We start from the raw sequence: 115,343 nt of genomic DNA on the forward strand, positions 1-115,343 counted from the left end.
TAGAATTTGTGCAAGTCATAGTGAAAATCTCCTTATTGGTTTGGTGTTGGAACCCCAATAATACACGATATTTCACTATGATGTTTTTTTATTTTCTTAGGTGGCTAACTTGATTATAAAATTTGCGTTCAATATCTGTTTTTAATTGATTTAAAAACATTGTAGCTGCTTTTGAAAAGGTAGGATATTTTTTCCAAATCAGGTATAGATTGGCTGTCAAGGGAGGATGCAGTGGTCGAAAACGTAAGTGACTATCGTCGTAAGAGGCGATCAGTTTATCCAGACACAGAGCATAGCCAACCTTGGCTTCGACCATTTTAGCCGCATTATAAAGTAAATTATAGGTACAGCGAATCTTGAGGTTATTGACGTTTTCACCAAACCAGCCAGATAGACCGTTATAGATGATCGACTGTTGTGAAAGAATCAAAGGCAGTTCTATAAGATTTTCCGGGACAATGACCGACTGATCTGCGAGAGGACTGTCTTTGTGCATCAGCACGCCCCAAGTATCTGTGATTGGTAACGAAATATAATCGTAGTTTTTCTTGTCCACTGGATCGATCACGATACCAAAATCTAATAGTCCAGCATCCAATTTTTCCAGTATGGCTTCTGAGTTGCCACTGTGCAGATGAAACTGAATTTCCGGATGTTTCTCTGAAATTTTTTTAACCGTTTTTGCAATGAAAGCCATTGCTTCGGATTCACCACTGCCAATGTAGATTTTCCCGCTGATCATTTCTGCAGAAGAGTTGAAATTAGCCATCATTTTATCTGCAAGATCCACGATTTCTTTGGCTTTGGTCAAAAAGAAGAGTCCTTCATCTGTTAAGGAAATTTTTCTATTGCCCCGTAGGAAAAGTGGCGTATCTAGTTCTTTTTCTAGATCACTCAATTGTCTAGAAAGTGTCGGTTGTGAAATATGCAGTTGTTTTGCCGCCTCTGAAATATTTTGATAGTTGGCTAAGGCGATAAAATATCGAAGCAGTCGTAATTCCATGTTTTTCCTCCTATGCTTTTTTGATATATGAGAATATTTGATATAGGTATTTGATATTTTTATTTTAGCACTCTAAGATAAGTTTGAATAGACTGTGACAAGTGATTGATCAGAAAATCGAGAATAATCATTAAAATCAAGGAGACGAAAATGAATATAGAAGAATTGAATGCTTATATGAACGCAGGGAATAAGATGGAAGGAGGTTCAATCTATCACCGTCAAATGTCTAGTTTAAGTGAGCAAGCGCGAAAAATTACCTCTAAAATCAACAACCAATACCATACAGAAAAAGAACTACAGCAGCTTTTCTCGCTACTAACAGGAAAAAGGGTTGATTCTTCATTTAGATTGTTTCCACCTTTTTATACCGATTATGGCAAAAATATCCATATTGGCAAAAGTGTTTTTGTTAATGGTGGTTGTCATTTTCAGGATCAAGGGGGAGTGGTAATCGGAGACAACAGCTTGATTGGACACAATGTGGTCTTTGCTACATTGAATCATGGATTTGAAGCGAATGACCGAGACTCACTGTATCCGGCAGCCATCAGAATCGATAAAAATGTTTGGATCGGTTCAAATGCGACGATTCTGCCAGGAGTAACTATCGGCGAAAATGCCATCGTTGCTGCAGGTGCCGTAGTAACGAAGGACGTTGCAGCTAATACGGTCGTCGCAGGCGTACCAGCTAAATATATCCGCTCGATCGATACATGAGTAGCAACAGTTAGGGTCCTCAAAGGAGAGTTAACCATGAATATTTCAAAAGCGGCAAAGCATGCGGGGGTCACAGCGGTCACGCTGCGTTATTATGAGCGAAAAGGTCTGATTCCACCGGTTCCTCGAAAAAATGGAGGCGTTCGTGATTATCAACAGGAAGACTTGAACTGGATCGATTTTATCGTCTGTATGAGAAGTTCGGGGCTATCTATAGAGACATTGGCAAACTATACTAGATTGTACCAGCTTGGAGATGACACACTGACAGAACGAAAAGAGCTACTGATCAAAGAACGAGAAAAATTAGCTGTGACCTACAAGGAGCTGGGAGAGACTCTTGCTAAACTTGATCATAAAATCCAAGATTATAAGGACGGAAAGTTTAACGTACGCAAAGGATGTTTTGATTAGATTGGGTTTATGGCTACTGTCAATGACAAATGAGCAAATCCCTACAGAAAAAAACAACAGACAAGCTATCCAGCAAAAGGACACTTGTCTGTTGTTCTAATTAGGGTTGATTCCTAAAGCAATTCTGCCAAAACGGCTAATACGGGTCATTTTCCAAGCGGGTGTCCAAACGATTTTGACTTCGACCTCGGAGATTTCATCGATCTCTTTTAAGGCCGTCTCGATCTCTCCAGGAACAGACTCTAAGCACTCACAGCCAATTCCGGTAAAGGTGATGACGATCTCACAGTGACCATTTTCTGCCAAAGAAATCTCATAAATAAAACCTAGATTGTAAATATCTAAACCAATCTCGGGATCATTGATCATTTGTAACTTTTCGATGATTTTATCACTGATCGCTAATGCGCGGTCGTCTATCTTGATATCTTCTCTCATAACTCGTTGTATCCTTTCGATCTTAAAAATGGTGTACGATCTATTTTTCCACGAAAAAGCTCTTTTTGCAAGGAAATTATTTAATCATTTTTTCATTTTGAATCTAGGAGAATTTAATTTTTGTGTTAAAATGTATAATAGTATTATAATACTATGTATAACATCAATACGCGTTTGAAAGGAGCGTTTAAAATGTTTAATGATCAGCCAAAAAAAGACATCAGAATTAGAAGTAATGTATATGACAGCATGGTCAAATCACCAAACCGGGCTATGTTGAGAGCAACCGGTATGGGTGATGAGGAATTTAAGAAACCAATCGTGGGGGTCATCAGTACTTGGGCAGAGAACACTCCTTGTAACATTCATTTACACGATTTAGGAAAACTAGCCAGAAAAGGCGTGATTACTGCAGGAGGTTGGCCCGTTCAATTTGGAACGATCACTGTTGCAGACGGGATCGCCATGGGAACTCCTGGAATGCGCTATTCGTTACCATCTCGTGATATTATCGCAGACTCTGTTGAAACAGCAGTAAGTGGACACAATTGTGATGCCTTCGTTGCGATTGGTGGCTGTGATAAAAATATGCCAGGTTGTATGATTGCGATCGCTAACACAGAGATTCCTTCAATTTTTGTCTATGGAGGAACAATTGCTCCAGGAAAATTGGACGGCAAAGATATTGATTTGGTTTCGGTGTTTGAAGCAATCGGAAAATGGAATCATCATGATATGACAGAGGAAGAGGTTCGTCGCATCGAATGTAATGCGTGTCCTGGACCTGGAGGCTGTGGTGGAATGTATACGGCGAATACTATGGCTTCTGCAATCGAAGCAATGGGAATGAGTTTGCCAGGTTCTTCCTCACATCCGGCAACAACTGAAGAAAAATTGCTTGACGTAGAAGCAGCTGGTGAAGCGGTATTGAACCTCTTGGAGAAAAGAATTTATCCAAAAGATATCATGACTCGTAAAGCTTTTGAAAATGCGATTACTGTCGTTATGGCTCTAGGTGGCTCAACCAATGCGATCTTGCATTTAATGGCGATGGCTCATGCAGCAAATGTAGAATTGACCTTAGATGATTTCAATGATTTCCAAGCGAAGGTTCCTCATTTGGCTGACTTAAAACCGAGTGGACAATATGTCTTCCAAGATTTGTACGAAGTTGGTGGCGTGCCAGCGGTAATGAAATATTTATATGAAAATGGTTTTATCCATGGAGACTGCCTGACTGTTACTGGTAAAACGATTGCTGAAAACCTTGAAGAGGTTCCTTCATTGAAAGAAGGGCAAAAAGTCATCATGCCATTGGAAAATCCAAAACGTAAAGATGGTCCGTTGATCGTTCTTCACGGAAATCTAGCTCCGGATGGCGCAGTGGCCAAAGTTTCTGGTGTGAAAGTTCGACGTCACGAAGGTCCTGCAAAGGTCTTCAACACAGAAGAAGAAGCGATCAATGCTGTTTTGGCAGATGAAGTCGTTGACGGAGATGTTGTCGTGGTTCGTTATGTTGGACCAAAAGGTGGTCCAGGTATGCCTGAGATGCTGTCCCTATCTAGTATGATCGTAGGGAAAGGACAAGGGGAAACGGTTGCCTTGTTGACAGACGGGAGATTCTCAGGTGGGACTTATGGATTGGTCGTGGGTCATATTGCTCCTGAGGCTCAAGATGGCGGTCCAATTTCATTGCTAGAGACCGGTGATACTGTCGTAGTTGATCAAGATACAAAAGAATTGACGATGCTGGTTTCTGACGAGGAGCTTGCAAGACGTCGTGAAAAAGTGGTGATTCCACCGCTTCATTCACGTGGTGCACTTGGTAAATACGCACATATCGTCTCTAGCTCATCCAAAGGTGCAATCACTGACTTCTGGAAAAAAGGCGAATAAATGAAAAGGGGCTGTGACATAAGTCCCATTAAAAAGCACCAGGAATGACGAGTAATCGTTCATTCCTGGTGCTTTTTAATGTAAAATAAAAGGAAGTACAGCTCTGACCTTGTACTTCCAAATTCTTATCCTCGAAAGGACAAAAACAATGTACACAAATTATAACATAAATCAGCTAACTTTAAATCTCTCTACTGAATTTACACCAAAAGAAAATCATGTGGCGTGTTTTATCAATGAATTGGTCGAATCTTTACAGATCAATGAACCGTATCTTTTCGGTCGTCCGCGAGACTATGATTTGAGTGCCCTATTAAAGTTGGTTCTTTTTGCGTACACTCGGGAGACCTTCACCAGTCGAAAAATTCAACGCTTGGCAGAAGAAAACCTCTATGCCCGCTGGTTGACGCAAGAATTGGAACCCTCTTATCGCACCATTGCCCGCTTTTGTGTCTCACAAGATGTCGAAGAACTGACCAACAAAAGCTTGGATTCTTTGGTGCGCTATCTTCGGGAACGCAATCTGATTGATGAGGCGCTTTTTATTGATGGGACAAAAATCTTAGCCAATGCCAATAAATTCAGTTTTATGTGGAAGAACAATACGATTCGGTTTGACCAAATGAACCGTGAAAAAATCCTGATCCTGATGGCAGAACTTCAAGAAGCCTACGAAGTCAAACATATTCCTGAAGGTTCTAACCTAACGTTAGATTCATTAGAGGAACTTTTGACACGGATGGAGTTACACTTAGAAGACCTAGAGAAAGAAGTCGAAGAAACAGCCAAGATTTCTCCCAATCCTGCGAAGCAACAACGACGGAAACTGAAAGCCCAAAAGCGCAAGCTTTCTGAACGCCGGGATAAACTGTTAGAGCACCAAGCACAGCTGGCTATTTACGGCACCCGAAACAGCTATTCAAAAACGGATAACGACGCGACATTTATGCGTGTAAAAGAAGACCACATGAGGAATGGACAAATGAAACCAGCGTACAATCTTCAAATCGCTACGTGTAAACAATTTGTTTTGGGGTATGATGTTTTTCAAAACCCAACAGATACAAAAACATTGGTCCCTTTTCTAGAAAAAATGAAGCTAGACGAACAAGCTTCTCATTATATTGTCGCCGATGCCGGTTATGGTTCTGAGAGTAATTATCGCTATTTTGAAGATGAACTGCCACAACACACGGCTCTTATTCCGTATGGTACGATGTTGAAAGAACAAAGTAAAAAATGGCAATCCGACGAACGAAAAGTGATGAATTGGACGTATCATGAAGAGGAAGATTATTATGTTGATCCCAAAGGCGTTCGCTTCAATTTTCATGCTTATCCCCAACGGAAAGATAAAGACGGTTTCGTTCGAGATATCAAAGAATATCAAGCTGAAACAATAGATGCGCATTTACGAAAAATTCCAGAAGCGTTGACACCCAAAGGATATGTAAGAAGAATTCTCGTCAATCCAGCTTGGGAGTATCACAAAGCCAAACAAAGAGAGATGCTTTCTGACGAAGAAACAGGAAAAATCTATGCTCGTAGAAAAATAGATGTTGAAACAGTCTTCGGAAAAATGAAGGCCTGTTTGGGTTTCACTCGATATACGGTTCGAGGGCTGGAGAAGGTTCGGAAGCAATCAGGCATCTTGATAATGGCATTGAATATGATGAAATTAGCCACTTTGAGCAGAAAGAACGAAGACTATACATAGAAAACCAGAATACCCACGAAAATCAACAGCGATTTTCGTGGGTATTCTGGTTTATACCTGGGATTGAGACATACTTACGTCACAGCCCCTTTTTGGTTAAAAGTGTCGATACAAGCCAACAACTAAACCTAAGATCTTTACATTTGATAAAATGATCGGTTCCATATAGTCATTTTCAGGTTGTAGACGAATATGATTTTTTTCTTTATAAAATCTTTTGCAAGTCGCTTCATCTTCATCGGTCATAGCAATCACGATATCTCCGTTGCGCGCAATATCTTGCTTGCGAATGATCACTTGATCGCCGTCCAGAATCCCGGCATTGATCATACTTTCTCCACGTATCGTCAGCATGAATAATTGTCCGCTGTCACTGTTTAGATTAGGTGGGATAGGGAAGAAATCTGAAGCTTCTTCTACCGCTAAAATTGGTTCTCCGGCTGTGACAACACCCAAAAGCGGAATATTTTGCTGCTGTGCACCGATCGTTTCCAAACCAAGCGGTGTCAATTCAATCGCACGAGGCTTTGTAGGGTCGCGAAGAATCAACCCCTTTTTTTCTAAGCGAGACAAATGCCCATGGACAGTAGAAGTAGAAGAAAGTTGGACAGCTTCTCCAATTTCCCTTACAGTTGGTGGATACCCTTTGGCGGTGACACGAGTATGGATAAATTTAAGTACTTCCAGTTGGCGGTTTTCTGTACGTTTTGCCAATCCGAACACCTTCTTTCTTTATTTGGCTCACTCTTCGTGGAGCAAAAAGTGATGTGATAGAGAATAATTTAAATGAACAAGAGTTCTTGTTAACTTTGTTAGAATCAGTGTATCATATCTAATTATAAAATTCAAACAGATGTTCGCTTTTTGTTTTGATTGTAATTTCCAACTGTTTTGTATAAGATGTAAGGGAAAGGGGCAAATGACGATGTTATCAAAAGAAAAATTAGCTCGCATCAATGAGCTGGCAAAAAAGAAAAAATCAGAGGGACTGACAGATGCTGAACAAAAGGAACAGCATGCATTGAGACAAGAATATCTGACGGCCTTTCGTGGTGGAATGAAACATCACATCGAAGGTATGAAAGTAGTTGATCCAGAAGGCAACGATGTCACTCCTGAAAAATTAAAAGAGATTCAAAAAGCCAAAGGTCTACACAATAGAAAGTAAATTATGAATACCTTTGCAAAAACTATTGATAATTGCAAAGGTATCTTTTATAATGGAGAAGTAATAAAGGTAAAAAAAACCTAAATAGGAGGCGTTAGTATTGTTTGATAAAATTGATCAACTAGGTGTCGATACATTACGTACTTTAAGTATTGATGCAGTACAAAAAGCAAATTCTGGACATCCGGGATTACCCATGGGTGCCGCTCCAATGGCCTATGCCTTATGGACAAAGCATTTAAAGGTGAATCCTAAGACTTCTCAAAACTGGGTCGATCGTGATCGCTTTATCCTTTCAGCAGGACATGGTTCTTCATTGTTGTACAGCTTACTACATTGTGCAGGATATGATGTAACGATTGATGACTTGAAGAGTTTCCGTCAATGGGAAAGCCGCACGCCAGGGCATCCAGAAGTCAACCATACAGATGGTGTAGAAGCAACAACTGGTCCATTAGGCCAAGGGATCGCAACAGCTGTAGGGATGGCGATGTCGGAAGCGCACTTAGCTGCTACTTACAATCGTGATAAATTTAACGTAGTTGATCACTATACCTATGCTTTATGTGGTGACGGTGACTTGATGGAAGGTGTTTCTCAAGAAGCGGCTTCTATGGCTGGCCATATGAAACTAGGCAAATTGATCGTCTTGTATGATTCAAATGATATCTCTTTAGATGGTCCAACTTCTAAAGCGTTTACTGAAAATGTAGGTCAACGTTTTGAAGCATACGGTTGGCAACATATCTATGTAGAAGAAGGCCGTGATCTTGATGCGATCTCTAAAGCAATCGAAGAAGCGCAAGCAGAATCAGACAAACCAACATTGATCGAAATCAAAACAGTGATCGGTTTTGGCGCACCAAACGAAGGAACATCAGCTGTCCATGGCGCACCACTAGGTCTTGATGGTGTGGCTGCAGCGAAAAAAGTTTACGGATGGGACTATCCTGAATTTACTGTTCCAGAAGAAGCTGCACAACGCTTTAAAGAAGCAATCGTTGATAGAGGGGCGAAAGCTGAAGAAGAGTGGAACGCATTGTTTACAGAATACAAAGCAGCTTACCCAGAATTGGCTGCTCAATTTGACCAAGCCTTTTCAGGCGAGCTTCCAGATGGTTGGGATGCAGAATTACCAACTTACGAAGTAGGATCAAGCCAAGCAAGTCGTGTCTCAAGTAAAGATATGATCCAAGCATTGTCTAAAGCAGTACCAAGCCTATGGGGCGGTTCAGCCGATCTATCTGGTTCAAACAATACAATGGTAGCTGCTGAGAAAGACTTTGAACCAGGACAATATGAAGGACGCAATATCTGGTTTGGTGTCCGTGAATTTGCGATGGCAGCAGCAATGAACGGAATTCAACTACATGGTGGTACGCGTATTTACGGCGGAACATTCTTCGTATTCGTTGACTATCTACGTCCAGCAGTTCGCTTGTCAGCTATTCAAAATGCGCCAGTAATCTATGTACTGACACATGATTCAGTTGCTGTAGGTGAAGATGGACCAACTCACGAACCAATCGAACAATTGTCAAGTCTTCGCGGTATGCCGAACGTGCAAGTGATCCGTCCTGCCGATGGAAATGAAACTCGTGCTGCTTGGAAATTAGCAATGACGACCCAAGACAAACCAACTGTTTTAGTATTAAGCCGTCAAAACTTGCCAGTGATTGAAGGAACAAAAGAAATTTCAGATGAAGGCGTAGCTAAAGGTGGTTATGTGGTTTCTCCTCAGAAGGGTGAAAAACCAGAAGGTATCTTGATCGCTACAGGTTCAGAAGTGAATCTAGCTGTCGAAGCTCAAAAAGTATTGGCTGAAGAAGGAACTGACGTATCTGTTGTTTCTCTTCCAAGTTTCGATTTGTTTGAAGCACAATCTGACGAATATAAAGCATCTGTTTTAGTTCCTGGTGTGAAAAAACGTGTAGCTATCGAAGCAGGCGCATCATTTGGTTGGGAAAAATATGTGAAATGCCATGGCAAGACAATTACAATTGATCATTTTGGAGCATCTGCACCTGGCGATCTAGTATTGGCTAAATTTGGTTTCACAGTTGAAAATGTTGTTGAGACATTCAAATCTATCTAATTCAACAAGAAAGAGGGCTGCAGCTCTCTTTTTTTGTTTGATAATACGAAACTTTTAAAAGCTTTTAAAAAAACTTTTTCTAGGCTGTTACTGAGATTGTATATTTGTAATAAAATGTTAAGAAACTGTTAAACAAAAAAGTTGTTTTGAGATGTTTTTTATCATACAATTTATTAAGTAAAGAAACAAAAGAGGTCTTTTAAAAGTTTTTAGGAGGAATTTATGACTTATACAACACGCAGTGAGCGCCATCAGAAAATTCAAAAGGAAAAACTTTTTAGTAAGAAAAATGTATTGCCAGTACTAGGCACGGGTTTAGTTGTGGCACCGACAGTAATGGTACTGTCACCGCAACATGCAGAGGCAGAAGAGGTTCAGTCAGGTGAAACAAATGCGTATAATTTGATCAACCAAATCGGCTGGTCTGCACAACAAATTGCAGACAGTAATGATCTGTATGCTTCCGTGATGATTGCGCAAGCGTTGTTAGAAAGTGGAAATGGAACTTCTATGCTGTCTTCAGCGCCTTATCATAATTTATTCGGTGTCAAAGGCTATGGTCAAGAGTCAGCAGTTTGGCTGCCGACACAAGAATACGTTGAAGGACAGTGGGTAACAATCAACGAACCGTTTCGCACATATGGTTCTTATTGGGAATCACTACAAGATCATGCAGCCGTTTTGAAAAGCACCAGCTTTACGTCAGGGACTCCTCATTATATCGGAGCATGGAAGAGTCAAACAACCAGCTATTATGATGCGACAGCTTATCTAACTGGACGCTATGCAACGGATCCATCCTATAATCAAAAATTGAATTGGCTGATCGCTACCTATGATTTGACTCGCTTTGACACAGCTGGTCAGACGACCACGGCCACCTATACTGAAGAAACAACAGCCACTGAGGTTGTTTCAGAGACATCCTCGTCGTCCGCCACATCAGGGACCTATGTTGTCGTCGCTGGCGATACCTTGTGGGACATCGCGAATCGTTACGGAATTTCCGTTGATCAGTTGATGGGCAATAATGGATTGAGCGGTGATTTGATTGTCGTAGGACAAGAATTGGTCGTTTGAAACACGTGAGCAAGAAAAACAATCATAAACTATCCAATCGTCTCGTTTTAGATGACTTGGATAGTTTTTTTCTTATGGGTAGAGAAGAACCTAATCGCATGTAGTGATAGAAAAAAGATATCATGCCTGCTTTTTCCGGAGAATCGGCTTAAGACCGGGGAAAAACGTTTGCTATCCTGTCTGGGATTCGCTACAATTGGGGAAAATAAAGGAGGAGAAACGAGATGAGTAAGATTTATCAGTCTATTACAGAACTTGTTGGCAATACCCCTATTGTAAAATTAAATAATATTGTTCCTGAAGGTGCAGCAGAGATCTATTTGAAGCTTGAGTCTTTCAACCCAGGAAGCAGTGTCAAAGACCGTATTTCTTTAAGCATGATCGAACAGGCAGAAGCAGAGGGTCTTTTAAAAGAGGGCGATACGATCATTGAACCAACTTCTGGAAACACAGGTATTGGTTTGGCGATGATTGGAGCGGCCAAAGGATACCGCGTGGTGATCGTGATGCCTGAAACGATGAGTATTGAACGTCGCAAATTGATGCAGGCCTATGGAGCGGAATTGTTACTAACTCCTGGATCAGAAGGGATTAGTGGTTCCATCAATAAAGCAAAAGAACTGGCAGAAGAACACGGCTATTTCATTCCGTTACAATTTGACAATCCGGCAAATCCAGCGATTCATGAAAAAACAACAGGAAAAGAGATCGTGGCAGCCTTTGGAGAAGAAGGCTTGGATGCTTTTGTCTCTGGGATTGGTACAGGAGGAACGATCACTGGTGCTGGACGTGAGCTGAAACGCAACTATCCTGAAATAAAAATTTATGGAGTGGAGCCTGCAGAATCAGCTATTTTGAATGGCAACCAGCCTGGACCACATAAAATTCAAGGAATCGGAACGGGATTTGTTCCCAAAGTGCTAGATGTTGAGATTTTCGATGAAGTTCTAGCAGTACCCGGTGATGATGCGATGGCGACTGCACGTGAAGTCGCAGTGAAAGAAGGGATTTTAGTAGGTATTTCTTCAGGCGCAGCAATCAATGCAGCTCTTCGTGTTGCTCAAACATTAGGTGCAGGCAAGAAGGTACTAGCAGTGGCTCCGGATAATGGTGAGCGTTATCTGTCAACACCTCTTTATGATTTTGGTGAGTAAAAGAATTTAGACAGTACGAAAGAAACTATCTCAGAGATTCTTCTGGGGTAGTTTTTTTGGTATAAATTGCTAGAAAAAAAGAGGAAGTCATAGTATGATTAAAAAAGAGAAAAGAATGGAGGGAATCCTGTGACGACGTTTGATGATGCTTTAGGTCATTTAAAAGAAAAAAATATTCGCATCACACCACAGCGGATCGCCATTTTAGAGTTTCTAGCACAAGCTGAAAGCCATCCTACAGCTGAGGATATTTATCGGGCGATCGAAGTAAAATTTCCCGGAATGAGTGTCGCGACCGTCTATAATAATCTACGTCTTTTTACGGAAATTGGTTTTGTAAAAGAAATGAATTATGGCGATGCTTCCAGTCGTTTTGATTTTCATACAGACCCTCACTATCATGCGATCTGTCAAAATTGCGGAAAAATCGCGGATTTTCATTATCCAGGACTTGAAGATGTTGAAATGGCTGCCCAGCAATTAACAGGTTATACCATCAGTTCACATCGACTAGAAGTTTATGGTCTGTGTCCTGATTGTCAAAAAAGGGGGAAACAATAATATGCAAATTATTCAAACAGACAAAGCACCCAAAGCGATCGGTCCTTATGTTCAAGGTAGGATAGCAAATGGTTTCTTATTCGCTTCCGGCCAAGTACCTTTGGATCCAGAAAGTGGAGAAATCATTGGTTCAACGATCCAAGAACAGGCCAAACAAGTCATGAAAAATATTTCAGCAGTTTTGGATGAAGCTGGTATCACACCGGATCATATTTTAAAAACAACTTGTTTCATAAAAAATATGGACGATTTTGTTGAATTCAACGAAGTGTACAAGACCTTGTTCGGTGATAATTATCCTGCCCGATCAACTGTCGAAGTTTCTCGACTGCCAAAGGATGCGCTGATCGAAGTAGAGATCATTGCTACTGTACCAGAAGCCTAAAAAACGTGCTGTTTCTAATTTTAGAGACAGCTTTTTTATAGCTTGATTATTCATGAAAAAGAAGGAGAGACTTCATGATTTCGTTAGAAAGTTACTTAAAACACGGTCAAACAACTATTTCTAACCTGTTGATCGAAAATTATCATCGTCTGGGAATGTCCAATGATGAGTTTTTGTTGTGGCTGCAATTATACAGCTACCACGAACAAGGAAATTCTTTTCCTGATCTAGCACCGATTGCTGAAAACATGAATCTTTCTCAGCAAGGCATCTATCGTTTGATGAATCAATTGGTCCAAAAACGGTTTTTACAAATAGACTCTCAAAAAGATGCTCAGGGACGAATGAATGATCATTATGAATTCAGTATCATTTTTGAAAAAATAGGTTTGCTGCAGGATCAACAAAAGCAGCAATCCCAAGAGCAACAGACTGAACAGCAGATCCAAGCCTTGTATCAAATGTTTGAATCAGAATTTGGTCGAGCCTTGTCTCCGATCGAATATCAGCGTATTGGTCAGTGGCTAAATGAAGATCACTATCTTCCTGAGCTGATCCAGCTGGCTTTAAAGGAAGCTGTCTTGAATCAGGCCTACAGCTTGAATTATATTGACCGGATTTTGCTTTCCTGGGAACGAAAAAATATTACATCAAAAGCTCAGGTGGATGAAGAGCAAAAACGAAGAAAACGTCAGATGCTCCAAAAGGAAAATACCAGTAATGAACGACAACTACCTAAAATATCTTTGCATAATTGGTTAGAAGAGGAGTAAAGAAGACATGATCAGTAAAGAAAAGACGATGACGGCTTTGGAAAAAATGTATGAGATGTTTCCTGAAGCGGAAGGGGAGCTGGTTTCTGATAGCCCATTCCAGCTGTTGATCGCTGTTATCTTGAGCGCACAAGCTACCGATGTCTCTGTCAATAAAGCCACACCAGCGCTTTTTGAAGCTTTTCCGACGCCGGAAAAAATGGCAGAGGCTCCCTTGGAGGAGATCACTGATAAAATCCGGACGATTGGTCTCTATCGCAACAAAGCGAAAAATGTCAAAGCCTGTGCGGAACAGCTATTGGAAAGATTTAATGGCGAAGTACCGCAAACACGTGAAGACCTCGTCTCTTTGCCCGGAGTTGGACGCAAGACAGCGAATGTCGTGATGGGCGATGCTTTTGGTATTCCAGCAATTGCTGTCGACACACATGTCGAAAGAGTCTCTAAACGATTGCGAATCTGTAAGCTGAAAGCCAATGTTTCAGAGGTTGAAGAGACCTTGATGCGTAAAGTTCCAGAAGAGTTATGGATCAAAACACACCATACCATGATTTTCTTTGGACGTTATCACTGTACCGCTCGTGCCCCCAAATGTGATGTTTGTCCGTTGTTAGATATGTGTCAAGATGGAAAAGAAAGAATGAAAGAGAAGACTAAGTAAAAGAGTACCTAAATATAACTTAATCTATTTAGTAGAAACCCGCTAAACTAGCGAAGGTGATACCTTCTGCTCTTTCAGCGGGCCTTCTTTTATTCGTTAAAACCAGGCAAATCTATTAGAAGTTTCGTTTCGATGGTAAGGTCAGCTCAGTATATGTTATGGATGTCATCTTTTTTACTTCAATGCATACGGCGTTCATAAAAAGCCAATAGAACGCGTTTTGCTTAGCCGGTCAAATCGCATTTTATAGAGCCATCTAGTCGGAAATTACTGAGCCGCTTTTTTACAGTGATAAGAGATTGGCGTAGCGCACCCTTGATAATGAGCAGTGGGATGATAGTCAAGGACAGACGGCATATATTCTTTGATGCCTACACCGTCAATAATCATCCCACTGAAGGCTCGTTGTCAAGGGCAATTGGAAATTACACATGTTGAATGACTCAGCTTCCGACTTTGATGGCTCAAATATGACCGATTTAGGTGGCTCAATTTACTCCGACGCACTGGCTCTTTTTCAACGACGTATCCATACTTCAATAAAGTTAAAAGATTAAAGTTGGTATAATTACCTATCGTGAGAAGATTCAAACTAAAATAACTCCCGAAACGCTTGAGCGTTTCGGGAGTTTGTCTGCAAAGATATTCTTATTCTGGTGGAGAAGAACCTTCGTCCTCGGATTCAGAAGATTCTGTTGGTTGTTCTTCCGAGCTTGAAGGCGGTGTTGATGGTTCGTCACTGCTTTCTGGGGGTTCAACTGAACTTGAAGGCTCCTCCGTTTCTGATTCAGAAGAGCTGCTACTAGAAGACTCTTCTGTTGAACTTTCAGTAGTGGAGGTCTCTTCTGTGGTCGAACTTTCTGTACTAGAAGAGGAACGCGGCGGTGTTGGTGGATCTACATAGCCGTCCAAATAAAGTTCATTTCCGATGCGTGTCAAACCATCTGGCATGACCCAGTCTTCATTTGGTATTGAGGCAGAGATAAACTGCATCATCGTTCGATAGACTTCGGAAGCAATATGTGATGATTCACTGGTGATCGGTGTTTTTTGATCTCTGTAACCCGTCCATACTGCCATAGAATAAGTTGGTGTATAGCCAACAAAGTTTGAATCAGGTGACGGTGAACTTACGGAGCCTAACTGCGCTCGTTCGCTGTCATCATAGTTAGAAGTTCCTGTCTTGCCAGCTTGGTAAAGCCCTGGAATATTTGCATTGGTTCCTGTTCCGTATGAAATAACGTCTTTCAGAACATCTGTAACCATATAAGCGGTCGTTTCTTCCATTGCTCGTGAACCGTTTGTCTCAAAAGCTTGCGTTTCCTCAGAACCGTCTTGGAAGACGATCTTATTCACATACTGAGGTTCGTAGTAGGTACCACCATTTGAAAATGCCGCATAAGCAGCCGCCATTTTCAAACTTGAGATTCCATAGGTCGTGCCGTCTTGGACACTGGTATTACTTGAAATTGCATTTGATTGCTCGATCGATTCATAACGAATGTCCATTTTCTCTAAGAATTCTGCTACTTGATCGGCACCGACTTCCCAAAAAAGCTTGGCAGCTGGCACATTTCTTGAAAGGACTAAGGCACGTCTTAATGTCATACGACCCATGTAGCTGTTGTCCCAGTTAGTGATCGGAATATTGGTTCCTTCATAATTGTAAGGTTCGTCTGCGATCATTTTTCCGGTGGAGTAGTGCAGGTATTCGAATGCCGGAGCGTAATCTACGATCGGTTTGACAGTCGAGCCAAAATCCCGTTTGGTATTGACTGCCAGGTTTTCACCCAGCATCGTTCCTTCAGGGATATTTCTGCCGCCGATCTGCGCAACGACTTTCCCTGTGTGGGTGTCGATCACAGTAGAAGCGACTTGCATGTCTCCGTCAGGGTATTGGATGTATTGTTCCGTATTAACGATATCATAGAGACGTCTTTGTGCGGTCAAATCAATGTTCGTATAGACATCGACACCGTCTTTCAGGACATCGACACCGGTTTTTTCTTCGACTTCTGCAATGACTTCTCTCAGATAATTATCATAAAACTTCCAGTCGTTGTCTTCGTTTTTAGGTTCAACTAAGCCATCATCTATGGGGGTAGCTACTGCTTCATCGTATTCCTGTTGGCTGATTTTTTCGTTGTCCAGCATCGTCATTAAAACGATATCTCGACGGTTTTTAGCAGAGTCCGGATTGGCATAAGGATCAAAAAGGGAAGGGCCGTTGGGCAAACCGGCAAGCAAGGCTGTCTGTGGTAAAGATAGCTCACTCAAGGGTTTGTCGTAAAACTCTTCAGATGCTGTCTGCATGCCATAGACACCATTAGACATATACACCTTGTTGATATAATAAGTCAAAATCTCTTGCTTGGACTTTTCTTGTTCCAATTGAACAGACAGCCAAGCTTCCTGTGCTTTTCTTCGCAGTGTTTGATCTTCTGCTTTCGTAGAGAAGAAAGAAAGTTTGATCAACTGCTGAGTCAAGGTACTTCCTCCTTGCATACCGCCTCGAACGACATTAGAAAGTGCAGAACCAACGATTCGGATCGGGTCAACACCGATGTGGTTATAAAAACGTCGGTCTTCGACAGAGACGATTGCATCTTCCAACTGCTGAGGAATCTCTGAGGCGGTAAGCAGTTCTCTTTTTTCAGACCCGATCTCCAAGAAGAGTTCGTCATTTGCTGCAAACAGTTGAGAGGAAATCGGTGATTCCAGTGCACTGTCTTCTAAGTCAGGTGCATCTTTAGCATAATACCAAAACAGTCCGACGCCAGACAAAAGTCCTAAGCAACCCAAGAAGAATAAGCCGATAAAAATTTTAAAAATTATCGAGCCGATACTTCCTTTTTTCTTCGAACCTGGATGTTTGGATTTGTTTTGCACTTGCTTTTTATGGTTTCCAGATCGAGAGTTTTGTTGATTGGCCATAATTATATGTTCTCCTTTGCTTCTAAATAGTGCGCCACTGCTTCCAAATAGGGAATACGTGGAGCGATTTTTGGTTTGATCTCAATCCCTAATTCTTCAATCAAGGAGAGAGGCAATGATTTTTTTGCTGTATGTTGAGTATCCCAGTAGTGAATCAAATGGCTGCTTTCTAAAAAAAAGCAGCGTTCTAATGTTGAGAACCATAAAAGAACAAAGCAGATCCCTTGTTGATCCAGACAATTTTTCATGTGCCGGATCTGATGCTCATGAAAATTTTTCAGCGGAAACGATGTCTTGTTTTTCGTTTCTTTTGCTTCAAAATCTAAATAAACACCTTTGTAAACGCCGTTGTAGTCAGTAGTAGAGGATTCTTTGAAATAGGCCTCTTTGATAACTGCTGCACTACGTTTTGGGTAATCAACCTGTACAATTTGGATCGGGGTCGGTTTCTTATGGATAACGGCGAATCCTCGATTCAAATAATAGTCATTGCTTTGATTGATCGCTTCTTCAAATCGCATGCCGCGATTCGCAAAAGTAGCTTTCTTTTCTTTTACTTGCTTTTTTTTTCTTGACGCGCCATCATAGGGTGAAGGCTGACCGTTAGGATATCGAAAAACCATGAAATTCACACTCCTAGCCAGTATTATACCAAAAAGAGAAAAGGAAAGAAAAGGGAAGCAGATGAAAACTATTCAAACGATGGTTATTTCAGGATATCGGAGCTTTGAATTGGGCGTATTTCAAGAGAAAGATCCTAAAATAGCAGTTATTAAGAAAGTCATAAAAATGACGTTGCAGCAGTATTTAGATGAGGGATTGGAGTGGGTTTTAATTGGAGGGAATCTCGGAGTAGAAATCTGGGCTGGTCAGGTGGTTCTTGAATTGCAAAAAGAATACCCAGAGTTGAAATTAGGCATTCTGTTTCCTTTTGAAGGTTTTGGTGAGCAATGGAACGAAAAGAACCAGCAGCTCTTGACGGAATTGAAGACACAGGCGAATTACGTCAATGCGACCAGTCACGCCTCTTATCAGAATCCTAGCCAATTAAAAAATCATACTCAATTTTTGTTGGAACATGCTGGAGGAGCAATCCTCGTTTATGACGATGAATACCCTGGCAAGACGCAGTTTTTCGTAAAAGATGCAAGAGAGTTTGCGGAGAAAAATCCGTTTTTGGTTCACCAAATTTCAATGGATGATTTACAAAATATTGTTTTTGCCGGTGATAGTGTTTGATTTATTAAGATTTTTTGGATAGAATAGGAACGAAGAGCTAGAAGTAGCAGAATCTAACTAATGAGGTGTAAACATGGCAAATTTAATGTATAGTCCAAAAGATATTTTACAGCAAGAATTCAAAACAAAAATGCGCGGTTATGATCCAGTTGAAGTAGACGAGTTTCTTGATGGGATTATCAAGGATTACGAAACATACAACAAGGAAATTTTGACGTTGCAAGAGGAAAACGATCGTCTACACGCAAAAATCGCACAGTTGAGCAAGAGTCAGGCAATCAGTTCTCGTGTTCAGACAGAAGCTCCTAAGAGTCAGACAGTGACAAATTTTGATATTTTGAAACGTTTGTCAAATCTTGAAAAAGAAGTTTTCGGTAAGAAATTAGACCAAGATACGACAACCGAAACACGGTCTTCACAGGTTGTTTCTAGTAACTACACACAAGCAGACGATGATTTAGAAAAAACTCGCCAATTTTAAACAATTGGACAGAACAAACAATTGTGGTCTTCAGATAATCGCGGTTTGATTCGATCAGGCTGAGGAAAGTCCATGCTCGCACAGGCTGCGATGCTTGTAGTGTTCGTGCCTAGCGAAACCATAAGCTAGGGTACTTTGAAAAAAGTAACGGCAGAAAAAACGGCTAAGGCTTTGCTATGCCCGAGTATTCTTGAAAGTGCCACAGTGACGAAGCAATACGGGAAACGGTATTGGTGGAACGCGGTAAACCCCTCGAGCGAGCAACCCAAACAATGGTAGGGGCGCTTTTTGTAACGGAAATGAACGGGACAAAGAGGCAATTTTTTATTGCAGATAGATGATTATCCAAATTATTTTGCTCCCTGTAAAATAATTGGACAAAACATGGCTTATAGAAGATCACAATCAATCAGGGAATCCTTCCGTTTTGGGAGGTTTTTTTTATCAAGAAGTATGAAAACGTCATGAAAATGCCAGCGAAGGCTGAAATTCAGCTTTCCTGTAGAGTTTTGTTGAGAAGAGTATATTAGAAAATGGAAGAAACAAGGAGTGGACTATGAAAGAAAATCAAGTATTTGAATTAGTGGCGACTGCCGCCAGCGGATTAGAAGCATTAGTCGGCAAAGAACTGCGAGATCTTGGGATCGATTGTCAGGTCGAGAATGGACGTGCCCGCTTCAAAGGAACAATGGAGACAATCGCAAAAGCTAATTTATGGCTGCGCACGGCAGACCGGATCAAGATCGTTGTGGGTGAGTTTGATGCTTATAGCTTTGACGAGTTGTTTGAAAAAGTAAAGGCTTTACCTTGGGAAGATTATTTGCCATTGGATGCGGAATTTCCGGTAGCGGGAAAATCAATCAAGTCCAAATTGTACAGCACACCGGATTGTCAGGCAATCACCAAAAAAGCGATTGTCAATCGGCTACGGGAATACTACCATCGCCCGGCAAGTATGCCTTTGGCTGAAACTGGTGCCATGTTCAAGCTGGAAGTAGCCTTGTTGAAGGATCATGTGATGGTGACCCTGGATACGACAGGTCCAAGTTTGTTCAAACGTGGCTATCGTTTGGAAAAAGGTGGTGCGCCACTAAAAGAAAATATGGCGGCGGCGCTCGTACAATTGACTAACTGGCGAACGGATCGTCCCTTTGTCGATCCTGTTTGCGGTTCAGGTACGATTTGTATTGAGGCTGCGTTGATCGGTCACAACATTGCTCCTGGTTTTAATCGTGAATTCGCCTGCGAAGAATGGGATTGGTTCTCGGCAGATGTATTTGAAAAAGTTCGAGCGGAAGCCGATGAAGCTGCCGACTATGACGTAGAACTTGATATCATGGGAACCGATATCAATGGCAGAATGATTGAAATCGCTAAAGCAAACGCAGAAGAGATCGGTCTGGGAGATTCGATCGTATTTAAGCAACAAGCTTTGAAGGATTTCAAAACAGAAAAAGAATACGGTGTGATCCTGGCGAACCCTCCATATGGTGAACGCTTAGGAGAAGAGGAATCCGTCCGCCGCTTGTATAAAGAAATGGGAGAGGTTTTCCGCCCGCTAAAAACTTGGAGTAAGTACATTTTGACCAGTGATCTAGCTTTTGAGGAGTTTTATGGACAAAAAGCCACGAAAAAACGCAAATTGTACAATGGTGCCTTGCGCACCGATTTGTTCCAATTTTGGGGAACAAGACCACCAAGAAAGCCTAGAGTAGAAAAATAAAGGAGATTTTTTAGTTGATGAAGGAACAAGATTTTTTAAACGAACTGAAGGAAATAGATTTATTACAACAAGCCTTAGCTATTCTTGATTGGGATGCCCAAACTGGCATGCCTGACAAAGCAAGCGACTATCGCAGTGAAACAGTCGGTTATCTTTATGGAAAATACTTTGAAAAAAAGGTCGGTCCTAAAATTTCTGAGGCCTTGACTTACTTTGGAGCACATCCAGAGGAACTGTCAGAAGTAGGAGCAGTGGCTCTTCAATTGACCAAGGAAGAGTATGAATTGAATCATGCGGTACCTAATGAGCTGATGACCGAATACTCCAAAGCTACTTCACTGGCTCAAAGTGCTTGGCAAAACGCCCGCGAAAAAAATGATTTTAGCGTCTATCGGGATGCTCTTGCAGAAAATATTCGTTTGACTAAAGAATTGATTCCTTATTGGAAAAAAGAAGAAGCGACGAACTATGATGTGTTGCTTGATCAGTACGAGCCTAAAATGACTACTGAGATTTTAGATGAGGTATTTGCACAGGTCCGTGACGGAATCATGGCTATTCGTCAGGAATTAGCTGAAAAAGGAACAGAACCGGAGACTGCTTTTCTCTCTAGAAAAATGACGGAAGGACAACAACGTAAATTTGTTGAAAAAGTGATTCAAGATTTAGGCTATGATCTAACTTGTGGTCGTTTGGATACAACGATCCATCCCTTTGCTACAGGAATCAATCATAAGGATGTCCGCTTGACAACACGCTGGAATGAGACAGATTTCTCAATGGCTGTTTTTGGGACGATCCACGAAGCGGGACATGGGATGTATGAACAAAATATCGATGAAAAATTTGAATACACACCGGCACATGAAGGGGCTTCGATGGGAATCCACGAGTCGCAATCTCTATTCAATGAGATCATCATTGGTAGCAATCGTCAATTCTGGAAAAAACAATATCCGTTCTTCCAGGAATGCGCAGAAGGAACCTTCGATGACCTAGAATTCGATGACTTTTATAAAGGGTTGAAACGTACGCAAGCAAGTTTGATCCGCATCGAGGCAGACACATTGACCTATGTCTTGCATATCATCATTCGCTATGAGATCGAAAAAATGATTTTCAATGGGACAGCTTCAGTTGATGAGCTGCCACAAATCTGGAATGACAAATACGAAGAATATTTAGGAATTCGTCCAGAAAATGATTTGGAAGGAATTTTACAGGATGTCCATTGGTCAGGAGCTAGCTTTGGTTACTTCCCTTCTTATGCTTTGGGCTACATGTATGCCGCACAGCTACTTCATGCGATGCAAAAGGAAATCGCTATCGATGAAGTTCTGGCTTCCGATGATTATTCTCCAATCCAGAACTGGCTGAAGACGCATATCCATCAATATGGAGCCTCAAGAAAACCTAACCAACTGATCTTGGATGCAACTGGAGAAAGCTTGAATCCTCAATATCTGTTGGACTATCTACGCGGCATCTACTTTGATGTTTATCAAATCGAAGAATAGAAAAAGTATCTTCTGCAAATACTTGTGGAAGATATTTTTCTCAGGAGGCAAACATGAACAAATTGGACCAAGTCATTTGCTACACGAAACAAAAGTTGACGGATGAAAAAACTGGACATGATTTTCTGCATGTCGAGCGAGTGGCACATCTGGCAGAGAAGATTGTCCATGAAGATCAATTGGATGTGAACCGGGAAATCGTTTTAAGCAGTGCGTATTTGCATGATGTCATTGATGACAAGGTGACTGATAATAGCGAGCAGGCAATGTTAGAGCTGGCCGATTTTTTAGGAGACATCGCCTTCACAGACAATGAAATCGCAGAGATTTTACAGATCATTCAAAATCTATCTTTTTCCAAAGAAATTGAAAACGGAAAACAGTCGCTTTCTTTGGAGGGACAGATTGTACAGGATGCAGATCGTTTGGAGGCTCTCGGTGCGATCGGGATTTTGAGAACGGCCTATTATGGCGGCGGACACGATCACCCGATCCATCACGAGACACTGAAACCTCAGAATTTCACTTCAAAAAAAGAGTATCGTAAGGGAACGACAGTCATCAATCATTTTTACGAAAAATTGTTTTTATTGCCCGAAAAAATGAATACTAAAGCAGGAAAAAAAGAAGCCAATCGTCGGAAAATATTTATGGAAACTTTTTTAGATGAGTTTTATCATGAATGGCGAGTTTAATAAATTTTAATCTTCAAGGCTTTTATTTTCCATTTTTAATGAATTTTCTTATAATAAAGGAGAAAGGGGCAAAAGAGACCATGTTTTTTCAGCATACTTTAAAATCAAAAGAATTGCGAAAAGTGATTGCTAATGTTAGAGAGTGTCTTTTTACAGCTTCAGCAAAGTTGGCTGATCGAGACTACAAAGTTGCAGTGTACAAATACAATGATGAATATTTTATATTGAATGACTCACGGATTTTTGAAAAATTAGAGGGACTCAGCGAGTATTTTCAAGGGGACGAAAGTCAATTGTTGTCATACATTGAAGGTGCTTTGGAGGAAAATTTGTACCATCTAGTCAAAGAAAACTATATTTGTTTGGATTTAAGTATTCTGGCTCACATGGAAGAAGCAAACAACGTAAAGATCCGTTATTACGAATTTATTGATATTTAGATAAAAAAAGCAGGACGACTGACTCGCGACCTGCTTTTTTGTAGGAATGATTTATTTGGACTCGTAAAATTGTTTCGCTCGGCGGTAACCGCGATAAGTATTCAGAATCAGTAACAGGATACCGATCGCTAAGGGGATTGCCAGCAGATAGAATGGGTAGCCATAGGTAGTTTCGAGCTCAGTTTGTGAAGCTAGGGCCATCTCTGTCAAAGCCTGCTGGATCACCTGCAGACTGAAGGCAATCAGAAAACCAGCAATGATGAATAACACAAATCCTAGATAAGGAATGTCGGATTTTTTTCTAAAAATGGCAAAACCACTATACAAGATAAATAGAAAAATAGGAACGCCAAAGGCAAAGATACTATTCAACATAAGGAACACCTCCTGATAACATGATACTGCAAAATAAGTGATTTGAAAAATATTTTTGAGGGAGTCGCTAAAGAACAGGTCTTGGTTTAAGAAAAAAACATTCGTTTACCATACCCTCTCTACGACCAAAACAAAAACATCGTAGGATTATTGGAAACAGTATGCTATACTTTGAAAGATTCTAAAAAGGAAAGAAGGTGCTAAAATGTCATTCAAACGATTTGCATTTCAGCCATTTATTTACGAGGCATTAGAGGATAAGAAGTTCTCAGAGCCCACAGAAGTACAGGAAAAATTGATTCCTGTAATCAAAAAAGGAAAAAGTGTTGTTGGTCAATCACAGACAGGAAGTGGGAAAACACATACATTTCTATTGCCTTTACTGGATAAGGTCGATCCATCAAAAGATGAAGTACAGATCGTGATCACTGCACCAAGTCGTGAGTTGTCTACACAGATTTATCAGGCAGCGAAACAAATCGCACAATTTTCGACACCAGAGATTCGGGTAACGAATTTTGTGGGAGGCACAGACAAGCAGCGTCAATTGGATCGCTTGAAAAATCATCAACCACAAGTTGTGATTGGTACTCCTGGACGTATTTTAGACATGATGAACGAACGTGCATTGGCTGTACATACGGCTTTTGCCTTTATTGTAGATGAAGCTGACATGACCTTGGACATGGGCTTCCTCGCTGAAGTGGACCAAATTGCCGGTCGTTTGCCGGAAAGATTGCAAATGCTCGTGTTTTCAGCGACGATACCTGAAAAATTGCGTCCCTTCTTGAAAAAATATATGGAAAACCCACTGATCGAGGAAATTCGTCCTAAAGCGATTATCTCGGAAACGATCGACAATTGGCTGATCTCAACAAAAGGAAAAAATACCAATGCCTTGATCTATGATTTGCTGACGGTAGGACATCCTTACTTGGCGATTGTTTTCGCAAATACTAAGACACGCGTAGATGAGATCACAGATTATTTACGGGAACAGGGATTGAAAGTAGCTAAGATCCACGGCGATATCACACCTAGAGAACGCAAACGTGTCATGCGTCAAGTTCAGAACTTGGAGTATCAGTATGTAGTTGCTACTGACTTGGCAGCCCGTGGTATCGATATTGAAGGCGTCTCCCATGTGATCAATGCAGAAGTTCCAGAAGATCTGGATTTCTTTATTCATCGTGTCGGAAGAACCGGTCGTAATCAATTGTCAGGCACAGCAATCACTTTGTATGATCCAAGTGATGAGCAGGCAATTGCTGAAATTGAAGATTTAGGTGTGACCTTCAAGCCTAAGGAGATCAAACAAGGGGAAATCGTAGATACCTATGATCGTAATCGTCGTAAAAAACGTGAGAAAAACCGAGAAGAACTAGATACAACGATGATCGGTCTAGTGAAGAAGAAAAAGAAAAAAATCAAACCTGGATATAAGAAGAAGATCCAGTGGGAGATCGATAAGAGCAACAAAGCGAAACGTAAAATCGAACGTCGCCAACAAACACGTTCAGCTCGCAAAAACAAGAAGAATTCTAATAGCTGATCTTAAATCGATCAATCTATATAAAAAACGAACGGTCGTCGAATCGTTCGTTTTTTTATTATTAATGACTTTAGTCCGTTTCACTCGCAAAGCGTGTGAAACAAAAAAACCGCGCGCTTATAGGCGTGGACGAAGTAGCTTTAGCGTTAAAAAACTCCTTTCGATATACTAATAAGTGGCTACCAACCGCTTATCAAATCGAAAGGAGTTTTTTTATGTCTACTGATGATAAAAGTTTATCACATACAAGATGGAATTGTAAGTATCATCTAGTTTTTACATCGAAGTATCGACGGAAAGTGATTTATGGACAATTAAGAAAAGAGATCGGAAGAATTTTACGAAGACTATGTGAAATGAAAGACGTGGAAATTATTGAAGCCCACGCTATGCCGGATCATATCCACATGTTAGTGAGAATTCCACCGAAAATGAGTGTTTCAAGTTTTATGGGTTATCTAAAAGGAAGAAGTGCAACATTAATTCATGAACGACACGCAAATCTGAAGTATAAATATGGCAATAAGTCATTTTGGTCTAAGGGATACTATGTAAGCACGGTGGGATTAAATCAAAAGACGATTGAAAAATATATTCGAGAACAAGAAGCAGAGGATCGCATAAGAGATAGTATAAGTAAAAGAGAGTACGTGGACCCATTCAAAAGTAAGAAATAAATAAAGAGGCGAGCGATGAGCGGTTGGCAGTCTTTGAAAAAGCTCCTTTTAAGGGGCAGCGAATGGCGACCTCTTCTAGAGGTGATAAAAAGCCACCCGTTTTCACGGGTGGATAATTACTTTGAGTGAGTTTTTTTACGGGAGATTCTCCGTTCCAAGAGGTTGACATCCATCTTCAGACGGATGTCAAAATAACTTAATTCCCTTATATTAAAGCTAGAGCAAAAGAACAGATAGTTTTAAATATAGAAAACATAGGGGTGAAAAAAATGAAAAAGAAACGATTATTGCTCATGCTGGTACTGAGTATTTTTGTATTGTCGGGTTGTCAAAATATTCGAATGTGGTTCAAAGGATTTGAAGAGAGCTTTAAGGGATTGGAAATGGTGATTCAAACCTATGATGAAGAGAGTCAGTTGATTGATCGAATCGTCGGAAAATCGATTTTGATCGAGAGAGATTCAACCTTTGATACGAATGAAGAGACGAAAGATTCGTCAGTAATTCAATTGACGATAGGAAACAATGAAATGCACCATGTGGGCTCTTCGATGATCATTGCTGAGACGAGTTTAGAAAATATCTTTGATGAGTATACTGAATCAGTAGATGTTCAAAGCATACAAAGAGGCGTTCCTATCGTTAATTCTTTGGTCAATGAATTTAAAAATTCATTTTCAGGAAAGCAGAAAGTCATCTTGATTCGTAGTCAAAATGGGACACCATTAGCTACTTATGCAGGAGATAAGGTTTCTTTGTATAAGACGGATGTTCCTAAAAGTACAGGCTTGTTGGTGGATGGGGAGTACTTGTTTATCTACCGTTGTGATTACACAATTTATGATTTAGCTTTGCTCGAATAAAGGCAAGAGACTGATCAAAAGTCAAAGTCACCCATTTTTTATAAAATAAATCGAAGAAACATGAGGAATCAAGGTTTTTTTAAAGATTTCATGTGTTTCTTCTTTGTCAGTCATCTATTTTTACGTAGTCTGTTTAAAAACATAGCCTATGATGTTTGTCTTGCAGAATCATGACAAAACTGTAAGTATTTTTTCAGACTGCAGACGGACTGCTCAGGAGAGATTTTTCTTTACAATAGTATTATCTTATCATTAGGAGGAACATCAAATGAAAACATTAGCAAAAATCGGTGGAACGCTGATCGTGATCTTGGGATTTCTTTTCGGAACGACCCTCTATACTAGGAATTCTAGCAGTGAACTAGCTGGTATACTGGATCAATTCAATCCGCTCGTTAAAGAAACCTCAGTTTATGTCAAAACGAAAGAAGCAGATAGCGTTAACGGCTACGGAACCGCGCATTATAAGCAAATTGCTGTTTATGAAGACGGTGAAACCAGACAAATTGCGTTTAATGGTATATCAGAGTTAAAGAAGGATCGATATCTACGATTGACGAATAAAGGAGCCCACGTTGAGACTTATGAGGAAGTTTCGGAAAGTGATGTACCCCAAAAAGCTCTGCAGCAACTTGCTGAACTTCAAGATTGATGACAACGATTAGAGTAATTAAATTTTATCCTCTAGTCAGTTCTAGGCAGTCACATGTAGTGTAGCAAGGCTTTTTTCAAAAGTAACTCAGCTACTCATAGAAAATTTAGACTTATATCGGAAGGAGTCTTTGAATGGTTTTCCTTGTCCCTCTATCTATGATAAACTAAGAGGTGATTAAAAGAAGCGAGGAAGAATGAATGAAAGACTATCAATATCCCATTGATTTAAATTGGACGACAGATGAAATGGTTCTTGTTGTAAATATGTGGGATGCGTTGGAACAAGTGTATGAAAAAGGAATTCCCACTCAAAAGTTTCTGTCAACTTACAAAGCCTTTAAAACAGTTGTCCGAAGTATTGGAGAAGAGCGCCGATTAGGTAGAGAATTCGAAGAACTGTCAGGTTACTCTCTGTATCGTGCGCTTCAAGAAGCAAAAACAAAAACTGATGGAAGATTGAAGATGAAAGGATGAACGCCATGCAAATATTGATCAATGAGATCCGTTATTGGATGAAAGAAGCAGGAGAAAAAATCAAGCACGCCTTGTCAGAAGAAGAGTTGACTGTGGATACTAAAACCAGTCGTAAAGATCTAGTGACCAATATCGACAAAATGATCCAAGAGTATTTAGCGGATCAAATGCTAGCATTCGATCCAGAATCGAAAATCTTGGGTGAAGAAAATGGGCACGATCAGTTAAAGGACTTGAGCGGACGAGTGTTCATCATTGATCCGATCGATGGAACGATGAATTTTGTTCTAGAGCAAGAAAATTTTTGTATCATGGTAGCCGTTTATGAAGACGGCGAGGGCTTATTGGGCTTTGTCTATGACGTCATGGAAGATCGTCTACTATGGGGTGGCAGAGACATCGGTGTCTTCTTGAATGAAGAGCGTGTCCCTGTTCCGGCAGACTGTCCCTTGTCAGAAGGTTTACTGGGAATGAATGCCAGTATGTATGCACAAAATGCCTACAATGCACAACTCATGGGTGATCGCTCGATGGGTGTGCGTATGTCTGGATGTGCCGGCCTAGAATTGATTGATATGGCTTTAGGGAAACGAATCGGCTATGTCTCTCATCTGGCGCCTTGGGATTACGCACCGGGTGGTGTTTTGATCGAAGCGCTTGGAATGAAGATGAGCAGTATCTACGGTGAAACCTTAAAAATAGATGGCAGGGAACGATTTTTAGCAGGAACACCCGCTGCCTATGAAGAAATGCTGACACTGGCTCTACAAAGCAAAAAATAACGAAGAACCTTGAAATCAGTTGCCTGATTTTCAAGGTTTTTTATCGTACGCAAAAAAATTACAAAAAGAGTTTGATCAAGAAACGTTTGAATTGGACTAAACAGACAAGAAAAATCAGTTTTTTTAATAAAAAGTGAAAAAGTGAAAACTTTTCACTAGTTTTCAGAAACGATATTTGTTATAATTACTCGTCAAGTGTAAAGCCAAATTAAAAGGAGCAATTAAATTGAAACATAGAGATGATATTCGCAACGTAGCCATTATCGCCCACGTTGACCATGGTAAAACAACATTAGTAGATGAACTACTAAAACAATCAGACACATTAGATGCTCGTACCCAATTACAAGAACGTGCAATGGACTCAAACGCAATTGAAAAAGAACGTGGAATTACAATCTTAGCTAAAAATACAGCTGTCGATTATCAAGGAACTCGCATCAACATTATGGATACCCCTGGACACGCGGACTTTGGTGGAGAAGTGGAACGTATCATGAAAATGGTTGACGGCGTAGTTTTAGTTGTCGATTCTTATGAAGGTACAATGCCTCAAACACGTTTTGTATTGAAAAAAGCCTTAGAACAACACGTTACACCAATCGTAGTTATCAACAAAATCGATAAGCCTTCTGCACGTCCTGAACACGTAGTAGACGAAGTATTAGAATTATTTATCGAATTAGGTGCAGATGACGATCAATTAGATTTCCCAGTGATTTACGCGTCAGCATTGAATGGAACGTCAAGCACTTCTGACGATCCTGCTGAGCAAGAGCACACAATGGGACCAGTTTTTGATACGATCATTGAACATATTCCTGCACCTATCGACAATAGTGACGAACCGCTACAATTCCAAGTATCTCTTTTAGACTACAATGATTATGTTGGTCGTATTGGGATCGGTCGTGTATTCCGTGGGAAAATCAAAGTTGGTGACAGTGTTGCATTAATGAAATTAGACGGAACCGTGAAACAATTCCGTGTAACGAAACTTTATGGATTCTTTGGCTTACAGAAAGTAGAAATTGAAGAAGCAATTGCCGGTGATTTGATCGCTGTTTCTGGGATGGAAGATATCTTCGTTGGTGAAACGGTAACACCAGCAGATCATCAAGATGCGTTACCAATTTTGCATATCGATGAACCAACCCTGCAAATGACTTTTTTAGTAAATAACTCACCTTTCGCTGGTCGTGAAGGTAAATTTGTGACAGCTCGTAAAATTGAAGAACGATTGATGTCAGAACTACAAACAGATGTCTCTTTAAGAGTAGAACCAATTGGTCCGGATTCTTGGACAGTTTCAGGTCGTGGAGAATTGCATTTGTCTATCTTGATCGAAAACATGCGTCGTGAAGGTTATGAATTGCAAGTATCACGTCCAGAAGTAATCGAACGTGAAATTGATGGTGTGAAATGTGAACCATTTGAGCGCGTTCAAATCGATACTCCGGAAGAATACATGGGATCAGTTATCGAATCATTAGGGATTCGTAAAGCTGAGATGCAAGACATGATCAACACTGGAAATGGTCAAGTAAGAATCATTTTCTTAGCTCCTGCTCGTGGCTTGATTGGTTATACGAATGAATTCTTGTCAATGACTCGTGGTTACGGAATCATGAACCACACCTTCGATCAATATCTACCAATGATTCCAACACAGATCGGTGGACGTCATCATGGTGCCTTGGTTTCTATTGATACTGGTAAAGCGACAACTTATTCGATCATGAGTATTGAAGAACGCGGAACAGTCTTTGTAGAACCAACTACGGAAGTTTATGAAGGTATGATCATTGGTGAAAATGCTCGTGACAACGACTTAACTGTTAACATTACGAAAGCTAAACAAATGACTAACGTTCGTTCAGCAACGAAAGATCAAACATCAGTCATCAAAAAACCACGTATCTTATCATTAGAAGAATCTTTGGAATTTTTGAATGACGACGAATATTGTGAAGTAACACCGGAAAGCATTCGTTTGCGTAAACAAATTCTAAACAAAAACGAACGTGAAAAGGCAGCGAAGAAAAAGAAAAAAGCTGACTAAGAGACGATTCAAGGCAAGTGATGCGACCGCATCACTTGCCTTTTTTTGAAAAGAGTCAGAGAAAAAGTAAGAACTTAGAATCTGTGGGAAACTTTTAATAGTGAGCTTAAAAAAAGCTGACATAAAGCATTTTGTTTTTTTCAGGCAAATAAAATAGAAAGACAAATGTTTCATATCGTGTTGTTGTTTCACGTTGCTTGATTTAGAAAAGAGTAAAAAACGAATAAAGAAAAAAATCCAGCTAGAAATTTTTTGAAAAATCTGTAAAATGGCAAAACAATGAAATTTTTGTTCGTTTTTTTCTAATTTTTATACAAAGTCATGATTTGAAATAACCAATTTCCTTAAAACTTATGCTATAATAATGAAACGAAAGATAGGAGGGAGCGAAATGGAATCTATTTCTCCAGAATTGGCAGCTGATTTATTGGTCCAAGAAGCGGATCGTATCCGTATGCTGATTCGTAATCAAAAAAATAGTTTGTGCATTTCTCAATGTAAAGCTTTTGAAGAAGTAGTCGATACTCAAATGTACGGTTTGTCTCGTCAAGTGGCTTTTGCTATTCGTTTGGGCATTGTTTCAAATGAAGCAGGACAACAGCTGTTAAGCGACTTGGAAAGAGATTTGAATAAGTTATATAACGAAGTTTATAAAGAAACTAAAGCAAATGAAGTAGGCAGGGAGGGGTAAGTCTTGCCTAATAAAAAAATTAAAAAAAGACAATTCCTCGATTTAGGTATTTTAGTCCCTTATTTGATTCTAAGTGTCGTTGGATTAATGATGGTTTACAGTACCACAGCATACATCATGTTTTCTGATGGGCGAAGCTTTGAATATCAAGTCGTCAGACAGTTTGCTTTCTGGATATTGAGTTTGATTTTGATGGTCGTCATTTATAAAATGAAAATCGACTTTTTAAGGAATAAAAAGCTGGTCCAAATCGCTATGGTCGTGATAACGATCTTGCTTTTGACAGTGTTTCTTTTTGACAAAGAGGATACGAATGGTGCCTATGGTTGGATCCAATTGCCAGGTATCGGATCGATTCAGCCGGTCGAATTCTTGAAGTTTATCGTTATCTGGTTTTTATCTGTGAATTTGACAAGACGTCAGCAGCTGATCCAAGACAATTTTTGGACCAGTGTCAAAGGCTTGTTGATTGTTATTGCCTGTCAAGTCGGGATCGTCACGATTTATCCTGACTTAGGGAATGCCGCAGTAATTGTGTTATTGGTTATGGTAGTGTTGTTGACCAGTGGTGTCAATTATCTCTACACGTTCTTTACAGGTGCTGTCGCAATTGTTGGTAGTATCTTAGCGATTTTTGCTGTTAATTCGGTAGGGAGACTTTTCCTGCCATCCCATGTACTGACACGTTTCTCTACTTTCCGAAATCCGTTCATTGACGAGTTTGGAGACGGACATCAGTTGATTCATGGCTATTATGCGATGTTCAATGGTGGATTGTTTGGTAGAGGTTTAGGAAATAGTATCCAGAAAAAAGGATTTCTTAAATTTGCGCATACAGATTTTGCGTTTTCAATCGTGGTGGAAGAGTTGGGATTGATCGTGGCAATCATTATTTTGGGATTGCTTTTTTATATGATTGCAAGGATCATATTGATTGGTATTCGTTCAAATGATGCGTTTAATTCCATGATGTGTATTGGAATCGGTGCGTTATTTTTAATTTCAGTCTTTATCAACTTAGGAGGAATTACGGGGGTTATTCCATTAACAGGAATTACGTTCCCTTTCATTAGTCAGGGTGGTTCCAGTCTTTTGATGTTCTCTATATGTATTGGTTTTGTATTGAATATTAGTGCGGATGAAAAGAAAAAAGCCTATCAATTAAATTATTGATTTAGAAGTGAAAGAGGAGTGGTTTGATGAAAAAAATTCTTGTTGCGAACCGAGGCGAAATCGCGATTCGCGTGTTTCGGGCATGTGTGGAATTAAAAATTAAAACAGTAGGGATTTATGCTGCAGAAGATGAGTATTCTGTTCATCGTTTCAAAGCAGATGAAGCTTATTTAGTAGGAGAAGGCAAGCGCCCTATTGATGCTTATTTAGATATTGAAGATATCATTCGTATCGCCAAAGAATCTGGTGCTGAAGCGATTCACCCAGGCTATGGCTTCTTATCGGAGAATTTGGGATTTGCTAAACGTTGTGAGGAAGAGGGCATCATCTTTATTGGTCCAACTCCGCATCATTTAGATATTTTTGGAGATAAGATCAAAGCAAAAGAAGCAGCCATTGCAGCAGGAATTCAATCCATTCCAGGATCAGATGGTCCAGTTGATTCTGTCGAAGGTGTTTTAGAGTTTGCAGAGACACATGGTTATCCAGTAATGATCAAAGCCGCTCTTGGTGGAGGCGGACGCGGTATGCGTGTTGCCCATGATGAAAAAGAAGCACGTGATGGTTATGAACGTGCAAAAAGTGAAGCGAAAGCCGCTTTTGGTAGTGATGAAGTTTATGTAGAGAAATATATCGGTAACCCTAAGCATATTGAAGTACAGATTTTAGGGGATGCCCATGGCAATGTGATTCATTTGTTTGAACGTGACTGTTCAGTTCAAAGACGTCACCAGAAGGTTGTAGAGGTTGCTCCGTGCGTCTCAATGAATGATGAGCAGCGTGAGAAAATCTGTAACGCTGCAGTTCAGTTAATGAAGCATGTCAATTATGTCAATGCGGGAACAGTTGAATTTTTGGTTGAAGGAGATCAATTCTACTTTATCGAAGTCAATCCTCGTGTTCAGGTAGAACATACGATCACTGAGATGATCACTGACGTCGATATTGTTACGACCCAAATTTTGATTGCACAAGGTAAAAATCTGCACGAAGAAATCGGTATTCCAACACAGGATAAAATCACTTTTGAAGGAGCAGCGATCCAATGTCGTATCACGACAGAAGATCCATTGAATGGATTTATGCCGGATACTGGCAAGATCGATACTTACCGCTCACCAGGTGGTTTTGGTGTGCGTTTGGATGTCGGTAATGCCTATACTGGAGCAATCGTGACACCGTATTTTGATTCATTGTTAGTGAAAGTGTGTACACACGGGTCTACATTCAAACAAGCAATCGAAAAAATGGAACGCTGCTTGAAAGAATTCCGTGTCCGTGGTGTAGAAACGAATATTCCGTTTATGCGTAACGTCGTACGTCATCCACAGTTCCGTTCAGGTGAAGCAAAAACAATCTTTATCGATACGACACCAGAACTATTTGAATTTCCTCGCACACGAGATCGTGGGAACAAAACGATGAAATACATCGGAGAGATCACTGTCAATGGTTTTCCAGGGATTGAGAAACAAAACAAGCGCTTCTTCGCTGAGCCACGGATGCCTAAGCAGTTGGAAACATTTGATGATTTAGTAACAGGGAAAAAGATTCTTGACACGAAAGGCTCAGACGCCGTTGTTGAATGGATCAAAGAGCAAAAGAATGTGTTGTTGACAGATACGACTTTCCGTGACGCGCACCAGAGCTTGCTAGCTACTCGTGTACGTACAACGGATTTGGCAAAAATCGCTGATACGACAGAAAAAGCGATCCCTCAGTTGTTCTCAAGTGAGATGTGGGGTGGAGCTACCTTTGATGTTGCCTATCGCTTTTTAACAGAAGATCCGTGGGAAAGATTGCGTGTTTTACGTAAAAAAATGCCAAATACTTTACTGCAAATGCTTTTCAGAGGTTCTAACGCTGTTGGATATTCAAACTACCCAGACAATGTATTGGTGGAATTTATCAATGAAGCTGCCAAACAAGGAATTGACGTTTTCCGTATTTTTGACAGTCTGAACTGGATTCCTCAAATGGAAAAAAGTATCCAGGCCGTTCGTGATACAGGTAAAATCGCTGAAGCAACGATTTGTTATACTGGGGATATCAATGATCCTTCAAGAGCAAAATATTCTGTACAGTACTACAAAGATATGGCGAAAGAATTACAAGCACTAGGTGCTCATGTCATCGCAGTCAAAGATATGGCAGGCTTGTTGAAACCCCAAGCGTCCTATCGTTTGATCAGTGAATTGAAAGACACCATCGATATCCCGATTCATTTGCATACACATGATACGAGTGGGAATGGGATCATTACTTATTCCGCGGCAGTTACTGCAGGTGTGGACATTGTAGATGTAGCCATGAGTGCCATGAGTAGCAATACGAGTCAGCCAAGCATGAGCAGCTTGTACTATGCACTAGTCAATGGCAAACGTGTTCCGGATATCAATATTGAAAATGTACAGGAACTTAACCATTACTGGGAAGATGTTCGCATGTACTATGCACCTTTTGAAAACGGGCTGAATGTTCCACAAACAGAGGTTTACATGCATGAAATGCCGGGTGGACAGTACTCTAATTTACAACAACAGGCAAAAGCTGTTGGCTTAGGCGATCGTTGGGATGAAATCAAAAAAATGTATCATACAGTGAATATGATGTTTGGCGATATCGTCAAAGTAACACCTTCTTCTAAAGTAGTTGGAGACATGGCCTTGTTCATGGTACAAAATGATCTGAATGAGGAAGAGCTTTATGAACGTGGTGAATCCATCAGCTTCCCTGAATCAGTCGTGACCTTCTTCCAAGGTGAATTAGGCCAACCAGTCGGCGGATTCCCTGAGAAACTACAGAAAGTCATCTTGAAGGATCGACCAGCTTATACTGATCGTCCAGGAGCATTGGCAAAACCGGTTGATTTTGAAGAAGTGAAGGCTAAACTAGCTGAACAGATCGGTTACGAACCTGAAAAAGACGAAGTATTAAGTTACTTGATGTATCCAGAGATTTTCTTGGCCTATCGCAAAGCCTATGAGCAATTCGCGGATATCAAAGTATTAGATACACCAACCTTCTTCAATGGTATGAGATCTGGAGAGAAAATCAATGTTGAGATTGAAAAAGGCAAAAACTTGATTCTTCGTCTAGATCAAATCGGTGAGGCTGATTTAGAAGGAAACCGTACCTTGTTCTTTAACTTGAATGGTCAACGTCGCGAGATCGTAGTCAAAGATACTTCGATCAAAAGCGCTGTCGTTACGAAGAAAAAAGCAGAACCAACGAATAAAGAACAAATCGGTGCAACGATGTCTGGTTCCGTGCTACAGATCCTTGTTAAACAGGGAGACAAAGTAAAACGTGGGGATACGTTGATGGTCACTGAAGCGATGAAGATGGAGACATCTGTCGAAGCTCGCTTTGATGGTGTTGTAGAATATCTGCATGTAACAGAAGGCGAACCAATTTCTTCTGGTGATCTGTTGATTGAAGTCAAAGAAAAATAAAGAAAGGTAGGATTCAGCGTGAAGCAAAGAGGAATCTTGTTCAGTTTGATTTTTATAGGATGCTTGTTTCTTTTATACATGCATCCAGTTTGGTTCCCTCCTGCTTCCACTGAGCCGCCTGAAAGTGAAATCCGGAGAGTTCCTCCACCAACGACCTGGAACTATGAGCCTATTCAAACAGATGGTTTTGCTCAATGGATTGGGCAAAAATTGTCGGAATTTGAAAAGGTGTATGGTCATCCAGAAGAGGTGTACTCTTCTGGATTTTCTTTTGTTATTCACCAGTATTTATTTGATAATCAGAACTATCTGGAAGTCAATACTGAAAAAGATCGAATTACCAGTATCAAAATAATGGGTGAACAAAATGAACTGGTCCAGCCATTTACTTTTGACATGACGATGAACGAATTGGCTAAACTCACGATGATTTATCCAAATTTCAGCATTAATTATGAAGGACGAACAATTGGTTTTGAACTGACGGAGGATGATATGAATTATCGTCCACTGATCGCCTTTGATAATGGAAGTTTTGCGATGCTGTTCTTTAGTCAGGATAGTGGGGAAAGTTCTTTGAACAGCGTGATGTATTTAAACAAAGAAACATTATTGAAACTGAGACCATACAGTGTGACAGAGGGAATCACTCCACGTTTCTTGACAGAAGAGTCTGCTGATTGGGAAGTGATCAATCAAAATAAACAAAACCACAGCAAGCAGCTGTTTCAATTATTTAGAGAAAGAGATCAGCTAGACGCGTTTTATCTTGAGTCCAGCGCTCAGATCATGAGCGAGCAAATTTTAGGAACATTCTTTGCGGAACCGGAAGAATTTTTGACTACCGAACGAGTGCAGAAGCTTCAGCGGATACAAAATGAACTAGATAACGAGCTCTTTAGATTGAACAGATTGGAAATGGAGGATGTTTTATCCGAATTTTCTATCGATACAGCAATGCTTTATTTAGAATTACCGGTCTATGATCCGATGTTCGCTATCTTAAGCTGGTACAGCACCCCATATCTACATGCGCGTTACATGCATCAAGACGCAGAAGCATTAGGCATTGCCTTTTCAAAAGAAAATGTGGTAGTCTTATTACAGAAAGTAGAAAATACAACAGAGGATAGTGACGAAAATTGATTTATGATGACCAATTTTTTGAAATAGAAGATCAAGTAGAAAAACTTTTAAAAACCTTGGAAGACAGTCAGACTTTTAAAAGTTATTTACTTAATAAAAAGAATCTTTCTCAAGACAAGGAAGTCCAGGAGATTCGTTCAGATTTTCTTCAGAAAAAAGAAGCCTTTGACCGTGTAGCAGCCTATGGAGGCTATGCACCCGATCACAGAGAAAAACAACGTTCTCTACGTAAAGCCAAACGAGTTCTGGATGTTCATCCAGTCGTAGCAGAATTTCGAATTTCTGAGACGGAATTACAGGGCGTTTTGGACGAATTAGGAATTAAGATTGCTCGTTCAATTTCTGAAGAAATCAAAGTCGACACCGGAAATCCATTTTTTGAAAGTAGATCAAGTTGTGGAGGAAAATGTCATGCCAGCTAATTCAGAAGAATTTGAAATACAAAAAAGACGTGGACTGGTTGTTTGGGTCTACAGCTTGAGACAGTTAAAAAACTTACGTCGTTTTGGCTTCATCCATTATGTCTCAAGACGGATGAAATATGTCTTTATCTACGTCAATGAGGAGAAGGTTGATGAGTGTATCGAAAAGTTGACCCGACTTCATTTTGTTCGACACGTAGACGTCTCTCACCGTCCAGACATCGAAATGAACTTTGGCGAAAAAATCGGAACCAAAGCCGCCTTCCAAGTAGTCGAAGACAAAGGCGACCTCGAAGAAAGAAATGCAACAATACGCCTAGCTGAACACGTATAAGAAAGGTTGGACTTTATGTCCAACCTATTTGCTGTGAATCACAGCGATTCGCCGAACGAAGTGAGAGCGAGAGCTGATGATGAACAGTACTAGCTGAGCGAAGCGAGGGTAGTCCCCTTCGTCTGAATCACTACGATTCAGTAATCAAAGGGAACTGGAGTCTGAACTGAAATAATAAGGCTAAACTATACTGGTTATTATGAAACATTATTGTAGTCTTTATGACTGCACGGATTGAAATTTGTGTTTAAAACATACGGAGGGTCACTATAAGAGTTGCAGTCCTTGTGACTGCATGGATTGAAATAATGACCGGCGGGGATATTAGTTTCCCTCGTCATCGTTGCAGTCCTCGTGACTGCATGGATTGAAATACGAGTAAACCAAGTTATGGTGTGACGTTCTTTAAAGTAATGCGTTTATCGTTTTTGACGCACAGTTGGATCAAGAGATTCAACCAAATAAATAAGTAATCAATGAAAGGAACATTTCTATGCGTGTAGTATCTGGCACATATCGTGGAAGACGTTTAAAAAGTTTAGATGGAAATAATACACGTCCAACTTCGGATAAAGTCAAAGAATCTATTTTTAATATGATCGGACCTTATTTCGATGGAGGACGAGTTTTGGATCTATTTGCTGGCAGTGGAGGCTTGGCGATCGAAGCAATTTCCCGAGGAATGGAGCTTGCTGTTTGTGTGGATCGAAGTTATCCGGCAATGAAAATCATTCAAGAAAATATCAAGATCACCAAAGAGCCAGAAAAGTTCATCACTCTAAAAATGGATGCGAATCAGGCGATTCAAAAATTGGCTTTAGAAGATGAGGCATTTGATTTGATCTTACTTGATCCGCCTTATGCCAAACAACAAATTCTTCAGCAGCTTGAAAAAATGCTCTCAGAAAATTTGTTGAAGAGAGATGGTCTGGTCGTTTGTGAAACAGATAAAACGGTTGAATTACCGGATAGAATTGAATCGTTGAACCAAATCAAAAAGCAGAATTATGGAATGACTGCTGTGACGATTTATAGAAATGAGGATTAAAAATGAAAAAAATTGCTTTATTTCCAGGAAGTTTTGATCCTTTGACCATGGGTCATTTAGATACGATAGAACGTGGAGCAAAACTTTTTGATGAGTTGTTTATTGGTGTTTTTGTCAACACTAATAAGAAATCGTTATTCTCAGCTGAAGAAAAAAAACAATTGGTGGAAAAAGCTGTGGCACATTTACCCAACGTTTCGGTTGTTTCTCAGGAAACAGAGTTAACTGTAAAGACAGCGGCACGTTTGGAGGCACGTTTTTTACTGCGTGGTATTCGTAGTGTGAAAGATTATGAATACGAACGAGATATTATGGAAATGAACCATCACCTAGATTCTGAACTGGAGACAGTATTTTTGATCGCGAAGCCCGAGTACAGCCATATCAGTTCGAGCTTGATCAAGGAAGTCTTGTTATTTGGTGGAGACGTTCAAAAGTATCTTCCAGAGAATGTTTATAAAGTAATCCTGAAGAAGCGTGAAAAAAATGAAGAATAAGAGTGTTGTAAAATACCTACTGCTAGTTCTGCTCTCGCTCGTAGTAGCTGCCAGTCTCTTCTTACCGATTCCTTATTTTGTAGAGCGACCGGGTTCTACGATCGACTTGAAAGAATTGGTGACGGTCAATGGAGAGAAAGATGAGCAATCTGGCTCGTTTTCACTGACTTCAGTAGGCATTCGACAGGCAACTGTTTGGACAGCAGCGATCGCCAAGCTTGATCCATTTCAGGATGTGATCAGTGAAGAAGAAATGTTCGGTGGAGCGACAGACGAAGAGTACGAACGTATCCAACGCTACTATATGGACTCTTCTCAAAACAGTGCGATCGAACAAGCCTTAAAGTCAGCAGGTCGTCCTTATACCTTTGAGTACAAAGGTGTCTATGTGATGAGTGTCAGTCCGACATCTAATTTTTATGGAGAAATCACTGTGGGGGATACCGTGACTAAAGTCGATGGACGTAGCTTTGATAATAATCAGGAATTCATGGATTATGTTCAAAGTAAGGATATCGGAGATGAAGTCGAGGTGACCTATGTCCAAGACGATCAAGAGAAGCAAACTAAAGGAGAATTGATCGAGCTACCTACAAATCAAAAAGCCGGTATCGGCATTACTTTGGTGGATCATACCGAGATCCATTCAGAAGATACGATCGAATTTGATGTTAAAAATATTGGAGGTCCTTCTGCTGGCTTGATGTTTACTTTGGAAATTTATGAACAATTGATCGATAGTGACTTGCGTCAGGGCAAGCATATTGCGGGTACCGGAACGATCAATAGTGATGGAACGATCGGCCGGATTGGTGGAATCGATAAAAAAATAGCTAGTGCCAATAAAGAAGGTATTGAGATCTTTTTTGCCCCTGACGATGAGATAACAGAGGAACAGAGAGCAAGAGATCCTGAGCTGAAATCTAATTTTGAAGAAGCCAAGCTTGCTTTGGAAAAATTGAACTCTAGCATGGAAATCGTCCCCGTTAAAACATTGCAAGATGCGTTGGATTATTTAGAAAACATGTAAAAATAAACAAAAAGGTCTCATTGATCCCTCTGCCTATTCTAGGTAGTTAGATAAAATTATGATATACTTTTTGCGAGGAGAGTGAAAAATTTGGAAATTAAAAGACAACAACCTGTAGTTGAAAAATACCATTTTGATATGCGTGACCCAAATTCGGAAGCAGAAACAAAATTAAATGTTGGTTTTGCACCTTTGAAGGTACCAAATGAAGAGTATCCAAAGGAAAATAGTGTCGTGGGGGCTCGTTTGCATTTTTCAGTCGTTTTTCCGAAATTTATTATCAGTGGAGCAATTGGACAGGTCAATCATATCGTGAACCGACAAGTCAAGGGTCCTTCCGATTTGAATAAAGAAGAAGCGGATCTACTAGTAGAACCTTTGTTTGATATTTTGAAACGATTGACGTATGAAGTGACCGAGATCATCACAGATAAACCAGGGATCACTTTGAACTTTAATCAGGATAAGAAAGAGGAATAAACAGATGTTCTTAAACGATATGCAAGTAATGATCTATGTAGATGATGTTCCGGCAGCTGTTGAATTTTGGCAGGCACTAGACTTTGTTATTGTGGAGCAGCAAGAACTGGATGGTACATTGGTGGTGGAGATCGCACCTAATAAAGCAGCTCAAGTTCATTTTGTTTTATATGACCGTGAATTTATTGAAAGCCATTCACCCGAAGTGGCAACCAATTCACCATCGATCATGTTCAACTCAGAGGATATTACAGCCTTGTACAAAAAAATCTCAACACTGGATGTTGAGGTAGGTGATATGATTCAAATGGAAGAGCAAATGATCTTTAACTTTGCCGATCCAGATGGAAATTATTACGCAGTTTCAGGAAAATAATGTGATGGAGCCATTCTTGTAAAAGGGTGGCTCTTTTTTATAATTTGGCATAACATGAATCAAAAGACAAAAAGGAGTATAATAAAACAAAAGGGAGTGGCTAGCATGAAACCTTATGTGTACGTGATCAGTGATATCCATGGGAAATTGGATTTATTCAAAAAACTATTGGCTGAATTCGATCCAGCGCTTCATCAGCTAGTATTGATTGGTGACTTGAATGATCGTGGCAAGCAAAGCAAGGAGTGCTTCTTGCTAGGGAAAGAACTTGTTGAAAAATACGATGCCGTCTATTTACGGGGCAATCACGAGGAATATTTTCTGCAGTTCCTTGTTTCACCGGAGGACTGGATGATAGGCTATATACGAAACGGTGGCAAGGAAACTATTGAAAGTTTACTGCATCCTGGAGCAACCGAGGAGTATTCCCCTACGGAAATTTCCATGATGATTCGTTCCCGTTACAAAGAGTTGGTTTCTTTTTTGACGGATCGTCCATTGTATTATGAATGGGGCAAGTATTTGTTTGTTCATGCGGGAGTCGATTTGGAGAAAAAAGACTGGCGTAAAACAGATCCTCGCGACTTTGTCTGGATCAGAGACGCTTTTCATCACGGAAAAAATAAAACAGGAAAAATCATTGTCTTCGGGCATACGATCACACCAATGCTCCACGGAGATATGAAAACGACGGATCTGTGGATATCAGACGATAAGATCGGTATTGATGGTGGGGCTGTTTTTGGAGGCTCTGTGCATGGTGTCATCTTTGACAAAGATCAAATGATCAAGGACATAGAGTATCAAAATCAAGAGGGGCCGTGGCAACCAGATTTTTAAAGAAAGTATCATTGTTCTGAAACATTAGAACAATGATACTTCTCTTTTTTTGTGATAAACTAAGAAGGATGTTATAGAGGAAGGTGCGAAAGTAGATGGAAATGAACAAGAAAATCATTCAACTTTTACAACAAGAACTGACTAGCTACAAGAACGGCCAGTTAATCAAAGTTTTAGAACTATTAAATGAAGGAAATACCGTTCCTTTTATTGCCCGCTATCGTAAAGAAATGACCGGAGGCCTAGACGAGGTTCAGATTCGCGAAATCGAAGAACGGTTTACTTATTTAGAAAATTTAGAAAAACGTAAAGAGGAAGTCTTACGTTTGATTGAAGAACAGGAAAAATTGACTCCTGAATTGAGTCAACAAATCTTACAAGCAACCAAAATGCAACAGGTGGAAGATCTTTACCGTCCGTATAAACAAAAACGTCGGACAAAAGCAACGATCGCCAAAGAAAATGGCTTAGAACCCTTTGCCAAATGGTTGCTGACCTTTCCCAAAGAAAACGTTTATGAGAAAGCTAGTCATTATTTGAATGAAGCCATTGAAACCTCTGAACAAGCACTGCAGGGAGTGCATGAGATTTTGGCCGAGCAATTTGGCGATTCTGCCAAATTTAGAACTTGGATCCGGAGCTATCTTTTCAATAAAGGCAGTTATACTAGCAAAGTGAAAAATGCCGAAAAAGATGAAAAAGGAATTTATGAAATGTACTATGATTTTTCGGAGCCGGTTCATAAAATGGTCTCCCATCGCGTACTAGCGACAAATCGTGGTGAAAAAGAAGATATCTTAAAAGTCTCGTTGGAGGCAGACGATCAAAAGATTTTTGAGTATTTACAGCGTCAGCTCATCAAAGTACCGCAATCATCCGCAACGCCTTTGATTATCGAAGCCTATCAGGATGCCTACAAACGTTTTATTGGTCCGGCACTTGAACGAGAGATTCGCAACGAATTGACTGAAAAGGCAGATGAACAGGCAATCGCTATTTTTGGTGAAAATTTGCGGAATCTTTTGCTACAGTCACCCTTAAAAGGGAAAGTCGTGCTTGGCTTTGATCCAGCGTATCGAACAGGCTGTAAACTGGCAGTCGTTGATGCCACTGGGAAATTGTTGGCGATCGAAGTGATTTATCCACATAAACCAGCATCTATGGACAAACGTAAAGCGGCAGGACCAGCATTGACTAAGCTGATCGAGACCTATCAAGTCGATATGGTCGCGATCGGAAATGGTACAGCTAGCCGTGAATCGGAGCAATTTGTTGCTGATCAGTTGAAAGCAATCAAGCGAGATGTTTTTTACGTGATCGTCAACGAAGCTGGAGCATCTGTTTATTCTGCCAGTGACACGGCACGACAAGAATTTCCTGAATTGCCAGTAGAAGAAAGAAGTGCGATCAGTATTGGTCGACGCTTGCAGGATCCTCTGGCTGAGTTAGTCAAGATTGAACCGAAAGCAGTCGGTGTGGGACAATACCAACACGATGTTTCTCAGAAACGCTTAGCAGAGCAGTTGGATTTTGTGGTTGAGACGGTGGTGAATCAGGTCGGTGTTGATGTTAATACGGCAAGTCCACAACTGCTGCAACACGTATCCGGTCTAAACAAGACGACTGCTCAAAATGTCGTGAAGTACCGTGAAGAAAATGGTGCCTTCATTCAAAGAAATCAGTTGAAAAAAGTACCACGTTTAGGCCCTAAAGCCTATGAACAAGCGATCGGTTTTTTACGGATTCCTGGTGGTAAAAATATCTTGGACAACACAGGAATCCATCCCGAAAGTTATGATGCAGCCAAAGAAATTTTACGTTTGGCGGAGCTTCCTCTGGCTTCATTAGGAGAAGAAACGGCTAAGGAGCGCTTGAATCAATTGGATATTTCACAGCTTGCTAAAACGATTGAAATCGGAAAAGAAACCTTGATTGATATAATCAAAGCTCTGGTTCAGCCGGGTAGGGATATGCGTGATGAGATGCCGGCACCGTTGCTGCGCAAGGATGTACTGTCAATGGAAGATTTAAAATCCGGCATGGAATTGACCGGTACGGTTCGTAATGTGATCGATTTTGGTGCGTTTGTTGATATTGGAGTCAAACAAGATGGTTTAGTGCATATCTCCAAACTAAGTAAACGCTTTGTGAAGCATCCGAAAGACGTTGTTTCTGTTGGAGATATCGTGACGGTTTGGATCGAACAAGTCGATGTGAAGAAAGGGCGTATCAGTTTGACGATGCTTGACCCAGGAGCATCGAAATGACACCGAAAGAGCTACAACAGCTAGTAGAAGAGGTCTCGCTAGAATTTTTTCAAAAACCTTTTGTTCATCAAGCAACCTTCAATGCTCGTTTGAAAACAACAGGTGGACGCTATCATTTAAAGGATCACCATCTGGACTTTAATCCGAGGATGCTGGTACTTGAAAGGGAAGAATTTATCGCGATCATCAAACATGAGCTGTGTCACTACCATTTGCATCTGGAAGGCAAAGGCTACCAGCACAAAGACCCGGAATTCAAAGCACTTTTGGCTCAAACTGGCGGCAGTCGCTTTGCCCCTAATTTACAAAAAGAAGTCAAGCTTCTCGTTTATCAGTGTCAGAAGTGTCAGAGATCTGTACATCGAAGAAGAAGGATCAATACGCAACGGTATGTTTGCGGATATTGTCAAGGACGATTACAATGGAAAGAGACCAAAACAGTTGCTGTTGAAAGAAGATTGAGAGGAAATTAAATCTTGCACAAACTGATTGCTATTTCTGAGAATTTATTAGATAATGTATCCCAGTTAAATACTAAGTAGAATGATCCAATCATTTTGACTGATCGATAGAGTGTACTTGAGAAAAGAGGAAATAAAATTATGACAATTTCAGATAAAAAAATCTATCATTTTGTAGGTATCAAAGGTTCCGGAATGAGTTCACTGGCTCTTGTGTTACACCAGCAAGGATTACAGGTTCAAGGCTCCGATGTAGAGGAATACTTTTTTACCCAGCGTGATTTGGAAAAGGCAGAGATTTCTTTGTATCCTTTTGATGCGGAGAATATTCATGAAGGTCTGACGATCATTGCAGGAAATGCTTATACAGATGCCCATCAAGAATTAGTACGTGCACGTGAATTAGATTTGGAAGTTATTCGCTACCATGACTTTATCAGCAAGTTTATTGAACAATTTACAAGTATTGCGGTCACAGGCTCTCATGGAAAAACCAGTACAACTGGTTTGTTGTCACATGTTTTGACTGGAATCCGCCCAACTAGTTATTTGATTGGTGACGGGACCGGTCATGGAGATCCGGATGCAGAGCTGTTTGCTTTTGAAGCCTGCGAGTATCGTCGACATTTTCTAGCGTATTCACCGGACTATGCGATCATGACCAACATCGATTTTGATCATCCTGATTATTATAAGAGTATCGAAGATGTTTTTTCTGCCTTTCAAACAATGGCACATCAAGTGAAAAAAGGAATTTTGGCCTTCGGGGATGACGAATATCTTCGCAAACTGGAAGCCGAAGTACCGATCTATTATTATGGTGTCAATGATGACGATGATATTCAAGCACGTAATATCGTTCGTACAACAGAAGGATCTGCTTTTGATGTATATTTCCATAACGATTTCATTGGTCATTTTGTCTTGCCGGCATTTGGTCAACACAATATCAACAATGCACTAGGTGTGATTGCAACAGCTCATCTAGAAGGTTTTGATATGAAAAAAGTTGCCGAAGAAATGATGACCTTCCAAGGAGTGAAACGCCGTTTTAGCGAAAAAATCGTAGCGGATATGACGATTGTCGATGATTATGCTCATCATCCAGCTGAGATCAAAGCAACAATTGATGGTGCGCGTCAAAAATATCCTGACAAAGAAATCATTGCTGTCTTCCAACCACATACATTCACTCGAACGATCGCTTTGATGGATGAATTTGCTGATGCTCTGGATCTGTCAGATAAAGTGTATCTTTGTGATATCTTTGGTTCAGCTCGTGAATCTCAGGGCAACGTGAAGATTGAAGATCTAGGCGCTAAAATCAAAAAAGGTGGACAAGTAGTCAAAGAAGACAATGTTTCGCCATTATTGGATCACGAAAATGCAGTCATGATCTTCATGGGCGCAGGTGATGTCCAAAAGTTTGAACGTGCCTATGAAACACTTCTAAGTAACACGACTCGCAATGTTTTGTAAGTCGTCTTTGAACAAGGAATCAAGCACTTCTCTTCATTTGCAAGAGGAGTGTTTTTACCTATAAACAGTGGTTCTCGAAAATGCTACAAACACTAAAGGCTAAAGGGTGGAAAGCAAAAGCGTAGAACCTTGTTGAGATGATTTGCCGGGGGTTCGAACACCCGTTTAAATCGGAGCGACGATACTTCTTTAGACTTTGAGTAAGGTCTATTTAAATTAAAGGGTGTCCACTTGCACTTTTCTTAGCTTTTGATAAAATAAAAGAAAACTTACTTGGAGGACTGCTATTTTGAATATAGGGAAATCAAGAAAACTAGGGAAAACCATCGAAGAAATCGAGGAAGGTGATTCGTTGTCAGTCACGGAATCGATCGAAGACAATCAGCTGCTGTTGTATCTTGGACTGACGAACGATGCGAACCCTCTTTACATCCAACATGATTACGCACAAGAAACGGCGTATGAACGTCCAATCGTACCATCGATCATGTTGATGGGTATCGTAACCAGTGCGATTTCAAAGCATTTACCTGGACCGGGTTCACATGTGGTCAACTTTTCTGTCAATTTTGTCGAACCTGTTTATCATTATCAAACACTGACCTTTGAGTTTGAAGTGATCAAGGTAGACAAAAGAAAAGATGTTGTAACGATTTCTGTGGAAGCGGTCAATGAAGAAGCTGACCGTGTACTTGATGCGGTGGTTATGGTACAACCGCCAATTCTTATTGAAGAGAGTGAGGAAGTAAATGAATAATCAAGTGATTGAAGCAAAAGGTTTGAATCAGTTTTACGCCAAAGTGTATGCGATTTTTGGTATGGGGTTAGGAATCAGTGCGTTGGCTGCATTTTTGGGCTCAAGTGTGTTTTTGGAGGAAACGGTTGGTTTTATCCAAAGTTTCCCTCTAGGCTTGACGGGTATCTGGATCGCCGAAATTCTATTGGTGTTGATGCTGAGTGCAAAAGCAGCGAAAAATCCGTCATTGACATTGGCCGGTTTTATCGTCTATTCACTACTGAATGGCTTGGTTCTGTCGATTACACTGTATGCTTACGGTTTTGAGAATGTCACGAAAGCCTTCGTGATCGCTACGGCAACCTTTGTCGTGATGTCGATCTATGGCGCCTTTACGAAGCGTGATCTCAGCGGAATCGGTCGAGCAGGGATCGGCTTGTTATGGGGCGTGATCATCGCGACAGTCATCAATATGTTTTTAAGAAGTGCGAGTGCAGATTACTTTTTATCCTACGCGACAGTAGTGATTTTCGTTGGCTTGACTGCTTATGACAATCAACGTATCCGTGAAGTTTATTTTGCAACACAAGGACAAAATAATCTTGGTTTTGCTGCCTTTATGGCTTTGCAGTTGTACTTGGACTTTATCAACTTGTTCTTGTCACTATTGAGAATTTTTTCAAGAGATTAAAATCACAACGAACACTGATCAAAAGGTGTTCGTTTTTTTGTGCGCAAATAATCGCAATCCCTAGTGTTCTTTGTTAAAATAAAGAAGAATGCTTGAAGTGAGGAGTCGGAAAAATGACAAAAAATAAATTATTATTAGTAGATGGCAACAGTGTGGCCTTTCGTGCATTTTTTGCGTTGCATAATTCTTTGGAACGCTTTAAAAACAGTAATGGTCTACATACAAATGCGGTTTATGCCTTTAACAATATGTTTGAAAATGTGATGGCAAAAGAACAGCCCACACACGTTTTAGTGGCTTTTGATGCCGGAAAAACGACTTTTAGAAATGATTTATATGGAGAGTACAAAGGTGGCCGTGCCAAAACACCAGGTGAGTTCAAAGAACAAATGCCTTATATTCGTGAATTGATCACTGCCTTGGGTGTCCAACATTATGAGCTGGATAACTATGAAGCGGACGATATCATTGGAACCTTGGCCAAGCGTGTCGACAAGGAGAATTTTGATGTGGTCATTTTAACTGGTGACCGGGACTTGACCCAGCTGGCGACGGATCACATCAAAGTCGATATCACAGTCAAAGGGGTCAGCGACATTGAATCCTATACACCCGAGCACATTGCAGAGAAATACAATGGTTTGACTCCTCCTCAGATCATCGATATGAAAGGATTAGCGGGGGATGCTTCTGATAACATTCCCGGAGTAACCAAGATCGGTGAAAAAACAGCGATTAAATTACTTAATCAGTATGGTTCTGTTGAAGGCGTCTATGAACATATCGATGAAATGAAAAAAAGCAAGATGAAGGAAAATCTGATCAATGATCGTGACTTAGCCTTCCTTTCCAAACAATTGGCTACGATCAATACGGAGGCTCCAATCAAGGTCGAGCTGGATACGTTAAAATACGAAGGCAAAGATCTGGACAAACTTATTCCTTTTTACAAAGAAATGAATTTCAAAACCTTTTTGGAGAAATTAAATGTGATCGAGGATGCATCAGAAATGGAAGATGTTTTATTCGAAGTCGTGGACAAGGCTTCTCCAGAAATGTTTGCTGACGAAACAGCTTTTTATGTAGAGATACTTGGGGACAACTACCATATTGAAGATATAGTAGGGGTTGCTTGGGGAACACGAAAAAAAATCTACGTCAGTAATGATGAAGGGATTTTTGAAGATCCTGCCTTTCAGGAATGGCTATTCGATCCAGCCAAAAAGAAAAAGGTCTTTGACGCCAAACGGACGCAAGTCGTTCTGAATCGTTATATTGGTCGTCCACAAGGGCTGGACTATGATGTACTTTTAGCTGCTTATTTACTTGATACCAATGACAACAGCAACGACATTGCAGCTGTGGCAGAACACTACGGTTATACGGAGGTTCAGTCCGATGATTCGGTCTATGGACGTGGAGCAAAGAAAGGCTTGCCAGAGGACGAAGAAGTCTTTTATGCTCATTTGGCACGAAAAATCAAAGCGATCGATTGGTTGACAGACAAGCTAAAGGATGAACTAGAAGACAAAGGACAAACGGCATTGTTTGATGACATCGAGTTTCCATTGTCCGATATTTTAGCTGAGATGGAGATTACCGGTATTCGTGTAGATGCACAGCGTTTGAACCAAATGAAGGGTGAATTTGCCACAAGACTCCATGAGATCGAACAAACAATCTATCAGCAGGCAGGTGAAGAATTCAATTTGAATTCTCCAAAACAATTAGGAGTGATTCTTTTTGAAAAAATGGGCTTGCCAGTTATTAAAAAAACAAAGACTGGTTACTCGACTGCTGTAGATGTGCTGGAACAATTGAAAGAACAGGCACCGATCGTGGAAGATATCTTGACCTATCGTCAAATTTCTAAGATCCAGTCGACCTACGTGGAAGGCTTGCTGAAAATGATCCAGCCAGATGGCAAGATCCATACCCGTTATGTGCAAACCTTGACCCAAACTGGTCGCTTGAGCTCCGTTGATCCTAACCTGCAAAATATTCCGATTCGCTTGGAAGAAGGGCGGAAAATTCGTGAGGCTTTTGTACCGCGAGAACAAGATTGGTTGATCTATTCTTCCGATTATTCTCAGATCGAGCTGCGAGTGTTGGCTCATATTTCTGACGATGAACATTTGAAAGACGCTTTTCTAGAAGGTCAAGACATCCATTCAAGTACAGCGATGCGTGTCTTTGGGATTGAAAAAGCCGAGGATGTTACGCCGAACATGCGCCGTCAGGCCAAAGCTGTCAATTTTGGGATTGTCTACGGTATCTCTGATTATGGTTTGTCTCAGAATCTGGGAATCACCAGAAAAGAAGCCCAGCAGTATATTGACACGTACTTTGACCGCTATCCAGGGGTAAAAAATTATATGGAAAGTGTTGTCCGGGAAGCAAAGGACAAAGGCTATGTAGAAACCCTTTATCAGCGTCGTAGATATTTGCCAGACATCAATTCTCGTAATTATAATCTACGTTCTTTTGCTGAGAGAACGGCAATCAATTCGCCGATCCAAGGGAGTGCTGCTGACATCTTGAAAATCGCAATGATCGAATTGGATCGTCGATTGAAAGAAGAAAAGCTGGAAGCAACGATGCTCCTACAGGTTCATGATGAGCTGGTCTTTGAAGTTCCAGAAAACGAATGGAAGCAATTGGATCAATTGGTGAAAGAAGTCATGGAGACAGCAGTCTCTTTACATGTGCCACTAGTCACTGACAGCAGCTGGGGCAAAACATGGTATGAAGCAAAATAAAGAGGTGAATGCAATTGCCAGAACTACCAGAAGTTGAAACAGTACGTAAAGGATTGGTTCGACTCATACAAGGAAAAACGATCGAAAAGGTGACAGTTCGCTGGCCACGGATCATCGAATCACCGGAAGTGACTCAGTTTCAAACCTTATTGATCGGTCAAACAATCGAAGATGTCCAAAGAAGAGGGAAATTTCTTATTTTTAAATTAACGGATGTCGATATGATCTCGCATTTGCGTATGGAAGGAAAGTATGAGTTTTATTCAGCGACAGATAACCAGACGCTGGACAAGCATACGCATGTTGTCTTTGTGTTTACAGATGGGACATCCTTACATTACAACGATGTTCGAAAATTCGGACGTATGACCTTGACTGAAAAAGATCAAAGTCTTTCTTACAAAGGAATTCGACAATTGGGACCGGAACCTGTGCCGGAAGTCTTTTTTCTGACACCTTTTCAAGAAAAGCTACGTCGGTCTTCCAAAGCGATCAAGCCTTTGCTGCTAGATCAAAAGCTGGTGACTGGACTAGGAAACATCTATGTCGATGAAGCCTTGTGGGAAGCTCAGATCCATCCAGAGACACCAGCAAACGTGTTGGATGAAGCTGAGACGGAATGTTTGTATCAGGCAATCATCGATGTCTTAGGACGAGCGGTCGAAGCTGGGGGAACGACGATTCGTACCTATGCCAATGCCCTTGGTGAGGCTGGAAAATTTCAACTTTCTTTGAATGCTTATGGACAAACAGGTTTGCCTTGTTCACGTTGTGGGACGCCGATTGTCAAAATTAAAGTCGCACAAAGGGGTACTCACTATTGCCCGACGTGTCAAGTATGGAGAGGAAGATAACCAATGACGATGATTTTAGGTGTCACAGGTGGAATCGCCACCGGGAAAAGCACCGTTGTGCAAATTTTTCGAGAACATGGTTTTCCTATTGTGGACGGAGACGTGGTCGCTAGAGAGATCGTTGAACCAAATCAAGGTGGATTAGCGGCGATCGTTGAGACTTTTGGAAAAGAAATCCTGCATGCAGATGGAACACTGGACCGAAAAAAACTAGGAGCAGTCATTTTTTCCGATCCAGAACAGCGTCAGGTATTGAACGAATTATTGGCGCCTTTTTTACAGGAGGAAATTTCTCGCCAACTAACGGAGGCAAAAAAAATTGCCGCTTTGGTGATTGCCGATATTCCGTTGTTATTTGAAGCTGAGTATGATAAAAAAGTGGATCAAACAGCGGTCGTTTACATTTCTGAAGAGCTACAATTACAGCGTTTGATGATGCGGGATCAGCTGACCGAAGAACAGGCGATGCAGCGAATCAATAGCCAGTTACCGATCGAAGAGAAGAAAAAACGGGCCGATATCATTTTTGACAACCGCGGAACTAAAGAAAAAACGCGTCATCAGGTTGAAGCATGGCTGAAGAATGAGAAGTTTATTTAAAAAAGGAAATGTTTTTTCAAATTCCGTTCGAATTGCTCTAGCTGCACTTCACTGCGAGAAGGTCTTGCTCAGAGTCAGCCGTGGAACCAGCTTGATCCTACCGTCTCAAGCCTTTCAAGCTTCAAAGTCTCAGTAACCAATACTTGATAACTGAGACTAATTCACATTGAATTCTAAGCACGGCGACAACTCAAGCCATTCTCTTCGTTGCGCTAAATAAGTACTTGTTAATCAGGAGTTCCTTTCGAATGAATAAAGCAGACAACTTTTTCACTCAGCAAAACACAACAACAAGACACGACATTACCGTGTTAAAGAGCTAAGATGAATGACAGAGGTAGTCTGCTTGAACCTAGTCCTACTCAGAACGATTTTAAGTTTTCCTTGGTATACAGAGCGGCAATTTTATTTCTTTCTTTTTGGAAAATTTAATGACATTGAACCAAAGTCGCTTCACATAGAAAATAAATCATGAGCAAGCGTAAAATATTCTCAGGATCGACAGAAGCAGACTTTGTTATGCAGTGAATCATTGTTAGGGAGAATCAACTGTAAATTCTTAAAAAACTCTAGAAAAATTCTAGAGTTTTTTACTGTCTTGCTGTTAGAAAATAATCGAGTCATGTTATAATATAATCAGAAATTTAATTAATCTAACGGTAAATTAGTGAATAATTTTAAAATAAATCTAGATAAATGAGGTGGAATCATGCATTGTCCAAAATGTCATCATAATAATTCTCGCGTTATTGATAGTCGTCAGGCTGATGATGGGCGCGCGATTCGTCGCAGAAGAGAGTGTGAAAATTGTGGATTTCGATTCACAACGTTTGAAAGATTAGAAGAAACACCTCTGTTAGTTATTAAGAAAAATGGCGCTCGTGAAGAATTCAATCGTGAAAAGATCTTGAGAGGCTTGATTCGTTCTGCAGAAAAACGGCCAGTAGCCATGGAACAAATGGAACAGATCGTCGACCATGTGGAAGCACGCATTCGTGAACGGGGAGAAAATGAGATTTCCTCTACAATGATTGGTGAATACGTGATGGAAGACTTGGTGAATTTAGATGAAATCGCCTATATTCGTTTTGCCAGCGTCTATCGTCAATTCAAAGATATGTCAGTTTTTCTAAAAGAATTACAAGGAATCGTAGATAAAGCAAAAGAATCCAATGATTAAGAGCAAGGAGGGGTTAGTGTGAGATCCGCTTGGGAGGAAGTCCAACCAAATCATATATATCAAGTGTTCAAAAGCGTACCCCTCACCGAAGAAGGAAACGACGGTTTATCGTATCTTTATCAACCAATTATTGGCGCACAGGCAATGGCACTCTACTATGCCTTGATCGGTGATTCAGAAGATAAAAATGAAAATGAATTTGTCCATATCGATATGCTAAATGCTTTGAATCTGGGATTGCCAGACTTTTTGAAGGCACGCAAGCGTTTAGAGGGGATGGGGCTGTTGTCTGTATTCATCAAAGACGATCCAGAATTCGGCAGAATGTTTCTCTATCGGCTGGAAGAACCCTTACATCCTCAAAGTTTCTTTCAAGATGAACTGTACAGCTTTCTGTTGTGGAGTGCGGTTGGTGAACGCAAATTTAATCAGATGGTGAGCCGATTTAAACCAAAGGCTGTTACAACATCGAGTTATCAAGAGATCACCAGCAGTTTCAGTGATGTCTATGGAGCAATCAGAGAAGAAGCCTTTGCTCGTAAAGAAGACGAGTTAGAACAGGTCTCAAAGGAATATCAATTAACTGGAGATACTGCACTTACACTGGATGACAACCGAATCGACTGGGACTTTCTAATGGATTTTGCTAAACGAAAATATATCGATCCTACTAATTTTACAGCAGATTTCAAAAGAAAGCTGACGCTGTACCAAAATTTATATGGTTTTGATGAAATCGAATTGGTCAATCTAATGGCCTCGGTCGTTTCTTTAACAGACGGACAAGTCAGTCAAAAAGAACTGGACAAGCTTGTCAATCGCCAGATGAAGCAATCGTCTCCGAAAAAACAGCAGGAAAGCCTGTCTGAGACGGAAGAGACACGTCGCTTCAACACTTTGCGTCAAACTGGTTTTTCGGAGAATGATATTGGTTTGATCCAGCTGAGTGAGAGCACGGCACCGGCAGATTTTTTACAGGCGATCAAACAAGAGAAGCGCAGCTTTGTGACCGATTCTGAAAACTGGCTACTAAAAAGTTTAGTGGAGCGAAGTCCTTTACCGAATAGTGTGATCAATGTCTTGATGCATTATGTTCTCGCTGTTCAGAAAAATAGCTCTTTACAAGCGAATTTCGTCAATAAAATCGCCACAGACTGGTCAGAGCTGCAAATAACCAGTCCCGAAGAAGCGATCAGACACGTTCGACAGTTAGTCAAAGAGTCCAAGGAAGCAAAAACTACTAGAAATAAACCAAGAGCAAATAATTATCAAAAACCGATCCGTAAAGAAACATTGCCGGACTGGGTAGATAATCCACAAGAAGAAGTCGAAGATCCAGAAATGCTGGCGAAGATGCAGAAAAGTATGCAGGAATATTTAAAGAGTAAAGAAGGTGAAAGCTGATGGATGATGTAGGCAAAAATTTGAATCGATTGCTTGATCAAAAGAATTTTCGGACACGTTTTGAAGAAATGATGCAGGAAGTCTTGCAAGATCAAGATGTCCGTAATTTTTTAGATGCAAACAAAGAACGGTTGACTCAACAGGATATCGAACGTAGCTACGCTAAGCTGTACGAATTCGTGCAAGAGAAGCGAAAATTTGAAGTAAATGATCCATCAATGATCGCGCCAGGCTATGAACCACAATTGACATTGAACTATCATTCGGTAGATGTGACCTATATTCCTACAGAAGAGCTGTTGGCTCGTAAAAAACAAGAAGAGATTCGTGGACGAATCCAAGCATTGAATATGCCTAAAGATATTCAGGAAGCCAGAATTGAGACCTATGAAATGACAAGTGGTCGTGGTGAAGCCTTGATGGCAGCCACTGAGTTTATTAGAGCATACAAACAAAATTCGAAGACCTTCCACAAGGGTTTGTATCTTGTTGGAAGCTTTGGTGTAGGAAAAACCTATCTACTAGGGGCGATCGCTAGAGATCTAGCAGAAGCTGGCTTCACTTCGACCCTGCTTCATTTCCCATCGTTTGCCGTTGAAATGAAACAGGCGATCGGTAAAAATCAGGTATCAGAAAAAATGGAGGCAATCAAAAAAGCGCCCATCCTGATGCTCGATGACATTGGTGCTGACTCGATGAGTAGCTGGATCCGTGATGAAGTCTTCGGTGTTATTTTGCAGTATCGTATGCAAGAACAACTACCAACCTTCTTTACTTCCAATTTTTCCATGTTGGAGCTGGAGCAGCATTTGACTGTTACACAGCGCGGAGAAGAGGAACCGTTGAAGGCTAAGCGAATCATGGAACGTGTGCGTTACTTGACAAAAGAGATCCAGATGGCGGGACGTAACCGACGCAACAGTTAGAGGTGATGGAGTGAAAAAGCAACTTCTGCTTACGATAGGTGTTCTTTTGTTGCTTGGCGGATGTAGCGAAGCAAAGGAAGAGCAGCAACCGAATTATACGACTGACAATATCAGTATTAGTGAGGAGATGTCCGCAGTGCAGACGATTTTTATCGGAACGATCCACGAAACAACAGATACGTCTGATTCAGCAGGAAATCGTCTGATTTTCCTTCAGGAGAGCGAAACAGTGGCTGATCCAGATAATAATATTTTAGCAACGTTTAAAGAGTTTGGTGTCGGTGTCAACGTGAATAGCGAACAGGTGGAAAACTTAGAGGAATGGACTTCCGGGCAAAGAGTACAGGTTACTTTATCGGAACATGCCATTATGACTGCTTCGATTCCACCGCAACTTGCAGGCAATTCAGTAGAAGATATCAAATTATTACCATAAGATTTGAACATTCTCTTGAATTTGACTTTGCGTCATATTCGAGAGATTTTTTTAAGAAAGAGGTTAATCAATGAATGAACAAGAGTTATCGCAGCGTCTAGCTAGAGTCGGCGCCTATGTGCCACAGGATGCCCGATTGGCAGATATTGGTTCTGATCATGCCTATCTTCCGGTAGCATTGATGCTACAGCGACAAATTTCTTTTGCAGTTGCAGGAGAGGTCGTGCAAGGTCCCTTTGAATCGGCGGAGAAGCAAGTGAGGAAAAGCGGTTTGTCTGATCGGATCGAGGTTCGTCTGGCGGATGGTTTAGAGGCGATCCAAACAACAGATCAGATCAACACTGTCACGATCGCTGGCATGGGGGGAACCTTGATTCGAGCGATTCTTGAATCAGGGAAACAACAGCAACGCATCGATGGAACCGAACGCTTAGTTTTGCAACCGAATGTCGGGGAAAAGACTTTGCGCGAATGGTTATTCCAAAACGAGTATACGATCATTGCCGAAGAAATCCTTGAAGAAAACAATAAAATCTATGAGATCCTCGTTGCAGAAAAACAGGATCAAGTGGACTATTCTCAGAAAGAGCTCTTTTTTGGACCGTTACTGTTACAGGAAAAAAGTAAGGTCTTTCTTGCGAAATGGCGAAGAGAATTGAAGGCTCGTGAATACGTATTGCAACAACTGGAAAAGGCAGAAGAAAAACCTGTTGAAAAAATTGAAGAGATTCAAACTCAGATTGAATGGATCAAGGAGGTACTGGCATGAGTATTTCAGCGAAAAGCTTGATTCGCCGCTTTGAAGAATACTGCCCTTTGTGGTTGGCAGAAGAAGGCGACCCTGTGGGATTGCATATTGGAACCTTGAACCGTGAAATCCAACGAGTGATGATGACATTGGATGTTCGTCCGGAGGTGGTCGAAGAGGCCATCGCAAAAAAGGTGGATTTGATTATTGCCAAGCATCCACCGATCTTTCGACCCATTGCTCGTTTGACCGAGGATGATCTGCAAACGAAAATGTATATCGACCTACTGCGCAACAACATCTCGGTCTATGCTGCCCATACGAATATGGATATCATTGAAGACGGATTGAATGACTGGTTTTGTGAGATGCTGGATGTAGAAGTTGATAGCTATTTGAAAAAAACTCATACAGTCCATTACAAGAAGCTAGTCGTCTATGTCCCAGTGGAGCATAGCGCTGAGATGCGACAAGCATTAGGGGATGCGGGCGCCGGTGAACAGGGAAACTATCACCACACTAGCTATTCTTTGATTGGAACAGGAAGATTCACTCCTAATGAAGAAGCCAGTCCGGCCATTGGATCAGCCAATAAAGCAGAACAGGTTCAGGAGGCTCGAATTGAAGTTCTGTTTGCTGAAACGATTCAGGATCAACTGCTTGCTGCGATGTTTGAGGTACATCCTTACGAAGAACCGGCCTTCGATATCTTGCCTTTGGACAATCCACCGCAGATCTATGGGATCGGTCGTGTGGGGAACTTAGTCAACCCAATGCCTATCGAACAGTTTGCGCAGAAGGTCAAAGAAACTTTCCGAATCGATGGTCTACGATTAATTGAGGCCACAGAACCTAAAAAAATGATCCAGCGTGTGGCGATTTGTGGCGGCTCAGGTGGGAATTTTTATCCGGATGCTTTACGTGCAAATGCCGATGTCTACATCACAGGAGATGTCTATTACCATACTGCCCATGACATGCAGACAAATGGGTTGACAGTGATCGACCCGGGGCATAACATTGAGATTGTTTGTATACCAAAATTTGTAGAAAAAATGGAACAGTGGAAGTTAGAGGAAGGATGGGATCTTGAGATTATCCCGTCAGAGACTAATACGAACCCTTTCCAATATAGATAAGAGGAGACGAAATTCATGTATGAAAATTTATTGCCACGTTTTTTACGCTATGTAAAAACAGAAACACGTTCAAATCCAGAAAGCACAACTACACCTTCTACGCAAACCCAGGTAGCCTTTGCGCAAACGTTAAAAACTGAGCTGGAGGAGCTTGGTTTGTCAGAAGTACACTACAATTCTGGGAATGGTTTTGTGGTTGCCACATTGCCTGCAAATACTGATCATGAAGTACCATCGATCGGCTTTATTGCGCATATGGATACGGCTGATTTTAATGCGGTAGACGTTGATCCACAAATCGTAGAGAATTATGACGGTGTGTCTGATATTCCGTTAGATCAAGCAGGAAAATACGTGTTGACTGTCAATGATTTTCCTAACTTGAAAAATTACGTAGGACAAACCTTAGTGACCACAGACGGTAGTACGTTATTGGGTGCTGATGACAAAGCTGGGATCGCTGAGATCATGACGGCCATGGAGATTTTATTGGCCAATCCTGAAATCAAACACGGTGAAATCAAGGTAGCTTTCGGTCCAGATGAAGAGATTGGTGTCGGAGCCGATAAATTTGATGTCGAAGATTTCGCTGTTGATTTTGCTTACACTATGGATGGTGGACCGGCAGGAGAACTGCAATATGAGACATTTAATGCCGCTCAGGCGGAGATCACGCTTTACGGAAAGAATGTCCATCCAGGAACTGCTAAGGATACTATGATCAACGCGCTGCAATTAGCGATCGATTTCCATAATCAGCTTCCAGCAGATGAAGTTCCTGAAAAAACGGAAGGCTATCAAGGCTTTTTCCATTTGATGGGATTAAATGGGACAACAGAAGAAGCCAAATTGAGTTACATCATTCGTGACCATGATCGTGAAACCTTTGAAGCACGCAAACAAATGATCACAACGATCCAGGAAAAAATGAATGAAGCGTTTGATCAAGAACGTGTCGCTGTTCATATGTATGATCAATACTACAATATGAAAGAAATCATCGAGAAAGATATGAGTATCGTTGAAGTAGCTGAAAAAGCGATGCTTGAATTGGGAATCACCCCGGTTATCGAAGCGGTTCGTGGTGGAACAGATGGCTCAAAAATTTCCTACATGGGCATCCCAACACCTAATATCTTTGCTGGTGGTGAAAATATGCATGGGCGTTTTGAATACGTCTCTGTCCAAACAATGGAACAGGCGACTGCTGTGATCGTGAAAATCGCAGAATTGAACGCTCAAAAGTAAGACAAATTGATTTTCCTATTCAGAAAGGATGGGATGAACAATGAAAATCATGGTTATTTACAACGACACTTCTGGAAACAATGAGGGAAAAGACATTGCTGAAAAATTCAAGCAGGCTGCTGAAGGAAAGCCAAATGTCGAAGCGGTCGTTTTACAGGTGACCAATCCGGATGTTGAAGATGAAGATGTCCTTGAAAAAGCCCATGTCAATGAAATTGATACCTTGGTCGTTATTGGAGGGGACGGTACGATCCACCATGCGGTTCGGATGTTCAAAGAGACACTTGATCAATATAAAATTGGCGTGATCCCAGGAGGAACAGTCAATAATCTGGCACGTGTGTTAGAGATCCCTTTGGAAGCAGAAGCGGCTTTTGAAGTTATTTTCAAACAACAAACGCAAAAAATAGATTTTGCGAAAGTTAATGAAGACGTGATGATCTCGACCATGACTGTCGGAATTTTAGCAGATACAGCGGCGAACATTAGTCAGACTGAGAAACAAAAATATGGTCCATTGGCATTTTTAAAACGTTTCTTCCAGTTGCTGTTCAAAAAAAGAAAATATGCGGTCTCGATCCAAGCAGAAGAAAACAGCTGGCAGGGGAAACTTCATTTGATGACAATTACGATGACCGGTTCGGTAGGCGGTTTTACCGCCTTCGATACAACCGCTGATCCAGATGATGGTCTGATGCATTTTGTGGTGATACCCTAATTAGATTTTCATGTATTTATCTATAACATTCCTCGTATCTTAAAAGGAAAGCTGCACAAAATTCCGGGTGTCATTTATTTTTCAGCAAAACAAGCAAGCATCACAAGTTTGAACCGTGACAAAAAGATCGGTACACGTACTGACGGCGATCCAACAGATGATCTACCAGTTGAAATAGAAGTTGTTCATGAAGGATTGGAAATTTTTTCTTCCAAAAGATAAAAAAATTTGCATGGGAATAAATTTTAAGCGACGGAGCAGTAGGAGGAAATAATGACAGAATTTTTGAGAAATCCTTTATGGTCGTATTTGATCATTGTAAATGTGTATGTGTTTTTTTTGATGGGCTATGACAAACGACAAGCAATCAAGAAAAAATGGCGTGTACCCGAAGCAAATCTAATTTTTATGGGACTTGTTGGAGGCGGACTGGGTGGTCTAATTGCTCGACGAGTGTTTCATCATAAAACAAGAAAGAAAAAATTTTTAATAGGTTTTCTTTTGGGTGTGCTTTTTGATCTCGTATTGATCTTTGTGTATAGATAGGAGAAGAGGATGAAACCAAGTGCCAAGTGGAAATTTATCATGAATATCCTGGTCGTGCTACTGATTTTTGGTGTCATGATTTATTTGATTCAAAACTCTTTGGCAGATATTCTGATCGAGCTGACGGATACGAAACCAATGATTCTGTTTGCAGTCATTTTTTTAGGACTAGCTTATCAATTCTTCGAAGGCTGGACGATTAGAGCGATTATTCATGGCTTTTCTGAAAAGTTCCGGATTATTGACGGAATGTTGACCGCTTTTTATGTTGCCTTTTATCGAGTGATCACTTTTGGTGCAGGTACACTGATCTCAGAAGTGAATTTTTACAAGCGAAAAGGATTGAAAGTCTCTCAGGGAATGGGCGTGACTGCTCTTCATCTAATGATGTACAAATCAGCAATTTTGACTTTCGCTTTTTTGGGCCTAGTGTTGCAGTTTCCAACCTTGTACACACATGCTCCAAGAATGATTCCCTTGGTTCTGACAGGAATGATCATGACAGCGGCCATTGTTCTGTTTTTTCTGACCGTTTCTATCAGTGTCAATTTACAGGTATTCTTATTAGTTATTTGTAACAAGTGGTTAAAATCAAAAAAATTGCGGACTTTAGTCGATCAATGTAATTTACAAATCTATTCCTTGAGAGAAACGGTGTCCTCGATCTTATATGATAAAACAGCATTAGGGAAAATTTATCTTTTGAGTTTGATCAAGCTAGTAATGTGGTATTTGATCCCTTATGTTTGTTTAGTTGCTAATCATCCTGAACTTGACTTTTGGCTAATCTTTTCGTTGATCAGCTTTACCTTGGCACTAGCTGGGGTAATTCCGTCACCAGCGGGGATCGGAGCCTTTGAATTTGTTTATTTGTTTCTGTTTAGTCCATTAGTAGGGACCGTCGATGCGGTATCTTCTATGTTGCTCTATCGTTTTGCATCTTATGTCTTACCGTTTTTGTTAGGTTTTATCCAAGCGATGATCGAGAGAAAAAATGCACTATCCAATGAATTGCAGGAAATCAAAGCCGAAAAAGAGAAAGAGTAAAAATCTGGGGAACGTCGCTAGTCGATTGTTTCCCAGATTTTTTTAAGTAATCATTACGATTGTTATGAATTTCATAAAAAGCAGGCGAAATCGTCCCTTTGTCTTTCTTCTTGATTAAAATATAGAAAACAAGAGAGGTGAAGACATGTCATTTTCAACACTACTCGGTATGCTTTTTATTATCGGCTTGATCGCAACAGCATCAGGGTACATACAAAAAAATAAAAGCTTGCGATACTTGGGAATCAGCTTCATATGCGTGCTGATGCTGCTCTGCGTCTATATGATTTTTGTCTTGCCGGATGCGATGTGATCAATGAGCCTTTTTCAATAGCAGATAGGATGAAAAATTAAGGACCGAGCAGCTTTGCTGGGTCTTTTTTTTGAGGAGACACTAATTATGATGGAACAGGAGAGGGGAAGGTAGATGTATCTCAATAATTTTTTACTTTCATTATTTTTGATTTTAATCGTAGTTATTCTGCTCTATCCAAAGAAAACATTAAAGCTGTTTTGGGGCTTTTTAGCTCTTTTTTATTTCAATCCATGGTTGTCTGCACTCAATGACAGTATATTTTCTTTGCTATCTGAATATGTATTTATTTACATAATGACTCTATCCGTAGCTATCGTCATTTCAATAATGGAAGGAATTTTTCTTGGGTTACTCAAAAAGAAATCTTGCTGATGGTTTCTTCCATTTTAGTAGCTGTCCTGTTCCTTCATGTTGCGTTCGATCCATCGACATTGTTTCAAACAATACTTAGGGTGCTTCTTCTTATGTGTTTACTGTGATGCCACATAAATATGAATTTCTCAAATAGTACAAGACAAAGTCTAAAGAAAAAGAACGGTAACTTTGATACAAAACAAAATTTATATACCTAATTGTCTGTTTCTAAAGTTCAAAAGAGTCTGATGATAACCATGATGTCCCATAGATGAATAGATAGTTAAATACTCGTATTGATTTTGGTCAGTTTTGCCTAGCTTTAATTCATGACACAGATCCTTTAAAAAACGGCTGAGTATTTGCCAATGAAGATGCTCAACTGATAAAAGCGGTTCAACTTGTTTTAAAATATCAGGAACGATTTCTAATAATTCTGCTTCTACAAAATGGATACTGGCATTAAGGAAGAGTTTGATTATTAACTCTTGCGTCTTACTAGAGGATTGATCGTTTTCTAAAATTTTCTGCAAAATTATTTTTATATAGGAAGTTGGTAGATACTGCATCAGGTTACCAAGCAGATTAAATTCAAATTCGTTCCAGTGATTTACTTTCATTAGGTAATTCGTCATCAGGGTGAGTTCTTCCTGATGTTGTTCTTTATACTGTCGATAATCAAAAACTTTTTCATTTAAATGTATTGCAATTTCTTCTGCTTTAAAAGCATAGCAAAGCCAAAAGATGTCTTTAGTTTTTTGATAGTTATTCTTAAAATCATTGGCTAAATGCAATAAGCGTTCTCCATCTTTTTGTATTCGAGCAGTTTTGATTGCTTCAATTGCTAGATTCTTTTCTGTTTCATGAGTGTTTAGACAAAGGAGATATTCGTCAACTCTGATATTCATCCGATCAAGAAAACGAAATAAAAATTCGGCTGAAAGATAGTTTCCCTTCGTTTCAAAAGTCGCAAGAGTACTTCGTGAACATATATCCTGGCATAACTGTTGTTGAGTAATATTTTTATTGATTCTTAATTTTTTTATCGTTGCTGAATGATCCATAGTTAAACCTACTTTATGTCAAAATACTGTACAATTACTAGTGCTTATTAAAAGATATGATACGCTTTTCGGAAAGAGATTTCAATAGTGATAGTAAGCAGAAGAAGGAGAACGTAGATGGCAAAAGTTATAAAAGGACCGAGTACAAGTCTGTTTTTAGAAGAGCCGTAATTCCTCTCTTAAATTAACATTCTATCTTAGTTTGAAGGAGAGAAACAATCCTTTTTTTAAGAACAAGATGTATCGTCAATGGAAAAGTTTACATTGACTAAGTTTATTAGGCGATAGTTTGTATTATATTGCTTTGATTAGCTACGCTTCTAACTTCGCTAATTCTGCTTTAAGCATGACTATTATTAGTATTTCAGAGATTTTTCCAAGAGTATTTCAAATTTTATTAGGCGCCTTAGCGGATTCAGCAGTAACACGTACCAAGTATTTTTTTCACTCAGGAATCGTTAGAGGAATGATTTATCTGATGATTGGTTTTTTGATCATGAGTGGACACTCTTTATGGATAGTCATACTAATTGGGATTTTAAATGCTATCAGTGATACGTTCGGTAGTTTCGTTGATTTATGTATCGATCCCTTTATAAAATTTGTTGTAAAAGAAGACGAGTACGAGGAAGCTATTGCGGTCAATGCTGTTTTTGAAAATATTATTATGATGGCTGCCGGATTTGTCGGTGCTTTTTTGTTGGGTTTTATGACGATTCATAACCTTGCTTTTTTTAACGCTGTAACATTTTTTATTGTAGCAGTGGGAGTCAGGGGTTTAAAAAGCAAATTTGAAACGATTGAGTCAAAAATTAATCCTGTTCATTTTTCAAATATTTCTGATTTGTTTAAACACATTATAGAGAGTATCAAAGAACTACTAAAAATTAAAAGTATCCGTAATTTTTTTATCTACGCAGCTTGTTTGAATAGTATTGTCCTAACTTCCACACCAGTTATCACTTTATATCTGTCTCTAAATATGGATCAGCAAATACGCAATATTGCTTTTTCAACAGCTTTGATTCAAGGAGTGACAGTTGCAATCAGTTTATTGGGGAGTATGCTAGGTCCAAAATTTTTTGCCTGGTTGAAAACAAAAACAATTCTTTTTCTAGCTTTTTTTGGGAATAGCTTTTTTCTAATCGGACTGTTAGTGGAGCAAATTTGGATTGGAATAGCTATCATGATGATCGGTGTATTTGCTATTGGAATATTTAATATTCGTTTTAGCGCAATTATTTTGAAGAATGTACCAGCAGAAAAGATGGGAACGATCAATGCCTCGATGGGAACTTTTTTTTCAGTCTTTCCATCATTGCTTTCGACAATCTTTATTAGTCTAGCTGGTGTGTCTGTACTTATTTATATTTTGATAAGTTTAGTCTTCTGTGGTGTGTTGATGTTTAGTATTTTTAAGGATAACACTGAAGAAACTGATTTTAGTAAAATATAATGTTTGCATTAACGGTTTTAAATTTTTCTCAGTTGAGATAAGTCGTAGGAGGAGCGCGACTTTAAAAATAAAGCCTCTTTTTTTTGAGTGAAATTATAAATGAGAGAATGAAAGCGAATGAGAATCAAGTCTATCAAAAAAGGTCAAATTTCCAAGGGTTTATTTTTGACCATTACTGACCATAAGGGTATAATAGTCTTTGTAAGGTAAAATCAAACCTTAATGAAGTGATGGGAGGAACTCATATGAATATAGAAAAAATGACGACAACACTTCAAAGTGCGATTGCTGAAGCGCAGCAGATCGCCGTTACACGTCATCATCAAGAAATTGATATTGCTCATTTATGGAAAATCTTTTTACAACCAAATCATTTTGCAAGAAACTTTTATACAGATGCTGGTCTAGATGTCGAAGCTTTTGAAGCAGAGATTGATCGTGCGTTGGACGAATATCCGACGATTGAAGGTGGAAACGTCCAATATGGTCAAACGATGAGTCAAAATCTGTTCCGTTTATTATCAGAGGCTGACAAGGTCAGAGAAGAATTTCAAGACGAATTTCTTTCAACTGAGATCGTGATTCTTGCGTTGATGAAATTAAAAAATTATCGATTGACTACTTATTTGAAAAAACAAGGAATCAATGAAAAAGAATTGAAAAAAACAATTGAAGACATGCGGGGAGGCGAGCGAGTGACTTCACAAAATCAAGAAGAACAATACAAAGCTTTAGAAAAATATGGTGTGGATCTAGTCCAACAAGTCAGAGCAGGCAACATGGATCCAATCATTGGTCGTGATGAGGAAATTCGTGATGTTATCCGAATCTTGTCGCGTAAAACGAAAAACAATCCAGTACTTATTGGTGAACCAGGGGTTGGGAAAACAGCAATCGTGGAAGGTTTGGCTCAACGAATCGTTCGCAAAGATGTACCGGAAAATCTAAAAGACAAAACAATATTTTCTCTGGATATGGGTGCCTTGATCGCAGGAGCAAAATTCCGTGGAGAATTTGAAGAACGATTGAAAGCTGTACTACAGGAAGTTAAAAAATCAGAGGGTCGGATCATCTTGTTTATCGATGAGATTCATAATATCGTAGGTGCAGGAAAAACTGAAGGCAGCATGGATGCCGGAAACTTATTGAAACCGATGCTAGCACGTGGCGAATTGCACACAATCGGTGCGACTACCTTAGATGAGTATCGTCAATACATGGAAAAGGACAAAGCCTTGGAGCGTCGTTTCCAAAAGGTATTGGTGAAGGAGCCGACGGTAGAGGATACGATCTCAATTTTGCGTGGACTGAAAGAACGTTTTGAAATCCACCACAGTGTTAATATTCATGACAATGCTTTGGTTGCAGCGGCAACTTTGTCTGATCGCTACATCACTGACCGTTTCTTGCCGGACAAGGCGATCGATCTAGTTGATGAAGCTTGTGCCACGATTCGTGTAGAAATGAATTCGATGCCGACGGAACTGGATCAAGTGACACGTCGTTTGATGCAGTTGGAGATCGAAGAAGCAGCATTGAAAAAAGAAACCGACGATGCATCGAAAAAACGTTTGAGTTCGTTACAGGAAGAGCTAGCGGAATTGCGTGAAGAAGTCAATGCGATGAAGATGCAATGGGAAACGGAAAAAGAAGAAGTTAATGAAGTGTCCAATAAGCGTGCAGAGATCGACCGCGCCAAACATGAGTTAGAGGATGCTGAGAACAATTATGACCTGGAACGTGCCGCTGTCTTGCGTCACGGAACGATCCCACAATTGGAGAAAGAATTAAAAGAACTGGAAGCTAAGAATGATCCCGAGCAGCTAAGAATGGTGCAAGAATCGGTGACAGAAAATGAAATTGCGACAGTTGTCGGTCGCTTGACGGGCATTCCGGTGACTAAGCTGGTCGAAGGTGAACGAGAAAAATTGATGAAGCTGAATGAGACGCTTCACTTACGAGTGATTGGTCAGGATGAAGCAGTCAACGCAGTCAGCGATGCCGTGATTCGCTCCCGTGCCGGTTTACAGGATCCCAATCGGCCACTAGGTTCGTTCTTATTCTTGGGACCAACGGGTGTTGGGAAAACCGAATTAGCGAAAGCCTTGGCTGAAAACTTATTTGATTCAGAAGACCATATGGTGCGGATCGACATGAGTGAGTACATGGAAAAACATTCAGTGTCTCGTCTAGTTGGAGCACCTCCTGGTTATGTCGGCTATGAAGAAGGTGGTCAATTGACCGAAGCTGTTCGTCGTAATCCTTATACGATCATTTTGTTGGACGAGATCGAAAAAGCCCATGCAGATGTGTTCAATATCTTATTGCAAGTTCTAGATGATGGTCGTTTGACAGATTCTAAAGGCCGGGTAGTCGACTTCAAGAATACCGTCTTGATCATGACTAGTAATATTGGTTCACAGATCTTGCTTGAGGGAGTAACCGCAGAGGGTCAGATTCCAGAAAACGTTCAAGAACAAGTCATGTCTATTTTAAAAGGACATTTCAAACCAGAATTCTTGAATCGGATCGATGATACGATCTTATTCACACCATTGAGTCTGGAAGATGTCACAGGAATCGTCGATAAGATTGTGGATCAATTGTCACAACGTTTGTTCCACCAAGAAATTTATTTGACGATCGATGATGAAGCCAAAGCCTGGATTGCAGAAAATGCATACGAACCCGCATATGGCGCTCGTCCATTGCGTCGCTTCATCACAAGAGAAGTGGAAACACCACTTGCCAAAGAAATCGTTTCAGGTCGAATCATGCCTAAAACAAAAGTGACGATCAGCTTATTGAATGATCAACTAGTCTTTCAAAATGAAGAAATCAGTGAATAGAGAAGAGATGGAAGTTTACAGGCTTCCATCTCTTTTTTAGTGCGATCAATGGGATCATTTGAAAAAGTGAGGATCTTAAGAAAAAAATAAAAATGATCAAAAAAATTTTTATAAATAAGGTAGCATTGTCATAGAAACATTGGTAAACTATTAATAATATAAGTTATATTATTAATAGTATTTTTATGGAAGCTTATTCAAGCATTGGTTTTAGAATTCTAATCAATGAAAAAACAAAGGTAGATTTTAAAAGAGCAACAATAAATAGTTTGAGTAAGTTGATTGCTTAAAACTTAATGGAGGAAGAGCAAATTGAAAAAAAGACACCTAAAGATAGTACTTGGCCTGTTACTTTCCGCATGTATCATCGGAATTTTTCTATTTTTTAGACAAGAGAACAATGAACAAAATGGGGAGAAGTTTCAAGAAGCAGAAGCTGAAAGTGAAGAGAATACGCTAACATACGATGACGGAGATTTTATCTATCTACCTTCTATTGAAGAAATTGAATACGATACTGAAGAAAATATTACTTTTCATAAGAATATTCTAGATGTCTCACTGACTGCAGAAATTAATGAAACACAAGAAGAAGACTTAATGAGTATTGCTAACGGAGAGATTGTTGGAAAAATTTCAGGACCTATAAATAGATTACAAATCAAAGTAGATGCTCCAGAATTAGATCAATTATTTGATCTTGCTGAAGAGATTAGTGAATTAGAATTTGTAGACTATGCTACATTCTCCACTCCATTGTTTTTGTCAGACCTTAATAATGATTCCAGTAACTCTGATGATGAGGGAAATTCGGACTGGTGGATAAAAGCTATACATGCTGATGTATCAGGGGAATATATAGATCAATTCCCAGAAGACTTTGAGTCGGTAAATGTAACAGTAATGGAAAAAGGAGGACTTAAGGAGGATGAAGACCTTGAACATATTGAAGTAACCAAAAATAGAGTTGAAGAATCGGATCATGCCGAACGTGTAACTAAAATAATTGATTCAAGCAATTCAGAATATGGAAAACGTGGATTAGCACACGGAGTTGCAGATACAGAGTTTGTTAGTGTAGGAAGCAAACTGGAGCAAGGGAAAAATGTGTTTACTCAATACTTAAAAAATCTTAGCAATAATATTGAAAAAGGGTCAGTTATTATTAATAATTCTTGGGGAAATCCTCTTCAAAGTGAAGAAAGATTTGACAGTGAAAAAAATTTTTTGGAAAAAATTTTTTTTGATAAGAGTTATACTAAATACAAAGAAGAACATGAAAATAAAAATAATAAAATATCTTCTGAGTTGATAATTGAATTAGATAAATTATTAAATTCTGGCTATAATAACTTCTTAATTGTTCAACCTGCCGGTAACGGATTGAGCCTTACTAAAGATGAGTTTGCAGCAGACAAAAAAGAGAAAGATGAAAAAGGAGCGGTTAGCAAAATACGCGGAGTTGAAGCAGAGTATACAGGATTTTTTGCTAATATTAATCATAATACTTATCGAATAGCACAAGATCAACTTGCTCAAAATAAGAAACAAAAGAATGACCTGAATCATTCTATTGAAACAATTCTCAGTCACATTATAGTTGTTGGAGGAGTGAACGAAGAATACGAGTCTCCAAGCTGGGCAAGTTATGGAAACCCAATAGATATTGCCGCTCCAGCAGAGAATCTTGAATTTATTGGTGAGGACGGAACTTCTTATGCTGCACCTATGGTATCTGCAGCTGCAGCATTAGTTTGGGGATATACTCCTGAACTTAACGCAGAAGAAGTCAAGCAAACTTTGATTGATAAATCTTTAGAAACAGTTTCAGAAGCGAAGGGTGATAAGTCTTCCTATCCAATGTTGAATGTGATGTCATTTTTATCATCAGAAGATAAGTATTCTGATTTGATGGAGACCTATCGAACAGCTGTAAAAGAGCAGTGGGGACCTGAACAATTAGATAATAGAAGGTTAGGACCTGAACAATATGTCCCTGGCTCTCTGAGAACTGACTATGGTTACACATTTTATGATATCAATAAAGATGGTATTGAAGAAATGATCCTAGGCGTGATGTTGGACGATTCTGAGCAAGCATATATTCAAGAAATATATACTTTAGTTGATTGGAAACCATTCAAAGTATTTGAAAGTGCAACACGTAGAAGTGCTTTTGTATGTAAGAATGGGACGCTGAGGATCAATGAAGTCATAGATATGGGGACTGGAGAAATAGTTTCTCTATTCAGTGATGATTTAGAAAGCTTGGCGACTTTAGAAAATTTATATGAATTAGAGGGTAAAGATGCTAAGGTTGTAAAAGAAGGATACATTGAGAATATGTCAGGGCAAACTTATAGGAGTTTAAAGAACAGCCAAATTTTAAGTAAAGAAAATGTGGATGAGATAAACAAACAATATGAAACAATGGATGAACTAATCTTCACGCCATTTCTTTCAGAATAAACGAATGATTGAATAAGTTTTATCAGGTATAGAATCGTTCTTAAATAATATTTCAAGAGAGTATGCTGTCGTTCATGATGGAAAATGTCTGTTGCCGATCGGTGATATCTTGTTATAGGTTCCTATGGAAGGACTAGGTAGCGATCTGCAGCAGGTTCGTTCATCGATGCAAGTGTTGGAGTATAAGTATGAATGAGATTATGTCTTTTTCAACCTTTTCGCTACCAGTTTCTCCAGCGATCAAAGTAATAGATAAAGGAATGATGGATATGAAGAGTCAAAGATTCTATCTACTTAATTTCCCAAAAAAATGGGGTTATGACGGATCAAAAGTAGAGAATCTTGATTCTGGGAATGATCAACTCATTCGTAAAGCAGAACAGCTTGCAGCTGAAATAGAGTAATAAAAACCAGCAATCTAAGCAGATTGCTGGTTTTCTTCGATAGAGGAGTTTTCTAGCCAATTGGTGATAATGATTTTTAAGATGGCAGCTGCAGGGACAGCTAAGAACATCCCTAAAATCCCAAAATAAGCACCACCGATCGTGATCGAAATAATGATGATAATCGGATTTAGATTCAAAGCACCACTCATGATACGAGGTCCAATGATATTGCCATCTATTTGCTGTAGAATGATCAGTGCGATCAGTACAGTGATTGCATGACTCAAGCCTCCTGTAAAGAAGCTGATGATCGCTGTGACAACAGAAGCAAAGATCGATCCAAAATAGGGGATCATGTTACAAATACCTAAGAGAAGTCCTAGTGTGACGGCGAATTTTACTTGCATGAGACTTAATAAGATCGTTGCAGAGATCCCAACGATACAAGCATCAATGAATTGCGAGCTGATAAATTTATAAAAAATCTGATTCGTTGTCTGAAGCCATCTTTTGCTGCTAGCAAACAGGTGTGGAGATAACAGCTTGCTGGACAACGTTGAGAAAAATCCTAAAATAGAATCTTTAAACAACAGTGTATAGATCGAAATGATCAAGGATAAGAAAAAGTTGATCACCAGTGACGAAAGACTTCTTGTCAATGCTCCCAGAGAAGTAAGTGCTTGTGTCCATTGAGACAAAAGCTGATCTGGTGAGTAGTCAGAAGTTAGATTCGTCAAGAACTGCTCTAATGGTATAAAATCGATCGTTCCTTGACTTTCCAGTCGGATTGCTACATCGATCAGATAATTGTAGAAGGCGGGTAATAAAGCAATTAAATCGATCACGTTGGTAATGATTAGCGGTACGACATAATTTAAAGCAATGAACACTAAATAAATGAGTACCAGATAAAGAATCAAAATACTGATTCCACGTTTTCTCTTTTGAATAAATGAAGGAGTAAAGGTTTCTAAAAGAAATTCTATTCTTTTTTGGATACCATTCAATAGATAGGCAATAATGAACCCCATAATAAACGGCGAAAGTACACCGAGAAATCTTCGTAAAACATCCAACACGATTTGATAGTTGGAAATGAGCTTATAGCCAATGATCACTGTCATCAAAAACAAAAAACGAATGATCCAGTAATTCCAGTTGATTTTTATTTTTCTCAAATTTGCATCCCCCAGCATGTTTTTGATCAAACTTTAAAAAAGCTGTCTCTATTATCATAAACGAATCACGTGTAAATGAAAACTATTAAACGTAGGAACTTTACAAAAACAAGTGGTCTGCGCTATGTTTGTAAAGTTGTCTTACTGAGAGAGAAGAATACGACCCTGTATTTCTTTATACCCGAAAAGAAGAACAAATTCTTTGCCATTCCAATAATACAAGGTATGACTTTTATTCAGCATCAAGACAAGCAAAAGCTGCTTGATCGATAGTGAAGGAAGGTTTTTTTCGTAGTACAGAAAAAGATTGCCCTGATTGTCAGTTGTGATCATTGTAAAAGGACAGGGACGACCCCATCTTTCCAAATAAACACCAGAGTAGGGGATATCAAAAGTGGAATAGGTCAGTGCAGTCAACAATTCTGCCGCTCTCATGATGTTTCACCTCGTCTTGTGGATTATTATGGATCTAGAGCAGACCATTTTTTTATTTCAACCAATGAAATATTTCGAATCTCTTCGTAAGAAATCAGCGTTTGATCCAAGTAGAGTCCAACCTCTGTTTGGCCGGTGATTTTCCCTATTTTATCCGGCAAATAAGAGTTGTCGACTAGTTGATTCAGTTGAATAGCCAGTGTTTGATTTTTGAGGATCGCTGTTTGTAAGCACTGATTGATCTCAGTCTCCGACATTTGTGGTTTTCCTTGGATTCTGTGTTCTTGTTCTGATTTTTGTGTATTTATCTGGGCGGTATGTTCAGATAAGTAGAAGCCCAGCCATTTCAATTTTTTACGGTCTTCATAGGGATGGAGCATGCTCATAGGAATCTCCCTCCAATGTTGTCTTGATAGTGTAGCAGAGTTCGGTTGTCCCATCCTTTTTCAACACCGACTGGTATTGGATATCCACTTGCTCTGGGTGGTAAATAGATAGAGCTGCTAAAGCAAATATCTCCATGGACTGTTGTTCTCTATGTCCCATCTGCTTAAAAGAATGCCAAAGTTCATCTGTCACGAACGAATGTAAAAAAGTTGATGTGTTTTTCATTATATTCACTCCCAATAGAATCATTTATAGTTTAATGATACGAACAAACGTTCTGTTTGTAAAGCGAACAAAAGATTAAAATAAAAGAATCTTCTCAGCTAATGAGAAGATTCTCTAAAATAATTTGTATATTTTTTCAAGAGTAGGTAATCTTTTTCTGTCTCTTTACTTATGGTTATTTTATCACCGAAAAGGGAACGTTTAGATTCTTTTAATACACGATGATGGATCTGGTTCTTGATCAGATATTCGATTTCATCTTCGTTGATATTGATATCATCTTCTTTGATAAACAATTGATTGTAATTAAATTGAAGATGGGAAGCCTCATTCACTACTCGTTTGAATTCTATTTTATCAACTTTCATAAACTCACCTCTGCTTTTTACCTAAGGTACATTAAAAAACAAAGAAAAACAAATGAAAACAACTTTATTTATATTTTTTTAAGTTCTGTTAACAGAACTTAAAATAGGAAGCGCTCTTTTTTGAGAAAGTCTACCTCGTCGTGAATTCAAACTTTCTGGTGCTAAGCTAGTTTTATGGACTAATATTTATGGTCATTGGATGATAGCGTAAAATATTTTGTGTAAATAGAAATTTTAGGTAGATAAAAAGAAAGTCCATTCTGTAAAATTAAAGTTATCACAACCGAAATTTTATAGGAGGACTTTCTCATGACTAATTTTACTACAGAAATTATGGAAACACTAATCAATAAAGGTGATTTGGATGACTTATTCCGTCGTCATCTAGAATTAGCTATCAATACACTGCTACAAGCTGAATTAACGGCTTTTCTTGATTATGAGAAATATGATCGCACTGGTTTTAATTCAGGTAATTCCCGAAATCGGAATTATTCTCGTTCATTTAAAACAGAGTATGGAGAATTAAATTTGGCAATTCCTAGAGATAGAAATGGAGAGTTTTCTCAACAAACGTTGCCTGCTTATAAAAGAAGTAACGATTCTTTAGAAACCACCATTATCCAATTATTTCAAAAAGGAATCACTATGTCTGAAATCTCTGAGTTGATTGAAAAAATGTATGGTCATTACTATACGCCACAAACCATTTCCAATATCACTCAAATAGTATCTGAAGATGTTGTTGCTTTTAAAGAAAGGTCCTTAGAATCCCAATACTCAATCATTTTTATGGATGCTACTCACATTCCTTTAAAAAGACAAACTGTCTCAAAAGAAGCTGTATATATTGTCATAGGTATCCGACTAGATGGGACCAAAGAGGTTCTTGGGTTTAGTATTGCTCCAACTGAGTCTTCGTATGTTTGGAAAGAAATACTTCAAGACCTAAAAGACCGTGGTTTAGAAGAGGTTTTATTAGTCGTAACTGATGGTTTAAGTGGCATTAACGATAGTATCCATAGTATTTATCCAAATGCTCAATTTCAACAATGTTGTGTCCATATCTCTAGAAATATTGCTCATAAGGTTCGTGTTAGTGACCGACAAGAAGTCTGTAATGATTTTAAATTGGTTTATCAATCAGCTTCAAAAGAAGAAGCTATGAATCAAATAAGTTTTATGATAGATAAATGGAAAAAGCAGTATCCACGAGTAGTTAAATTACTCATGAATCCTGCTATATGCTATATTAACCTTTTATAATTTTCCTCCATCAATCAGAAGAACCATTTATTCAACTAACTTGATTGAAGGTTTTAACAAACAATTAAAGAAATATACAAAAAGAAAAGAACAATTTCCTAATGAAGAATCTCTGGAGAGATTCTTAGTTTCTCAATTCAACAACTATAATCAGAAGTTTTTGTATCGGATTCATAAAGGTTTTAAAGAAATACAAGATACATTAGAATCAATGTTTTAACTTAACCGACAGAATGGTTTTTTCCATTTACACATAATTCTTGACGCAACCTTTTTTATGTTTTTGATTCCTAATATGTTAGTACCTTCTATAACAGAGGCAGGATATAGTGGCGACATGTTCAGTTCAATATTTATTGTAAAAACATTCGTTTATGTGTTGGTTTTAATGGTGATTATGTTTTCCTTCCACCAACTGCTAAGTTACCTTGAAAAAAAATAGTATTTTATGAAATGTTTATAAAAAAACTTCCTCCAACTTCTCTTATGGGAGAAAATTGGGAGAAGTTTTTTTATTTATCGTTATTCGAAAAGTTCAAAACGTTGATACAATCACTTTTCATCATCATCCATTTTCAAAACAGCCATGAAGGCGTCTTGAGGGACTTCTACTGAACCAATCTGTTTCATTCGTTTTTTACCTTCTTTTTGTTTCTCTAATAGCTTACGCTTACGGGAAACGTCACCGCCATAACACTTGGCCAATACATTTTTACGCAAGGCTTTGATATCAGAACGTGCAACGATTTTTTGTCCGATCGCAGCTTGGACTGGAACTTCGAATTGTTGTCGTGGAATCAGTTTCTTCAATCGTTCTACGATAGCTTTTCCACGTTCGAAGGAGAAGCTGCGGTGAACGATAAAGCTCAAAGCGTCGACTTTTTCACTGTTCAACAGGATATCCATTTTAACTAAGTTGCTTGTTCGATAGCCAGCCATTTCATAGTCAAGCGAAGCATAACCTTTGGTACTTGATTTTAACTTATCAAAGAAATCAAAGACGATTTCAGACAAGGGAATCTCGTAGACGACATTTACTCGATAATCATCTAAATAATCCATAGTGACGAAATCACCACGTTTGCGTTGTGACAGTTCCATGACTGCACCAACATAATCATTAGGAACCATGATCTGTGCTTTGACGTAAGGTTCTTCCACGCTATCGATAGTCACAGGTTCAGGGAATTCAGCCGGATTGTCAACGGTCACTGTGCTACCATCGGTCTTATTCACGTGGTAAATAACAGATGGAGCCGTAGTGATCAACTCAAGATTGAATTCTCGTTCCAAACGTTCTTGGATAACGTCCATATGCAGCAATCCTAAAAAGCCACAGCGGAAGCCAAAACCAAGTGCTTGAGAGGTCTCAGGTTCAAATTGCAGAGCAGCATCATTCAATTGTAGTTTTTCTAATGCTTCTCGTAAATCATTGTATCGAGAGGTGTCGATAGGGTACAGGCCACAGTAGACCATCGGATTCATTTGACGGTAGCCTTGCAGTGCTTCTTCGGCTGGGTTGTTTGCCAGTGTGATCGTGTCCCCAACTCGAGTATCTTGGACAGTTTTGATTGCTGCGGTGACATAACCAACATCACCAACCATCAAATAGTCACGTTGGATCGCTTTCGGAGAGAAGACTCCGACTTCAGTGACATCAAAGGTTTTTCCGTTACTCATCAATTGGATCTTGTCTCCTGGACGAACGACACCATCCATCACACGAATGTTCAACACAACGCCGCGATAAGCATCGTAAACTGAGTCAAAAATCAAGGCCTTTAATGGAGCTTCAAGATCTCCTTGAGGTTCAGGAACAAGCTCGACGACTTGCTCTAAGATATCTTCGATCCCGATCCCCGCTTTAGCACTTGCCAAAACAGCTTCACTTGCATCGATCCCGATAACGTCTTCAATCTCTGTCCGAACGCGTTCTGGATCAGCAGCAGGTAAATCGATTTTATTGATTACAGGTAAAATTTCTAAATCATTGTCCAAAGCAAGATAGACGTTAGCCAATGTCTGTGCTTCGATTCCTTGAGCAGCGTCGACGACGAGTACTGCTCCTTCACAAGCAGCTAAACTTCTAGAAACTTCATAGGTGAAATCGACGTGTCCTGGAGTGTCGATCAAATGGAAAATGTAGGTCTCACCATCTTGGGCAGTATAGTTTAGCTCAACTGCATTCAATTTGATCGTGATGCCGCGTTCTCGTTCAAGATCCATGGAATCTAAAAGCTGTGCCTGCATTTCACGAGAGGACACGGTATTCGTTTTTTCTAAAATCCGGTCAGCCAAAGTCGACTTGCCGTGATCGATATGAGCGATGATCGAAAAGTTGCGAATCTTTTCCTGACGCTTTTTCATTTCTTCTAAATTATGCATGGATAAATTCCTCATTTCTTTTAGTCAGCCTTTATATTATACCAACGAAATCAAGAGATTTAAAGAGTTTTGTCATAGCTTCCGCCAACAAAATTTTTGTAAGTTTGCTATACTGTAGAAAATAAGAGTTGGAGTTGGAAAAATGGACAAATCTTTTCATCAAAATTTAGTGATTCGTCCCGTAGAGGAAACGGACGTTGCGCAGTTCAATGAACTGTTGAGCTATGTCTTTCAGGTCACCGAATCAGATATTGAAGAAAGTGGCTTTGAAAACAAAAGAGAGATGATCAAATCTAAAAAACCGATCTTGGAGCTTTCCAAAGTATTCGGTTGGTTCAATCAGGAGCAGTTGATTTCTCAGATCGCTATTTACCCCTGTGAAGTCAATATCCATGGTAGCTTGTATAAAATGGGGGGAGTGACGGGTGTCGGCACTTATCCTGAATATGCTGGTCATGGACTAATGAATGAATTAATTCGTGTTGCTCTGCAAAATATGCGAGAAAATCAGCAGTGGATCTCTTATTTGTATCCCTACAGCATTCCTTATTATCGACGCAAGGGCTGGGAGATCATGTCTGATAAACTGACCTTCAAAATTAGAGATACACAGTTACCTAAAACCGTGGATGTTCCAGGAATGGTTGAACGACAGGAAGTCGATCACGAGGATGTTTACAAGGTCTATGATCGATTTGCTAAAGCCAATCACGGCGCTTTGCAGCGGACACGCTTCAATTGGGAAGAATACTGGAGATATGAAAATGAAGACGAGCGTACAGCAGCTATTTACTACGATCGGCAGGGAGAGCCTCAAGGAGTGCTCTTTTATTGGATCGCAGAGGAAGTCTTTCATATCAAAGAAATGTTTTATTTGGATCAAGAAGCCAGGAATGGCTTATGGAATTTTGTGACCGCCCATTTTTCGATGGTCTATTGGATCAAAGGTAATATTTATAAAAATGAACCATTAGCATTTTTGCTGGAGGACAGTCAGATCCGTGAAACAATTGAACCGTATTTTATGGCAAGAATCGTGGATGTGGAAAAATTTCTAAAAGACTTTCCCTTTAAACCTTTTAGACAAGCCTTTCATTTTGTTGTGACAGATCCGATTGCTGAATGGAACAACGGGACGTTTGGTCTATTCTGGGAAGAAGGAAATCTGCAAGTCACAAGAGAGCCTGTTGGTCAGCCGGTCCATTTAGACATTCAAACCTTGACCTGCCTGCTGATGAATTATCGGCGTGCAGCGTATTTGATGCGGATCGAACGAGTGAAGACCGATGCGCAAACCTTACGTACTTTGGAAAAGATCATTCCGGATATGGAAGCCTATTTCAGTGATGACTTTTAAAAAACTTTTATAAATGTGGAGGACAATAGAATGAATATTTACTTTGCGGCACCGATGTTTGCCAAAAGTGACCTAGTTTTTAATGCATACTTAGTGAATCGTATTCGGGAACAATATCCAGAGGTGTCGATTTATCTGCCTCAAGAAAATGAAGCAATCAACGACAAAACTGCTTATGCCGACAGTAAAATGATCGCCTTGGCTGATACAGAGAAAGTGTTGGAAAGTCAGTTAATGATCGCGATCCTTGATGGTTTGAGTATCGATGCTGGCGTTGCTTCTGAGATTGGTGTCGCCTATGCAAAAGGGATACCGGTGATTGGACTGTATACTGATACACGGCAGCAGGGAGCAGATAATGACAAAAAATTGGCAGCCTTGCAGACAACTGCCGAGAATCAGTTTCACTATTTAAACTTATATACAACAGGACTGATCAAGCTGAATGGAGAAATCTATACTTCAGAAGAAAGCTTGTTAGCTGGTTTGGCTGAGTTTATGGAAAGTCGAGGAAATAGTTGATGTCAACTTATGTAAAACTGCGTCGTGGACTACTTCTTTTTGGCCTGGGAACGCTGGTCTTCAATATTAGCGAGTTGATTACAGGCAAATATCTTCCATTCGCAGCTATAGTGACGATCGTTGAATGCTTGTTAGGAATTGCGCTGATTTATGGACCAGAGTTTTTTAAACGCTTTTTCAAAATTGGTTTCCCGGCAATTCTAGTTTACTTTTATTGGTTGTTCCTCCTGATGTCTGTTTTTATTGGTACTTGTCTGCATCTGATGGATATTCTTTCTTATTGGGACAAGCTGCTTCATTTGACCAGCCCAATGATTTTGACAGCACTCGGTTATGGGATTCTTTGTACGATGTTGACTGACATTGATACAGAGATCCATCATATTTCTCCATGGGTTTTTCTGCTGTTTGGTTTTTCATTTGCAGGCTTATGTGGGGTGTTTTGGGAATTTTGGGAATGGTCCTGGGACGCGATTGGCAACATGAATCTTCAAAGATATATGACAATCGATGGCGAGCTTTTTGTAGGTCGAGAAGCTTTGAGTGATACCATGGGGGATTTGTTGGTCAATACGATTGGTGCAGCGATCATGGCTGTGTTTTCTTGGTACCAGTATCAAAAGGACGAGTATTATTTTGTGCGTTATGAAATTGCGATTCTTCGCTAAAAAAAACGGAAAATCTTTTAAAAGATTTTCCGTTTTTTTTATTTAGGTAATTTGGTTGTCAAAAATTTGTGCTTTAGCAAAGTCTTGTTTCACTTCGGAGTCTTCATGACGAAGGAGGTTATTGTCCACACTGTTATTAGGGTCTGAAGTATCGCTTTCAGTTTCTGGTGATTCGTCTAAATTCAGCTCTTTTTCCATTTCGTCAATTTGTTCAAAAGGATTCTCTTTTTTCCGTTCTTCTGCTAACTTTTTTAGTTTGTCATCAGCTTGCGTCATGGTGATTTCCTCCTTTTTCTTTCTATATCCATCGTAACAAAAACTGTGCGCTTTGACAAAAGAAAGGGGTTTTTTCTTAAGATTTCCTTAGTTAAAGTACTTTAGTTAAAGTACTTTTTATTTTTCAAATAGATGGCTGCAAGGATCGTTAAGATAACGGTAATGACCATAACGATCACAAAGCCTAGAGTGGATTTTTCCCAAGGGAGTCCTCCTGTATTCATGCCCCAGATGCCAGACATCACTGCTGGGATCGTCAGAACTAGTGCAGCCGATTCCAAATATTTCATTAAATGGTTCAAATTATTATCGATCATACTGGCAAATAGGTCACCGATCGTATCGATCAGTTCATGATAGACTTGAACCAAACGCAGTGCTTGTTTTTGTCGAAGCTTCACATCGAAAATCAGCCCTTTGTCATTGACGAGATCCAAAAATTCGGTATCTTGCCACAAATTCTCCAAGGTCTGATTTTGGTCTGACAAAATATGATCGATAAAAATCACTTCGCGATCAACATCTGCTAAACGAAAAAGCTGTTGGTTGTCTGTCGTTTGACGTGCTGCTTGATCTAGGTCATCGATCTCTTTTTTGACCTTTTTCAAGCCTGCGATAAAATGCCGATAAATGCTTAAAAGTGATTGTAAGACGACCTGTTGAAAGGAATAAAAAGCTGTGTCTTGTTTGACTAACTGTTGGATGAAATGGCTGTTTTTGCCTGTGTAGGTCAACAAAACTTCATCAGATAATACAAAAGAGATCGGTTCAATACGCTCCTCAACTGGTCGGTCCTCAGAGGATAGATTAAATAAGACGATCGAAATCGCTTTATTCAGCTTAGTGTCTTCAAGATATTCAATTCTGGAGACCTCATCGGAACTATCAGCGGCAACAAAAATATCCTCTGGAAGCGAAAATCGCTCAATAAAGGAAGAGAGTTCTTCCTTAGAATCTTGGTCGATGATCAGCCAGTTATGATTCTCTTTAGTGCCTTTTTGCAGGCCACGCTCTTTATCTATTTGGAAATAAGTCAACATGTCATTCACTCCCAGTATTATCTGTTTCTTCTCTCTTAGAATAACATACTCCGAGAAGAGTCAGGCTCTTTTACACTCGCTGATCCTAAAAGTTTTTGCGTGCAAGCGTTAGCTAGATTATAATAAAGCAAATAACAAAAAGGAAGATAATGATGAAGCCAAGATTCTTTGAAAAAAAATCAATGTTTTCAACTTATGAAACTGCTTATCTTGCAATGATGGTGGCCGCTTGTGTCGTAGGACGACTGATGTTTCAGTTCATTCCAAACGTGCAGCCAATGACCGCGATTTTTTTGATCTTAACCTGTCAGCTGGGGATCTCAAGAGGATTGATCGTAAATGTCTTGTCGTTGTTGATCACAAATATGTATCTAGGTATGGGTGTTTGGACCATTTCCCAAATCCTCTCTTTTTCAGCAGTTATTCTGTTGATGGGGCTTTTATGCAAGTGGCAGAGTTTTCGAGAGAAGAGAAGCTGGCAAGTGTTATTCAGCATAGCTGCGGGATTTATTTATGGCTTTATCATCGCTTGCATCGATGTCCAGCTGTATGGAATTCCGTATTTTCTTCCGTATTACTTCGCAGGTCTTTCTTTTGATTTCTTGCATGGACTTGGAAACGGAGGATTCTATTTTTTATTGGCTCCTGTTTTCAATCAATTGATCAAGCTGGCTAGAGCAAGACACTGATTTGCAAAATAACAAAAATGTAAGAAGAATAAAGGAACATTCGATTTTCTCGCACTGTTTGCGCTGTTAGACTGTAAGGGAATCAAACAGTAGGAGAGAGAACCATGAAAAAATTATTTAGTGTACTAGTTGTTTTATTGGGAATTTTAGTAGTAGCTGGTGCAGGAACGTTTTACTATTTTACATCCAAAACACCCTATTACACGCAGATTGTGACTACAGGAGAACGAGTAATTTCCCATGATACGAATACCCAAGAAGAATTCGTTCAGTATACCTACCAGCAAGAAGGCTACGATGAAGAGGGGACTCTTCGAGAATTAGACTTTATGACGCATCCAGATTTAGGCAGACCATTTCGAGAAGGCGCTTATTTAAAAGTCGATGTCAACCGTTGGAAGGGTGAGCTTGGTTATGAAGAGGTTCAGAAAGAAGAGATTCCACAAAAGGCTTTGGATAAATTGAAGTAAGAAAAAGAGGAGAATCATCCTCGATATTTATGCTGTTCTACAAGTATTAGAAGCTTTCAAACATTGATTTGGAGGCTTTTTTGTTCTTTTTTTAAAAGAGCTGTACTTATTTCTTATTTCAAAAATAAATGGAGATTGTCTTTAGTGGAAAAAATTATATGACTGATAGATAGAAATATGGTTAACTAAATATAAAGCTATGGCTAATGATTGATATGTGAAAGGAAAATCAATATGACAGAAATAAAAATAATTCCTATTTCAATTCAAAATGAATGTGCGCTACTACTTCCAAATGAACCCTTTAGTTTAATGGGTAAATTAAATGTTATACGTACTAAAGTAGGATGGCATCACGAAGAAGAATTATTTGAGGAAACAGATACGCAAGTTTTTCCTAATGAAAATTACAAGCTAGAGGAAATTAATAAGAATGGCTTTGCGATAGGAGCATTTGTTGGTGATCAGTGTATTGGATTAGCAACTTTTGAAGAACAATGGAATAAATTTTTATATTTAGCGGACCTTAAAGTCAACGGTAATTATCGTAGACAAGGGATTGCTAAGAAATTACTTCATGCGGCTAAACCTATTGCTGTGAAGCGTGGATGCGAGAGATTTTCTACAATTGCTCAGGATAACAATCTTTATGCAAATCGATTTTACTTAAATTATGGTTTTGTAATTGGTGGATATAACACGATGGATTATGCGTTTACTCAACAACGTGGAAAAGCAGATATCTATTATTACTATCCATTTGCAACATCGGATTAAATATCTTAGAAACAAACACTTTTGTGGAGTAAGAATATAGTTGTGATTCAATAAGAGACAGAATTAAAAAGGCTATTGAATTTGTCTCGAATGATAGATTTTATACGGATAGTGAAAGAAATGAAGCATTGTATGAAAAGCGGATTACTATAAACAAATGACGAAGCCAATAGGATTGATATTGTGTAAGTACAATATCAATCCTATTGGCTTCAAAAAAATCGTCCTTATCGCCTCTTTTTATCTGTGGTTAGATAGGTGAGTGTTTCTTCCAATTCTGTCAATACTTCTTCATCTGTCTCGGTGCTCTGAAGATCTCTTAAGGTATCAAGAAACTGATCGGGCGCTCTTTTGGTCAATTGACCGATCGCCCAGACCGCTGTTCCTCGAATCACCGGTCGTGGATCATCCAGACAATTGACGATTTTTGGCAGTGCTTCTCGTCCACCCAAATTAGCCAAAGCGATCAATGCGTTTCGCTGAAGGGGTTTCTTTCCGCGCCAGGAACCTGCTAGGTGTCCGAATTGCGTTTTGAATTGTTTGTTGGAAATTGTCAGTAAGGGGACTAATTTAGGAAAAACTTCCTCTGTCTGTGGTTCCATCTCAGGATGAAAGTGAAAATCTTTTCCTTTATTGTAAGGACAGACTAACTGACAAATATCACAGCCATAAATGATGTTTCTGATTTTTTTGCGGTATTCTTTGGGCATCATGCCTTTTGTTTGCGTTTGATAAGAAAGGCATTTCTTCGCATTCATGCGACCATCACCTAGAAGCGCTCCTGTTGGACAGCCGGTGATACAACGGGTGCAATCTCCGCAACCGTTGGCGACCGGTTCATCTGGTTCGAACTGGATATTTGTTACAATCTCACCGAGGTAGACAAAGGAGCCGTATTCTTCGGTGATCAGTAAGCCATTTTTACCAATAAACCCTAAACCAGCACGCTGTGCCACTGCGACGTCGACAAGTTCCCCTGTGTCTACTTGGGGAACAAAGCGCCAGTCGGCAGTTTCTTGTTCAGAATCAGCTTCGGTCTTGATAAAATCGATTAGCCGATTCAAGCGATCTTGTAGAATATTATGATAATCGATCCCCCAAGAAGCTCGAGCGAATTGACCGCGTTTTTCATCTCTGGGAACTTCTTCATGGATCTTGGTTGGATAGGCCAATGCGATTGCAATGATACTCTTAGGATTGTCGAAGGTTTTTTCCGGATAGATCCGCTCATCGATATCTGGATGTTCGAAGCCGGAAGTGTGACCAGCGGCTTTTTGCTCGATCAACGATTCTTTTAGATAGTCAAAAGGCTCGGCTGTCGTAAATCCGATTTTGTCGATGCCTATTTTTTTACTTTCTGCGATGATTCTTTCTTTTAATGATTGCATGAAAGACACTCCACTTATTGTAAGATTTCTGTTTCTACTATAGCATATTTTGCTGGAACAGGGGATTTTTCAAGAGCTGTTTTTTTAATTAAGAAAAGAAAATGAAAGAATGGAAAACTTTTTCAAAAAAAGAAAGTTCCTTATAGTCTAATCAGGGAAAAAATGATAAAATGATTAAAATATGTTTATAAAGGGAGAGCAGTGTATGTCTTTACTATACAAAAGCACCAGAGATTCTAATAATGTCGTTACAGCTTCACAGGCTATTTTACAAGGTTTGGCTACTGATGGAGGCTTGTATGTGCCAACAGAGATGCCAACACTTTCTTTAGACTTTGATCAGTTGGCAACGCAAAGTTATCAAGAGGTTGCTTTCACGATCATGAGTGCCTTTTATCCTGACTTTACAGAAGAGGAACTGCGTAATTGTATCGAAGCAGCTTACGATGAAAAATTTGATGACGAAGCGATCGCACCTGTCGTAAAAAAAGGCGACATTCACTATTTGGAACTGTTCCATGGTTCAACGATTGCCTTCAAGGATATGGCTTTGTCAATCCTGCCTTACTTGATGACAACGGCGGCTAAGAAAAATGGCGTAGATGATGAGATCGTTATTTTAACAGCTACATCTGGTGATACTGGAAAAGCGGCCATGGCTGGTTTTGCAGATGTTCCGGGTACGAAAATCATTGTCTTCTATCCAAAAGACGGTGTCAGCAAGATCCAAGAAAAACAAATGGTCACTCAGAAAGGTGAAAATACCTATGTCGTGGCTATCGATGGTAATTTTGATGATGCACAATCAACTGTCAAAGCGATGTTCAATGATAATGAATTGAAACAGAAGCTGTCAGAAAATGGCAAACAATTTTCTTCGGCAAATTCAATCAATATCGGCCGTCTGATTCCTCAAGTCGTGTATTATGTCTATGCTTACGCACAATTAGTCAAAGCAGGCGAGATCACTAATGGTGAAGCGATCGATGTTTCTGTACCAACAGGGAATTTTGGAAATATTTTGGCAGGATACTATGCCAAACGTATCGGAGTGCCGTTCAATCAATTGATTTGTGCATCGAATCCAAACAAAGTCCTGACTGATTTCTTCCATACAGGCATCTATGATCGCAAACGACCATTTTATGTGACTTCATCTCCTTCGATGGATATTCTGATCTCAAGCAATCTTGAGCGTTTGATCTTCCATTTAGCTGGAGAAAATGTCCAACAAACCAAAGAGTTGATGGATCAATTGACAACTGAGGGAAGCTATGAGATTACGCCAGTCATGAAAGACGAACTACGTGATTTTTATGCAGACTTTGCAACGGAGGAAGAAACCAAGACTGCGATCGAAAAAATCTTTGAAGAAAGCAATTACGTGGTTGATCCCCATACTGCAGTAGCTGCTAGTGTACTGTTTAAATATCAAGAGCAGGCGGAGGAGCGTCCAGCATTAGTTATTTCTACAGCTAGTCCTTATAAGTTTCCACGAGTCGTTGTTGAAGCATTGACTCAATCTGAGACGGATCAAGATGATTTTGCTCTAGTAGAGGAGCTACATGCCCAATCAAAGGTTGAGGTACCAAAAGCAGTAACGGAGTTGAATGAAGCAGCGATTCGTCATGATCGTGTAATTGCTTCTGCGAAAATGAAGAATTGTGTCGAAGAGATTTTAGGGTTGTAATAACAAAATAAAAACGGCTGGAACCATTCTTTTTTGAATGATTCCAGTCGTTTTTTTGTTTAGACAAGCAACAGATCAAATAGTGTTTCTACTGCCTTTAGATAATAATTGACACTGTACACCAAAGCCTCATCATCAATCAGAAAAGCCGGATGATGAAGGGGAATACCTTTTCCCGTACCGATCGAGGCAAAGAAGGTAGGGACTTGTTCCTGATAAAAAGCGAAATCTTCGCCACCTAGATTACTTTTTAACGCAACAGTTTCTTTGGCGATCGCAGGGATTGCCAAAGAAAGTTGCTTGAACAATTTAGGATCGTTGTTGACGGGACCTGGTCCAGTGATCCAGTCGATCGTTGCGATTTGTCCAAAGCTTTCAGCTGTGTGAGTGACGATTTTTTTCATTTGATCAATAATTTTTTTTCGAAGTGTTTCGTCAAAGGTACGAATCGTTCCTTCAAATTGAAATTTATCAGGGATCACATTCCAAGTGTTTCCTGCGTTGACGTGAGTTACAGAAAGAATTGCCTGCTCACTTGCAGGAATATGCCGACTAATAATCGCCTGAAGATTGCTGATGATCTGAGAGCCGGTGACGATTGGATCACTTCCCTGATCAGGGTGAGCAGCATGTGTGCCGATGCCTTGGATCGTTACGAAGAAGCGATCGACACTGGCCATTTGTTTGGAAGCTCTGGCACCGATCGCCCCTAAAGGAAGTTCCGGTGCATTGTGAAAGCCGACCATTGCTGACCAAGAGGACAAATCAACTGCGTCCATGACCTGCTTGGCTCCTTGAAAAATCTCTTCAGCCGGTTGAAAAACCAGTCGGATCTTTCCGGGAAGTCGAGCTTCATTCTTTTTCAGAATGATGGCAGCTCCCAATAAAGAAGTCGTGTGAAAATCATGTCCGCAGGCGTGCATGACGCCTGGATGCACAGAGGTATAAGGCAGTTGCGTTTCTTCTGTGATCGGTAAAGCATCGATATCTGCTCGCAGACCAATCGTCGGTCCATCAGAAGTGCCGATCTCCGCAATGACGCCCGTCTTTAATTCAGTTTCTAAAACAGTGATATTTTCCTTTTGAAGGAAATCTTTGATAAACGCAGTTGTTTGGATTTCCTCACCTGAAAGCTCAGGGTGTTGGTGAAGATACTGTCTGGTCAAAGCTAGTTGTTGAAAAAAATCTGTCTCTAAAAACATGGATGTATACAGCTCCTTATTTTTGCAGGTCTTCTGGAATAAACCAGTAATCGTCTTGATTTTGCTCTGCTACAAAGTCTAGGAATTCATCGGATTTATAGGCTTCAACGATTGCTTGTGCCCAGTCAGAATCTGCATTTCCTTCTTTAACAGTGACAACTAATTCGTATTCTTCTAAAATATCTTCGCTCAAAAGACTTTCCTCTGCAGGGATGTCGGCGCTATAAACGATACTTCCTGGAATAACACCAAAATCGATGTCCTCACGACTACGAGGAATCTGAGCAGAATTCATTTCGATCACATCAAGATTCAAAGGATTTTCGGCGATATTACTTGAGGTTGCTTCGATAGGATCAACGTCACTGTCCAGTTTGATCCAGCCAGCTTTTTCAAGCAACAACAGGGCACGTGCTGCATTGGAAGCATCGTCTGGGATTGCGACGATATCGCCTTCCTCAATATCCTCTAATTGTGCTTTACGTCCACCGAAGATACCTGCAGGAACAGTTGGAATTGAAACTAGCCCAACAAGATCACCGTCGCTGTTCTCATTGAAATTTTCTAAATAGGCGGTATGCTGATCCACATTCACGTCGATATCGCCGTCATTCAAGGCTACGTCTGCCTGTAGTAAGGCTTCGAAAACGGTTTCCGTCACGGTATAGCCTTGCTCTTCTAGAATGGGTTTGATGCCATCCAGAAACAGTTCACTGTATGGACCAGGAGAGGTACCTACACGAATTTCTGTTGCTGAATCTTCCGTATTGCTTCCGCATCCGGCTAACAACAATACAGTGCTGACTACACCAATAATACCACTTGCTAATGTTCTTTTTTTCATTTTTACTCCTCCTCATGATGTAAACCCTTGGTAGATATTCTTGTTACGAAGCTCTTTAAGAGCAAAATTTCCTCAGAAAACAATATTTTTAGGGAAGTTTTTCTTCGTCAATGTGTCTTTGCTTTATGCTTGAGAATATCAAACTCAAAAACCAGTGTCAACGCTGTAAAACGTTGTGTCACTGGTTTTTGGTACGTGATAGTTTTTTGTTATCATCGGAAAAGACTGTCGATTGACTAACGGTTCTTGAAATCAATTGATTTTATGGGTTACTAGCAGTGCATTATATAATTAATCAATCAGTCAGCAACAGGCTTTGCAGGTCTTTTTGCATTCGAGTAGAAATCTTTAATGCATTGGTTAAATAGGACTGGATGTCTCCAAATTCTTCCGCTATCGTCTGATAGAAAGTATCAAGATATTCACTCTTTACATTCAATGCGATTTCCAATGCTTCTGTGACGTTTTGAGTAGCGCCGTTGTCTTTTGCCGCTTGGATTACTTCCTGATTTTCTTGAATTCGTAATTTATTCGTCAATAAATAGTCCTGATAGATCAGTTCTTTAGGAACACCTAATGTCTCTAAGAGTAGAGCTGCTGAAATACCTGTCCGATCTTTTCCCGCAAAGCAGTGAAAGAGGAAGCTATTTTCAGGAGCGACACTCAATGCTGTTTCGATAACTTGAGTAAAACCAGCCTGTGCCACTTTGTTTGTTGTCATGACTTGATACAACTCATGCATATAGGTTCTGGCTTTCTCTCCTGAACCGAGTTTGACAAAATCACCGAGTCCAGCACCTTCTTCGTGGATGCTTTTAAAAATATCGATATGGATGTATTCGGTTGGTTCAAACAGGATGTCCGGACGTTCAGAGACCTCATTCAAAGAACGCAGATCAACGATTTTTTCCAGTCGATAGGTATCCAGCAATTGCTGCTGATCTTCCGGAGAAATACGAGACAGCTCCCCAGAGCGTAATAATTTTTTTGCTCGGACTGTTTTGCTTTGTTGAGTGGTCAATCCACCTAGGTCGCGAAAATTTGTAATAGTTTTCATCTATTGCACATCCTTGCCTATTTTTTGTCGTTCAATAAAATTATTCTAACATAAATAGGCATTTAAAATGAGTGGATGAAAGAGAAATGTTCGAAAAAAGACCATTTGTACGAATCAAATGGTCTTTTTTAGCTATTCTATTCTACAGTTACAGATTTTGCTAAGTTACGAGGTTTGTCTACGTCGTATCCACGTTGCAGTGTGGCGAAATAGGCAATCAACTGTGTTGGAACGACAGCAACCAATGAGGTCAGCAATGGATGGACGTTTGGCAAGACCAGCTGATCAGTCGGACGTGCAAGTTCTTCGCTGACAATGACTAACGTATGTGCTCCGCGACTTTCTACTTCTTTTAGATTGCCTCGTGTATGAGCGCCAGTAGTTTCTTCTGTAATAATCCCGAAAACAGGAGTACCTTCTTCGACTAAAGCAATCGTACCATGTTTCAATTCTCCAGCGGCAAAGCCTTCTGCCTGAATATAAGAGATTTCTTTTAGCTTCAATGAAGCCTCACAAGAAACGTAGTAGTCATTGCCACGACCGATATAAAAAGCATTGCGTGTCCCAGTCAAATAATCTTCCGTCAATTGAGAAATCAGTGCTTTTTCACTGATCATTGTTTCCATTCCCGTCGCTGCTAAGGACAACTCGTGGAAGACGTCAAAATCTTCTGCGGTTGGGATTTGCTTATGACAGCCGACACCTTTTGCTAAAAGAGTCATTACTGCGATTTGAGCAGTGTAGGCTTTTGTTGAGGCGACAGCAATCTCAGGACCTGCATACAGCAATAGTGTATGTTTTGCTTCTCGTGAAAGGGTAGACCCAGCCACGTTTGTGATCGTTAATGAAGGGTGTCCTAAACGATTGACTTGCACCAATACTTGACGACTATCGGCGGTTTCTCCGCTTTGAGTCAAGAAAAGGAAGAACGGCTTTTGTGACAACAGAGGAACATTGTAGCCAAATTCACTGGATAAATGAACCTCTACAGGGATCTCTGTCATTTTCTCGATCAATTGTTTTGCTGCTAAACCGGCATTGTAGCTGGTACCACAGGCGATGATGTAGATACGATCACTCTCAACAACTTCCTGAACCAGTGCCGGATCGAGGGTCACATTTCCCTGACCATCATTGTATTCTTGAACAAGACGACGCATCACAGCAGGCTGTTCGTCGATCTCTTTTAACATATAGTAAGGATAGGTTCCTTTTTCAATGTCCGTCAAGTCAAGTTGCGCTTCATAAGGTTCACGAGTGATGGTTTTGCCTTCTTGGTCTTCGATCAGAATACCTTCAGCAGTTACAGTTACCATCTCGCCGTCCACGATCTCCACAAACAGGTTGGTTTGATCTAGCATGGCTAAGGCATCACTACAGATGACATTAAAGCCCTCTCCAAGACCGATCAACAAAGGGCTTTTGTTTTTCGCTACATAGATCGTATCCTTGTCTTGCTTGTCGATCAAAGCAAATGCATAAGAACCTTGAATGATCGTCAAGGCTTTTTGAAAAGCTTCTTTCGTTGTTAAATTTTCTTTTTCCATTAAAGCAGAGATCAAGTGAACAGCAATCTCTGTATCTGTTTCTCCATGGAAAAGATCTTCTGGAACATAGTTTTGACGAATGTCTTCAAAATTTTCGATCACACCATTATGGACCAAAACCAAACGATTGTTTTGAGAAGTATGGGGATGGGCATTTTCTTCAGAGGGTTTTCCGTGAGTTGCCCAGCGCGTATGTCCGATACCGATCGTTCCATTGATTCCATCCGTTACTTTTTCTTCTAAACTTTTGATTCGTCCTTGTGACTTGATCAAATGATCAGATTGATTGTTTGAAACAAACAATCCTGCTGAATCATACCCACGATATTCTAAGCGTTCCAATCCGTTGATAATGATTCTTTCAGCATGTTCTTTTCCTACGATTCCTACGATTCCACACATAATGCAATTCCTACTTTCTGTTTGTCATTATGTATTTCTACTGCATGGCAAAAGTTTTGTGAAAGCTTCGCAACTTTTATTTGTTTTTGCCTGTAGAGTGCAGACCCTAGAGCCATCCGCCGAATGTTCGATAAGCTCTTTCCTCGTCATCTGCCAGTAAGACAGATCGGGCGCTATCCGTATTGGTATAGTTGACCTCCTTATTTTTTTTAGTTAGAAATACACTGGTAATGATATAGATTAAAGGGAGGTAAGTCAATAAAAATATTGAAAAATTAAATTGGTCTAATTTTTATCCGCTTGATATCTAGAAGAAATAAGCAGGAAAGAATATTATCACTATCAAAATTTTCCGAGATTCGCTACAATAGAGACTAACAGAAAGAAGGGATCATATGTCAGAATTCGTTCGTGCGATGACGCTGGGAGAATTAAAAGAAATTATTCAAAAATTAGAAAATGAGGCTGTGCCAGAAGAGACAAAAATTATGCTGGATACAGGCTGGGACAGTTTGCAGGAAATCTTACCAGGGGCTGTTCAAGTGAAGGAAGCACGAGCCTTTAAAGTGCAGGATGAGCTGACCAAAGAATATTTTGGTGGATACGCTTTGGTTGAAAAAGCTGAGAAGATGGCTGCTGAAGGAGCCGTAGAAAAAGTTGTAGTAATTGAAAATTTGTATTGATAGGAGGATATAATGAATAGAAGAAGATGGATAGCCGTTGCGATCGCGGTCAGTTTGTTTGTATTTTCGGGTGTCACAGCTTTGTTGAGACCCCCAAAGGATGAGATGGACTCACTCAGTGGTTTGAATGCTCTATTATATGGAACAAACGAGTTGACAGAGCATATCGTTGAGGATGGAAATACGCAAAATCGAATCGCTTTGCTTTATGTAGATGGAGCGATTACCAATACTGGTGGCGGCATGTTTGCCACTGGCGGATACAATCATCAAGTTTTTTTGGAAGAGTTAAAGCAGATCCAGTATGATCCAACGATCGCTGCTGTGATGCTACAAGTCAATTCTCCAGGTGGCGGTGTCTATGAAAGTGCCGAAATCGCTAAAGAAATAAGAAAAGTTCAAGAGTTGGATGTTCCTGTTTATGTCAGCATGACGAATATGGCAGCCAGTGGCGGTTATTATATCTCGGCTTCGGCAGACAAGATTTTTGCGACAGAAGAAACTATCACCGGATCGATCGGTGTCATCATGTCAGGTATGAATTATTCAGGCTTGATGGAAAAGCTAGGGATCGAAGACGCTACCTATAAAAGTGGGGCGTTGAAAGATATGGGATCGGGGACTCGAGAAGCAACCGAAGATGACAAGCAAGTACTTCAAGGCTTTGTAGACAGCTCGTACAATCGTTTTGTTCAAGTTGTTTCAGACGGCCGTGGCATGCCAAAAGAAGAAGTTAGAGAGCTTGCTGATGGAAGAATCTATGATGGTGCACAGGCTCTAGAAAATGGTTTGATCGATGATTTAGGTTTCCCAGAAGATGTTTTGTATCATCTACAAGCAGATAATAATCTGCAAGGAGCACAAATCATTGAGTATTCTCTTTCAGCCACAGGTTTTGCCAATACATGGTTTGGTTCTAAATTAGCAGAAGTTCAAGGACTGAAGCAAACAGACACTGACCGCATGCTGAATCTGCTTGAAAGCATTGGGACACCAAATGCACCGAAAGCCTTGTATTATTACGGAGGTGAGTAATGATGACGAACAACGAAGAACAGGAAAATGCGAAAAAAGCTGTTCAGTCCAACCATCCAGATGATTTTTATCATCAAGTACTAGGGTCCTTTAAAGAAAAAGAGTACACGGAGGAAGAAGTTCGAGAAAAACAACAAGACTGGGAACGCTACGAAGAGCCAGAGATGAAAAAAATTAACCACAATGATTTTCCCGAATATTTTTATGCCGGTTTTTGGATTCGTTTCTGGGCGTTTTGTATCGATCTCATTTGTATCAGTGCGATTGGTAGCCTAACGATCACTATCTTTTTCCGACTTTTTCAATGGCCGATCTCAAGTGCTTCCTTTAGCATTTACGGCTTGATGAGTTTGGCTATCTATCTTGCCTATTTCTCAGTACTAACTAAATTGAATCGTGGACAGACGATCGGAAAGATGGTTTTTGGTATTCGAGTCATCTGTTTTAATGAGGAAGAACTTTCTTGGCACACAGTATTAGTAAGAGAAATCGCTTGTCGTTTTGTTTTTCAAGCAAATCCATTTTTATACATGGGCTATTTGGCAGCTGCTTTCACGAAACGGAAACAACATGCCGGTGATTACCTTGCGGATACAAGTGTGGTAACCTTGAATATGATCAAAGCTTTCAATAAACAAGCACAAATCTAACAGGTCTGCGGGAATTCCCGCCAGACGTGTTTTAATAGAAAGTAGAGGAAGCAAATGACGGATGTTTTACCATTTCCCAGTGAAGCTGAACGATTATGGATGATGATCAACAAGAAAATTGAAGAGCAGAACTTCTTAGCGGCAAAAGACCTGTCACTCCAATTGTATCAACTGGAACCAACATTCCAACACTGTTATAAACTCATTCAAACTTATCAGCATCTGGGTGAATTTCAGCAGGCGCTGGAGTATGCTGAGGATTATTTGGAAGTCTTTTTGAATGACGAGAAAAATTTTACAGAATATATTCATTTGTTGATTCTGGCTGAGCAATATCTTTCTGCGCATCGCTGGTTAGTTGCGACAGTTTTTCCAACAGAAGGCTTGAAGGAGGAGCTCTCTCAAATCGAACAAGCGCAGCAATGGATCAATGGCAATGAGACATTTGATAAGCGGCAACAATTAATGAGATGGGAAAAGAGCATGCGTCCGATCCCACAAAAAGAATGGCAGGGCTGGATCAAGCGATTGACACGTTTGGACTTTATAACGATTTGCAAGGATTATTTCAAACAAGCGACCAATTTATTCATTCTTCCTAAATTAGTGGAAGAGCTCGTAAAAATTGGTGTGACAGAATCCTTCGATATCCAAGGTCAAACAGTTGATTTGTCTCTTTTGACTTCTCCTGAGAAAATGCCTTTTTTCATGCAAGCGCGGACTTATTTACAAACGATGCATTTGAAAGACCAACAATTGGAAGAGCTTGTGATCACAGAATTGAATGCTCATGTAGCATTGATGTATCCTTTCTTGCCGGCAGAAGAAGAGGCCGAGTGCTGGGTGGACAGTTATTTACAGGACTATCAAGAAGTATTTGGCGGATATGAAGATACTCCAACGATCGATGTAGCGCCGAAAATCCAAGCTAAAAAGCAAGAGTTGCGTCGGATTTATCAGACGTTGTTGTAGAAAAATTGAGAAAACGATGAAGTTTTTATTCAAAATGTTTACATTTACCAAGGCTTAGTGTACTATTTAAAGGTATGCATGAAACTATTTCATATGTAAATTTATTTGTTAATTCGGAGGGAAATACATGACTGCAAAATTTGAAAAAACAGGCACCAATGATGGTGTATTGACATTTTCGATTGCACAAGAAGAAATTCAAAAAGGCTTGACAACAGCTTTTAACAAAGTGAAAGGAAGCCTAAACGTACCTGGTTTCCGTAAAGGGAAAGTCTCTCGTACTGTTTTCAATCGTATGTACGGTGAAGAAGCATTGTATGAAGATGCTTTGAACGCTGTTTTGCCAGAGGCTTATGAAGCAGCTGTCAAAGAAGCTGGGATCGATCCAGTAGCACAACCAAAAATCGATGTAGAAAGCATGGACAAAGGTGAAGACTGGGTAATCAAAGCAGAAGTAACTGTGAAACCTGAAGTAAAATTAGGTGATTACAAAGACTTGACTGTTGAAAAACAAGACCGTGAAGTAACTGATGCTGACGTGGATGCTCGTTTAGAACGTGAACAAGAGCAGCAAGCTGAATTAGTTATCAAAGAAGACGCTGCAGTAGAAGGCGATACAGCTGTGATCGACTTTGAAGGTTTCTTAGGTGAAGAAGCATTTGAAGGCGGAAAAGGCGAAAACTATTCTCTTGAATTAGGTTCAGGTTCATTTATTCCTGGCTTCGAAGAACAGATCGTTGGTAAAAAAGCTGGCGAAAGCACTGATGTGACAGTGACATTCCCTGAAGATTACCAAGCAGAAGATCTAGCTGGTAAAGAAGCGGTCTTCAAAGTAACTGTACACGAAGTAAAAGGAAAAGAACTACCAGAACTAGACGATGAGTTCGCAAAAGATGTGGATGACAGCGTGGAAACTTTAGCTGAATTAAAAGAAAAATATCGTGCTGAATTGACTGAAAGCAAAGAAAAAGCTGCGGAAGATGCAGTGGAAGAAGCTGCGATCCGTCAAGCAGTTGAAAATGCTGAAATCGTTGAATTGCCACATGTGATGGTTCATGATGAAGTACACCGTGCGATGGATGAATTTTTGAACAATATGCAACGTCAAGGAATCAACCCTGAAATGTACTATCAATTGACTGGTTCAACAGAAGCAGATCTGCATAAACAATTCGAAGGTGAAGCAGACACTCGTGTGAAAACGAACCTAGTGATTGAAGCAATTGCTGCTGCTGAAGGTTTGGAAGCAACAGACGAAGAAATCGAAGCAGAGATCAAAGAATTGGCAGAAGCTTACAACATGCCAGAAGCACAAGTGCGCCGTGTGTTGACTGAAGATATGTTGAAACATGATATTACAATGAAGAAAGCCGTAGAGGTTGTTACTTCTACAGCTGTTGAAAAATAATTAAAATCAAAGCCGTTCTTTCTGGAGTAAAATTCAGAAAGAACGGCTTTTTTTGTTTAAATAAAATAATACAAATAATTTAAAAACTATTGTCAAACGTTAAGCGTAAATGTACACTATAACTAGCTATTTATTAAGAAAATTTAATAGTTTCTTTTTTGTTAATGATCAGAATCTTGGAATCGACAAAATTGATTAATAAATATGCGTTTAAATCAATCGATAAACTGGAGGTGAGAAAATGAAATTTTGTAGTAACTGTTCGAAAGAGTACCCAGACAACCAAAATTTTTGTGCAGACTGTGGTCTTGAATTGACTCAAAGATCTTTGGAAGAAGAACCAGTGGAGGGAATTGTTGAGAGTACCGTTTCCGGCGATGAAAAAATGACACAAGAGCAAGCTTCTGTTGATCAGCAAACTCCAGAAGAAGCCGAATACTGTGAAAACTGTGGGGAAGAGAAGGTGGAAGGAAATTTTTGTGAGAAGTGTGGACATCCTTACGGGAAAGCAAAAAATTCTCAGCTATCTGAAACGGTTGAAGCTATTCCACAGCCAGCAAAACAACTTTCTTCTAAACAAAGGAAAAGATATACAGTGGTAGGTGCAGCGGTACTGATCGTCTTGATTTTCATTTTTGGTACATATAAATTTGGCGAAAGCTATTATTCTAAAACGAATCAAGTAGAACGATATCAGGAACTTTTGTTGTCTACAGATGCTGAAAAGATTGCTAAAGCAGTAAAATCAACGGACCAACAATTTCAACTAACAAAAGAGAATATTCAAGTTTACACGAATTACTTGAAAGACAACAAAGCGTACTTGACTAACTTGACCAATCATTTGTCTAATGTCAAAGCTTCTGAAAGTGACGTGTATCTGAAGAAAAATGGCAAACATTTTTTCTTGTTTGATAAATACGATCTGATGTTGCAACCAGTCTATTTCAATGTAGTGACCAATGTTAACGGAATGTCTCTGGCAGTCAATGATGTTCAGGAAGAAGCGATTTCCGATCAGGAGAATTATACATGGAAATTAGGTCCTTTGGTTCCGGGGGATTATTTGATCAAAGGAACCTTTGATTATAACGGTGAAGAAACGACCGTGGAACAAGTCTTGGAACAAATCGATCGTGAAGAGATTTCTGGTAAGAATACTCGAAATCTTTCTTTTGAAGTAATGAAAGTTAAAGTGGATGTTGTTTCAATGATCAAAGACGGGGAACTTTTAGTTGATGGAACCTCTGTTGCCAAACTAAAAGACAATGGAAAAACACCTTTAGAAATGATTTGGCGAGATCACGCTGTTTTGCAGATCAAACAAAAGGTCGGTGAATTAACACTTGTTTCTGAACCGTTAGATTTTTACGCAGAAAATTATCTTGCGGAAGATTACTCATCTGAATATTCGAGCTATAATGTACCGATACATGAGTTTTCGGTTTCATCGAATGTGTCAGAGGGGACGGTTTACATGAACGATCAGACCATTGGTACCTTGTCAGATGGTTTGTTGAAGAATTTAGCCTTTGTCATTACTGAAAAACCCTTGGATCTCAAAATAAAGCAAAAATTTGGGGATGATTCAGAGATCGAATCCGAAAGCTTTCAATATCAGTTAGGAGACTACTATTCAGATGTCTATCTGCCATTTGAGACGGAGATTGATGATTACGATGTCTCAAGCTTCCTAAATCAGCTGTATTATGACGTTTCGGATTTTTCAGATGATTATTATGATTTTGGTAGCAGTGAGATTTTGACCTTGGAGAGCTATTTCGAAAATGGCGCAGCGAACGAAGAGTTTGTCGATTTCAAGGACAACTTTATCTTGCCAACACGCGCCAATGAAAACAAGATGGTTTCTACTCGATTGGCGAAGGTAGAATCTGTCCAAAGAACAGGTTCAAAAACATATGAAGTCCGCTATATCGTTAATTATTATACTTCTTATTATGATAATCGTAATGCGGTAGATCAATATTTCAGGTATACAAAGGCAACCTTTGTACTTGATGATACAGGAGAACTATTCATTCGGGATCTAGGTGGTAGTGATCATTTTGAAGAAGTTTCAGAAAGAGAGGCATATTAATTATGAAATATTGTGTACAATGTGGAAGTCAAATCAAAGATGAGGCAAGCTTTTGCCCTCATTGCGGACAAAATCAAAGTAAACCTGTGGAGATGGAAAGTCCAAGTAATCTTGTTCAGCAGGAAGCTCAAGAGGCCCCTGTTCAGCTAGAGCCTCAGGATGCGCCTGTTCAGCAGGAAGTTCAAGAAGCGCCTGTTCAAACGGAATCTCAGGATTCTCCTGTTCAACAGGAAACTCAAGAAGTTCCAGTTCAGCCAGAAAATCAAAATACTTCTGCTCAACCAGAGCATAAGCCAAATGTCATGGAAAATGAAACAGTCCAGCAAACTCTTTCCGCCGGGAAAAGTTATTTGAGCTATTTTTTGGCGAAACTATCAAAACCAACCTTATCGATCGAGCAAGCAATCAACTACTTTGGTTATGTAACATTGCTTTTATTTTCATTCTTCCAAACGTTGCTTATTTTTGGCGAACTCAGACGAGCGGATAGAACCTTTAGAGACATGTTTGGCTTTATGATTTCTCCATTTTCTTCAAGCTTTGATATCGGCTTTTCGGTATTCCTTAGACTCTTTATTTATTTTGTACTCTTTATGTTAGTGAGTGTAGGTGTTTCTTACTTTGTCGTTCATTATATTTTAAAAGCAAATGGGACATTTCATGAGTTTGTCAATAAATTTTCGTCAGTTTTCAGTGGTGTAACACTCTTGTCTTTTGTGATTTCTTTGGGAGTATTGATCAATTTGACACCAATGACATTGACGATCGTTAGTATATTGGCAGGTGTTCTGGTAACTTTCATAGCAACCGTTATGGTCATCACAGAAAAAGAAAACTATCTATCAAATAATTTGACACCTTTTTATAGTGTCACCTTAGCATTGGTTGTGATAGGTATTCTGGATGCTCTGGTTATTCTTTTGTTCTGATCGTATCATGAAGTAACAGCAAGAAAATAGTTGTTAAAATCAATAAGGAAAGAAAGAGAAGTGGTGCGATACTCGGTGGTGTTGAACTACTTCTCTTTTCATTAAAGTTAATTACATAGACCAAGTGTGGGGAGGGAATAAAATGTTTTGTGAAAATTGTGGGCATAAAAACGAAGAGGGTGCTAAGTTTTGTGAAAGCTGTGGACATCCAATGACTGTTGAGGTCTCTGTAGAAGAAGAACATCCAGCTGATTTATCAGCTACTACACGATCCAATCCTTCAAAAAAAAGCCGACTAGGGATTATTATTGGCGTTTTGTTGTTGCTTATAGTCGTCGTCGGAGGGTATTTGATGTTTCTAGGTGGGGGATCGACAGATGGAGAGGTTGCTGGATCGAAGACTGAGGAACGAACAGATAAAGAGGATTCCGAGGAAACCCAAGGAAAAAAACAGGCTTTGAGAATGCAAATCTCACAAGTAGACAATAGTGAATTTCCAAAGATGACCTTGTATACACAAGTGAGTGATCGTAATGGTGAACAGGTCGAAGGCCTAGAGAAAGAAACTTTTTCTGTGACTGAGATTGGACCGGATGGTACTGAGCAACAGCTGGAGATCCAGGAAATTTTACCAGTCGATGACTCTTTTGAAATGAATATTAATCTGGTTTTGGATCAATCTGGTAGTATGGATGAAGACGACAAGATCCAGAATGCGAAACAAGCAGCGAGTCGATTTGTCGACGAAATTTTAAGTAAAGAGAACAATTCTGTCGAAATCACTTCTTTTGATGACTATGTGTATAATGTACAGCCATTTACTTCTGATAAGGCAAAAGTAATGGATGCGATTCGCGCGATTGATCTTGGCAGTCAGACGGCTCTGTATGATGCTCTTTACGATGCCTTGATTCAGACAAATCAAACAAATGGCTCTCGTTTTGTGATTGCTTTTACCGATGGAGAAGAAAATGCAAGCTTGCATACGGAAGAGGAAGTCGTGGAGCTGTCTAAACAGACGGGGATCCCAGTTTATATCATTGGGATTGGTTCTTTAGTGGATAGCAATTATTTAGAGGCATTCACGGCCTTGTGTAACGGGGATTTTTACTCAGCTGAAGTTTCTGATCTTTCAAATGTCTTGCTGGAGATCTATGAAGACATTTATGGACAACAAAAAGATTTATACAAAATCACATATACTTCAAAATCAAAAGATCAGTTGGATCAGTATCATCGTGTCTTAGTCACGCCAACAGAAACAAGTGAATTTAGTGGGAAGACTGAGCTAGAATTTATGCCCCAAGATACAATTGCGGCCATTGATAACAGTGAGCTATTGAAAATCATTGAATCAAAAACTCAGTTAGAAAATGCGGCGGTAGCTATTGTCGACTTAGATACGGATATGGAGTTTCGTGTTGGAAATGCTCGTCAATCTTATGTAGCTTCTGGTTTTTATGCACCGATTTATACGGTGGCTTCGAATGTAGATAAAAGCTCTGGAGATACAATGATGAAGAAGATGGACAATGATGCTGGAAATACGTTGATCGATAAATATGGGGGATTGTCTGAAGTGACCCGTGCTCTATCGGATAAAGGGTACACCCAAACGGTATTTAATCGGAAATTTGGTGATGTTCGAGCAAGTGAAAATGGTTATGAGAACTATACAAGTGCTGTTGATTCTGCGAAGATTCTGCGTGACATTTATTTGAATGATGGATACAAAAATATGAATTGGGATTTAACTAAAGATGGGATCTCTGTTCCTAGCAATGCAACGATTTATGCCCATCGAGGACAAGGAATCGGAGCTGCTTACAATGTCTTTGCGATCATTGAATCTGACAAAGCAAATTATGGAATTGCGATCATGACTGCTCACACTGGAACGAACGATGACGAAGCAAAAGCAGTAGCTGTACCGATGATCTCAGATATTTTAGCAGAAGTTCACAAAGGAATGACGGGCGACTAATGAAAAAACGATGGATAATCAGCTTCTTACTTCTTTTACTGATAATTGTCAGTGTCGTCTCGTGGTTTTTAGTGAAGCGGGAATTTGGGGAAGTTCCAGAGAGTACAGAAGTTACAGAAGATACGAGTTCAATAACTATCGAAACAAAAGAGAGTTTTTCCATAGAATCATCGGAATCAGAATGGTTAACAGAGACGACAGATAGTTCAATGATGGAAGCTATTGAACTAGATTTAGAAACGACACTTCTGCAAGAAGCGGCAGAAAAAGTATATGTCGGTGTCTATTTCTTAGAATCACAAAAAGAGCTTCGCAGCGATTCTTCAGAACAAACACCTTCTGCCAGCTTGATCAAGGTATTCATCATGGAGTATATTTTTGACCAAATACGCCAAGAGGAAATACATTTAGATGAATCTATTGATGGAACTGGCTTAGAAGTGCTGTTAAAAAATATGATCCAGCTAAGTGACAATCAGGCGACCAATCGTTTGATTGAATACTTTGGCATGGAGACATTGAATGAATATTTTGAGAATCAGGGCTACAACGATACAGAGCTTCAGCGAATGATGCTGGACAATCAAGCAAGAAATCAAGGTTTGGATAATTATACGTCTTTGAATGACTGTATGACCTATTTGATCACGCTTTATGAGGGGCAAGAAGATCCTTTGAATCAACAAATGTTGACGATCCTAAAAGGTCAGCAGATTCGAACAAAGATTAGTAGTCAACTACCGGCCAATATAGAGGTTGCCAATAAGACAGGTGAGCTGGATGGCGTTGAAAATGATATGGGCATCATTTTTGCAAATGAACCATTCGTTTTGGTGGTTTTGTCCAACGGAGTCTATGAGTTACAAACGATGCGGAACGCTATTGGAACATTCACAGTATCAGCTTTTGAAGAAGCAAATAAAGACAAAGAGTAGGAGGAGATGTTATGAAATTTTGTGGGAATTGTGGAAATGAATTGAAAAATGAAGTGCGATTCTGCCCAAAATGTGGAGCGGAACAGCAAAAAAATCATACGGAAGAGCAAGCAGTGGTGGATAAAGAGCCGAATCAGCAATCTTTACCTAAAGTGAAGAAGAAGGCATTCAATCCTAGTGTACTGGCCATCATAGCTGTACTGATAGTTGTGGTAGGTGGTGTCGTCTTTTGGCAACGGGAGAACATTTTTGGAAGTTCTGTCTCCAAAGCAACAACGGCTCGCCAAGCTTTAAAGGTTGAACAAAAAGTATTTCCATTTAGAAATGGGAATCGAATGGGACTGACCAATGATAAGTTTGAGATTATTAGAGACGATGTGGGCTCCTCTCTTTCTAAATTTAATAAAAAAGGGGTAGCTGTTGCTTATGACTGGGAGGGTAGCAGTAGTGCGTACCTGATCAACGAACAAGGTGAACAAATCTCCAGCGAATTTTATTCAATCGGAACATTTCAAATGCAACATGCACTTTTGGGAACAACTGAACTGCAATCTGAAAATGGTGTGATGGATTTTCAAGATGAAGAATTCAACACTGGTTTGATCGATTCGAACGGAGAAATCGTCAAAGAAGCTTCACCGATCACTATCTCGCCGTTTTATGGTGGAAAATTGGCAGTTTTTTATAACAACAGCAGGGACAAATCCGGTGTGATCTCTGACTCTGGGGAGATCGTCGTAGAACCAATCTATGACCAGATCACCATTATTGACGACAACCAATTTGTTGTGAAGAGACAATATGAGGATAGCTCTTATAAAGTGATCAATAAAAAGGGAGACGAACTCAGAGACCCAATTACAGGAGACTATTTCTATGCGCTTGAAAGTGGCGATTATGTCCTAGAAAGTTTAAATGGAAAATACAGTATTCTTGATCAAAAACTGAATGTCCTTCTTGAAAATCTGTTCAGCAGCACACCGACTAGTTCAGCAGATGGAAAATATTTCCTTGCCTATGATGAATATGCAGATGGGTATATGCTTTACGATCGATCTGGAGAGCAGCTTTTAAGTAATTATTATAGTAGCCTGGGATTCCCTAACGCTGCTGGCAATATGACTTATATGATGAACAGAGAATATGGCTTGATCAATCTCAATGAGGAATATATTTATCAAGATTATATAGCTAATGATGGAGGATACGGCAGCTTCAATCAGATCCCTGATACAGATGTTTATGTTTTAGGCACTTCAGAGGGTGTGGCTTATTTAGACTCAGAAGGAAATTCTCTGATTGATGAATGGGGCATTCCTTCCCAAGAAACTTATGTTGATGGCTATATACCGGTGTATAGGAATGACGCTTCATTTGATGAAGGAATGACACTTCTAAGTCTAGATGGGCAGCTTTTGAGCGATTCAGCCATTTTTGCATTTAACACGGGTGAGACGATTGTGATACAAGAAAATGATCAATATATGAGAATCTTCTCAACAAAAGATTACTCGGAAAAAGATGGAGAATGGTTGGATTTTGAGCCCCTTCCAGAAGAAAATTTTACGGATGATTCTACTTTTTGGTAATCAAATGGAGCAAGCGGTGACCGATTTTTTGGTTCGGAGATAGCCTTACTTGAACAGTGAAAAAGAGCTTTTCAAAAAAGAAAGAGGATTTCAACTTTTCCGTTTTCGGGAATTGAGGTCCTCTTTTTGCTTCCTAAAAATAGCTTTATTATTTTATTGCAAACTCAAAAAAAGGAGAAGAAGCTTCAAAATAGATTTCAGAATATTCTATAAAAACGGCGTTCAAAAAGGGAGATTTTTCTTTGAGACACTATTTAGGTAAGGACACCTTATAAAGAAGTTTTTTTCTTTACAAAAGCTTAATTCATAAGACTTTATGTCTTTTTCTTTCCTATCAATTATGCTAGAATAGTTAAAGACTGTTAAAGTTAGAAATGGTTTTTTCCAGTCGGAAGAAAAATCAAGGGGTGAACACCATGTACGACAATACAAACGGAAATGAACCGGTACGCTGTTCTTTTTGTGGGAAAGCACAAGAAGAAGTGAAAAAGATCGTCGCTGGTCCTGGTGTCTACATTTGTGATGAATGCATTGAATTATGTAAAGATATCATTGACGAAGAGTTTTATGAAGAAGCCATTCGTGAATTTATGGAAGTACCAAAACCACAAGAGATTTTAAATGTTTTAGATGAGTATGTGATCGGACAGGATCGTGCCAAACGTGCATTAGCTGTAGCGGTTTACAATCATTATAAACGAGTAAATGTTGAACAAACAGAAGAAGACGATGTAGAACTACAAAAGAGTAACATTTGTCTGATTGGTCCAACTGGCTCAGGGAAGACTTTCTTGGCACAGACACTTGCTAAAAGCTTGAATGTTCCATTTGCAATCGCGGATGCAACAAGTTTAACAGAAGCAGGCTATGTGGGGGAAGATGTTGAAAATATTCTTTTGAAATTACTGCAGGCTGCTGATTATAATGTAGATCGTGCTGAAAAAGGGATCATTTACATTGATGAGATCGATAAAATTGCACGTAAAAGTGAGAATGTTTCGATCACGCGGGATGTCTCGGGCGAAGGTGTGCAACAGGCACTATTGAAAATCTTGGAAGGAACGACAGCAAGTGTCCCTCCTCAAGGTGGACGAAAACATCCACATCAAGAAATGATTCAAATCGATACAACCAATGTGTTGTTTATCGTTGGTGGAGCATTTGATGGCATTGAAACAATCGTCAAAAACCGTTTAGGCGAAAAAACGATCGGTTTTGGCTCAAACAATCAAAAAATTGCAGAAGACGAAAGTGTCATGAAGCATATTATTCCGGAAGATCTATTGAAATTTGGTTTGATTCCAGAATTTATAGGACGTTTACCGGTCATGGCTGCTTTAGACAAGTTGACAGCAGAAGATTTGGTACACATCCTGACAAAACCGAAAAATGCGTTAGTCAAGCAGTACAAGAAGTTGTTGTCATTAGATGACACTGAGCTAGAGTTTGACGAAGGAGCCTTGAAGGCGATCGCTGACAAAGCAATCGAACGTAATACAGGAGCCCGCGGATTGCGGTCGATCATTGAGGACATCATGATGAATATTATGTTTGAAGTGCCTTCTCAAGAATCAATTGAAAAAGTGACGATTACGGAAGAAGCAGCCAAAGGGGATGCGGAACCAGAAGTTACTTACCATACAGAAAAAAAAGCAGGGTAGTCATTGGACCGGATAGCAGAATCTACTATCCGGTTTCCTGCGTTTAAAGAAAGGAGCAAATCAATGAATGTTCATTCAGCTGAGATCGTCATTAGTGCTGTTTCGCCAGCACAGTATCCAGAAAGTGATCTGCCGGAAATTGCTTTGGCAGGCCGATCGAATGTCGGAAAGTCTTCTTTTATCAATACATTGATCAATCGAAAGAATCTGGCACGAACTTCATCCAAGCCAGGGAAAACCCAAACATTGAATTTTTATTTGATTGAAGAGGCACTGCATTTTGTGGATGTTCCTGGTTATGGCTATGCGAAGGTTTCCAAGACAGAGCGTGCCAAATGGGGCAAGATGATTGAGACGTATCTAGCACAGCGGGAACAGCTTCGAGCGGTTGTTTCTTTGGTGGATCTCCGTCATGCACCTTCACAAGAAGATATTCAAATGTATCAGTTTTTGAAATACTATGAGATTCCGGTGATCGTTGTCGCAACGAAAGCGGATAAAATTCCTCGAGGCAAATGGAACAAACATGAAAGTGTAATCAAAAAAGCCTTGAACTTTGATGGAACAGATGAGTTCATTCTTTTTTCTTCTGTGACTAAAAAAGGAAAAGAAGAAGCCTGGCAGGCAATTGAAAGAGCAATCAATTAAAAAACATCGCAAACAGCGAAAACTGTTTGCGATGTTTTTTATTGTTCATGGAATTCTTGATAAAAACGATAGCGTTCCTCAAAGGAGACCTCTCGTAAGATCTGATTGATTGTCCAAGTATAACCAAAAGGATCTTGGATCTCAGCATGTTTCGTCCCCATAAATTCATTGATCTCCTGAGTGACAGTCGCACCTTTCGTCTTAGATTTCTCAAGGATAGCAGCCACATCTTCAACAACGATCTGCAGCCAGATAGAATCGATTTCGTCTTTGTTTGGTGGGTAGCAGTCAAAAGCCGGATTGGCATCAATCAGCCTCAGAGGAACATTTCCTACCGTGATATTTGCTTCATTCAATCCTGTTTTGTCAGGAAATTCATAAACTTCGCCACGAATGCCATCAAAGACCGTTTCGTAAAAAGTCATTGCTTCGATAGCATCGGGAACGACCAAAGTAAAAGTCAATTGACTACTCATTTTTTATCATCCTTCTTTTTAGGTGTGGGATTTAAAAATCTCTCGATATCAGGTTTTTTCTCTTCTTTTTTGTCCTCAGGAAAAATAGCAAATTCTTCAAATTTTTTATCTAAAGAATCGTCACGTTGAAATTTTAAACTCATTTCTTCACCTCCTGTATTCAAAATTTTAGCATGAAACGGTTAAACTTACACGGAAAAGTTCTTGTTTTAATAAAACGCTAGAAATATTCAATGTTTCTTTATACTAACTTTCCGAAATTGATATGATACAATAAAAGAAAAGGACTCTAGGGGTGATCACATGGAAAAAACAGATAAAATCTATTGTTTTATACAGTATCCTATTTTAGAGTCCATCGATCGTAAAGACATTTTAGCTGATGCATTGTCTTTAGGAAGAATCTTTTTTGACCCCTTATATCTGGAGTATGAGCAACAGATGCGACCTTACTCACTTGATGCCCAACGTTTGCTTTTAGACAGCCTGCCAGATGAGAAAAATTTTACGGTGAGAATCCATGATCAATGGAGCGAGAGTGTCTTTCAGCAGTACGATGAAGTGATTTTTGAACGGCATTACTTTACGAGAGAACAGTTTGAAACAAAGCAGGCGATCCTGTTAGATTACATGAAAATCAAGATGAAGCATGCACGTTTTGGCTATATTCGATCCTATGATGAATTCTTGTATCACAATATTGAGAAGCTAGATTATCGAAAAATTATCGAAGAAGACCAAGAGACGCATCGCCATCCGAAAAAAAAGAATGCCCAAGGAGAAGTGATCGTAGATGGTCATTATTTTGCGGGATTTGATGTCTTTCATTTTGGATTTTGTTTCACTTCTTGCTGGCGGATGTATTTCAGTAAAGATTATGGCTCGATCTTACCGATAAATCTATTGCGTGGCGTTCAGCAAGTAGAGAAAGTCGAAGAGATTCAGGAACAAACACTGATGATCGAATTATACAAAGATCCTTATTCATGGGATAAAGAGAGCAATCTTAAATTTCAGCGCTTGTTTAGAGATCAGATCGGTGTCGATCAGTTAAGCTGGTCTAATGGTGTTGGTGTCTTACGGGAGCCGTTGATCGAGTATCGAATGTTGTTTAACTCGCTTCAAATTATCCAATATCAGAATGATTTTCTGCAACCTGTACCTAAGAGCCAGGCAACGTATTTTGTGACAAGAACTTATGATCTAAAAACCAAGACGGAAACTCTACAGCAAGTAAAAGGTTCGTTGAATGCCCAGGCCTATTTCCCTTTGATCAATGACAGAAAGAGGAAGATGAAAACGATTGTCACATTGACTTTGGATCAAACAATAGATGATGGACTTTCAGCATATGAATTTTATATCCGAAACTATCTTGAATTGAACATCAAAGATAAGAAATACGAGCGTTACAAACCAATCTTAACTTTTCATTTGTCAGAGGATGATTTTCTGAGTATACCTATCCAGTCATTGAAGAGCAGAATGAAAGACATTCTATTTAGTGAAGAGAAGAGAGCAGAAAAGAAAAGAGCGTTTTATGTGTCCAAAGGAAAGAACCATCTTTATGTAGAATTTTTACCACTGAATTTAATAGTAACTAAAAACGAGAACGGACAGACTTAATCAATCTGTTCGTTCTCGTTTTAAAATTATTGTTCGACCGGTTTTCTTAAAACACCTAATAAAATACCTGAGACAATTGCACCAATTGCTACAAACGCTAGATACAACAGAGCGTTTGATAATAATGGAACAACGAATATTCCGCCGTGAGGAGCCATTAATCTAATACCGAACGCACCCACTAAACCACCAGCTAATGCAGAACCAGCGATGAAACTTGGGATAGCACGTAGCGGATCGGCTGCAGCAAATGGAATCGCACCCTCAGTAACGAATGAAAGACCCATGACAATATTTGTCAAACCAGCTTCTTGTTCTTGTTTCGTAAATTTATTTTTGAATACTAGCGTAGCAACAAAAATTGCTAAAGGAGGAACCATTCCACCAGCCATAACCGCTGCCATAACAATGCTGCCACCATCTGCAACTGTTGCAGCAAGAGTACCAGTACCGAATACATAAGCAGCTTTGTTGATTGGTCCGCCTAAGTCAGCTGCCATCATTGTGCCTAATAATGCACCTAATAAAGCAGCATTTGTTCCATCAAGACCTTCTAGAAAAGTATTCAATCCGTTATTGATATTGCTCATTGGTCCATTGATTAGAAGCATAATCGAACCAGTGATTAGCAGTCCGAAGAAAGGATAGAATAGAATGGCTTTGATACCATCTAATGATTTAGGTAAGCCTTTAAGAGCTTTTCTCAAGAAAACAATGACATAACCTGCAATAAAACCACCAAGTAGAGCACCTAAGAAACCAGCGCCTCCAGTGCTGGCAATCGCTCCAGCAGCAAATCCAGCAACTAGACCAGGGCGATCACCGATACTCATTGCAATGAATCCAGCTAATACAGGTAACATAAAGCCAAATGCTGCACCACCGATTTGATTAAACCAGGCAGCTGCTTCGTTGTATCCACCTAATTGACCTAAGGCATCATCTGGTACACCGATAAATTGGTCGATCATAAAGGAAATCGCAATCAAGATCCCACCAGCAATAACGAACGGTAACATATGAGACACACCGTTCATTAGGTTCTTGTAGATCTCTTGTCCGACTGAACCTTTCTCACTGGACTCTTCAGCAGAAGCACTGCCGTCACCATGATAAATTGGTGCTGAGCCGCTTAATACAAGATTGATTAATTCTTCTGTTTTACGAATGCCGTCTCCAACAGGGCGGTTAACTAAATGCTTACCGTCAAAGCGAGCCATTTCTACTTTTTTGTCAGCTGCTACGATAACACCGACAGCACGATCGATTTCATTAGCAGTCAAACGATTTTTGATTCCTTCAGAACCGTTTGTTTCAACTTTGATATCGACACCTAGCTCTTTTGCTTTTTTCTTTAATGAATCTTCAGCCATATAAGTATGTGCGATACCAGTAGGGCAGGCCGTGACTGCTACGACAAATGGACGGTCTGATGCAGGCTCAGCAACTGTTTCAGTTGTTTTTTCTGCTGCTTCCACTTTTTCTGCTTCTGCAAATGTTGCTTGAACATCTTCAGGAGTAGTGGCTGTTTTCAATTTTTCTACAAAATCCGGATCAATCAATTGACGAGAAAGTGCAGCCAGTGCTTGTAAATGGGTATCATTGGCACCTTCAGGAGCAGCGATCATAAAGAACAGGTAAGTTGGTTGCCCGTCTAATGCTTCGTAATCAACTCCCGCACTACTTTTAGCAAATAAGACTGTAGCCTCTTTTACTGCTGCATTTTTTGCGTGGGGCATAGCGATTCCATCCCCTAAACCTGTTGAAGTTTGTTCTTCACGAGCAATGATGCCTTTCTTGTAAGTATCGATGTCTGAAATTCTGCCAGTATCATACATTTTTTTGACCATTTCATTGATAGCACCTTTTTTGTCGGTTGCTTGTAAATCCATGATCATAGCGTCTTTAATCAATAAATCATTGATTTTCATAGTATAATTCCTCCTATAATTTTGTGATTTTTACTTCTGGAAGTAATTCCTGAATAAAGTTAGCTTCCGCTAGGTCGTCAGAGAAGGCTGTTGCACTTCCGCAAGCAACTCCCCACTTGAATGCTTCAACAGCATCCTTTGTTTTGGCGTATTGTCCAATGAATCCTGCAATCATGGAATCTCCTGCACCAACAGAATTTTTCAATTCACGTTTCAGTACATTTGATTGATAGGTTCCAGATTCTGTGAAGAGCAGAGCACCGTCACCAGCCATTGAAATAATGACATTCTTTGCACCATCAGCCAATAGTTTTTTGCCATGCTCAACAATATCATCGATCGATTTGAAAGTAGCATTGTACAATTCAGCTAATTCGTGGTTATTTGGTTTAACCAGTAACGGACGGTGACTCAAAGCTTGCAGTAAATCATCTCCTGTGGTATCGATTACGAATTCTGCTTCTTTTTCTTCGATTAGTTGAATCAATTCTTGATAAAATCCCTTACGGAGACTGGCAGGAGTACTTCCTGAAAGAACAACGATGTCACCCGCAGAAATGGATGCAAGGGACTCTTTTAATTGCTGGATCTCTTCTTCAGAAAGAGAGGGACCCAAACCATTGATCTCTGTTTCTTCTTCAGCTTTCAGCTTGACATTGATGCGAGTGTCTTCTTTCACTGATGTGAATCGACAATCAATGCCTTCTTTTTTCATCCAGCCCTGGATGAAATCACCAGTAAAACCGCCTAAAAATCCAAGAGCAGTAGAAGTAGAATCGATTCGTTGTAAAATACGAGAAACATTGATTCCTTTACCACCTGGAAGTTTAAAGTCTTGAGACATACGATTGACATCACCCATTTTTAAATCTTTCACATGAACAATGTAATCAATGGAAGGATTTAAGGTCATTGTATAAATCATGATAGTACCTCCGTAATTTTTGTTTGGAACTGAAGTTTTCGATAGATTTCTTTTGGACAGCTATCTACAATAATTTCTGCTGCTTCTAGTGGTGCAACTTGAGTAAAAGTGGTTTGTTGCAGTTTTGAATGGTCCGACAGAACAAATACAGTTTGGCTTTGCGACATAGCGAGTTTCTTAATGACAGCTTCTTCTGGATCAGGAGTAGTAAAACCAGTTTCTAAATGGATACCATTCATGCCCATAAATGCTTTACTAAAGCGAAATTGTTGTAACTGCTGGACCGCAGTATGCCCTAATGTTGCATTTGTTGCAATTTTTATGGATCCGCCAAGAATAATCGTATCGATTTCTCGATCAACCAGCAAGGAAGCATGTTTGACAGAGTTGGTCACAACTTTGACTGATAAATCATTTGGAATAAAAGGAATCATTTCAATAGTCGTTGTGCCTGCATCTAAATAGATGACATCTTCTTTGACAATCAGCTTGGCCGCTTTTTTTGCAATAGCGACTTTCTCAGTGTGAAACCGTTGCTGTTTCTCATTCATTGAGGCTTCAAAACTTAACCGATGTAGTTTTTTTGCACCACCATGTATGCGAGTCAGCAATCCTTGATTCTCCAGATTTTGTAAATCTCGACGAATAGTTGATTCAGATGCTTCAAGCGGTCCAAGAAGTTCATTGATAGTGACAATGTCATTTTCTTCCACACGAGTCAGAATATGTTGATATCTCTCTTCTGTAAGCATTTTCAATCACCTCTTCATCACATATAATACCATGCTTATTTTTTAAAATCAATCAAAAACAGTAAAAAACAGTCAAAAGTAATCGATTTCTTGTGTGCGCTATCATTTGACAAAAATAAAGAAATCTTGTCAAATGAAGGCAAGGAGGTCTTCTTATGAAAAATCAAACAATTTTACAAGGTTTTGAATGGGATTTACCAGCCGATTCGGCTCACTGGAAAACACTTCAAAAAAAAGCAAATGAATTATCTTCTATCGGATTCACAGCAGTCTGGCTGCCCCCAGCTTACAAAGGTTCTTCGGGAGTGGAAGATGTGGGATACGGTGTTTATGATCATTATGATCTGGGGGAATTCGATCAAAAAGAGACGATACCTACCAAATATGGAACCAAAGACGAATACCTGCAGGCGATCCAGGCACTTCAAGAAGAAAAGCTGGAGGTTTATGCAGATATTGTTTTCAATCATTTAATGGGAGCAGATGAAACGGAGATTGTCCCTGCCGTTCAATATAGCAGTGACGACCGCACAGAAGCTGTTAGTGATGAAGAAGAGATCGAAGCGTGGACGAAATTTACTTACCCTGGACGTAATGGAGAGTATAGTGATTATGTTTGGACCTGGAAAAATTTTTCTGGGGTTGATTTTGATGCGCGCTCTAAATCACATGCGATTTATAATTTTGCTGATAAAGGATGGGATAATGAGGTTGACAATGAGAGCGGAAATTTTGACTATCTCATGGGTTGTGACTTAGACATGGAACATCCCGAAACGATCGAGCAGCTGGATAGATGGGGGCATTGGTATCAGGAGTTAACGAATATTGATGGTTATCGGCTGGATGCAGTCAAGCATATTCAATTCGATTATTATGTAGACTGGTTGATCAACAGACGGAAAGAAAAAGGAAGAAGCTTATTTGTTGTAGGAGAATACTGGTCGAATGATTTGGAAAAATTGCAGACTTACCTTGATTCTTCAGGAAATTTGATTTTTCTCTTCGATGTGCCACTACACTTTAATTTATATGAAGCTGCCAATTCAAACGGTTCGTTTGATATGCGACAAATTTTTAAAAATACTTTAGTAGAAACAAGAGAAGATTATGCGGTAACGTTTGTCGACAACCATGATACGCAAAAAGGTCAAAGTTTAGAATCATGGATCGACGGATGGTTCAAATTGCATGCTTATTCATTGACTTTGTTGAGAAAGCAAGGTATTCCAGTTGTTTTTTGGGGCGATTTGTATGGAATCCCGAAACAAGAGATCGAACCAGTTGGAGATAGCTTGCAGGCAATGATCAATCTGCGTTCCAAGCTGATCTTTGGCAATCAAATCGATTATTTTGATGACTCAAATTGTATTGGCTGGGTATTAACGGGAGATTTTGACGATCCTGAATCTGGAATGGCGATCATCATGACCAATGGTAACGGAACTGAAAAAGAAATGACGATCAGTGCAGTACATCGTGAAAAGACCTTTGTCGATATTCTTGGTAATAACGAAGCGAAAGTCGTTTTAGATGAGAATGGAAAAGGCGTTTTCCCAGTGAATGATGGTCAAGTCTCTGTTTATGTGCAAGAAGATGTTGCTCAAACATTCTGGGAAGAAAATAAATAGTTTATTGATCAGCAGATCAGCGCACACCGGTGATGAAAACAGTATTTGTCGCTGGTGTGCGCTATTTTTTTCTTTGATTAATCAAGAGAAAAGTAAAAATAAATACTATGATAAGGAGCTAAATTTCATGCAGGAACGATTTTATTATGATGAAGAAGTGTTGCATGTAGAGTATCGCTTGTTGATAACTAAAGAGGTCGCTGTCGTTTGGCGTTATTTGACAGAAACAGCTAAAATACAAGAGTGGTTCAAAGAGATTTCGGTAGGCAACCTACAAAAAAATAGCTATTTACTATTTACTTTTCCTGACCATGAGATCAAGATGAAGATTCTGACCTTCAAGCCAGAAAAAGAAATTTCTTTTGAATGGGCAGAAGGAACCGTTCAATTTGAGTTAGTGTCTCAAGGAAAGGAAACACAACTTTGTTTCTATGAGACGCTCACTAAAGATTTTACAGAGCCGATCCGTGACATAAGCGGTTGGTATATTCAACTGGAACGACTTCAAAACACAATAGAAGGGGAGTCGACGACTTTTGATTTGAACAAATTTCAACAAACAGAAGTAAGGATTGGAAAAATGATCATGGAGCTAAAAGAAAGTCACAGCGAATAATTTTTTAGCTTTACGAGGAAGCGGCAGCACAATTAGCAAAATACATTTACGAAAGAAACCTTGAAATCCATTGAATTATGATCTGTTTTGCGGTAAAGTAATTGTGAAAACGTTTCATAATTACTTGGACTTTTGAAAGGATGCGAAGTGTTGTATGAGCTTTAATGTTGAATTGCAAGAGAACTATGGGTTATTTATTGATGGACAATGGACAGAGGTTGCGGAAGATCGTTTGATCGCTGCAGTCAATCCGGCAAATGGTGAAACTTTGGCAAAATTTGTAGATGCAGTAGACGAAGAAGTTGACATGGCGGTTTCTGCGGCACGTGAAGCCTTAAAATCTTGGCGCAAAGTCTCGATTGAAGAACGCTCGAAAATCCTTCTAAAAATTGCCGATAAACTCGATGAAAATCTGGAACACTTGGCAAATGTAGAAACATTGGATAATGGTAAACCACTACGTGAAACGATGAACATTGATATTCCTTACAGCGCGGATCATTTTCGTTACTTTGCTGGAGTGATTCGTTCAGAAGAAGGTACTGCTCAACAGTTGACCGAAGAGATGCTGACACTCAACTTAAAAGAGCCGATCGGCGTAGTTGGTCAGATCATTCCATGGAATTTTCCGTTCTTGATGGCAGCTTGGAAGATTGCTCCAGCATTAGCTGCCGGAAATACTATCGTGATCCATCCTTCGTCAACAACCTCGCTCAGCATTTTAGAGTTGGCTCGTTTGCTAGAGGATATCTTACCAGCGGGTGTACTAAATGTCATAACTGGAAAAGGTTCGAAGTCTGGAGAATACATGCTGCATCACGAGGATATAGATAAGCTGGCTTTCACTGGCTCAACAGAGATTGGCTATAATGTGGCGATCTCGGCAGCGAAACGACTGGTTCCAGCAACATTGGAATTAGGTGGAAAATCAGCTAATATTTTCTTTGATGATATGCCGTATGAAAAAGCGATCGACGGAGCGCAGCTAGGTATTCTGTTCAATCAAGGACAAGTTTGCTGTGCCGGTTCTCGAATCTTTGTTCAGTCTGGGATCCATGACAAATTTGTAGAAGATTTGGCAGAACAGTTTGGAAAAGTCAAAGTCGGCTTGCCTTGGGAAGAGGATGTCCAGATGGGAGCACAAATCAATGAGAATCAAGTGGACACGATTCTGAAATATATTGAGATTGGCAAAGAAGAAGGCGCTGTCGTAAAAGCTGGCGGTAAAAGAATCACTTCTGATGGACTTGAAAAAGGTTACTTTGTAGAACCAACCTTGTTGACGGATGTGACCAATGACATGCGTGTCGCAAAGGAAGAAATTTTTGGTCCGGTGGCAGTCGTCATTAAATTCGATACCATCGATGAAGTTATCGAGATGGCCAACGATTCTATTTATGGATTAGGTGGTGGTGTCTGGACAGCAGATCTCAACACCGCTTTGATTGCTAGCCGAGCGTTGGAAACTGGTCGTGTATGGGTCAATACCTATAACCAGATTCCTGCTGGGGCACCATTTGGCGGGTATAAAAAGTCTGGGATTGGCCGTGAGACCTACAAATCGATGCTTGATGCCTATACCCAAACAAAAAATATCATGATCGATACCAGCGACACACCATCTGGTTTCTATCCAAGAAAATAAAAGTAGAAAAATAGCTGTGCGAGCTTTTCGTACAGCTGTTTTTTTGTTTTCTCTAAAAGATTCAATGTAAATCGGCGTGTTCGGTTTTCTGAAATCAAGGAAAATGCTATAATTGGGAGGATTGAGAAAGAAAGGATGTTGATTGAATGTCATCCAAAGAAAGATTGTTAAATGGTATGAATCCTATGCAAAAAGAAGCGGTGATGTATACGGAAGGTCCACTATTGCTGATGGCAGGAGCCGGAAGTGGAAAAACACGCGTACTCACGCATCGAATTGCCTATTTGATCGAAGAAAAAGAAGTCAATCCCTGGAATATCCTGGCGATAACTTTTACAAATAAAGCAGCCAAAGAAATGAAGGAACGTGTCAAAAGTTTGCTTGGTCCTGACGGTGAGAATGTCTGGGTATCGACCTTCCACTCGATGTGTGTACGAATTTTAAGAAGAGATGTCGATCACATTGGTTATTCACGCAATTTCACGATCATTGATTCATCAGAGCAGTTGAGTCTGATGAAACGTGTGCTGAAAGAATTGAACATCGATCCGAAAAAGTATGATCCCCGTTCGATTTTAGGGGCAATCTCCAATGCGAAAAATGCTTTACTGACACCTGAAGATTATCAAGAGCTTCAGGGAGATTTTTTTGAACAGATCGTAGGTAGATGCTACGACATGTATCAAAGAGAGTTGCGTCAAAATCAATGTATGGATTTTGATGATTTGATCATGAATACGATTCGTCTGTTCAAAGAAAACCCAGACGCTTTGGCGTTTTATCAAAATAAATTCCAATATGTCCATGTGGATGAGTAT

The 115,343-nt window shown here is 39.7% G+C and carries 104 protein-coding genes, 1 other RNA gene and 5 pseudogenes (1 of these 110 running past the window's edge); 85 read left to right on the forward strand and 25 right to left on the reverse strand.

Annotation, left to right across the window (positions count from 1 at the left end):
• Positions 1-88 precede the first annotated feature (88 nt).
• Entirely contained in the window at positions 89-1,003 is a 915-nt protein-coding gene (locus ACWODM_RS05025) for a LysR family transcriptional regulator (RefSeq protein ID WP_455320287.1), read from the reverse strand.
• A gap of 150 nt (positions 1,004-1,153) precedes the next feature.
• On the opposite strand from ACWODM_RS05025, the gene ACWODM_RS05030 reads away from it, so the two are divergent.
• Both ACWODM_RS05030 and ACWODM_RS05035 read left to right on the forward strand, forming a co-directional pair.
• Positions 1,154-1,723, forward strand: a complete 570-nt coding sequence (locus ACWODM_RS05030) for a DapH/DapD/GlmU-related protein (protein ID WP_455320288.1) — start codon at positions 1,154-1,156, stop codon at positions 1,721-1,723.
• Positions 1,724-1,759: 36 nt separating this feature from the next.
• Complete coding sequence (locus tag ACWODM_RS05035) at positions 1,760-2,137, forward strand: MerR family transcriptional regulator (protein ID WP_455320289.1); 378 nt, start codon at positions 1,760-1,762, stop codon at positions 2,135-2,137.
• 96 nt (positions 2,138-2,233) lie between these two features.
• Here the strand turns inward: ACWODM_RS05035 and ACWODM_RS05040 are convergent, their stop codons facing one another.
• Positions 2,234-2,575, reverse strand: a complete 342-nt coding sequence (locus ACWODM_RS05040; RefSeq protein WP_455320290.1) for a metal-sulfur cluster assembly factor — start codon at positions 2,573-2,575, stop codon at positions 2,234-2,236.
• A 192-nt stretch (positions 2,576-2,767) separates the two neighbouring features.
• On the opposite strand from ACWODM_RS05040, the gene ilvD reads away from it, so the two are divergent.
• Together ilvD and ACWODM_RS05050 are read left to right on the forward strand one after the other, a co-directional pair.
• Positions 2,768-4,471 (forward strand): dihydroxy-acid dehydratase, encoded by a 1,704-nt coding sequence (gene ilvD / locus ACWODM_RS05045; RefSeq protein ID WP_455320291.1) that lies wholly within the window; start codon positions 2,768-2,770, stop codon positions 4,469-4,471.
• Between the two features lie 148 nt (positions 4,472-4,619).
• Positions 4,620-6,161, forward strand: a pseudogene (locus ACWODM_RS05050) (IS1182 family transposase); the annotation flags it as partial.
• A gap of 123 nt (positions 6,162-6,284) precedes the next feature.
• Here the strand turns inward: ACWODM_RS05050 and lexA are convergent.
• Positions 6,285-6,902, reverse strand: a complete 618-nt coding sequence (gene lexA / locus ACWODM_RS05055; RefSeq protein WP_455320292.1) for a transcriptional repressor LexA — start codon at positions 6,900-6,902, stop codon at positions 6,285-6,287.
• 211 nt (positions 6,903-7,113) lie between these two features.
• Between lexA and ACWODM_RS05060 the strand changes: the two genes are divergently transcribed.
• From ACWODM_RS05060 to nth, 8 genes are all read left to right on the forward strand, one after another.
• Positions 7,114-7,356 (forward strand): DUF896 family protein, encoded by a 243-nt coding sequence (locus ACWODM_RS05060; RefSeq protein ID WP_455320407.1) that lies wholly within the window; start codon positions 7,114-7,116, stop codon positions 7,354-7,356.
• Between the two features lie 100 nt (positions 7,357-7,456).
• Complete coding sequence (gene tkt, locus ACWODM_RS05065; protein WP_455320293.1) at positions 7,457-9,451, forward strand: transketolase; 1,995 nt, start codon at positions 7,457-7,459, stop codon at positions 9,449-9,451.
• Positions 9,452-9,673: 222 nt separating this feature from the next.
• Entirely contained in the window at positions 9,674-10,531 is an 858-nt protein-coding gene (locus tag ACWODM_RS05070) for a glucosaminidase domain-containing protein (RefSeq protein ID WP_455320294.1), read from the forward strand.
• A 224-nt stretch (positions 10,532-10,755) separates the two neighbouring features.
• Positions 10,756-11,685, forward strand: coding sequence for a cysteine synthase A (gene cysK, locus ACWODM_RS05075; protein WP_455320295.1), 930 nt, complete (start codon positions 10,756-10,758; stop codon positions 11,683-11,685).
• 129 nt (positions 11,686-11,814) lie between these two features.
• Positions 11,815-12,246 (forward strand): peroxide-responsive transcriptional repressor PerR, encoded by a 432-nt coding sequence (gene perR / locus ACWODM_RS05080; protein WP_455320296.1) that lies wholly within the window; start codon positions 11,815-11,817, stop codon positions 12,244-12,246.
• A gap of 1 nt (position 12,247) precedes the next feature.
• A complete protein-coding gene (locus ACWODM_RS05085; protein ID WP_455320297.1) occupies positions 12,248-12,631 on the forward strand; it encodes a RidA family protein in 384 nt (127 codons plus the stop codon).
• A gap of 74 nt (positions 12,632-12,705) precedes the next feature.
• Positions 12,706-13,404, forward strand: coding sequence for a DnaD domain protein (locus tag ACWODM_RS05090; protein ID WP_455320298.1), 699 nt, complete (start codon positions 12,706-12,708; stop codon positions 13,402-13,404).
• A 7-nt stretch (positions 13,405-13,411) separates the two neighbouring features.
• A complete protein-coding gene (gene nth, locus ACWODM_RS05095; RefSeq protein ID WP_455320299.1) occupies positions 13,412-14,065 on the forward strand; it encodes an endonuclease III in 654 nt (217 codons plus the stop codon).
• 648 nt (positions 14,066-14,713) lie between these two features.
• On the opposite strand, the gene ACWODM_RS05100 is transcribed toward nth, so the two are convergent.
• Both ACWODM_RS05100 and recU read right to left on the reverse strand, forming a co-directional pair.
• Positions 14,714-16,999, reverse strand: coding sequence for a PBP1A family penicillin-binding protein (locus tag ACWODM_RS05100; RefSeq protein ID WP_455320300.1), 2,286 nt, complete (start codon positions 16,997-16,999; stop codon positions 14,714-14,716).
• Positions 17,000-17,001: 2 nt separating this feature from the next.
• Entirely contained in the window at positions 17,002-17,622 is a 621-nt protein-coding gene (gene recU, locus ACWODM_RS05105; protein WP_455320301.1) for a Holliday junction resolvase RecU, read from the reverse strand.
• Between the two features lie 61 nt (positions 17,623-17,683).
• Here recU and ACWODM_RS05110 point away from each other — a divergent pair, with 61 nt between their 5' ends.
• The 7 genes from ACWODM_RS05110 (at position 17,684) to ACWODM_RS05140 (ending at position 23,094) form a co-directional block, all read left to right on the forward strand.
• Positions 17,684-18,238: a DUF1273 domain-containing protein gene (locus ACWODM_RS05110; RefSeq protein ID WP_455320302.1), complete on the forward strand. Its 555-nt coding sequence runs from the start codon at positions 17,684-17,686 to the stop codon at positions 18,236-18,238.
• Between the two features lie 73 nt (positions 18,239-18,311).
• A complete protein-coding gene (gene gpsB, locus ACWODM_RS05115) occupies positions 18,312-18,719 on the forward strand; it encodes a cell division regulator GpsB (RefSeq protein ID WP_455320303.1) in 408 nt (135 codons plus the stop codon).
• 26 nt (positions 18,720-18,745) lie between these two features.
• Positions 18,746-19,116: RNase P RNA component class B (gene rnpB / locus ACWODM_RS05120), an RNA gene on the forward strand.
• A 159-nt stretch (positions 19,117-19,275) separates the two neighbouring features.
• Complete coding sequence (locus tag ACWODM_RS05125) at positions 19,276-20,442, forward strand: THUMP domain-containing class I SAM-dependent RNA methyltransferase (RefSeq protein ID WP_455320304.1); 1,167 nt, start codon at positions 19,276-19,278, stop codon at positions 20,440-20,442.
• A gap of 17 nt (positions 20,443-20,459) precedes the next feature.
• Positions 20,460-21,959 carry a carboxypeptidase M32 gene (locus tag ACWODM_RS05130; RefSeq protein ID WP_455320305.1) on the forward strand — a complete coding sequence of 500 codons (1,500 nt, stop codon included), beginning with the start codon at positions 20,460-20,462 and terminating at the stop codon, positions 21,957-21,959.
• A 53-nt stretch (positions 21,960-22,012) separates the two neighbouring features.
• Positions 22,013-22,654, forward strand: a complete 642-nt coding sequence (locus tag ACWODM_RS05135) for an HD domain-containing protein (protein WP_455320306.1) — start codon at positions 22,013-22,015, stop codon at positions 22,652-22,654.
• A gap of 80 nt (positions 22,655-22,734) precedes the next feature.
• Entirely contained in the window at positions 22,735-23,094 is a 360-nt protein-coding gene (locus ACWODM_RS05140; protein WP_455320307.1) for a hypothetical protein, read from the forward strand.
• Between the two features lie 51 nt (positions 23,095-23,145).
• On the opposite strand, the gene ACWODM_RS05145 is transcribed toward ACWODM_RS05140, so the two are convergent.
• Positions 23,146-23,469: a hypothetical protein gene (locus ACWODM_RS05145; protein ID WP_455320308.1), complete on the reverse strand. Its 324-nt coding sequence runs from the start codon at positions 23,467-23,469 to the stop codon at positions 23,146-23,148.
• A 205-nt stretch (positions 23,470-23,674) separates the two neighbouring features.
• Between ACWODM_RS05145 and ACWODM_RS05150 the strand changes: the two genes are divergently transcribed.
• From ACWODM_RS05150 to ACWODM_RS05330, 37 genes and pseudogenes are all read left to right on the forward strand, one after another.
• Positions 23,675-25,021 carry a DEAD/DEAH box helicase gene (locus tag ACWODM_RS05150; RefSeq protein ID WP_455320309.1) on the forward strand — a complete coding sequence of 449 codons (1,347 nt, stop codon included), beginning with the start codon at positions 23,675-23,677 and terminating at the stop codon, positions 25,019-25,021.
• A 215-nt stretch (positions 25,022-25,236) separates the two neighbouring features.
• Positions 25,237-25,698 (forward strand): IS200/IS605 family transposase, encoded by a 462-nt coding sequence (tnpA, locus tag ACWODM_RS05155; protein WP_455320310.1) that lies wholly within the window; start codon positions 25,237-25,239, stop codon positions 25,696-25,698.
• Positions 25,699-25,967: 269 nt separating this feature from the next.
• Positions 25,968-26,561 (forward strand): DUF5052 family protein, encoded by a 594-nt coding sequence (locus ACWODM_RS05160; protein ID WP_455320311.1) that lies wholly within the window; start codon positions 25,968-25,970, stop codon positions 26,559-26,561.
• Positions 26,562-26,829: 268 nt separating this feature from the next.
• Complete coding sequence (locus ACWODM_RS05165) at positions 26,830-27,213, forward strand: YxeA family protein (RefSeq protein WP_455320312.1); 384 nt, start codon at positions 26,830-26,832, stop codon at positions 27,211-27,213.
• A gap of 200 nt (positions 27,214-27,413) precedes the next feature.
• Positions 27,414-27,689: a UPF0223 family protein gene (locus tag ACWODM_RS05170; RefSeq protein ID WP_455320313.1), complete on the forward strand. Its 276-nt coding sequence runs from the start codon at positions 27,414-27,416 to the stop codon at positions 27,687-27,689.
• A 5-nt stretch (positions 27,690-27,694) separates the two neighbouring features.
• A complete protein-coding gene (locus tag ACWODM_RS05175; RefSeq protein WP_455320314.1) occupies positions 27,695-28,471 on the forward strand; it encodes an inositol monophosphatase family protein in 777 nt (258 codons plus the stop codon).
• A gap of 226 nt (positions 28,472-28,697) precedes the next feature.
• Positions 28,698-30,533: a translational GTPase TypA gene (typA, locus tag ACWODM_RS05180; RefSeq protein WP_455320315.1), complete on the forward strand. Its 1,836-nt coding sequence runs from the start codon at positions 28,698-28,700 to the stop codon at positions 30,531-30,533.
• A gap of 391 nt (positions 30,534-30,924) precedes the next feature.
• On the forward strand, positions 30,925-31,224 hold the full coding sequence (locus tag ACWODM_RS05185) for a YlaN family protein (protein ID WP_455320316.1): 300 nt from the start codon (positions 30,925-30,927) through the stop codon (positions 31,222-31,224).
• Between the two features lie 3 nt (positions 31,225-31,227).
• Positions 31,228-32,397, forward strand: coding sequence for an FtsW/RodA/SpoVE family cell cycle protein (locus ACWODM_RS05190; RefSeq protein WP_455320317.1), 1,170 nt, complete (start codon positions 31,228-31,230; stop codon positions 32,395-32,397).
• Positions 32,398-32,423: 26 nt separating this feature from the next.
• On the forward strand, positions 32,424-35,852 hold the full coding sequence (locus ACWODM_RS05195; RefSeq protein ID WP_455320318.1) for a pyruvate carboxylase: 3,429 nt from the start codon (positions 32,424-32,426) through the stop codon (positions 35,850-35,852).
• 18 nt (positions 35,853-35,870) lie between these two features.
• Positions 35,871-36,998, forward strand: coding sequence for a CAP-associated domain-containing protein (locus ACWODM_RS05200; RefSeq protein WP_455320319.1), 1,128 nt, complete (start codon positions 35,871-35,873; stop codon positions 36,996-36,998).
• Complete coding sequence (locus ACWODM_RS05205; protein WP_455320320.1) at positions 36,995-37,420, forward strand: YlbF family regulator; 426 nt, start codon at positions 36,995-36,997, stop codon at positions 37,418-37,420. The genes ACWODM_RS05200 and ACWODM_RS05205 overlap by 4 nt, the downstream gene beginning before the upstream one ends.
• A complete protein-coding gene (locus ACWODM_RS05210; protein ID WP_455320321.1) occupies positions 37,410-37,754 on the forward strand; it encodes a YlbG family protein in 345 nt (114 codons plus the stop codon). The genes ACWODM_RS05205 and ACWODM_RS05210 overlap by 11 nt, the downstream gene beginning before the upstream one ends.
• A 493-nt stretch (positions 37,755-38,247) precedes the next feature.
• Positions 38,248-38,802: a 16S rRNA (guanine(966)-N(2))-methyltransferase RsmD gene (gene rsmD, locus ACWODM_RS05215; RefSeq protein ID WP_455320322.1), complete on the forward strand. Its 555-nt coding sequence runs from the start codon at positions 38,248-38,250 to the stop codon at positions 38,800-38,802.
• 2 nt (positions 38,803-38,804) lie between these two features.
• Positions 38,805-39,299, forward strand: coding sequence for a pantetheine-phosphate adenylyltransferase (gene coaD / locus ACWODM_RS05220; protein ID WP_455320323.1), 495 nt, complete (start codon positions 38,805-38,807; stop codon positions 39,297-39,299).
• Positions 39,289-40,329, forward strand: coding sequence for a SepM family pheromone-processing serine protease (locus ACWODM_RS05225; protein WP_455320324.1), 1,041 nt, complete (start codon positions 39,289-39,291; stop codon positions 40,327-40,329). Before coaD ends, ACWODM_RS05225 begins: the two co-directional genes overlap by 11 nt.
• A gap of 90 nt (positions 40,330-40,419) precedes the next feature.
• Positions 40,420-40,809: a DUF1149 family protein gene (locus ACWODM_RS05230; protein ID WP_455320325.1), complete on the forward strand. Its 390-nt coding sequence runs from the start codon at positions 40,420-40,422 to the stop codon at positions 40,807-40,809.
• A gap of 4 nt (positions 40,810-40,813) precedes the next feature.
• Positions 40,814-41,185, forward strand: coding sequence for a VOC family protein (locus tag ACWODM_RS05235; protein WP_455320326.1), 372 nt, complete (start codon positions 40,814-40,816; stop codon positions 41,183-41,185).
• Between the two features lie 105 nt (positions 41,186-41,290).
• Positions 41,291-42,025 (forward strand): metallophosphoesterase, encoded by a 735-nt coding sequence (locus ACWODM_RS05240; protein WP_455320327.1) that lies wholly within the window; start codon positions 41,291-41,293, stop codon positions 42,023-42,025.
• Between the two features lie 101 nt (positions 42,026-42,126).
• Complete coding sequence (locus tag ACWODM_RS05245; protein WP_455320408.1) at positions 42,127-44,292, forward strand: Tex family protein; 2,166 nt, start codon at positions 42,127-42,129, stop codon at positions 44,290-44,292.
• Positions 44,289-44,765, forward strand: coding sequence for a SprT family protein (locus ACWODM_RS05250; RefSeq protein ID WP_455320328.1), 477 nt, complete (start codon positions 44,289-44,291; stop codon positions 44,763-44,765). The genes ACWODM_RS05245 and ACWODM_RS05250 overlap by 4 nt, the downstream gene beginning before the upstream one ends.
• Before the next feature lie 129 nt (positions 44,766-44,894).
• On the forward strand, positions 44,895-46,232 hold the full coding sequence (gene murC / locus ACWODM_RS05255; protein WP_455320329.1) for a UDP-N-acetylmuramate--L-alanine ligase: 1,338 nt from the start codon (positions 44,895-44,897) through the stop codon (positions 46,230-46,232).
• A gap of 289 nt (positions 46,233-46,521) precedes the next feature.
• Positions 46,522-46,989: a MaoC family dehydratase gene (locus tag ACWODM_RS05260; protein ID WP_455320330.1), complete on the forward strand. Its 468-nt coding sequence runs from the start codon at positions 46,522-46,524 to the stop codon at positions 46,987-46,989.
• Complete coding sequence (locus ACWODM_RS05265; RefSeq protein ID WP_455320331.1) at positions 46,982-47,659, forward strand: Bax inhibitor-1/YccA family protein; 678 nt, start codon at positions 46,982-46,984, stop codon at positions 47,657-47,659. Before ACWODM_RS05260 ends, ACWODM_RS05265 begins: the two co-directional genes overlap by 8 nt.
• Positions 47,660-47,772: 113 nt before the next feature.
• Positions 47,773-50,418 (forward strand): DNA polymerase I, encoded by a 2,646-nt coding sequence (gene polA / locus ACWODM_RS05270; protein WP_455320332.1) that lies wholly within the window; start codon positions 47,773-47,775, stop codon positions 50,416-50,418.
• Between the two features lie 14 nt (positions 50,419-50,432).
• Positions 50,433-51,272, forward strand: a complete 840-nt coding sequence (gene mutM, locus ACWODM_RS05275) for a DNA-formamidopyrimidine glycosylase (protein ID WP_455320333.1) — start codon at positions 50,433-50,435, stop codon at positions 51,270-51,272.
• A gap of 3 nt (positions 51,273-51,275) precedes the next feature.
• Positions 51,276-51,872: a dephospho-CoA kinase gene (coaE, locus tag ACWODM_RS05280; RefSeq protein WP_455320334.1), complete on the forward strand. Its 597-nt coding sequence runs from the start codon at positions 51,276-51,278 to the stop codon at positions 51,870-51,872.
• A 709-nt stretch (positions 51,873-52,581) separates the two neighbouring features.
• The gene (gene nrdR, locus ACWODM_RS05285) at positions 52,582-53,052 is read left to right on the forward strand and encodes a transcriptional regulator NrdR (RefSeq protein WP_455320335.1); all 471 of its coding nucleotides are present in this window, start codon (positions 52,582-52,584) and stop codon (positions 53,050-53,052) included.
• Positions 53,053-53,070: 18 nt separating this feature from the next.
• Positions 53,071-54,456 (forward strand): replication initiation and membrane attachment family protein, encoded by a 1,386-nt coding sequence (locus tag ACWODM_RS05290; protein WP_455320336.1) that lies wholly within the window; start codon positions 53,071-53,073, stop codon positions 54,454-54,456.
• Complete coding sequence (gene dnaI, locus ACWODM_RS05295) at positions 54,456-55,382, forward strand: primosomal protein DnaI (RefSeq protein ID WP_455320337.1); 927 nt, start codon at positions 54,456-54,458, stop codon at positions 55,380-55,382. Before ACWODM_RS05290 ends, dnaI begins: the two co-directional genes overlap by 1 nt.
• Positions 55,383-55,392: 10 nt before the next feature.
• Positions 55,393-55,818 (forward strand): hypothetical protein, encoded by a 426-nt coding sequence (locus ACWODM_RS05300; protein ID WP_455320338.1) that lies wholly within the window; start codon positions 55,393-55,395, stop codon positions 55,816-55,818.
• Between the two features lie 70 nt (positions 55,819-55,888).
• Complete coding sequence (locus ACWODM_RS05305) at positions 55,889-56,587, forward strand: tRNA (adenine(22)-N(1))-methyltransferase (protein WP_455320339.1); 699 nt, start codon at positions 55,889-55,891, stop codon at positions 56,585-56,587.
• Positions 56,584-57,705: a Nif3-like dinuclear metal center hexameric protein gene (locus tag ACWODM_RS05310; protein WP_455320340.1), complete on the forward strand. Its 1,122-nt coding sequence runs from the start codon at positions 56,584-56,586 to the stop codon at positions 57,703-57,705. Before ACWODM_RS05305 ends, ACWODM_RS05310 begins: the two co-directional genes overlap by 4 nt.
• Before the next feature lie 15 nt (positions 57,706-57,720).
• The gene (gene pepT / locus ACWODM_RS05315; protein WP_455320341.1) at positions 57,721-58,953 is read left to right on the forward strand and encodes a peptidase T; all 1,233 of its coding nucleotides are present in this window, start codon (positions 57,721-57,723) and stop codon (positions 58,951-58,953) included.
• A gap of 40 nt (positions 58,954-58,993) precedes the next feature.
• Positions 58,994-59,893: pseudogene (locus tag ACWODM_RS05320) on the forward strand (diacylglycerol/lipid kinase family protein).
• A 51-nt stretch (positions 59,894-59,944) separates the two neighbouring features.
• Positions 59,945-60,217, forward strand: coding sequence for a DUF1294 domain-containing protein (locus ACWODM_RS05325; RefSeq protein ID WP_455320342.1), 273 nt, complete (start codon positions 59,945-59,947; stop codon positions 60,215-60,217).
• Positions 60,218-60,226: 9 nt separating this feature from the next.
• Positions 60,227-61,264, forward strand: a complete 1,038-nt coding sequence (locus ACWODM_RS05330; RefSeq protein WP_455320343.1) for a lysylphosphatidylglycerol synthase transmembrane domain-containing protein — start codon at positions 60,227-60,229, stop codon at positions 61,262-61,264.
• Positions 61,265-62,140: 876 nt separating this feature from the next.
• Here the strand turns inward: ACWODM_RS05330 and ACWODM_RS05335 are convergent.
• Positions 62,141-62,998, reverse strand: coding sequence for an Rgg family transcriptional regulator (locus ACWODM_RS05335; RefSeq protein ID WP_455320344.1), 858 nt, complete (start codon positions 62,996-62,998; stop codon positions 62,141-62,143).
• A gap of 283 nt (positions 62,999-63,281) precedes the next feature.
• Here ACWODM_RS05335 and ACWODM_RS05340 point away from each other — a divergent pair.
• The 4 genes and pseudogenes from ACWODM_RS05340 to ACWODM_RS05355 all read left to right on the forward strand — a co-directional run.
• Positions 63,282-64,454 (forward strand): annotated as a pseudogene (locus tag ACWODM_RS05340) (MFS transporter); the annotation flags it as partial.
• Between the two features lie 245 nt (positions 64,455-64,699).
• Positions 64,700-67,303, forward strand: a complete 2,604-nt coding sequence (gene clpB, locus ACWODM_RS05345; protein ID WP_455320345.1) for an ATP-dependent chaperone ClpB — start codon at positions 64,700-64,702, stop codon at positions 67,301-67,303.
• A 312-nt stretch (positions 67,304-67,615) separates the two neighbouring features.
• Positions 67,616-69,772: a S8 family serine peptidase gene (locus ACWODM_RS05350; RefSeq protein WP_455320346.1), complete on the forward strand. Its 2,157-nt coding sequence runs from the start codon at positions 67,616-67,618 to the stop codon at positions 69,770-69,772.
• An 85-nt stretch (positions 69,773-69,857) separates the two neighbouring features.
• A pseudogene (locus ACWODM_RS05355) lies at positions 69,858-70,080 on the forward strand (adenine deaminase C-terminal domain-containing protein); the annotation flags it as partial.
• A gap of 110 nt (positions 70,081-70,190) precedes the next feature.
• Here ACWODM_RS05355 and ACWODM_RS05360 read toward each other — a convergent pair.
• From ACWODM_RS05360 to ACWODM_RS05380, 5 genes are all read right to left on the reverse strand, one after another.
• Complete coding sequence (locus tag ACWODM_RS05360; RefSeq protein WP_455320347.1) at positions 70,191-71,336, reverse strand: AI-2E family transporter; 1,146 nt, start codon at positions 71,334-71,336, stop codon at positions 70,191-70,193.
• Between the two features lie 141 nt (positions 71,337-71,477).
• Positions 71,478-71,771, reverse strand: a complete 294-nt coding sequence (locus ACWODM_RS05365; RefSeq protein WP_455320348.1) for a hypothetical protein — start codon at positions 71,769-71,771, stop codon at positions 71,478-71,480.
• Between the two features lie 26 nt (positions 71,772-71,797).
• Positions 71,798-72,157, reverse strand: coding sequence for a hypothetical protein (locus ACWODM_RS05370; protein ID WP_455320349.1), 360 nt, complete (start codon positions 72,155-72,157; stop codon positions 71,798-71,800).
• Entirely contained in the window at positions 72,135-72,383 is a 249-nt protein-coding gene (locus tag ACWODM_RS05375) for a hypothetical protein (RefSeq protein ID WP_455320350.1), read from the reverse strand. Before ACWODM_RS05375 ends, ACWODM_RS05370 begins: the two co-directional genes overlap by 23 nt.
• A 98-nt stretch (positions 72,384-72,481) precedes the next feature.
• Positions 72,482-72,751: a hypothetical protein gene (locus tag ACWODM_RS05380; protein ID WP_455320351.1), complete on the reverse strand. Its 270-nt coding sequence runs from the start codon at positions 72,749-72,751 to the stop codon at positions 72,482-72,484.
• A gap of 309 nt (positions 72,752-73,060) precedes the next feature.
• Between ACWODM_RS05380 and ACWODM_RS05385 the strand changes: the two are divergent.
• Positions 73,061-74,237, forward strand: a pseudogene (locus tag ACWODM_RS05385) (IS256 family transposase).
• A 332-nt stretch (positions 74,238-74,569) separates the two neighbouring features.
• Here ACWODM_RS05385 and lepA read toward each other — a convergent pair.
• Positions 74,570-76,402, reverse strand: a complete 1,833-nt coding sequence (lepA, locus tag ACWODM_RS05390; RefSeq protein WP_455320352.1) for a translation elongation factor 4 — start codon at positions 76,400-76,402, stop codon at positions 74,570-74,572.
• A 142-nt stretch (positions 76,403-76,544) separates the two neighbouring features.
• On the opposite strand from lepA, the gene ACWODM_RS05395 reads away from it, so the two are divergent.
• Genes ACWODM_RS05395 through ACWODM_RS05405 form a run of 3 tightly spaced genes read left to right on the forward strand, consistent with a single transcriptional unit; the run spans position 76,545 to position 78,949 of the window.
• A complete protein-coding gene (locus ACWODM_RS05395; RefSeq protein ID WP_455320353.1) occupies positions 76,545-77,759 on the forward strand; it encodes a GNAT family N-acetyltransferase in 1,215 nt (404 codons plus the stop codon).
• A gap of 30 nt (positions 77,760-77,789) precedes the next feature.
• Entirely contained in the window at positions 77,790-78,281 is a 492-nt protein-coding gene (locus tag ACWODM_RS05400; RefSeq protein WP_455320354.1) for a nucleoside 2-deoxyribosyltransferase, read from the forward strand.
• Positions 78,278-78,949 (forward strand): hypothetical protein, encoded by a 672-nt coding sequence (locus tag ACWODM_RS05405; RefSeq protein ID WP_455320355.1) that lies wholly within the window; start codon positions 78,278-78,280, stop codon positions 78,947-78,949. The genes ACWODM_RS05400 and ACWODM_RS05405 overlap by 4 nt, the downstream gene beginning before the upstream one ends.
• 42 nt (positions 78,950-78,991) lie before the next feature.
• On the opposite strand, the gene ACWODM_RS05410 is transcribed toward ACWODM_RS05405, so the two are convergent.
• On the reverse strand, positions 78,992-79,225 hold the full coding sequence (locus tag ACWODM_RS05410) for a hypothetical protein (protein ID WP_455320356.1): 234 nt from the start codon (positions 79,223-79,225) through the stop codon (positions 78,992-78,994).
• Positions 79,226-79,326: 101 nt separating this feature from the next.
• A complete protein-coding gene (locus ACWODM_RS05415) occupies positions 79,327-80,265 on the reverse strand; it encodes a magnesium transporter CorA family protein (protein WP_455320357.1) in 939 nt (312 codons plus the stop codon).
• A 152-nt stretch (positions 80,266-80,417) separates the two neighbouring features.
• Here ACWODM_RS05415 and ACWODM_RS05420 point away from each other — a divergent pair, with 152 nt between their 5' ends.
• The 3 genes from ACWODM_RS05420 to ACWODM_RS05430 all read left to right on the forward strand — a co-directional run bounded on the left by ACWODM_RS05420 (position 80,418) and on the right by ACWODM_RS05430 (position 82,201).
• The gene (locus tag ACWODM_RS05420) at positions 80,418-80,954 is read left to right on the forward strand and encodes an ECF transporter S component (protein ID WP_455320358.1); all 537 of its coding nucleotides are present in this window, start codon (positions 80,418-80,420) and stop codon (positions 80,952-80,954) included.
• 104 nt (positions 80,955-81,058) lie between these two features.
• The gene (locus tag ACWODM_RS05425; protein WP_455320359.1) at positions 81,059-81,424 is read left to right on the forward strand and encodes a YxeA family protein; all 366 of its coding nucleotides are present in this window, start codon (positions 81,059-81,061) and stop codon (positions 81,422-81,424) included.
• Between the two features lie 234 nt (positions 81,425-81,658).
• A complete protein-coding gene (locus tag ACWODM_RS05430; protein ID WP_455320360.1) occupies positions 81,659-82,201 on the forward strand; it encodes a GNAT family N-acetyltransferase in 543 nt (180 codons plus the stop codon).
• A gap of 227 nt (positions 82,202-82,428) precedes the next feature.
• Here the strand turns inward: ACWODM_RS05430 and queG are convergent, their stop codons facing one another.
• Positions 82,429-83,589: a tRNA epoxyqueuosine(34) reductase QueG gene (gene queG / locus ACWODM_RS05435; RefSeq protein WP_455320361.1), complete on the reverse strand. Its 1,161-nt coding sequence runs from the start codon at positions 83,587-83,589 to the stop codon at positions 82,429-82,431.
• A 205-nt stretch (positions 83,590-83,794) separates the two neighbouring features.
• Here queG and thrC point away from each other — a divergent pair, with 205 nt between their 5' ends.
• Positions 83,795-85,279: a threonine synthase gene (thrC, locus tag ACWODM_RS05440; protein ID WP_455320362.1), complete on the forward strand. Its 1,485-nt coding sequence runs from the start codon at positions 83,795-83,797 to the stop codon at positions 85,277-85,279.
• A 59-nt stretch (positions 85,280-85,338) separates the two neighbouring features.
• On the opposite strand, the gene ACWODM_RS05445 is transcribed toward thrC, so the two are convergent.
• The 4 genes from ACWODM_RS05445 to glmS all read right to left on the reverse strand — a co-directional run bounded on the left by ACWODM_RS05445 (position 85,339) and on the right by glmS (position 90,331).
• Complete coding sequence (locus tag ACWODM_RS05445) at positions 85,339-86,481, reverse strand: amidohydrolase (protein WP_455320363.1); 1,143 nt, start codon at positions 86,479-86,481, stop codon at positions 85,339-85,341.
• Between the two features lie 16 nt (positions 86,482-86,497).
• Positions 86,498-87,325: a MetQ/NlpA family ABC transporter substrate-binding protein gene (locus tag ACWODM_RS05450; RefSeq protein WP_455320364.1), complete on the reverse strand. Its 828-nt coding sequence runs from the start codon at positions 87,323-87,325 to the stop codon at positions 86,498-86,500.
• 295 nt (positions 87,326-87,620) lie between these two features.
• Positions 87,621-88,382 carry a tyrosine-protein phosphatase gene (locus tag ACWODM_RS05455; protein WP_455320365.1) on the reverse strand — a complete coding sequence of 254 codons (762 nt, stop codon included), beginning with the start codon at positions 88,380-88,382 and terminating at the stop codon, positions 87,621-87,623.
• A 137-nt stretch (positions 88,383-88,519) separates the two neighbouring features.
• On the reverse strand, positions 88,520-90,331 hold the full coding sequence (gene glmS / locus ACWODM_RS05460; RefSeq protein WP_455320366.1) for a glutamine--fructose-6-phosphate transaminase (isomerizing): 1,812 nt from the start codon (positions 90,329-90,331) through the stop codon (positions 88,520-88,522).
• Between the two features lie 395 nt (positions 90,332-90,726).
• Here glmS and ACWODM_RS05465 point away from each other — a divergent pair, with 395 nt between their 5' ends.
• The 12 genes from ACWODM_RS05465 (at position 90,727) to yihA (ending at position 104,923) form a co-directional block, all read left to right on the forward strand.
• A complete protein-coding gene (locus tag ACWODM_RS05465) occupies positions 90,727-91,014 on the forward strand; it encodes a hypothetical protein (RefSeq protein ID WP_455320367.1) in 288 nt (95 codons plus the stop codon).
• 12 nt (positions 91,015-91,026) lie between these two features.
• A complete protein-coding gene (gene sppA, locus ACWODM_RS05470; protein ID WP_455320368.1) occupies positions 91,027-92,049 on the forward strand; it encodes a signal peptide peptidase SppA in 1,023 nt (340 codons plus the stop codon).
• On the forward strand, positions 92,049-92,699 hold the full coding sequence (locus tag ACWODM_RS05475; protein ID WP_455320369.1) for an RDD family protein: 651 nt from the start codon (positions 92,049-92,051) through the stop codon (positions 92,697-92,699). The genes sppA and ACWODM_RS05475 overlap by 1 nt, the downstream gene beginning before the upstream one ends.
• 54 nt (positions 92,700-92,753) lie before the next feature.
• Complete coding sequence (locus ACWODM_RS05480; RefSeq protein ID WP_455320370.1) at positions 92,754-93,671, forward strand: hypothetical protein; 918 nt, start codon at positions 92,754-92,756, stop codon at positions 93,669-93,671.
• Positions 93,672-93,798: 127 nt separating this feature from the next.
• A complete protein-coding gene (gene tig, locus ACWODM_RS05485) occupies positions 93,799-95,079 on the forward strand; it encodes a trigger factor (RefSeq protein ID WP_455320371.1) in 1,281 nt (426 codons plus the stop codon).
• A gap of 241 nt (positions 95,080-95,320) precedes the next feature.
• Positions 95,321-97,177, forward strand: coding sequence for a TcaA second domain-containing protein (locus ACWODM_RS05490; RefSeq protein WP_455320372.1), 1,857 nt, complete (start codon positions 95,321-95,323; stop codon positions 97,175-97,177).
• Between the two features lie 2 nt (positions 97,178-97,179).
• Positions 97,180-98,106 (forward strand): zinc-ribbon domain-containing protein, encoded by a 927-nt coding sequence (locus tag ACWODM_RS05495; protein WP_455320373.1) that lies wholly within the window; start codon positions 97,180-97,182, stop codon positions 98,104-98,106.
• Positions 98,107-98,248: 142 nt separating this feature from the next.
• Positions 98,249-100,090 (forward strand): VWA domain-containing protein, encoded by a 1,842-nt coding sequence (locus ACWODM_RS05500; protein ID WP_455320374.1) that lies wholly within the window; start codon positions 98,249-98,251, stop codon positions 100,088-100,090.
• A complete protein-coding gene (locus tag ACWODM_RS05505) occupies positions 100,090-101,025 on the forward strand; it encodes a serine hydrolase (protein ID WP_455320375.1) in 936 nt (311 codons plus the stop codon). Before ACWODM_RS05500 ends, ACWODM_RS05505 begins: the two co-directional genes overlap by 1 nt.
• Before the next feature lie 11 nt (positions 101,026-101,036).
• Positions 101,037-102,614: a zinc-ribbon domain-containing protein gene (locus ACWODM_RS05510; RefSeq protein ID WP_455320376.1), complete on the forward strand. Its 1,578-nt coding sequence runs from the start codon at positions 101,037-101,039 to the stop codon at positions 102,612-102,614.
• Positions 102,615-103,030: 416 nt separating this feature from the next.
• Positions 103,031-104,275, forward strand: a complete 1,245-nt coding sequence (gene clpX, locus ACWODM_RS05515) for an ATP-dependent Clp protease ATP-binding subunit ClpX (protein ID WP_455320377.1) — start codon at positions 103,031-103,033, stop codon at positions 104,273-104,275.
• Positions 104,276-104,338: 63 nt separating this feature from the next.
• Complete coding sequence (yihA, locus tag ACWODM_RS05520; RefSeq protein ID WP_455320378.1) at positions 104,339-104,923, forward strand: ribosome biogenesis GTP-binding protein YihA/YsxC; 585 nt, start codon at positions 104,339-104,341, stop codon at positions 104,921-104,923.
• A 38-nt stretch (positions 104,924-104,961) separates the two neighbouring features.
• Here the strand turns inward: yihA and ACWODM_RS05525 are convergent, their stop codons facing one another.
• Together ACWODM_RS05525 and ACWODM_RS05530 are read right to left on the reverse strand one after the other, a co-directional pair.
• Positions 104,962-105,399: a VOC family protein gene (locus tag ACWODM_RS05525; RefSeq protein ID WP_455320379.1), complete on the reverse strand. Its 438-nt coding sequence runs from the start codon at positions 105,397-105,399 to the stop codon at positions 104,962-104,964.
• Positions 105,396-105,542: an SPJ_0845 family protein gene (locus ACWODM_RS05530; RefSeq protein WP_455320380.1), complete on the reverse strand. Its 147-nt coding sequence runs from the start codon at positions 105,540-105,542 to the stop codon at positions 105,396-105,398. Before ACWODM_RS05530 ends, ACWODM_RS05525 begins: the two co-directional genes overlap by 4 nt.
• Positions 105,543-105,702: 160 nt before the next feature.
• Here ACWODM_RS05530 and ACWODM_RS05535 point away from each other — a divergent pair, with 160 nt between their 5' ends.
• A complete protein-coding gene (locus tag ACWODM_RS05535; protein ID WP_455320381.1) occupies positions 105,703-107,025 on the forward strand; it encodes a hypothetical protein in 1,323 nt (440 codons plus the stop codon).
• Between the two features lie 26 nt (positions 107,026-107,051).
• Here the strand turns inward: ACWODM_RS05535 and ACWODM_RS05540 are convergent, their stop codons facing one another.
• The 3 genes from ACWODM_RS05540 to ACWODM_RS05550 are packed head-to-tail and all read right to left on the reverse strand — an operon-like array spanning position 107,052 to position 110,633.
• A complete protein-coding gene (locus ACWODM_RS05540) occupies positions 107,052-108,956 on the reverse strand; it encodes a PTS fructose transporter subunit IIABC (RefSeq protein ID WP_455320382.1) in 1,905 nt (634 codons plus the stop codon).
• Positions 108,957-108,969: 13 nt separating this feature from the next.
• A complete protein-coding gene (pfkB, locus tag ACWODM_RS05545; protein WP_455320383.1) occupies positions 108,970-109,881 on the reverse strand; it encodes a 1-phosphofructokinase in 912 nt (303 codons plus the stop codon).
• The gene (locus tag ACWODM_RS05550; RefSeq protein ID WP_455320384.1) at positions 109,878-110,633 is read right to left on the reverse strand and encodes a DeoR/GlpR family DNA-binding transcription regulator; all 756 of its coding nucleotides are present in this window, start codon (positions 110,631-110,633) and stop codon (positions 109,878-109,880) included. The genes pfkB and ACWODM_RS05550 overlap by 4 nt, the downstream gene beginning before the upstream one ends.
• Before the next feature lie 155 nt (positions 110,634-110,788).
• Here ACWODM_RS05550 and ACWODM_RS05555 point away from each other — a divergent pair, with 155 nt between their 5' ends.
• From ACWODM_RS05555 to pcrA, 4 genes are all read left to right on the forward strand, one after another.
• Positions 110,789-112,264, forward strand: a complete 1,476-nt coding sequence (locus tag ACWODM_RS05555; protein WP_455320385.1) for an alpha-amylase — start codon at positions 110,789-110,791, stop codon at positions 112,262-112,264.
• 127 nt (positions 112,265-112,391) lie between these two features.
• Positions 112,392-112,880: an SRPBCC domain-containing protein gene (locus tag ACWODM_RS05560; RefSeq protein ID WP_455320386.1), complete on the forward strand. Its 489-nt coding sequence runs from the start codon at positions 112,392-112,394 to the stop codon at positions 112,878-112,880.
• 154 nt (positions 112,881-113,034) lie between these two features.
• Complete coding sequence (locus ACWODM_RS05565) at positions 113,035-114,525, forward strand: aldehyde dehydrogenase family protein (protein WP_455320387.1); 1,491 nt, start codon at positions 113,035-113,037, stop codon at positions 114,523-114,525.
• A gap of 146 nt (positions 114,526-114,671) precedes the next feature.
• Positions 114,672-115,343 carry the beginning of a DNA helicase PcrA gene (gene pcrA, locus ACWODM_RS05570; RefSeq protein ID WP_455320388.1) on the forward strand. The gene runs 1,575 nt beyond the window's last position, so only the first 672 of its 2,247 coding nucleotides appear in the window; it begins with the start codon at positions 114,672-114,674; its stop codon lies beyond the right edge, outside the window.

This window comes from Enterococcus olivae (assembly GCF_053760925.1).

What these genes read in the sequence shown, in the direction of transcription:
- ACWODM_RS05550 (WP_455320384.1), bottom strand. Translation starts at nt 110,633, where the DNA reads ATGCTTACAGAAGAGAGATATCAACATATTCTGACTCGTGTGGAAGAA.
- ACWODM_RS05195 (WP_455320318.1), top strand. Translation starts at nt 32,424, where the DNA reads ATGAAAAAAATTCTTGTTGCGAACCGAGGCGAAATCGCGATTCGCGTG.
- ACWODM_RS05325 (WP_455320342.1), top strand. Translation starts at nt 59,945, where the DNA reads ATGACAGAATTTTTGAGAAATCCTTTATGGTCGTATTTGATCATTGTA.
- ACWODM_RS05135 (WP_455320306.1), top strand. Translation starts at nt 22,013, where the DNA reads ATGAACAAATTGGACCAAGTCATTTGCTACACGAAACAAAAGTTGACG.
- ACWODM_RS05110 (WP_455320302.1), top strand. Translation starts at nt 17,684, where the DNA reads ATGAAAACTATTCAAACGATGGTTATTTCAGGATATCGGAGCTTTGAA.
- ACWODM_RS05185 (WP_455320316.1), top strand. Translation starts at nt 30,925, where the DNA reads ATGGAATCTATTTCTCCAGAATTGGCAGCTGATTTATTGGTCCAAGAA.
- ACWODM_RS05025 (WP_455320287.1), bottom strand. Translation starts at nt 1,003, where the DNA reads ATGGAATTACGACTGCTTCGATATTTTATCGCCTTAGCCAACTATCAA.
- ACWODM_RS05170 (WP_455320313.1), top strand. Translation starts at nt 27,414, where the DNA reads ATGAAAGACTATCAATATCCCATTGATTTAAATTGGACGACAGATGAA.
- ACWODM_RS05510 (WP_455320376.1), top strand. Translation starts at nt 101,037, where the DNA reads ATGAAATTTTGTGGGAATTGTGGAAATGAATTGAAAAATGAAGTGCGA.
- clpX (WP_455320377.1), top strand. Translation starts at nt 103,031, where the DNA reads ATGTACGACAATACAAACGGAAATGAACCGGTACGCTGTTCTTTTTGT.
- ACWODM_RS05500 (WP_455320374.1), top strand. Translation starts at nt 98,249, where the DNA reads ATGTTTTGTGAAAATTGTGGGCATAAAAACGAAGAGGGTGCTAAGTTT.
- ACWODM_RS05070 (WP_455320294.1), top strand. Translation starts at nt 9,674, where the DNA reads ATGACTTATACAACACGCAGTGAGCGCCATCAGAAAATTCAAAAGGAA.
- clpB (WP_455320345.1), top strand. Translation starts at nt 64,700, where the DNA reads ATGAATATAGAAAAAATGACGACAACACTTCAAAGTGCGATTGCTGAA.
- ACWODM_RS05140 (WP_455320307.1), top strand. Translation starts at nt 22,735, where the DNA reads ATGTTTTTTCAGCATACTTTAAAATCAAAAGAATTGCGAAAAGTGATT.
- ACWODM_RS05505 (WP_455320375.1), top strand. Translation starts at nt 100,090, where the DNA reads ATGAAAAAACGATGGATAATCAGCTTCTTACTTCTTTTACTGATAATT.
- ACWODM_RS05535 (WP_455320381.1), top strand. Translation starts at nt 105,703, where the DNA reads ATGGAAAAAACAGATAAAATCTATTGTTTTATACAGTATCCTATTTTA.
- ACWODM_RS05465 (WP_455320367.1), top strand. Translation starts at nt 90,727, where the DNA reads ATGTCAGAATTCGTTCGTGCGATGACGCTGGGAGAATTAAAAGAAATT.
- tnpA (WP_455320310.1), top strand. Translation starts at nt 25,237, where the DNA reads ATGTCTACTGATGATAAAAGTTTATCACATACAAGATGGAATTGTAAG.
- lepA (WP_455320352.1), bottom strand. Translation starts at nt 76,402, where the DNA reads ATGCATAATTTAGAAGAAATGAAAAAGCGTCAGGAAAAGATTCGCAAC.
- gpsB (WP_455320303.1), top strand. Translation starts at nt 18,312, where the DNA reads ATGGCAAATTTAATGTATAGTCCAAAAGATATTTTACAGCAAGAATTC.
- ACWODM_RS05030 (WP_455320288.1), top strand. Translation starts at nt 1,154, where the DNA reads ATGAATATAGAAGAATTGAATGCTTATATGAACGCAGGGAATAAGATG.
- ACWODM_RS05415 (WP_455320357.1), bottom strand. Translation starts at nt 80,265, where the DNA reads ATGTTGACTTATTTCCAAATAGATAAAGAGCGTGGCCTGCAAAAAGGC.
- ACWODM_RS05480 (WP_455320370.1), top strand. Translation starts at nt 92,754, where the DNA reads ATGACGGATGTTTTACCATTTCCCAGTGAAGCTGAACGATTATGGATG.
- ACWODM_RS05060 (WP_455320407.1), top strand. Translation starts at nt 7,114, where the DNA reads ATGTTATCAAAAGAAAAATTAGCTCGCATCAATGAGCTGGCAAAAAAG.
- ACWODM_RS05420 (WP_455320358.1), top strand. Translation starts at nt 80,418, where the DNA reads ATGAAGCCAAGATTCTTTGAAAAAAAATCAATGTTTTCAACTTATGAA.
- ACWODM_RS05150 (WP_455320309.1), top strand. Translation starts at nt 23,675, where the DNA reads ATGTCATTCAAACGATTTGCATTTCAGCCATTTATTTACGAGGCATTA.
- thrC (WP_455320362.1), top strand. Translation starts at nt 83,795, where the DNA reads ATGTCTTTACTATACAAAAGCACCAGAGATTCTAATAATGTCGTTACA.
- ACWODM_RS05175 (WP_455320314.1), top strand. Translation starts at nt 27,695, where the DNA reads ATGCAAATATTGATCAATGAGATCCGTTATTGGATGAAAGAAGCAGGA.
- rsmD (WP_455320322.1), top strand. Translation starts at nt 38,248, where the DNA reads ATGCGTGTAGTATCTGGCACATATCGTGGAAGACGTTTAAAAAGTTTA.
- ACWODM_RS05130 (WP_455320305.1), top strand. Translation starts at nt 20,460, where the DNA reads ATGAAGGAACAAGATTTTTTAAACGAACTGAAGGAAATAGATTTATTA.
- ACWODM_RS05160 (WP_455320311.1), top strand. Translation starts at nt 25,968, where the DNA reads ATGAAAAAGAAACGATTATTGCTCATGCTGGTACTGAGTATTTTTGTA.
- ACWODM_RS05375 (WP_455320350.1), bottom strand. Translation starts at nt 72,383, where the DNA reads ATGAAAAACACATCAACTTTTTTACATTCGTTCGTGACAGATGAACTT.
- ACWODM_RS05245 (WP_455320408.1), top strand. Translation starts at nt 42,127, where the DNA reads ATGAACAAGAAAATCATTCAACTTTTACAACAAGAACTGACTAGCTAC.
- ACWODM_RS05330 (WP_455320343.1), top strand. Translation starts at nt 60,227, where the DNA reads ATGAAACCAAGTGCCAAGTGGAAATTTATCATGAATATCCTGGTCGTG.
- ACWODM_RS05100 (WP_455320300.1), bottom strand. Translation starts at nt 16,999, where the DNA reads ATGGCCAATCAACAAAACTCTCGATCTGGAAACCATAAAAAGCAAGTG.
- cysK (WP_455320295.1), top strand. Translation starts at nt 10,756, where the DNA reads ATGAGTAAGATTTATCAGTCTATTACAGAACTTGTTGGCAATACCCCT.
- ACWODM_RS05035 (WP_455320289.1), top strand. Translation starts at nt 1,760, where the DNA reads ATGAATATTTCAAAAGCGGCAAAGCATGCGGGGGTCACAGCGGTCACG.
- coaD (WP_455320323.1), top strand. Translation starts at nt 38,805, where the DNA reads ATGAAAAAAATTGCTTTATTTCCAGGAAGTTTTGATCCTTTGACCATG.
- ACWODM_RS05450 (WP_455320364.1), bottom strand. Translation starts at nt 87,325, where the DNA reads ATGAAAAAAAGAACATTAGCAAGTGGTATTATTGGTGTAGTCAGCACT.
- ACWODM_RS05475 (WP_455320369.1), top strand. Translation starts at nt 92,049, where the DNA reads ATGATGACGAACAACGAAGAACAGGAAAATGCGAAAAAAGCTGTTCAG.
- ACWODM_RS05125 (WP_455320304.1), top strand. Translation starts at nt 19,276, where the DNA reads ATGAAAGAAAATCAAGTATTTGAATTAGTGGCGACTGCCGCCAGCGGA.
- ACWODM_RS05250 (WP_455320328.1), top strand. Translation starts at nt 44,289, where the DNA reads ATGACACCGAAAGAGCTACAACAGCTAGTAGAAGAGGTCTCGCTAGAA.
- ACWODM_RS05525 (WP_455320379.1), bottom strand. Translation starts at nt 105,399, where the DNA reads ATGAGTAGTCAATTGACTTTTACTTTGGTCGTTCCCGATGCTATCGAA.
- murC (WP_455320329.1), top strand. Translation starts at nt 44,895, where the DNA reads ATGACAATTTCAGATAAAAAAATCTATCATTTTGTAGGTATCAAAGGT.
- tig (WP_455320371.1), top strand. Translation starts at nt 93,799, where the DNA reads ATGACTGCAAAATTTGAAAAAACAGGCACCAATGATGGTGTATTGACA.
- ACWODM_RS05540 (WP_455320382.1), bottom strand. Translation starts at nt 108,956, where the DNA reads ATGAAAATCAATGATTTATTGATTAAAGACGCTATGATCATGGATTTA.
- ACWODM_RS05225 (WP_455320324.1), top strand. Translation starts at nt 39,289, where the DNA reads ATGAAGAATAAGAGTGTTGTAAAATACCTACTGCTAGTTCTGCTCTCG.
- ACWODM_RS05445 (WP_455320363.1), bottom strand. Translation starts at nt 86,481, where the DNA reads ATGTTTTTAGAGACAGATTTTTTTCAACAACTAGCTTTGACCAGACAG.
- ACWODM_RS05555 (WP_455320385.1), top strand. Translation starts at nt 110,789, where the DNA reads ATGAAAAATCAAACAATTTTACAAGGTTTTGAATGGGATTTACCAGCC.
- ACWODM_RS05395 (WP_455320353.1), top strand. Translation starts at nt 76,545, where the DNA reads ATGGACAAATCTTTTCATCAAAATTTAGTGATTCGTCCCGTAGAGGAA.
- polA (WP_455320332.1), top strand. Translation starts at nt 47,773, where the DNA reads ATGACAAAAAATAAATTATTATTAGTAGATGGCAACAGTGTGGCCTTT.
- ACWODM_RS05490 (WP_455320372.1), top strand. Translation starts at nt 95,321, where the DNA reads ATGAAATTTTGTAGTAACTGTTCGAAAGAGTACCCAGACAACCAAAAT.
- ACWODM_RS05090 (WP_455320298.1), top strand. Translation starts at nt 12,706, where the DNA reads ATGATTTCGTTAGAAAGTTACTTAAAACACGGTCAAACAACTATTTCT.
- yihA (WP_455320378.1), top strand. Translation starts at nt 104,339, where the DNA reads ATGAATGTTCATTCAGCTGAGATCGTCATTAGTGCTGTTTCGCCAGCA.
- ACWODM_RS05495 (WP_455320373.1), top strand. Translation starts at nt 97,180, where the DNA reads ATGAAATATTGTGTACAATGTGGAAGTCAAATCAAAGATGAGGCAAGC.
- ACWODM_RS05530 (WP_455320380.1), bottom strand. Translation starts at nt 105,542, where the DNA reads ATGAGTTTAAAATTTCAACGTGACGATTCTTTAGATAAAAAATTTGAA.
- ACWODM_RS05165 (WP_455320312.1), top strand. Translation starts at nt 26,830, where the DNA reads ATGAAAACATTAGCAAAAATCGGTGGAACGCTGATCGTGATCTTGGGA.
- queG (WP_455320361.1), bottom strand. Translation starts at nt 83,589, where the DNA reads ATGCAATCATTAAAAGAAAGAATCATCGCAGAAAGTAAAAAAATAGGC.
- pfkB (WP_455320383.1), bottom strand. Translation starts at nt 109,881, where the DNA reads ATGATTTATACAATGACCTTAAATCCTTCCATTGATTACATTGTTCAT.
- sppA (WP_455320368.1), top strand. Translation starts at nt 91,027, where the DNA reads ATGAATAGAAGAAGATGGATAGCCGTTGCGATCGCGGTCAGTTTGTTT.
- ACWODM_RS05145 (WP_455320308.1), bottom strand. Translation starts at nt 23,469, where the DNA reads ATGTTGAATAGTATCTTTGCCTTTGGCGTTCCTATTTTTCTATTTATC.
- ACWODM_RS05560 (WP_455320386.1), top strand. Translation starts at nt 112,392, where the DNA reads ATGCAGGAACGATTTTATTATGATGAAGAAGTGTTGCATGTAGAGTAT.
- ACWODM_RS05265 (WP_455320331.1), top strand. Translation starts at nt 46,982, where the DNA reads ATGAATAATCAAGTGATTGAAGCAAAAGGTTTGAATCAGTTTTACGCC.
- recU (WP_455320301.1), bottom strand. Translation starts at nt 17,622, where the DNA reads ATGGTTTTTCGATATCCTAACGGTCAGCCTTCACCCTATGATGGCGCG.
- pepT (WP_455320341.1), top strand. Translation starts at nt 57,721, where the DNA reads ATGTATGAAAATTTATTGCCACGTTTTTTACGCTATGTAAAAACAGAA.
- ACWODM_RS05410 (WP_455320356.1), bottom strand. Translation starts at nt 79,225, where the DNA reads ATGACGCAAGCTGATGACAAACTAAAAAAGTTAGCAGAAGAACGGAAA.
- ACWODM_RS05370 (WP_455320349.1), bottom strand. Translation starts at nt 72,157, where the DNA reads ATGAGCATGCTCCATCCCTATGAAGACCGTAAAAAATTGAAATGGCTG.
- ACWODM_RS05040 (WP_455320290.1), bottom strand. Translation starts at nt 2,575, where the DNA reads ATGAGAGAAGATATCAAGATAGACGACCGCGCATTAGCGATCAGTGAT.
- glmS (WP_455320366.1), bottom strand. Translation starts at nt 90,331, where the DNA reads ATGTGTGGAATCGTAGGAATCGTAGGAAAAGAACATGCTGAAAGAATC.
- ACWODM_RS05235 (WP_455320326.1), top strand. Translation starts at nt 40,814, where the DNA reads ATGTTCTTAAACGATATGCAAGTAATGATCTATGTAGATGATGTTCCG.
- ACWODM_RS05425 (WP_455320359.1), top strand. Translation starts at nt 81,059, where the DNA reads ATGAAAAAATTATTTAGTGTACTAGTTGTTTTATTGGGAATTTTAGTA.
- ACWODM_RS05380 (WP_455320351.1), bottom strand. Translation starts at nt 72,751, where the DNA reads ATGAAAGTTGATAAAATAGAATTCAAACGAGTAGTGAATGAGGCTTCC.
- ACWODM_RS05310 (WP_455320340.1), top strand. Translation starts at nt 56,584, where the DNA reads ATGAGTATTTCAGCGAAAAGCTTGATTCGCCGCTTTGAAGAATACTGC.
- ACWODM_RS05240 (WP_455320327.1), top strand. Translation starts at nt 41,291, where the DNA reads ATGAAACCTTATGTGTACGTGATCAGTGATATCCATGGGAAATTGGAT.
- ACWODM_RS05210 (WP_455320321.1), top strand. Translation starts at nt 37,410, where the DNA reads ATGCCAGCTAATTCAGAAGAATTTGAAATACAAAAAAGACGTGGACTG.
- ACWODM_RS05335 (WP_455320344.1), bottom strand. Translation starts at nt 62,998, where the DNA reads ATGGATCATTCAGCAACGATAAAAAAATTAAGAATCAATAAAAATATT.
- nrdR (WP_455320335.1), top strand. Translation starts at nt 52,582, where the DNA reads ATGCATTGTCCAAAATGTCATCATAATAATTCTCGCGTTATTGATAGT.
- nth (WP_455320299.1), top strand. Translation starts at nt 13,412, where the DNA reads ATGATCAGTAAAGAAAAGACGATGACGGCTTTGGAAAAAATGTATGAG.
- ACWODM_RS05085 (WP_455320297.1), top strand. Translation starts at nt 12,248, where the DNA reads ATGCAAATTATTCAAACAGACAAAGCACCCAAAGCGATCGGTCCTTAT.
- ACWODM_RS05430 (WP_455320360.1), top strand. Translation starts at nt 81,659, where the DNA reads ATGACAGAAATAAAAATAATTCCTATTTCAATTCAAAATGAATGTGCG.
- ACWODM_RS05565 (WP_455320387.1), top strand. Translation starts at nt 113,035, where the DNA reads ATGAGCTTTAATGTTGAATTGCAAGAGAACTATGGGTTATTTATTGAT.
- ilvD (WP_455320291.1), top strand. Translation starts at nt 2,768, where the DNA reads ATGTTTAATGATCAGCCAAAAAAAGACATCAGAATTAGAAGTAATGTA.
- ACWODM_RS05455 (WP_455320365.1), bottom strand. Translation starts at nt 88,382, where the DNA reads ATGAAAACTATTACAAATTTTCGCGACCTAGGTGGATTGACCACTCAA.
- ACWODM_RS05365 (WP_455320348.1), bottom strand. Translation starts at nt 71,771, where the DNA reads ATGAGAGCGGCAGAATTGTTGACTGCACTGACCTATTCCACTTTTGAT.
- coaE (WP_455320334.1), top strand. Translation starts at nt 51,276, where the DNA reads ATGACGATGATTTTAGGTGTCACAGGTGGAATCGCCACCGGGAAAAGC.
- dnaI (WP_455320337.1), top strand. Translation starts at nt 54,456, where the DNA reads ATGGATGATGTAGGCAAAAATTTGAATCGATTGCTTGATCAAAAGAAT.
- ACWODM_RS05305 (WP_455320339.1), top strand. Translation starts at nt 55,889, where the DNA reads ATGAATGAACAAGAGTTATCGCAGCGTCTAGCTAGAGTCGGCGCCTAT.
- ACWODM_RS05400 (WP_455320354.1), top strand. Translation starts at nt 77,790, where the DNA reads ATGAATATTTACTTTGCGGCACCGATGTTTGCCAAAAGTGACCTAGTT.